Source organism: Synechococcus sp. PCC 6717 (assembly GCF_022698185.1).
GTDB lineage: Bacteria > Cyanobacteriota > Cyanobacteriia > Thermosynechococcales > Thermosynechococcaceae > Thermosynechococcus > Thermosynechococcus lividus.
The window spans coordinates 1-114,961 of record NZ_JAKLTV010000003.1; the positions used below are offsets into that span (position 1 = coordinate 1).

110 protein-coding genes, 3 tRNA genes and 1 pseudogene (1 of these 114 cut by a window edge) are annotated in these 114,961 nt (G+C 53.4%); 41 read left to right on the forward strand and 73 right to left on the reverse strand.

The annotated features are described in order from the left end of the window. Positions 1-260 precede the first annotated feature (260 nt). The 3 genes and pseudogenes from L5470_RS04190 to L5470_RS04200 all read left to right on the forward strand — a co-directional run. Positions 261-407, forward strand: a pseudogene (locus L5470_RS04190) (RNA-guided endonuclease TnpB family protein); the annotation flags it as partial. 151 nt (positions 408-558) lie between these two features. Beyond that, the gene (gene gnd, locus L5470_RS04195; RefSeq protein ID WP_499498349.1) at positions 559-2,001 is read left to right on the forward strand and encodes an NADP-dependent phosphogluconate dehydrogenase; all 1,443 of its coding nucleotides are present in this window, start codon (positions 559-561) and stop codon (positions 1,999-2,001) included. A gap of 30 nt (positions 2,002-2,031) precedes the next feature. Beyond that, the gene (locus tag L5470_RS04200; RefSeq protein WP_499498351.1) at positions 2,032-3,795 is read left to right on the forward strand and encodes an ABC transporter ATP-binding protein; all 1,764 of its coding nucleotides are present in this window, start codon (positions 2,032-2,034) and stop codon (positions 3,793-3,795) included. 8 nt (positions 3,796-3,803) lie between these two features. Here L5470_RS04200 and L5470_RS04205 read toward each other — a convergent pair whose 3' ends face one another. Further along, positions 3,804-3,935: a hypothetical protein gene (locus L5470_RS04205; protein WP_257790497.1), complete on the reverse strand. Its 132-nt coding sequence runs from the start codon at positions 3,933-3,935 to the stop codon at positions 3,804-3,806. A 136-nt stretch (positions 3,936-4,071) separates the two neighbouring features. Here L5470_RS04205 and nrdR point away from each other — a divergent pair, with 136 nt between their 5' ends. Continuing rightward, positions 4,072-4,554, forward strand: a complete 483-nt coding sequence (gene nrdR / locus L5470_RS04210; RefSeq protein ID WP_499498354.1) for a transcriptional regulator NrdR — start codon at positions 4,072-4,074, stop codon at positions 4,552-4,554. A 92-nt stretch (positions 4,555-4,646) separates the two neighbouring features. On the opposite strand, the gene L5470_RS04215 is transcribed toward nrdR, so the two are convergent. From L5470_RS04215 to L5470_RS04230, 4 genes are all read right to left on the reverse strand, one after another. After that, positions 4,647-4,719, reverse strand: a tRNA-Val gene (locus L5470_RS04215). Positions 4,720-4,797: 78 nt separating this feature from the next. Then, entirely contained in the window at positions 4,798-6,063 is a 1,266-nt protein-coding gene (locus L5470_RS04220) for an ATP phosphoribosyltransferase regulatory subunit (protein ID WP_099798656.1), read from the reverse strand. 6 nt (positions 6,064-6,069) lie between these two features. After that, entirely contained in the window at positions 6,070-7,014 is a 945-nt protein-coding gene (locus tag L5470_RS04225; protein ID WP_099798655.1) for a J domain-containing protein, read from the reverse strand. A 110-nt stretch (positions 7,015-7,124) separates the two neighbouring features. Beyond that, positions 7,125-7,436, reverse strand: a complete 312-nt coding sequence (locus tag L5470_RS04230) for a DegT/DnrJ/EryC1/StrS family aminotransferase (RefSeq protein WP_198406230.1) — start codon at positions 7,434-7,436, stop codon at positions 7,125-7,127. Positions 7,437-8,061: 625 nt separating this feature from the next. Here L5470_RS04230 and dxs point away from each other — a divergent pair. Beyond that, positions 8,062-9,972: a 1-deoxy-D-xylulose-5-phosphate synthase gene (gene dxs / locus L5470_RS04235; protein WP_099798257.1), complete on the forward strand. Its 1,911-nt coding sequence runs from the start codon at positions 8,062-8,064 to the stop codon at positions 9,970-9,972. 61 nt (positions 9,973-10,033) lie between these two features. Here dxs and L5470_RS04240 read toward each other — a convergent pair whose 3' ends face one another. From L5470_RS04240 to L5470_RS04340, 21 genes are all read right to left on the reverse strand, one after another. Beyond that, a complete protein-coding gene (locus L5470_RS04240) occupies positions 10,034-11,392 on the reverse strand; it encodes a flavin monoamine oxidase family protein (RefSeq protein WP_499498357.1) in 1,359 nt (452 codons plus the stop codon). Between the two features lie 349 nt (positions 11,393-11,741). Beyond that, the gene (gene ppc, locus L5470_RS04245) at positions 11,742-14,777 is read right to left on the reverse strand and encodes a phosphoenolpyruvate carboxylase (RefSeq protein WP_499498359.1); all 3,036 of its coding nucleotides are present in this window, start codon (positions 14,775-14,777) and stop codon (positions 11,742-11,744) included. Positions 14,778-14,877: 100 nt separating this feature from the next. Next, positions 14,878-16,353, reverse strand: a complete 1,476-nt coding sequence (locus L5470_RS04250; protein WP_499498361.1) for a DUF3352 domain-containing protein — start codon at positions 16,351-16,353, stop codon at positions 14,878-14,880. Positions 16,354-16,399: 46 nt separating this feature from the next. Beyond that, a complete protein-coding gene (locus L5470_RS04255) occupies positions 16,400-17,404 on the reverse strand; it encodes a phosphoribulokinase (protein ID WP_448515353.1) in 1,005 nt (334 codons plus the stop codon). A gap of 155 nt (positions 17,405-17,559) precedes the next feature. Next, positions 17,560-17,805, reverse strand: coding sequence for a type II toxin-antitoxin system HicB family antitoxin (locus tag L5470_RS04260; protein WP_499498364.1), 246 nt, complete (start codon positions 17,803-17,805; stop codon positions 17,560-17,562). Then, positions 17,792-19,222 (reverse strand): protoporphyrinogen oxidase, encoded by a 1,431-nt coding sequence (gene hemG, locus L5470_RS04265; RefSeq protein ID WP_499498366.1) that lies wholly within the window; start codon positions 19,220-19,222, stop codon positions 17,792-17,794. Before hemG ends, L5470_RS04260 begins: the two co-directional genes overlap by 14 nt. A gap of 36 nt (positions 19,223-19,258) precedes the next feature. Then, a complete protein-coding gene (locus L5470_RS04270; protein WP_448524668.1) occupies positions 19,259-19,462 on the reverse strand; it encodes a DUF2811 domain-containing protein in 204 nt (67 codons plus the stop codon). A gap of 531 nt (positions 19,463-19,993) precedes the next feature. Beyond that, the gene (locus L5470_RS04275) at positions 19,994-21,229 is read right to left on the reverse strand and encodes an ABC transporter substrate-binding protein (protein WP_499498368.1); all 1,236 of its coding nucleotides are present in this window, start codon (positions 21,227-21,229) and stop codon (positions 19,994-19,996) included. Further along, complete coding sequence (gene ilvN, locus L5470_RS04280; RefSeq protein WP_099799812.1) at positions 21,230-21,748, reverse strand: acetolactate synthase small subunit; 519 nt, start codon at positions 21,746-21,748, stop codon at positions 21,230-21,232. It abuts the gene before it with no gap. A gap of 96 nt (positions 21,749-21,844) precedes the next feature. Next, positions 21,845-21,967: a hypothetical protein gene (locus L5470_RS04285; protein ID WP_499498370.1), complete on the reverse strand. Its 123-nt coding sequence runs from the start codon at positions 21,965-21,967 to the stop codon at positions 21,845-21,847. A gap of 108 nt (positions 21,968-22,075) precedes the next feature. Next, complete coding sequence (locus L5470_RS04290; protein WP_227517541.1) at positions 22,076-22,852, reverse strand: SDR family NAD(P)-dependent oxidoreductase; 777 nt, start codon at positions 22,850-22,852, stop codon at positions 22,076-22,078. Positions 22,853-22,864: 12 nt separating this feature from the next. Next, a complete protein-coding gene (locus tag L5470_RS04295; RefSeq protein ID WP_499498372.1) occupies positions 22,865-24,406 on the reverse strand; it encodes a right-handed parallel beta-helix repeat-containing protein in 1,542 nt (513 codons plus the stop codon). After that, positions 24,406-24,600 (reverse strand): lipopolysaccharide assembly protein LapA domain-containing protein, encoded by a 195-nt coding sequence (locus L5470_RS04300; RefSeq protein WP_099798267.1) that lies wholly within the window; start codon positions 24,598-24,600, stop codon positions 24,406-24,408. Before L5470_RS04300 ends, L5470_RS04295 begins: the two co-directional genes overlap by 1 nt. 3 nt (positions 24,601-24,603) lie before the next feature. Then, on the reverse strand, positions 24,604-24,858 hold the full coding sequence (locus L5470_RS04305) for a hypothetical protein (protein WP_499498375.1): 255 nt from the start codon (positions 24,856-24,858) through the stop codon (positions 24,604-24,606). Positions 24,859-25,084: 226 nt separating this feature from the next. Continuing rightward, positions 25,085-26,167, reverse strand: a complete 1,083-nt coding sequence (gene psbA, locus L5470_RS04310; RefSeq protein WP_499498376.1) for a photosystem II q(b) protein — start codon at positions 26,165-26,167, stop codon at positions 25,085-25,087. Positions 26,168-26,354: 187 nt separating this feature from the next. Next, a complete protein-coding gene (locus tag L5470_RS04315; protein WP_499498378.1) occupies positions 26,355-27,653 on the reverse strand; it encodes a chloride channel protein in 1,299 nt (432 codons plus the stop codon). Next, positions 27,635-29,176: a GldG family protein gene (locus L5470_RS04320; RefSeq protein ID WP_499498380.1), complete on the reverse strand. Its 1,542-nt coding sequence runs from the start codon at positions 29,174-29,176 to the stop codon at positions 27,635-27,637. Before L5470_RS04320 ends, L5470_RS04315 begins: the two co-directional genes overlap by 19 nt. 12 nt (positions 29,177-29,188) lie before the next feature. After that, positions 29,189-30,016: an ABC transporter permease gene (locus L5470_RS04325; RefSeq protein ID WP_198406138.1), complete on the reverse strand. Its 828-nt coding sequence runs from the start codon at positions 30,014-30,016 to the stop codon at positions 29,189-29,191. Beyond that, positions 30,009-31,001 (reverse strand): ABC transporter ATP-binding protein, encoded by a 993-nt coding sequence (locus tag L5470_RS04330; protein ID WP_499498382.1) that lies wholly within the window; start codon positions 30,999-31,001, stop codon positions 30,009-30,011. The genes L5470_RS04325 and L5470_RS04330 overlap by 8 nt, the downstream gene beginning before the upstream one ends. A 93-nt stretch (positions 31,002-31,094) precedes the next feature. Continuing rightward, on the reverse strand, positions 31,095-32,330 hold the full coding sequence (locus L5470_RS04335; protein WP_499498384.1) for a site-2 protease family protein: 1,236 nt from the start codon (positions 32,328-32,330) through the stop codon (positions 31,095-31,097). Between the two features lie 14 nt (positions 32,331-32,344). Next, positions 32,345-32,836 carry a universal stress protein gene (locus L5470_RS04340; RefSeq protein WP_448513763.1) on the reverse strand — a complete coding sequence of 164 codons (492 nt, stop codon included), beginning with the start codon at positions 32,834-32,836 and terminating at the stop codon, positions 32,345-32,347. A 231-nt stretch (positions 32,837-33,067) separates the two neighbouring features. On the opposite strand from L5470_RS04340, the gene L5470_RS04345 reads away from it, so the two are divergent. Both L5470_RS04345 and L5470_RS04350 read left to right on the forward strand, forming a co-directional pair. Then, a complete protein-coding gene (locus L5470_RS04345) occupies positions 33,068-33,469 on the forward strand; it encodes a DUF3110 domain-containing protein (RefSeq protein WP_099798275.1) in 402 nt (133 codons plus the stop codon). A gap of 6 nt (positions 33,470-33,475) precedes the next feature. Next, complete coding sequence (locus L5470_RS04350) at positions 33,476-34,552, forward strand: glycosyltransferase family 2 protein (protein ID WP_099799813.1); 1,077 nt, start codon at positions 33,476-33,478, stop codon at positions 34,550-34,552. 4 nt (positions 34,553-34,556) lie between these two features. Here L5470_RS04350 and L5470_RS04355 read toward each other — a convergent pair whose 3' ends face one another. From L5470_RS04355 to folD, 3 genes are all read right to left on the reverse strand, one after another. Continuing rightward, positions 34,557-35,003: a divergent PAP2 family protein gene (locus L5470_RS04355; RefSeq protein ID WP_198406217.1), complete on the reverse strand. Its 447-nt coding sequence runs from the start codon at positions 35,001-35,003 to the stop codon at positions 34,557-34,559. A gap of 91 nt (positions 35,004-35,094) precedes the next feature. After that, positions 35,095-36,021: a geranylgeranyl diphosphate synthase CrtE gene (gene crtE / locus L5470_RS04360; RefSeq protein WP_448513765.1), complete on the reverse strand. Its 927-nt coding sequence runs from the start codon at positions 36,019-36,021 to the stop codon at positions 35,095-35,097. 10 nt (positions 36,022-36,031) lie between these two features. Beyond that, the gene (gene folD / locus L5470_RS04365) at positions 36,032-36,955 is read right to left on the reverse strand and encodes a bifunctional methylenetetrahydrofolate dehydrogenase/methenyltetrahydrofolate cyclohydrolase FolD (protein ID WP_499498387.1); all 924 of its coding nucleotides are present in this window, start codon (positions 36,953-36,955) and stop codon (positions 36,032-36,034) included. A 224-nt stretch (positions 36,956-37,179) separates the two neighbouring features. Here folD and L5470_RS04370 point away from each other — a divergent pair, with 224 nt between their 5' ends. From L5470_RS04370 to L5470_RS04385, 4 genes are read left to right on the forward strand one after another with little or no spacing between them, the layout of a single operon-like run. Then, on the forward strand, positions 37,180-37,578 hold the full coding sequence (locus tag L5470_RS04370; RefSeq protein WP_448527238.1) for a DUF3119 family protein: 399 nt from the start codon (positions 37,180-37,182) through the stop codon (positions 37,576-37,578). After that, the gene (locus tag L5470_RS04375; protein WP_099798279.1) at positions 37,571-38,542 is read left to right on the forward strand and encodes a DUF3086 domain-containing protein; all 972 of its coding nucleotides are present in this window, start codon (positions 37,571-37,573) and stop codon (positions 38,540-38,542) included. The genes L5470_RS04370 and L5470_RS04375 overlap by 8 nt, the downstream gene beginning before the upstream one ends. A 9-nt stretch (positions 38,543-38,551) precedes the next feature. Beyond that, a complete protein-coding gene (gene plsY, locus L5470_RS04380; RefSeq protein WP_099798280.1) occupies positions 38,552-39,208 on the forward strand; it encodes a glycerol-3-phosphate 1-O-acyltransferase PlsY in 657 nt (218 codons plus the stop codon). Next, positions 39,180-41,939: an AAA family ATPase gene (locus L5470_RS04385; RefSeq protein WP_499498390.1), complete on the forward strand. Its 2,760-nt coding sequence runs from the start codon at positions 39,180-39,182 to the stop codon at positions 41,937-41,939. Before plsY ends, L5470_RS04385 begins: the two co-directional genes overlap by 29 nt. On the opposite strand, the gene L5470_RS04390 is transcribed toward L5470_RS04385, so the two are convergent. Further along, on the reverse strand, positions 41,936-42,073 hold the full coding sequence (locus L5470_RS04390) for a hypothetical protein (RefSeq protein ID WP_198406142.1): 138 nt from the start codon (positions 42,071-42,073) through the stop codon (positions 41,936-41,938). The genes L5470_RS04385 and L5470_RS04390 overlap by 4 nt on opposite strands. 378 nt (positions 42,074-42,451) lie before the next feature. On the opposite strand from L5470_RS04390, the gene L5470_RS04395 reads away from it, so the two are divergent. Beyond that, a complete protein-coding gene (locus L5470_RS04395) occupies positions 42,452-43,201 on the forward strand; it encodes an FHA domain-containing protein (RefSeq protein ID WP_099798281.1) in 750 nt (249 codons plus the stop codon). A 26-nt stretch (positions 43,202-43,227) separates the two neighbouring features. On the opposite strand, the gene L5470_RS04400 is transcribed toward L5470_RS04395, so the two are convergent. The 7 genes from L5470_RS04400 to L5470_RS04430 form a co-directional block, all read right to left on the reverse strand. Further along, on the reverse strand, positions 43,228-43,920 hold the full coding sequence (locus L5470_RS04400) for an ABC transporter ATP-binding protein (protein WP_499498393.1): 693 nt from the start codon (positions 43,918-43,920) through the stop codon (positions 43,228-43,230). Between the two features lie 36 nt (positions 43,921-43,956). Beyond that, complete coding sequence (locus tag L5470_RS04405) at positions 43,957-45,147, reverse strand: TRC40/GET3/ArsA family transport-energizing ATPase (RefSeq protein WP_099798282.1); 1,191 nt, start codon at positions 45,145-45,147, stop codon at positions 43,957-43,959. A gap of 186 nt (positions 45,148-45,333) precedes the next feature. Continuing rightward, positions 45,334-45,894, reverse strand: a complete 561-nt coding sequence (gene rsmD, locus L5470_RS04410; RefSeq protein WP_499498395.1) for a 16S rRNA (guanine(966)-N(2))-methyltransferase RsmD — start codon at positions 45,892-45,894, stop codon at positions 45,334-45,336. Between the two features lie 172 nt (positions 45,895-46,066). Then, the gene (gene ftnA, locus L5470_RS04415; protein WP_499498397.1) at positions 46,067-46,612 is read right to left on the reverse strand and encodes a non-heme ferritin; all 546 of its coding nucleotides are present in this window, start codon (positions 46,610-46,612) and stop codon (positions 46,067-46,069) included. Next, positions 46,542-46,862 carry a FeoC-like transcriptional regulator gene (locus L5470_RS04420; RefSeq protein WP_499498399.1) on the reverse strand — a complete coding sequence of 107 codons (321 nt, stop codon included), beginning with the start codon at positions 46,860-46,862 and terminating at the stop codon, positions 46,542-46,544. The genes ftnA and L5470_RS04420 overlap by 71 nt, the downstream gene beginning before the upstream one ends. Further along, a complete protein-coding gene (gene feoB, locus L5470_RS04425) occupies positions 46,822-49,128 on the reverse strand; it encodes a Fe(2+) transporter permease subunit FeoB (RefSeq protein ID WP_499498401.1) in 2,307 nt (768 codons plus the stop codon). Before feoB ends, L5470_RS04420 begins: the two co-directional genes overlap by 41 nt. Positions 49,129-49,143: 15 nt before the next feature. After that, entirely contained in the window at positions 49,144-49,614 is a 471-nt protein-coding gene (locus L5470_RS04430) for a FeoA family protein (protein WP_448513774.1), read from the reverse strand. Between the two features lie 221 nt (positions 49,615-49,835). Between L5470_RS04430 and cofG the strand changes: the two genes are divergently transcribed. After that, entirely contained in the window at positions 49,836-50,813 is a 978-nt protein-coding gene (gene cofG, locus L5470_RS04435; protein WP_499498403.1) for a 7,8-didemethyl-8-hydroxy-5-deazariboflavin synthase subunit CofG, read from the forward strand. On the opposite strand, the gene L5470_RS04440 is transcribed toward cofG, so the two are convergent. Then, the gene (locus L5470_RS04440) at positions 50,797-52,473 is read right to left on the reverse strand and encodes a mechanosensitive ion channel family protein (RefSeq protein WP_499498405.1); all 1,677 of its coding nucleotides are present in this window, start codon (positions 52,471-52,473) and stop codon (positions 50,797-50,799) included. The genes cofG and L5470_RS04440 overlap by 17 nt on opposite strands. Positions 52,474-52,572: 99 nt before the next feature. Here L5470_RS04440 and ahcY point away from each other — a divergent pair, with 99 nt between their 5' ends. The 4 genes from ahcY (at position 52,573) to L5470_RS04460 (ending at position 56,326) form a co-directional block, all read left to right on the forward strand. After that, on the forward strand, positions 52,573-53,862 hold the full coding sequence (gene ahcY, locus L5470_RS04445; RefSeq protein WP_499498407.1) for an adenosylhomocysteinase: 1,290 nt from the start codon (positions 52,573-52,575) through the stop codon (positions 53,860-53,862). 117 nt (positions 53,863-53,979) lie between these two features. Then, positions 53,980-54,540, forward strand: coding sequence for a glutathione S-transferase family protein (locus tag L5470_RS04450; RefSeq protein WP_499498409.1), 561 nt, complete (start codon positions 53,980-53,982; stop codon positions 54,538-54,540). Continuing rightward, the gene (locus tag L5470_RS04455) at positions 54,537-54,995 is read left to right on the forward strand and encodes a DUF3531 family protein (RefSeq protein WP_448525949.1); all 459 of its coding nucleotides are present in this window, start codon (positions 54,537-54,539) and stop codon (positions 54,993-54,995) included. The genes L5470_RS04450 and L5470_RS04455 overlap by 4 nt, the downstream gene beginning before the upstream one ends. After that, positions 54,986-56,326 (forward strand): 16S rRNA (cytosine(967)-C(5))-methyltransferase, encoded by a 1,341-nt coding sequence (locus L5470_RS04460; protein WP_499498411.1) that lies wholly within the window; start codon positions 54,986-54,988, stop codon positions 56,324-56,326. The genes L5470_RS04455 and L5470_RS04460 overlap by 10 nt, the downstream gene beginning before the upstream one ends. Here L5470_RS04460 and L5470_RS04465 read toward each other — a convergent pair. From L5470_RS04465 to lysS, 3 genes are all read right to left on the reverse strand, one after another. Further along, positions 56,286-57,122 (reverse strand): CPBP family intramembrane glutamic endopeptidase, encoded by an 837-nt coding sequence (locus L5470_RS04465; protein WP_499498413.1) that lies wholly within the window; start codon positions 57,120-57,122, stop codon positions 56,286-56,288. The genes L5470_RS04460 and L5470_RS04465 overlap by 41 nt on opposite strands. Further along, complete coding sequence (gene clpS, locus L5470_RS04470) at positions 57,106-57,387, reverse strand: ATP-dependent Clp protease adapter ClpS (RefSeq protein ID WP_499498415.1); 282 nt, start codon at positions 57,385-57,387, stop codon at positions 57,106-57,108. The genes L5470_RS04465 and clpS overlap by 17 nt, the downstream gene beginning before the upstream one ends. A 77-nt stretch (positions 57,388-57,464) precedes the next feature. Continuing rightward, positions 57,465-58,967 carry a lysine--tRNA ligase gene (lysS, locus tag L5470_RS04475; RefSeq protein ID WP_499498417.1) on the reverse strand — a complete coding sequence of 501 codons (1,503 nt, stop codon included), beginning with the start codon at positions 58,965-58,967 and terminating at the stop codon, positions 57,465-57,467. A 133-nt stretch (positions 58,968-59,100) separates the two neighbouring features. On the opposite strand from lysS, the gene ppk1 reads away from it, so the two are divergent. Next, entirely contained in the window at positions 59,101-61,311 is a 2,211-nt protein-coding gene (ppk1, locus tag L5470_RS04480) for a polyphosphate kinase 1 (RefSeq protein ID WP_499498418.1), read from the forward strand. Here the strand turns inward: ppk1 and L5470_RS04485 are convergent. Beyond that, positions 61,308-63,134 (reverse strand): ABC transporter ATP-binding protein, encoded by a 1,827-nt coding sequence (locus L5470_RS04485; protein ID WP_499498420.1) that lies wholly within the window; start codon positions 63,132-63,134, stop codon positions 61,308-61,310. The genes ppk1 and L5470_RS04485 overlap by 4 nt on opposite strands. A 130-nt stretch (positions 63,135-63,264) precedes the next feature. On the opposite strand from L5470_RS04485, the gene L5470_RS04490 reads away from it, so the two are divergent. Then, the gene (locus L5470_RS04490; RefSeq protein ID WP_499498422.1) at positions 63,265-64,797 is read left to right on the forward strand and encodes a peptide ligase PGM1-related protein; all 1,533 of its coding nucleotides are present in this window, start codon (positions 63,265-63,267) and stop codon (positions 64,795-64,797) included. After that, positions 64,794-65,186 (forward strand): ssr2422 family thylakoid membrane protein, encoded by a 393-nt coding sequence (locus tag L5470_RS04495; protein ID WP_448514318.1) that lies wholly within the window; start codon positions 64,794-64,796, stop codon positions 65,184-65,186. Before L5470_RS04490 ends, L5470_RS04495 begins: the two co-directional genes overlap by 4 nt. 42 nt (positions 65,187-65,228) lie before the next feature. On the opposite strand, the gene rlmD is transcribed toward L5470_RS04495, so the two are convergent. After that, complete coding sequence (gene rlmD / locus L5470_RS04500; RefSeq protein ID WP_499498424.1) at positions 65,229-66,578, reverse strand: 23S rRNA (uracil(1939)-C(5))-methyltransferase RlmD; 1,350 nt, start codon at positions 66,576-66,578, stop codon at positions 65,229-65,231. A 199-nt stretch (positions 66,579-66,777) separates the two neighbouring features. Between rlmD and L5470_RS04505 the strand changes: the two genes are divergently transcribed. From L5470_RS04505 to L5470_RS04530, 6 genes are all read left to right on the forward strand, one after another. Beyond that, entirely contained in the window at positions 66,778-67,302 is a 525-nt protein-coding gene (locus tag L5470_RS04505) for an alpha/beta hydrolase (RefSeq protein ID WP_499498426.1), read from the forward strand. A gap of 134 nt (positions 67,303-67,436) precedes the next feature. Beyond that, a complete protein-coding gene (locus L5470_RS04510; RefSeq protein ID WP_499498428.1) occupies positions 67,437-67,973 on the forward strand; it encodes an RDD family protein in 537 nt (178 codons plus the stop codon). 35 nt (positions 67,974-68,008) lie between these two features. Beyond that, positions 68,009-68,203: a 50S ribosomal protein L33 gene (gene rpmG / locus L5470_RS04515; RefSeq protein ID WP_099798301.1), complete on the forward strand. Its 195-nt coding sequence runs from the start codon at positions 68,009-68,011 to the stop codon at positions 68,201-68,203. A 36-nt stretch (positions 68,204-68,239) separates the two neighbouring features. Beyond that, the gene (gene rpsR, locus L5470_RS04520) at positions 68,240-68,455 is read left to right on the forward strand and encodes a 30S ribosomal protein S18 (protein WP_099798302.1); all 216 of its coding nucleotides are present in this window, start codon (positions 68,240-68,242) and stop codon (positions 68,453-68,455) included. Between the two features lie 184 nt (positions 68,456-68,639). Then, the gene (locus L5470_RS04525; RefSeq protein ID WP_499498430.1) at positions 68,640-69,683 is read left to right on the forward strand and encodes a metal ABC transporter solute-binding protein, Zn/Mn family; all 1,044 of its coding nucleotides are present in this window, start codon (positions 68,640-68,642) and stop codon (positions 69,681-69,683) included. A gap of 15 nt (positions 69,684-69,698) precedes the next feature. After that, positions 69,699-70,424, forward strand: a complete 726-nt coding sequence (locus L5470_RS04530; protein WP_499498432.1) for a metal ABC transporter ATP-binding protein — start codon at positions 69,699-69,701, stop codon at positions 70,422-70,424. Positions 70,425-70,824: 400 nt separating this feature from the next. Here the strand turns inward: L5470_RS04530 and L5470_RS04535 are convergent, their stop codons facing one another. Both L5470_RS04535 and L5470_RS04540 read right to left on the reverse strand, forming a co-directional pair. After that, a complete protein-coding gene (locus L5470_RS04535) occupies positions 70,825-72,099 on the reverse strand; it encodes a tRNA nucleotidyltransferase/poly(A) polymerase-related protein (protein WP_499498434.1) in 1,275 nt (424 codons plus the stop codon). Then, on the reverse strand, positions 72,099-73,412 hold the full coding sequence (locus L5470_RS04540; protein WP_499498436.1) for a pentapeptide repeat-containing protein: 1,314 nt from the start codon (positions 73,410-73,412) through the stop codon (positions 72,099-72,101). The genes L5470_RS04535 and L5470_RS04540 overlap by 1 nt, the downstream gene beginning before the upstream one ends. A gap of 100 nt (positions 73,413-73,512) precedes the next feature. Here L5470_RS04540 and L5470_RS04545 point away from each other — a divergent pair, with 100 nt between their 5' ends. Next, positions 73,513-73,785 (forward strand): YciI family protein, encoded by a 273-nt coding sequence (locus L5470_RS04545; RefSeq protein ID WP_099798307.1) that lies wholly within the window; start codon positions 73,513-73,515, stop codon positions 73,783-73,785. On the opposite strand, the gene L5470_RS04550 is transcribed toward L5470_RS04545, so the two are convergent. The 3 genes from L5470_RS04550 to uvrA all read right to left on the reverse strand — a co-directional run bounded on the left by L5470_RS04550 (position 73,782) and on the right by uvrA (position 78,499). Beyond that, complete coding sequence (locus tag L5470_RS04550) at positions 73,782-74,987, reverse strand: argininosuccinate synthase (protein ID WP_499498438.1); 1,206 nt, start codon at positions 74,985-74,987, stop codon at positions 73,782-73,784. The two genes, L5470_RS04545 and L5470_RS04550, sit on opposite strands and share 4 nt — an antisense overlap. Before the next feature lie 184 nt (positions 74,988-75,171). After that, positions 75,172-75,381: a CAB/ELIP/HLIP family chlorophyll-binding protein gene (locus tag L5470_RS04555; protein WP_099798309.1), complete on the reverse strand. Its 210-nt coding sequence runs from the start codon at positions 75,379-75,381 to the stop codon at positions 75,172-75,174. A 265-nt stretch (positions 75,382-75,646) separates the two neighbouring features. After that, a complete protein-coding gene (gene uvrA / locus L5470_RS04560; protein WP_499498440.1) occupies positions 75,647-78,499 on the reverse strand; it encodes an excinuclease ABC subunit UvrA in 2,853 nt (950 codons plus the stop codon). Positions 78,500-78,766: 267 nt separating this feature from the next. Here uvrA and L5470_RS04565 point away from each other — a divergent pair, with 267 nt between their 5' ends. From L5470_RS04565 to L5470_RS04575, 3 genes are all read left to right on the forward strand, one after another. Next, positions 78,767-79,633, forward strand: a complete 867-nt coding sequence (locus L5470_RS04565) for a cyanophycinase (protein WP_499498442.1) — start codon at positions 78,767-78,769, stop codon at positions 79,631-79,633. Between the two features lie 93 nt (positions 79,634-79,726). Continuing rightward, on the forward strand, positions 79,727-82,423 hold the full coding sequence (gene cphA, locus L5470_RS04570; protein WP_499498444.1) for a cyanophycin synthetase: 2,697 nt from the start codon (positions 79,727-79,729) through the stop codon (positions 82,421-82,423). A gap of 59 nt (positions 82,424-82,482) precedes the next feature. Then, positions 82,483-82,555 (forward strand) — tRNA-Ile (locus tag L5470_RS04575). 34 nt (positions 82,556-82,589) lie between these two features. Here L5470_RS04575 and L5470_RS04580 read toward each other — a convergent pair. Continuing rightward, positions 82,590-83,372, reverse strand: a complete 783-nt coding sequence (locus L5470_RS04580; RefSeq protein WP_499498446.1) for a YaaW family protein — start codon at positions 83,370-83,372, stop codon at positions 82,590-82,592. Further along, the gene (locus tag L5470_RS04585; protein WP_157768324.1) at positions 83,360-83,536 is read right to left on the reverse strand and encodes a hypothetical protein; all 177 of its coding nucleotides are present in this window, start codon (positions 83,534-83,536) and stop codon (positions 83,360-83,362) included. Before L5470_RS04585 ends, L5470_RS04580 begins: the two co-directional genes overlap by 13 nt. A gap of 38 nt (positions 83,537-83,574) precedes the next feature. Between L5470_RS04585 and L5470_RS04590 the strand changes: the two genes are divergently transcribed. Beyond that, complete coding sequence (locus L5470_RS04590; RefSeq protein WP_499498448.1) at positions 83,575-84,927, forward strand: ABC transporter ATP-binding protein; 1,353 nt, start codon at positions 83,575-83,577, stop codon at positions 84,925-84,927. Positions 84,928-84,946: 19 nt separating this feature from the next. Here the strand turns inward: L5470_RS04590 and L5470_RS04595 are convergent, their stop codons facing one another. The 4 genes from L5470_RS04595 to L5470_RS04610 all read right to left on the reverse strand — a co-directional run bounded on the left by L5470_RS04595 (position 84,947) and on the right by L5470_RS04610 (position 89,051). Further along, positions 84,947-85,279, reverse strand: a complete 333-nt coding sequence (locus L5470_RS04595; RefSeq protein WP_499498450.1) for an STAS domain-containing protein — start codon at positions 85,277-85,279, stop codon at positions 84,947-84,949. A gap of 79 nt (positions 85,280-85,358) precedes the next feature. Continuing rightward, complete coding sequence (polA, locus tag L5470_RS04600) at positions 85,359-88,202, reverse strand: DNA polymerase I (RefSeq protein WP_499498452.1); 2,844 nt, start codon at positions 88,200-88,202, stop codon at positions 85,359-85,361. Between the two features lie 21 nt (positions 88,203-88,223). Continuing rightward, a complete protein-coding gene (locus L5470_RS04605; protein WP_099798317.1) occupies positions 88,224-88,838 on the reverse strand; it encodes an HAS-barrel domain-containing protein in 615 nt (204 codons plus the stop codon). 3 nt (positions 88,839-88,841) lie between these two features. Next, complete coding sequence (locus tag L5470_RS04610) at positions 88,842-89,051, reverse strand: NAD(P)H dehydrogenase subunit NdhS (protein ID WP_099798318.1); 210 nt, start codon at positions 89,049-89,051, stop codon at positions 88,842-88,844. Between the two features lie 203 nt (positions 89,052-89,254). Here L5470_RS04610 and L5470_RS04615 point away from each other — a divergent pair, with 203 nt between their 5' ends. Continuing rightward, complete coding sequence (locus L5470_RS04615; RefSeq protein WP_499498455.1) at positions 89,255-90,097, forward strand: prephenate/arogenate dehydrogenase; 843 nt, start codon at positions 89,255-89,257, stop codon at positions 90,095-90,097. Here L5470_RS04615 and L5470_RS04620 read toward each other — a convergent pair. The 5 genes from L5470_RS04620 to L5470_RS04640 form a co-directional block, all read right to left on the reverse strand. Continuing rightward, positions 90,094-90,585 carry a phosphate-starvation-inducible PsiE family protein gene (locus L5470_RS04620; protein WP_448527589.1) on the reverse strand — a complete coding sequence of 164 codons (492 nt, stop codon included), beginning with the start codon at positions 90,583-90,585 and terminating at the stop codon, positions 90,094-90,096. The two genes, L5470_RS04615 and L5470_RS04620, sit on opposite strands and share 4 nt — an antisense overlap. Before the next feature lie 2 nt (positions 90,586-90,587). Next, entirely contained in the window at positions 90,588-91,352 is a 765-nt protein-coding gene (locus tag L5470_RS04625) for an MBL fold metallo-hydrolase (protein WP_499498457.1), read from the reverse strand. Between the two features lie 9 nt (positions 91,353-91,361). After that, entirely contained in the window at positions 91,362-92,819 is a 1,458-nt protein-coding gene (locus tag L5470_RS04630) for a protein kinase domain-containing protein (RefSeq protein ID WP_499498459.1), read from the reverse strand. Between the two features lie 25 nt (positions 92,820-92,844). Beyond that, a complete protein-coding gene (locus L5470_RS04635) occupies positions 92,845-93,852 on the reverse strand; it encodes a 2-hydroxyacid dehydrogenase (RefSeq protein ID WP_499498583.1) in 1,008 nt (335 codons plus the stop codon). Positions 93,853-93,954: 102 nt separating this feature from the next. Next, positions 93,955-94,041: transfer RNA gene (locus L5470_RS04640), tRNA-Ser, on the reverse strand. Positions 94,042-94,192: 151 nt separating this feature from the next. On the opposite strand from L5470_RS04640, the gene L5470_RS04645 reads away from it, so the two are divergent. From L5470_RS04645 to L5470_RS04675, 7 genes are all read left to right on the forward strand, one after another. Then, positions 94,193-95,005: a carbon-nitrogen hydrolase family protein gene (locus L5470_RS04645; protein ID WP_499498461.1), complete on the forward strand. Its 813-nt coding sequence runs from the start codon at positions 94,193-94,195 to the stop codon at positions 95,003-95,005. 659 nt (positions 95,006-95,664) lie between these two features. Beyond that, positions 95,665-96,579: an ornithine carbamoyltransferase gene (gene argF, locus L5470_RS04650; protein ID WP_499498463.1), complete on the forward strand. Its 915-nt coding sequence runs from the start codon at positions 95,665-95,667 to the stop codon at positions 96,577-96,579. Between the two features lie 4 nt (positions 96,580-96,583). Next, positions 96,584-97,447: an ABC transporter permease gene (locus L5470_RS04655; protein ID WP_198406145.1), complete on the forward strand. Its 864-nt coding sequence runs from the start codon at positions 96,584-96,586 to the stop codon at positions 97,445-97,447. Positions 97,448-97,449: 2 nt separating this feature from the next. Beyond that, positions 97,450-98,001, forward strand: a complete 552-nt coding sequence (gene cobU / locus L5470_RS04660) for a bifunctional adenosylcobinamide kinase/adenosylcobinamide-phosphate guanylyltransferase (RefSeq protein WP_099798327.1) — start codon at positions 97,450-97,452, stop codon at positions 97,999-98,001. Positions 98,002-98,060: 59 nt separating this feature from the next. Then, positions 98,061-99,851, forward strand: coding sequence for a translational GTPase TypA (gene typA, locus L5470_RS04665; protein WP_499498466.1), 1,791 nt, complete (start codon positions 98,061-98,063; stop codon positions 99,849-99,851). After that, positions 99,851-100,135, forward strand: coding sequence for a DUF3593 domain-containing protein (locus tag L5470_RS04670; protein ID WP_099798329.1), 285 nt, complete (start codon positions 99,851-99,853; stop codon positions 100,133-100,135). The genes typA and L5470_RS04670 overlap by 1 nt, the downstream gene beginning before the upstream one ends. Before the next feature lie 211 nt (positions 100,136-100,346). Then, positions 100,347-100,739, forward strand: coding sequence for a Fur family transcriptional regulator (locus L5470_RS04675; RefSeq protein WP_099798330.1), 393 nt, complete (start codon positions 100,347-100,349; stop codon positions 100,737-100,739). Positions 100,740-100,760: 21 nt separating this feature from the next. Here the strand turns inward: L5470_RS04675 and argS are convergent, their stop codons facing one another. The 3 genes from argS to L5470_RS04690 are packed head-to-tail and all read right to left on the reverse strand — an operon-like array spanning position 100,761 to position 102,785. Beyond that, on the reverse strand, positions 100,761-102,515 hold the full coding sequence (argS, locus tag L5470_RS04680) for an arginine--tRNA ligase (RefSeq protein WP_499498469.1): 1,755 nt from the start codon (positions 102,513-102,515) through the stop codon (positions 100,761-100,763). Then, on the reverse strand, positions 102,515-102,676 hold the full coding sequence (locus L5470_RS04685) for a hypothetical protein (RefSeq protein ID WP_099798331.1): 162 nt from the start codon (positions 102,674-102,676) through the stop codon (positions 102,515-102,517). The genes argS and L5470_RS04685 overlap by 1 nt, the downstream gene beginning before the upstream one ends. Before the next feature lie 19 nt (positions 102,677-102,695). Beyond that, entirely contained in the window at positions 102,696-102,785 is a 90-nt protein-coding gene (locus L5470_RS04690; protein WP_099798332.1) for a cytochrome b6-f complex subunit PetN, read from the reverse strand. 771 nt (positions 102,786-103,556) lie between these two features. Between L5470_RS04690 and L5470_RS04695 the strand changes: the two genes are divergently transcribed. Further along, complete coding sequence (locus tag L5470_RS04695; RefSeq protein ID WP_499498470.1) at positions 103,557-103,916, forward strand: hypothetical protein; 360 nt, start codon at positions 103,557-103,559, stop codon at positions 103,914-103,916. A 114-nt stretch (positions 103,917-104,030) separates the two neighbouring features. On the opposite strand, the gene cysK is transcribed toward L5470_RS04695, so the two are convergent. From cysK to L5470_RS04745, 10 genes are all read right to left on the reverse strand, one after another. Then, positions 104,031-104,996, reverse strand: a complete 966-nt coding sequence (gene cysK / locus L5470_RS04700; RefSeq protein ID WP_499498471.1) for a cysteine synthase A — start codon at positions 104,994-104,996, stop codon at positions 104,031-104,033. Between the two features lie 18 nt (positions 104,997-105,014). Beyond that, complete coding sequence (locus L5470_RS04705) at positions 105,015-105,452, reverse strand: RrF2 family transcriptional regulator (RefSeq protein ID WP_499498473.1); 438 nt, start codon at positions 105,450-105,452, stop codon at positions 105,015-105,017. Between the two features lie 95 nt (positions 105,453-105,547). Beyond that, a complete protein-coding gene (gene cruG / locus L5470_RS04710; protein WP_499498474.1) occupies positions 105,548-106,741 on the reverse strand; it encodes a 2'-O-glycosyltransferase CruG in 1,194 nt (397 codons plus the stop codon). Beyond that, the gene (gene minE, locus L5470_RS04715) at positions 106,738-107,061 is read right to left on the reverse strand and encodes a cell division topological specificity factor MinE (RefSeq protein ID WP_099798336.1); all 324 of its coding nucleotides are present in this window, start codon (positions 107,059-107,061) and stop codon (positions 106,738-106,740) included. The genes cruG and minE overlap by 4 nt, the downstream gene beginning before the upstream one ends. Next, positions 107,058-107,861, reverse strand: coding sequence for a septum site-determining protein MinD (minD, locus tag L5470_RS04720; protein WP_099798337.1), 804 nt, complete (start codon positions 107,859-107,861; stop codon positions 107,058-107,060). The genes minE and minD overlap by 4 nt, the downstream gene beginning before the upstream one ends. Positions 107,862-108,061: 200 nt before the next feature. Next, positions 108,062-109,657 carry a polysaccharide deacetylase family protein gene (locus tag L5470_RS04725; RefSeq protein WP_499498475.1) on the reverse strand — a complete coding sequence of 532 codons (1,596 nt, stop codon included), beginning with the start codon at positions 109,655-109,657 and terminating at the stop codon, positions 108,062-108,064. A 131-nt stretch (positions 109,658-109,788) separates the two neighbouring features. Next, positions 109,789-110,592, reverse strand: coding sequence for a phosphate ABC transporter ATP-binding protein PstB (gene pstB, locus L5470_RS04730; protein WP_499498477.1), 804 nt, complete (start codon positions 110,590-110,592; stop codon positions 109,789-109,791). Further along, the gene (pstA, locus tag L5470_RS04735) at positions 110,586-111,515 is read right to left on the reverse strand and encodes a phosphate ABC transporter permease PstA (RefSeq protein ID WP_499498479.1); all 930 of its coding nucleotides are present in this window, start codon (positions 111,513-111,515) and stop codon (positions 110,586-110,588) included. The genes pstB and pstA overlap by 7 nt, the downstream gene beginning before the upstream one ends. Beyond that, on the reverse strand, positions 111,516-112,529 hold the full coding sequence (gene pstC / locus L5470_RS04740) for a phosphate ABC transporter permease subunit PstC (protein WP_499498481.1): 1,014 nt from the start codon (positions 112,527-112,529) through the stop codon (positions 111,516-111,518). It lies immediately after the preceding gene. Between the two features lie 81 nt (positions 112,530-112,610). After that, positions 112,611-113,618: a PstS family phosphate ABC transporter substrate-binding protein gene (locus L5470_RS04745; protein WP_157768325.1), complete on the reverse strand. Its 1,008-nt coding sequence runs from the start codon at positions 113,616-113,618 to the stop codon at positions 112,611-112,613. A gap of 292 nt (positions 113,619-113,910) precedes the next feature. Here L5470_RS04745 and L5470_RS04750 point away from each other — a divergent pair, with 292 nt between their 5' ends. After that, positions 113,911-114,798: an alpha/beta fold hydrolase gene (locus tag L5470_RS04750; protein ID WP_499498483.1), complete on the forward strand. Its 888-nt coding sequence runs from the start codon at positions 113,911-113,913 to the stop codon at positions 114,796-114,798. On the opposite strand, the gene L5470_RS04755 is transcribed toward L5470_RS04750, so the two are convergent. Further along, positions 114,795-114,961, reverse strand: partial view of a YdcF family protein gene (locus L5470_RS04755; protein ID WP_499498485.1) — the 3' portion only. The gene runs 115 nt beyond the window's last position; 167 of the gene's 282 nt are visible here — the last part of the coding sequence; its start codon lies off the right edge, out of view; its stop codon occupies positions 114,795-114,797. The two genes, L5470_RS04750 and L5470_RS04755, sit on opposite strands and share 4 nt — an antisense overlap.

A 114,961-nucleotide genomic window follows, 5' to 3' on the forward strand; every position in this document is an offset into this window, starting at 1 on the left:
ACGATCTTGATGCGTTGGTATGGTCGGGTGCAATCCCTGTAAACTACTCCCAGCTAAAGCAGGGAGCTTTTAGTAGCCCTGCAGTTAGCAAGCCAACCGCGAGCCTCTGGGGTGGTTTACAACACCCCCAATCGACCGTTACCAGTGCCTTGAACAACCGTTTCTGGTGTCCGCAGTATAATTATAACCTAAAACAACTGAAGTTGCTAAAGGAGCTTTCCTCCCCGCACTGAAGTACGGGGCTTCCAGCCCTACCCGATGTGAACCACACTGTTTCCGAGCGCATCGTTGAAAGCGCAACGTCTCTTTCTGCCAGCATTGCACTAGAGGATTTAACAGGGATTCGAGAACGCACACACCAGCAACCTCGCACCAAAACTGAGCGGAGACGCAGTAACAGTTATGCGGACAGTGTCGATGCCTTCACCCTTTAAGGGGCATGGAAGTCCGCATCCTCTCAGTTCTGTGGGTAAAAGTTAACGTCTTCTTCCATTGCGTTCCCAGAGCTTCCCGCTATGGTGGAAATGATATTTGCCACTGCAAGCGCAGGACGAATTTATGTCACAGCAAGATTTTGGACTCATTGGCCTCGCTGTTATGGGGGAAAACCTTGCCCTCAACGTCGAACGCAATGGTTTTTCAGTGGCCGTTTACAATCGTACCCCTGCCCGTACGGAGGCGTTTATGGCCGAACGCGCTGTTGGCCGTAAATTTAAGGCGACCTATACTCTCGAAGAATTTGTAGCCTCTCTATCTCGGCCGCGGCGAATTCTGGCCATGGTGAAAGCAGGACAGCCGGTGGATGATCTCATTGCCCAACTCAAGCCCCTCCTTGAACCCGGAGACATTCTGATTGATGGGGGTAACTCGCTCTACACCGATACTGAGCGGCGAGTTGCTGAACTAGAAGCTGCAGGTCTGTGCTTTGTTGGTATGGGGGTGAGTGGCGGTGAAGAAGGGGCGCTCAATGGCCCTAGCCTCATGCCCGGAGGGAGTATCGATGCCTACAAGGCATTGGAGCCCATTTTGACGAAAATTGCGGCGCAAGTGGATGATGGCCCCTGCGTGACCTACATTGGGCCTGGGGGAGCAGGTCACTATGTGAAGATGGTGCACAATGGCATTGAGTATGGCGATATGCAACTCATTGCCGAAGCCTACGACCTCCTTAAGAATGTGCTGGGGCTGAATCATCAGCAACTCCACGAGGTGTTTAAGGAATGGAACGGCACTCCGGAACTCAATTCGTTTTTAATTGAAATTACTAGCCAGATTTTTACCTATATTGACCCTGAGACTCAACTGCCCTTGGTGGACGTGATTGTGGATGCGGCTGGTCAAAAGGGGACGGGTCGCTGGACGGTGGAAACGGCTCTTGATATGGGGGTGGCTATTCCAACGATCACTGCAGCGGTCAATGCCCGCATTATGTCGTCAATCAAGGCGGAGCGACTGGCCGCAGCACAACAGCTTCCAGGACCAAGCGCTAGCTTTAGTGGCGATGTGAATGCGTTTATTGATAAGATTCGCGATGCTCTCTACTGCTCAAAGATCTGCTCCTATGCTCAAGGGATGGCACTGATTGCCAAAGCCTCGCGGGAGTTGTTTGACAACCGCTTGAATTTGGGTGAAATTGCCCGCATCTGGAAAGGAGGCTGCATTATTCGCGCTGGTTTTCTGAACAAAATTAAGCAGGCCTATGATGAAAACCCTGATCTGCCAAACCTATTGCTGGCACCGGAGTTTAAGCAAACTATTCTGGATAAACAGGCAGCTTGGCGGGAGGTGATGCTGGAGGCTACTCGTTTAGGTATTGCTGCTCCAGCCTTTGGTGCGTCTTTAGAGTATTTTGATAGTTATCGGCGCGATCGCCTGCCGCAAAATTTGACCCAAGCGCAGCGCGACTTTTTTGGTGCCCACACCTACGAGCGCCTTGATAAGCCCGGCACATTTCACACCGAATGGGTGCCGATTCAAGAGTCTGCGCCTGTAACGCGCTAGGCTAAGATCATTGAGGGGAGTTGTTGGCCATTGCATCCGTTTGTTCGGCTACTACATCACACTCAACGCTATCGGCGACAGGTTGGGCTGGCCTCCCTGTATTCTATTCTTAACAAAATTTTTGATTTAGCTCCTCCGGTTCTCATTGGGATTGCGGTGGACTTGGTGGTGCAGCGGCAAGATTCCCTGTTTGCCCGCTGGGGTCTTGTGTCTTTTGAGCACCAACTCCTTGCTCTTGCCCTGATTTCCTTTATTATTTGGAGCCTTGAGTCGCTGTTTGAGTATGCCTATGCGCGGGCATGGCGCAATTTGGCACAGCAGATTCAGCACGATTTGCGCCTAGAAACCTACGCCCGTGTCCAAGAGATGGATATGGCGTTTTTTGAGGCCCACAGTAGTGGGCTACTCTTGGCGATTCTCAATGATGACATTAATCAGTTGGAACGCTTCCTTGATGGCGGGGCAAATGAAATCTTACAAGTGACGACCACTGTTATTGCCATTGGTGGGATTTTCGTTGTGCTGGCACCGACGGTGGCGTTTTGGGGGATGCTGCCGATGCCGTTTATCCTGTGGGGTTCGCTGGTATTTCAGCGGCGTTTAGCGCCGCGCTATGCGGATGTGCGCGAAAAGGCGGGGCGACTCAACGAACGCTTAGCAAATAATATTACCGGCATTCAAACCATTAAAAGTTTCACGGCTGAGCGCTATGAGCTGGAGCGACTGCGTATTGACAGTGATGCCTACCGGCAGAGTAACCGCCGTGCCATTCGCCTTAGTGCTGCCTATATTCCCCTGATTCGATTTGTGATTTTGTTTGGTTTTACGGGAACGCTAGTGCTGGGGGGCTTTGCGGCGTTTAACGGCCATCTTGATGTAGGGGCTTACAGTACGATGGTGTACCTGATTCAGCGCTTGCTGTGGCCTTTGACGCGTCTAGGGGAAACGCTGGATCAGTATCAGCGGGCGATGGCTTCTACGCAGCGGGTGTTGAATTTACTGGAGACCCCTATTGCCATTCGGACGGGCGATCGCCCCCTAGACCCATCTCGGGTGAAGGGAGAGGTGGCCTTTAGGGATGTAAGCTTTGCCTATGCTGGGCGCTCTGCTGTGCTCAAACATATTAACCTGACGATTCCCGCTGGGCAGACTGTGGCCATTGTTGGCTCCACTGGCTCTGGCAAAAGTACACTGGTGAAGTTGCTCCTGCGCTTTTACGAGGTGCAGCAGGGGTGTGTGTGTATTGATGGTATTGACATTCGCGAGTATCGCTTGCAGGATTTGCGAGCCGCTATTGGTTGGGTAAGTCAGGATGTGTTTTTGTTCCATGGCACTGTTTTTGAAAATATTGCCTACGGCACCTTTGATGCCACACTGACGGAGGTCATCCAAGCCGCCAAGATGGCGGAGGCGCACGAGTTTATTGAGCAATTGCCGCAAGGGTATGACACGGTGGTGGGGGAGCGGGGGCAAAAACTCTCTGGGGGGCAACGTCAACGGTTGGCGATCGCCCGTGCCATTCTCAAGGATCCGCCTATTCTGGTGTTGGATGAGGCCACCTCAGCCGTGGATAACGAAACCGAAGCGGCGATTCAACGCTCCCTTGCCCACATTACTGAGCACCGCACGACGATCGCGATCGCCCATCGGCTCTCAACGATTCGCCATGCCAACTGTATTTACGTGATGGAACAGGGGAATATTGTCGAGCAGGGCACCCACGAAGCGCTACTTGCTCAGGAAGGACTGTACTACAGCCTTTGGCAATTGCAAACTGGGCAACTGATTTCGTAACTGATTGATTAGCGTGCAAAAAAGCCAACCACAATCAGGGGAATAAAAATTCCCAAGGCAACAATGAATAGAAGGGTTTCCGGTTCAATGTTAATGATAGCAGGTTGGCCGCTTTTTTTCGGAGGCTCAGAATTGGTCATGGTGTGATACCCGTGGTCTAGCTTCAGCGTAGCAAATCATGGTATTGCCCTATACCTTCTTAGGGCACCGAGAGAATCAGCTATGATACAAACAAGCCTTTGATGCGCTGCTCCTCCTCATTGTGGCTGAGTGCTTATGCAGTGTCCTTTTTGCAACCATACCGATAGTCGTGTGCTAGAGTCCCGTTCCGCAGAAAGTGGGCAAAGTATCCGGCGGCGACGGGAGTGTCTAGAATGTGGGCGACGCTTTACCACCTACGAGCGGATTGAATTTGTCCCTATTATTGTCATTAAGCGGGATGGCAATCGTGAATCGTTTGATCGCTCGAAGCTATTGCGGGGGATCATGACCGCCTGTGGTAAAACCAATGTCCCACAACAGCAAATTGAAGCCCTCGTGGACGATATTGAGGCGGACTTGCAATTGCGATCGCGGCGCGAAGTGAGCAGTAGCGAACTCGGAGAAGCGACTCTCCAGCGTCTGCGACAGATTAGTGAAGTCGCTTACGTACGGTTTGCCTCGGTCTATCGTCAATTTCAAGGCATTAGTGATTTTGTCGAAGAGTTAGCCCACTTGCAGCAAAGTTCTCCCGAGTTGCCAGCCCTTGTGCAGCGCTGAGTGCGCCTACCAAAAATCCGTCGCAGTGCTCTGCCTATACTGCGTTGGGCGAGCAGTACCTGATAGGAGCTTAACTTCAGATTGTTTGTGTATGGGCGGTGAGGGACTCGAACCCCCGACAGCCTCGGTGTAAACGAGATACTCTACCAACTGAGTTAACCGCCCACATTGCTGCGGCTTTTTATTCTAACAGAGGCGTTGACTGCAATGCTATAGCCGCCAATAACTTGTACTGGAGCGAAGCTATGAACGTGGTGGCAAAAGGGTCGCTGTTTCACGGCTTTGCGTCAGCGTGAGCGGGTCGATAAGAGATTCAATTTGCGGGGGGGTATCAACATCAATCCAAGCAATATAGGGAATTTGGCGATCGCGAGCGTAGGAACGGATTTGTTCTGGCGCAAGTTCCAAAAGAGCCAGCTCCACTCGGGTTGAGCCATCGAGTCGCAGGGTTTGGGCATGCTGAAGGGCAGCCCCTAAGGCAGCAGGATTCAGAGGGACGACTAGCCACTGACTGCGAGCCGCCAGTAAAGAGGCCGGAGGACTAGCGATCGCCTGTAGCAATTGTTCAACGTTAAAAACAAAGCCAATGCCAGGTAGAGCCGTCCCATCAGGATGATACACGCTGAGAAGTTGATCGTAGCGCCCTCCCTGACCCACCAAGCGCAGTTCTGTTTCGGTGGCAACTAAGACTTCAAAAACAATCCCCGTATAGTAGTTAAAGGATTGAATTAAACTGAGGTCAAGCGTGACCGTGAGGCGATCGCCCACCAGTTCCAAAAGTTGCCGGAGAGCTTGAAAACGCTGATGGATCTCTGCGGACACGCGCCACCTCTCTAATTCATCTTCAACGTCTCTGAGGGAACCCCGCAGATCAAAGAGTTGACAGGCGCGCTCTGCCCAAGGTGACGGCAACTGTTGCAAACTAACACGGTCTAAACTAGCCAAACATTGCCGCACCACGTTTTGCAACTCAGTCGGAAATTCTGCCAATAATAGCTGTGTTAACTGAGCATCACCGACCATCAGATAAGCATTGTCAACCCCAAGCGCACTCAGGCACTCCTGCACCAACCAAAGAATTTCAGCATCCGCTGCTAGGCCGGTTGCCCCCAACAGTTCAACCCCAGCCTGAAAAAATTCTTGCTGACTGCCTAAGTCCCCTGCGGTGGACCCCCCCATAGCCGAACGCCGAAAGACATTGGTTTTGTAGTACAAGCGTTGGGGCAGCTGCATTCCTGCCATCCGAGTCACTGCCGCCCGGGCGATGGAGGCGGTTAGCTCTGGACGCAAACCAAGGAGTTCATCACTCCCTGAGTGCACCTGAATGACGGTTTCCGGCTTGAGTGCGCCCCCAGCAGTTAAGGTCGCCAAGGTTTCAATAGTTGGGGTAATAATTTCTTGGTAACTCCAGCTTTGAAAAACGCGCTCTAGGCGGTGCTCCAGCCAGCGCTGACGAGCAACATCCAACGGCAAAATATCACGGGCACCACAGGCCGGTTGATACACCATAGCAGGCTACTTCTTCCCAAAAAGACCACCAAAGAAGCCACCCTTTTTATCTCGCCCCTCCTTACCTTGTGGCGGCTGCGTATTTTTYTGCTGTGCCTTGCGCTCCTTTTTGGCAAGGATTTCCATGCCTTGAATGGCAACAATTTCTTGGGGGTTCAGCTTGAGGGCTTGGTTGAAATGTATCTTTGCCATACTATTTTGACCCTGCTGCAAGTACACCTTCCCCAGTAAAGCATTGCAACGGGCACTGCGGGGGTCAATTTTCAGAGCATCCTTAAGCTCCTTAATAGCCTCTAGATAAACGCCTTTATTGAGTAATTCCTCAGCACGGCGATAGTATTGCTCGGTATATTGGTCAGTCTTGGACGGCTCCGGCGTAGCAGCCACTACAGGCTCTGATGCTGGGCGAACCTGAGTATCAGCCATTGTTTGGCGGGTCGCCGGTGGGGCAGCACTAACTGGGGCGGCTGCTTTCCCCCCCGAGGATCGCCACAGATAAATCAGATTGAGTTCACTAATTTGTTCACTGACGGTCAGGGCATTGGCCAGATCGCTGTATTGCTCCTTAGCCAATTTTTCCAGAGCTTGTTGGTAGGCTTCCTCAACATTCGTAGCGTTAAACAGGTCTTCAGCCAAACTGAAAGTTGGCTCGGGCACCATATTGGCAGATACTAGCTGCTTTTCAAGTAACCGCAGAATAACCTGATACTCTTCCCGTTCTTTATCTTGAGAGAGAATTTCGTAAGCTGGGTTGACGAATTTAGAGAGCAAGTCACTGGCTAATTTCTTCCCCGATTCTTCATCACGGCTGTCCGGGTGCAGGGCTTTGGCAATTTTGAGGTACCGCTTACGAATCTCTCCGGGCTGTGCCGATAAAGGAATGCCAAGGGCAGCGTGCAAATCACGTTTGGAGTTGAAGCGACCAAGACCGTGATTAATCTCAAAGGCCATATCCGTTGAAGACCGCGTAGAGGGCAAAATACTCTATGATTATATCCCCTTATATCCCTTGCCGTTGGCTGAGCCAGAAAACCCATTGAGAACGTCGTTTTCCTCTGGGTCTATGGAATCAGGGTGCGCAGTACTTGAATAATATAATCCTGCTGCTCAACCGTTAACCCATAGTACAGCGGTAAACTGATGGCTTCGCGGTAATAGGCTTCAGCGGCGGGGAACTCTCCCCAGCGAAAGCCAAGCTGCTGATAGTAGGGCTGGGTATGGACAGGGATGTAATGCAGGTTCACACCAATTCCGGCAGCGCGAAGTGCCTCAAACACCTCACGGTGAGAGCATCCTATCTGATCCAGCTTGAGGCGAATAATGTACAGGTGCCAGCTAGAGGCAGTATCCCCATGCTGGGCAGGGAGCGTCAGGTCATCGTTACTTTACTTTTACTTTTACTTTTATAGTAGTGATGTGGGCGGGCTAAAACCCCTCCGCTTTAGCGAGGGGATACAGCCAACTCAGGGGGCTTTAGCCCTCTCTATGCGTTAAACTAGAGACGTGGAAAGTAGGCGTATCAACTACGCGAAGAAACATCCTAGTACGGAGAAATCCCGGCAAGTAAGTCACTACCGCTTTGGCGGCAAGCCTAAACCACTGCAAGCAATGGCAGGATGTTGAGCGTATCGAATTGGCTAGTGTTGAAAAGCGCGAAACCACAAACCGAAACATAAACGTAGTCCCAATAGCAGGAATGCTTGAGGTGAGTAGGGGGTCTTTGACTGCTCCCACCCGCATTAAGTTGTGGGTGACAGCTCAAGGGAAAAGCGAAGCAACGCGGCTTCAGCCCGTTGCGTAGCATCCTTTGGGAATCTCCTCTCTTTCAAGGAGGAGAGAAGTCAAGATGAGCTATTTCGCGATTATTGCGGATTTTCACCTCGCTTAGGGACACAATAGGAGAAGGGGGTCGGAGGACTTTGCTAGAATCAGTCAGAAGGTCGTTCCCCCTTCAGCGGCAAACTATCCAAGTCGATACTTCAACGAGGCCGGGTTTCTATGCATTTGAGTGAGCTCACCCATCCTAACCAGTTGCACGGGTTATCCATTGCTCAGTTGAGTCAAATTGCAGCACAGATCCGCGATAAGCATCTGGAAACGGTGGCGGCAACGGGAGGGCATCTGGGGCCGGGCTTAGGTGTGGTGGAGTTGACCCTAGCTCTGTACCAAACCCTTGATCTAGAGCAAGATCGGGTGATTTGGGATGTTGGCCACCAAGCCTATCCCCACAAAATGTTGACGGGTCGCTATAACAACTTTCATACGCTGCGCCAAAAGGGTGGGATTGCGGGCTACTTAAATCTACGGGAGAGTCCCTTTGACCATTTTGGTGCCGGCCATGCCTCGACGAGTATCTCAGCAGCATTGGGGATGGCGATCGCCCGAGACCTTAAGGGAGAGCACTTTAAGGTGGTGGCCATCATTGGCGATGGGGCTTTGACGGGTGGCATGGCGCTAGAAGCCATTAACCATGCCGGGCACCTTCCAGACACCAACCTCATGGTGGTTCTTAACGACAACGAAATGTCGATTTCTCCCAACGTGGGGGCCATTCCCCGCTACTTAAACAAGATTCGCCTGTCCCCCCAAGTCCAATTCATTGCCGATAACCTTGAGGAACAATTTAAGCACATTCCCTTTCTTGGGGAAAACCTCACCCCGGAAATGCACCGCATTAAGGAAGGTATGAAACGGTTAGCCGTACCCAAGGTTGGAGCGGTGTTTGAAGAACTCGGCTTTACCTACGTCGGGCCAGTGGATGGCCATAACCTCGAAGAGTTGATTGCCACCTTCCAGCACGCCCACACCATTAGCGGGCCGGTCTTGGTTCATGTGGCAACGATTAAAGGCAAAGGCTATGCGATCGCCGAAAACGATCAAGTGGGCTACCATGCCCAAAACCCCTTTGATTTGGTGACCGGCAAAGCCAAACCCTCCAGCAAGCCCAAGCCCCCCAGCTACTCGAAGGTTTTTGGTGAAACCCTCACTAAATTGGCCGAAAATGACCCGCGCATTATTGGTATTACTGCTGCCATGGCCACAGGCACCGGTCTAGATATTTTGCAAAAGCGGCTGCCGAAACAATACATTGACGTTGGCATTGCTGAGCAGCACGCGGTCACAATGGCTGCTGGCCTCGCCACCCAAGGAATGCGCCCTGTAGCCACAATTTACTCCACATTTTTACAACGTGCCTACGACCAAATTGTTCACGATGTCTGCATCCAGAGCCTGCCGGTCTTTTTCTGCATGGATCGCGCCGGTATTGTGGGGGCTGATGGGCCGACTCACCAAGGAATGTACGACATTGCCTACCTCCGCTGCCTGCCCAATATGGTGCTAATGGCTCCCAAAGATGAAGCTGAACTCCAACAAATGCTGGTGACCGGCATTAATTACACCGCTGGCCCCATTGCCCTGCGTTATCCGCGGGGAAATGGCCACGGTGTTGCCCTGATGGAGGAAGGCTGGGAGCCGTTGCCCATCGGCAAAGGGGAACTCCTGCGCCAAGGGGAGGATCTGGTGCTGGTTGCCTACGGTTCCATGGTCTATCCAGCCCTGCAGGTCGCGGAAATCCTCAAAGAACATGGTATGCGTGCCGCGGTAATCAATGCACGCTTTGCCAAACCGCTCGACACAGAGTTAATTATTCCTTTAGCCAAACAAACGGGTCGAGTGGTTACCCTCGAAGAAGGTTGCCTGATGGGAGGATTTGGTTCAGCGGTTTTAGAAGCATTGCAGGACGCAGACGTTCTTGTACCTGTGCTGCGTTTAGGCGTTCCAGATATTTTGGTGGAGCACGCCACACCAGATGAGTCTAAAGCGGATCTTGGCCTAACGCCGCCCCAGATGGCAGAGACTATTATGGCTAAATTTGCTGTGCCTCAACCTACGGTAGCCGTTGGCTAAGTTCGCTCAATTGCACCGTCGAACAGCGACGACGCAGGGTAATCTTTGTGTTTGCAGGGCGCTAGGCTGATGACAGCCATTCCCTAGCAGCGCGATCGCCGCTCAAATAGGCGCCATGCACTGTGGCCGGATAGCGATCGTGGGTGGCTTCGCCAGCAAACAATAGCCGCCCCTCAATGGGTTGGGCAAGGGTGCGGTAGTCTTGGGGGCTGGCTAAGGGAGGAATAAACGAGTAGGCACCGTAGCTAAACGGATCTTGCCCCCAGCGGGTAATAGCAAATTTTGTGGGGTCAGGAATCTTCGTACCGTATAACCGCCGTAGCGTAGCCATGGCCGCAGTGATCACCTGAGTATCTGACCACGTTTCAAGACGATGACCAACGGTGGCGGCATTAAAGGCCACCAGTAAGGGTTGCCCTGTGTAGGCGTGCAGGTTGAGCCATTCGCACCACTCCCCTTTGCTGGCAGAAATGTAGTTCAGGATTTCTACGTCTTCCCAAAAAACCGTTGGAAATTCCAACACAACTTTGTTGAGGATTCCCATACCAAGGTTGTCAATAGCCTGCTGAGTTATCCGAGGTAAGGCTGGCTCAAAGACAATCCGACCGCGTTTGAGGACTCCCAACGGAACCGTTACGATGACGGCGCGGGCACAGTACACCTGTTGGTTCGTTTCTAGGGTGATAACCTTAGGGTTGCTATAGTCAATACCCTGCACCAGTTGGTTACGATACACCGTTAATGGGGCAGGAGATTGGCTTAAATACCGAATGATACCATCGTACCCTTGGGGAAACAGCACATCATCACCGTCGAAGGTTTCATCACTGTCGAGGTGCTGATGGGATAGCTCCTGTACATCGGCAGCGCGTTCGTGCTCAATGGTGGTATTCAGGTAAAAATGAAGGCTGGGGGGCAGGGCTTGGGGGTGTACTTGCGTAATAATCGCCTGCAGTGAATCTCTAGAACCACTTGGCTGTGCCATCACCTGCTCAAGGAGGCGATCGCCTTGATCATAAAGATGCTCTGTAGCGGCTGCCGACAGAGAACGACCGTCAGTGTTGTAGAGGATGAGATTGTTGTAGTCCGTTACTTGGGTGGGTAGTCTTGCGGCCACTGCAAGGCGCTGAATGGGGTTTCCCTGGATTCCATGAATCCAGCTTGCCCCTAAATCGACGGGAACTGTGAAGTCAGACACCGTCCAAATGCGGCCACCGAGGCGATCGCGCGCTTCCAGAATGCAGACCTGCTGCCCTGCGGCTTGTAATCGCTGTGCTGCAGCCAAGCCAGCAATCCCAGCGCCAACGATAACGACATCCCAGGTATTTTGTTGGGTTGCGGCAAGGGGCACGGGCCGACACTGGGTCAGAGTGACCCCGGCGATGAGGCCTTGTAGAAACTGGCGCCGCTGCAAAGGCATACAAAAATTGACTAGAATCACTTCGATACCAGTAATTTTGTCATATTTGCTCCAACCCCTCATTCAACCTAGGTCAACAGTGAAACGACGGCAAATCAACCGTTTTCTCCTCTGGGGGGGCACCGGACTGGCAGCTGGCTTGACACTGCGGCAATGAAGTGATGCCCAAGCTGTTATCCCCGACGACAGCGAGTTTGCAAGCCTGACAATGCCTGCTAAACCAGAAACGGAACTCCTGATTCCGGTGTTTCTTGGGAATGATCAATGATGCCCATAACCTACGGGGCGATCGCCCCCGCCTGTTTGCTACCTTGGCGCTGGATGGCTACCTGTATTGCTTGGCAGGGGCTTAGCCGGTATTGCGCATCCCAGCGGCCACACCATTGATGGTCAGCAATGCCCCCCGCAGCAGTTCCCCCCGACCATAGCGGGAGCGCAAAATTGCCCCGGAGGTGGTTTGGCTGTTGTGCTGGCGCAGGCGTTTTAGTAGCGACACCTGTAAGAACCCCAACGGCACAATGGTGCGATTGCGTAACTGCACAGAGCGCTGCAAGGCTGGGTCGCCATCTAGTAATCGCTCGTGCCCAGTAATTGTCAAAATCAGTTCACTAGTGAGTCGGTACTCCTCAGCAATTTGATCGTAAAGGCGGAAGAACGACTGGCGATTTGGGGGGGCACTCAGTTCTTGGACGTAGTAGCGGCCAATTTCTAGATCGACTTTGGCAAGGGTCATCTCCACCTTCGAGATCACCATCCGGAAAAAAGGCCACTTGTAGTAGAAATAGCGCAGCAACGAGAGGTGCTCAGCAGGTTTCTCGTCTAAAAACTCCTTGAGGGCAGTGCCAACCCCATACCAAGCAGGCAGCAAGAAGCGCGTTTGCGTCCAGCTAAATACCCATGGAATAGCCCGCAGACTCTCTAGGGTTTTTTTGCCCCCTCGGCGAGTTGGTCGCGAGCTAATTTGCAGTTGGCTAATTTCTTGGATCGGGGTCACTTCGTTAAAAAACTCAATGAACTCTGGCTGCTCGTAGATGAGATGGCGATAGCACTGGCGCGATCGCATGGCCAACTCCTCCATGATTTCATGCCATGGCTGAATTTCGTCAATGCTACTGCGGAGTAAGCTGGCTTGAATAACCGCTGTTGCGACCGTTTCTAGGTTAAAGAGCGCCAATTCCGGCAGGGAATACTTCGAGGCCAGCACTTCTCCCTGCTCGGTAATTTTAATGCGGCCATTAATCGTTTGTTCGGGTTGCGCCAAAATCGCTGCGTAGGCAGGTCCGCCGCCCCGTCCGACGGAGCCACCCCGTCCGTGGAAAATCCGCAGTTGAAATCCAAAGGCTTCGGCAATTTTTTGCAACCGCTGCTGTGCTTTATAAATTTCCCAATTACTACTTAAAAAGCCCGAATCCTTATTGCTGTCGGAATAGCCCAGCATGACTTCCTGTAGGAAGGGGGTGGTGTGGCTGGCCAGATAATTGTGGCAGAAGGGCAAGGAAAACAACTGCGTCAAGACCGCTGGGGCGCGTCTTAAGTCCTCTACGGTTTCAAAGAGGGGAATCGCTTGTACCGTACTGGCACCCGTCACCGGATCAAACAGCCCTGCTTCCTTGGCAAAGAGCAGCACCTCTAGCAGATCGCTGACATCGTGGCTCATACTAATAATGTAGGTGTGGCACAAATCAGTACCAAATTCCTGTTGCAGTTGCCGCACCATACGAAAGGTTTCAATGATTTCATTGGTGCGATCGCTAAAGGGGAGTTCGCCCGGGATGAGGGGGCGGCGGGTCGATAGCTCACTCAGGAGCCAGCGGGTTCGCTCGGTTTCCGATAGCTCATTGTAGGGACAGGGCAGCACGCCTAAGTAGGCGGTGATTTCGTTGAGGGCATCGGCATGGCACGTGCTTTCCTGGCGAATGTCTAAGGCTGCCAAATTAAACCCAAACACCTCTACTTGGCAGATAAGGTCGTCCAGTTCCCGACAGGTCAGTCCCGTTTCTTTGAGGTTGCGTTGGATCAGGGTTAGCTCTGCTAAAAATTCATGGCCGTGGGCATAGTACTGACCACTGTTGAGGGACTCGGCATCTGGGCGGCGAATGCAGTAGGTTTGGAGGTTACGGTTGCGATCGCGCGTGTTTTGCAGCCGTTTGAGGACATAGGTGAGTTTGAGACGGTAGGGTTCTTGGCGATAGCGCACCGCATACTGATCGTAAACACTGGGGAGTTGCCGTTGATCTTGTTCAAGGGAGTCTAGCAAGTCCGGTAGCACATCACACCAGTGCAGTGACAGGCTAAGCAGGTTAATCAGCCGCTCAACAGATTTTAGGTACTCTTCCAGAACTAAGTTGCGCTGATAGCAAGCGGTTTGCCATGTGACTTCCGGTTTAACGGAGGGGTTACCGTCGCGATCGCCCCCGACCCACGAACCAAAACGGCAGAAGTTGTAGCGGGGGGGAGTGAGATAGGGAAAGCTCTCTTTGAGGGATTGCTGGAGGCGGCGATACAACTGGGGAATCGCTGCAAAAATCACCTCTTTGAAATAGTGAAGCGTATATTCCACTTCATCAAGCACTTCCGGCTTGAACTGGTGCAGCTCATCGGTGCGCCACCACAGGCGGATTTCCTCCATCAGTTGGGCGCGTAGGGTGTGAGCCGTCCAATCGGTGAGGTGGGGCGAGGCTCCCTCAACGGTATCCATTTGCTCCAGCAGCCGTGCCACCCGCCGCTGCTTATCACGGATGGTCTGGCGCACAATTTCCGTTGGATGCGCCGTAAAAACAAGCTTAATGTCAAGCTGATCCAGTAGTTTTTGAATATACTTAGGGGGCACATTCAGGGTGCGCAGGCGAGGAAACAGCCATGAAAAGGAGCCGTGCTGCTGCGTGGCGGGGGKAGCTTCGTACAAACTATGCTCTAGGCGCTCGCTTGGCCCGCTGCGAACATCCGTCGCATTGGCCGCATTATGGGCTAAGGGAAAGCCCTCGCCACTCACGCCGGAGATGGGTTCACTCATGACGCTGCGCCGCCGCAACCCCTCTTGCAGCACTCGCTCACGGTTGTACTGCTGTTCGTAATGCTGCTCAAGAATATTGATGATTTGAAAGTAAAGGTTAAAGGCACGCGCTGCACGGATGGATTGGCTCAGTTCCAATGACTCAATCACTTTGAGTAATTCGCCTTCCGGTGGATGCAGAGCATGGCCTTCTGGCGATGACAAGGCACCCAAGCGCCGCAACAGATCCACAAGCTCTTGCCCCGATTCGGCAGCAAGGACATCCACCAAGACCTCTTCAACGAGCCGCAAGCGATCGCGTAACGTTTGTGCTGCTAAACTTTCACTTTCTACGGAGCGATCGCGATTGGTTACATCGAGGACTGATGCCATAATTACCCCAGTCAGCAAACATAATACTCCCTACTTTAACCAATACTGGGGGCAAGGGGCTACAGCAACTAGCCTCCCCAGACTTAACGTTTCGTTAATATCAATTGGTGGTAACAATTATTTCACTGCGCTGGAGGCGATCGCTAGCACCATAGTTCACCCATGTAATGCTTTGCAGCCGCCCTAGCCAACCAGCCGTTAGACCATTCAGGTAGGCCAACAGGGGCACCCGCTCCGCTAGGTAAGGGTAGAGATCTGACCATTGGGCATAGGCTAGGCCAACAATAGCACGCCGTTGACGGGTCAGTTCGTCGCTCAGCCATGGTGCCCGTTGCTTGGCAGGCATCAGGTAGGGGAGTGCCGAAGCAAGGGTTAGGGTGTCGTTGTCTTGCTGATAGACCGCTGCTACCTCTGCGGCTAAACCTTCGCTGGTGTCGGCGGCAAGGGCAAGCTTGACCCATGCAGTCACTGCTTGCTTATCCAGCACTAGGCGATTCACGTCATAGCCAGCGGAGCGCGCTTGCTCATCCAGTTTTTTCAATAGTGTGGGGGTTTCGGGGGTTTGGCGGGTTTGCCACCACCATTGCCAACCCGCGGGTTGCCGCCACAGCGCAAGGGTGTAGCGATCTGTGGCCAAGGGGAAAATTATCTCTTCTAGATCTACCCCCAGCGTGAAATCCCGCAGCAGTTCAGGGACAATAGGGGTACCCTTAGGGGTCGTGGCCACGCTGAATGTCTCTAGGTTGGCCAGCAGGTCACGGTAGGTGGTGGGCAACTGCCGTCCGGCTAAGACCAATGTGGGGCGATCGCCAAGGGTGCGCAGGTCATCCAAGGGCAATGGTACGGAAGCTACCGCCGGTGCAGCAGTGGCATGGAGAGCAATTTCTAGGTGAATCTCATTATTGTGGCTACGAACCCCCACTAGGAGGCGATCGTAGGCTGGGGCAAACTGGTTCTCTCGGGTGAGGGGGTGCAGGTTGGCATAAAAAAGGAGGCTGTCTTGATCATTAAATTGCGCCAGTGCCTCTTGATAAAAGGCTACCCCCCCAAGGTTGGCATCCTTCGCCCTACGGCTGCCCAAGCTAGCGAGGATCGCGGCGGGATCGGTGGCCACTAACAGGCGATCGCCCAAGGTTGCTGTGGCGACCCGCTCGCCCACCTGCACCGGAACCCCTTGGTAGGTCTGGGTATCAAACGCATGATCTTGCCAATACTGGTTCAAGAAGGCAGTGGCAGCGTCTGGTCGCTTCAAGTGCCAAATCCATAGCAACCGTGGCGCATCACACTGAGTTGCACAGGGCAACTGTACCAGTACTCCCTCGTCCTGTGCCCACGTTGCCATATCAGACCACTGCCAGCCCCACGTAGCTAATTGGGGCGTGAGTGCCGTGTCCCACAGCCTGCGCAGTGGCTCGACGGTCGGACGCTTATGGAACCTGAGGGCGCTCAGGGCGTAGCGCGGCACAAGTACCATATCATCCACAACTGCCGCCTGGGCTGGCTCACAAACCAGCATGAACCAGCACAGACTAACGAGCAAAACAATGAACCAGTTGGATCGATGGCGCGATTGCATGGGTGCTCCTCGTGATGACCCCAAGGGGCGATCGCCAGCAGATGGGCTAACGATTACTTACCGTGGCCACCGTTCGGGAGGTCAGTCGTTCGTAAGTGGCGCGCATTTTTAACCCCGTCAACACTTGGAACAAGCCAGAGCCATTATCAGAGCCTGGGTAGTCACGGTGCTTCAGCAGTAGCTCTGTCATTTCACCATAGTACTTTGTCGATGTATTGCTGAGGTGGCTTTCGATGTAGATCACCTCATCCAGCTTTTCAAAGCGGCCATCCACTTCAAGCACCGAAACCGAGTGACCATAGTATTCGTCAGGACCATAGCTGAGGCGAATGCCGGGGTAGGAACAGGTAAGCTTACGACCGCAGGGCACCCAAGAAATAGTTGAGCCTTCGTCAAAGAGGTAAACCGGATCAAAGCCCGGAACGCCATCCCGCTGCAACATCCGCACCCGTAGAATATTCCCTACTTTCTCTTCTTTCACTAGCTGCGTTGGCAGAATTTGTAGCACCACATCGGCGTATTGCTTTTGGGGGTCAATGTAGGCCATAAAGTCAGGGCGACGGGCATTGATGGAGGCAATCACATCATCGTAAGTGTGCCCCCGCTCCGCCATATCCCGTTTGATTTTCCAAGCGATTTTGACATCATCGCTAATATCGAGATAGACGCTAAAGTCAATCAGGGAGCGCACCCGCTCATCATAAAGGGGGTGTAACCCCTCAATCACAACGACATGGTTAGGATCAATTCTTTCTGGCGGATCAATGGTGCCCGTTTCATGGTTGTAGATGGGCTTCATAATCGACTCGCCACTTTTGAGCGCCTTAATCTGCTCGTACATCAAATCAAAATTATTGGCGCGGGGGTCAAGAGCCGTAATCCCCGTTTCTTTTCGCTGCTTGCGATCCAGACTGTGATAATCATCTAGGCAAATCACAGTCAAAAATTCTTCGCCAAACAGATCGGCCAGTCGGCGCAAGAATGTTGATTTACCACAGCCGGAGTCTCCAGCAACGCCGATGAGAACCACACGGTCTGGCTTACTGCTCATAGCTGACGATTCCCTTTGCTCGTAGAAGTGGACATTCCCTTACGGGGCGGTTCAGTTCAGTATTCTTTTACTGATATTACAGGGGTGAGGTCCCCCTGCGATACCTTTTTGAGGGAAAAAAGCAAGGCTACCCATTCTACCGTTGCCAGTCTTCCCTAAAAGACCTCACGAATCGGGACTTCAATCCCATCAATGATTGGCACAGGGATGCCGCGGGAGACATGGAAATAGATCCAATCTTCCAGTAATTCCGACAGGTGCTCACGGCAGTCAATGAGGTTTTTTCCCTTGGCGCTGACGCCATCAAAGCCGGGAATTTCACCGTAGATCAAGCCATCTTCGGGGTCGATACGATAGACAGCTCGATCCAGTGCTGCATTCATATAGTTAGACAGAGCCATACGTCCCTCCTAAGTAGGCATCCACCGCAGCAGCAGTGTTATACCCATGTTCGACGCGATCGCCTAGGGCAACGCCAGCCGCGTAATTACTACACAGGAATAGGCCGGGCAGGTGCTTCAGGGCGTGGGTGATCTGCTGCCACTGCTGCGGATAGCCAAGGGTGTATTGGGGAATGGCTCGCCGCCACAGTTTCATCCCCAATAAGCGGGCTTTGGCTGGGGGTAAGGCAAGCATGTGCTCTAAATCCTGCTGCACCTGCTGGACAATGGCCTCGGGTTCAAGCGTCGCCAATTCAGGATCCGTTGCCCCACCAATAAAGCTGGTAAACACTTGCCAGCCAGACGGCGTGCGCTCGGGAAACAAGCAAGATGACCAAATTGTGCCAAGGGTGCGTAATCCTTGAGTGCGGGGAATCAGTACCCCAAAGCCCGGGCGAGCGATTACCCCCATCCCCGTGGGATAGGCCAACACCACACAGGCTACCGCTGGGTAGGGAATGCCCTCTAGACCGGCAGCAATTGTAGGTTGCCATGGCCGCAGGAGGTCTGCGGTGACATAGGCGGGGGKGGCCAGCACCACACTACGGGCACGCCATGCTTGCTCGCCATCAGGGGTGGTGGCGCTTAGGGTATAGCCGCCGCTGAGTTCGGGGGTAAGCTGATGCAGTGCCGTTTGTAAGTGAATGGGTGCTGCTAAGTGGTGGGCGATCGCCCGCGGTAGGGCACTTAATCCCTCCTGAAACGACCCCAGTTCCCCTGGACGCATCTCGAGTCCCTTTGGGGGGGKGGGCTTGGGGGGCTGCTGCCGCCGTAGCCGTAGGGCACCCGGTATGAGAGCGCCGCCGAGCTGTTCCAGTTGGACAATGCGCCGAAAGGCCGCCGCTGCACTCAGTTGTTGTGGATCGCCAGCATAAACCCCAGACACAAAGGGCGCTACCAGTCGCTCGGCTACCTCTTTCCCTAAGTGGCGCTGAAAAAACGAGCTAACGGATTCATCGGCATCCCTAAGGTAGGGCGGGACAAAGCCAAAGGCACCTAAGGCGGCTCGCAGTTTTCCCCAAGGGCTAAGTAACCCGCTCGTGGCGAGGGCGAGGGGGCGGGTAGGCTCTAAAGGGTGGAGCTTGCCGCGCCAATAAATGTAACGGGGCAGGCGGCGATCGCCCCGCAGCAGTTGATCCTGAAGCCCCACCTCGGCAATAAGGTGCAGCAGGGCAGGGGTGGGCGCAAAACTATTGGGGCCCAATTCCCACACAAAGCCGTCCCGCGCTTCGGTCGTGATGTTCCCGCCTAGGCGATCGCTGGCCTCCAGCACCACCMCCTTGTACTGCGGTGCCACCTGTTGCAACCGCCATGCAACACTCAGGCCGCTTAACCCCGCCCCAACAACAGCAACATCTACGACAATAGGTTCACTCACCTAGCTTGATTCCTACCAATCACCGGTCTGCAATGCCTAAAACCGCTTAAATAACGAGTCTAAATAAACCCGCGCGGTACGGCGATCGCACTCTCCATTTTGCAGCAAAAAGAGGGACAGCGCGGCAACAAACACCCGATCCTGATCCCAGTCAGGATGCCGCTCGAGATAATGTTTCAACGATTCGTGCAGCTCCTCAGGAATCTCGGCCAGAATACTAATAGTGGCTTGAGCGTTCATACAGTGAGTTACCTCGGTAAAACCAAAACATTATTGCAGGCCAATCCTACTCGCCCTGTGGAAACCTGTGGAAAATATTCCAAGCAGCACTGCTCTAAATCCCCATAACCTAGCTATCAAGGGGATTTAGCACGGGATGGTTAAGGTTTTTGGCAAGCAAATATCTATCTGTGGAACTCCATTGTCTGGGTTGGCTCTGAGTCTGTCAATCCTCTCTTAGGCTTATTCTGACACGGGCAATCCACGGCAGAATGCGGCTTTGCGGCAACAGTGCCATCCTCAGCATTGCTCAAGGGAGTTATCCCCAGAAACTGCCTAAACACTTGCCAGACCGTTCTCCCCTGTGGAAAACCCCTAGGAAATCTGTGAAAAACCTCGCAAAACTTGGGGAATTTCTGGGGAAAGTTAGGGGAAAATTAAGAACCTATTAAGATTGCAAATGAGCTGCTAGAACTTCATCAAAGTTATCAATCCATGGCATACTCCCAACACTGCCCCAAAGGTAAAGTGCGGTGCTTTCCGCCGATGACGCTAACGTACCGATCCTTGGCCTGATAACGGCTGACGCTCTACTTGACGCACAAGACGGAACTGACCCGTTTGGCCATCCTCACTCATCTCAATTTGCCCCACGTAAAAGTACCGTTGCACTACTTCCCCCTCTGGGGTAAAGCGCAGTTCGCCCAAGGGAGTGTCATAGGTATCTTGCAGGAGTTGTTGATTCAAGGCTTGGCGTAGCTCTGGCAAGGATAACTGCCCTAAATTGTGCTGCCGGGAGAGTTTGCTGAGGGATTGGGCAAAGACCTGGACAGCGGTAAAGGCTTGGGCACTAAATTGGGAGGGCAGTTGGCGATACTGCGCCTCAAAAGCGTCACGGAACTTAAGGTTCATAGGGGCTGGATTTTCAGGATTGTAGGCTTGAGCCACCAGTACCCCATTGCAAAGGCGGCGACAGACAGGAAAGACATTCACTGTGTTGACACCATTGCCCCCTAGAATCACCCCTTGATAGCCCAGTTCCCGCAACTGGCGAATGAGGTTCCCCCCATCGGCAGCAAGGCCAGAGATTACGATCAAGTCTGGGTTGAGGCTGAGGGTGGCGTTAATCTGAGCTTGAAAGTTAGTATCGGTCGTCTGGGTTTGTTGAACGGTGATCAATTCAAGGTTGGGCTTGCTGCGGATAGCCTGCTGAAAAATGTCTGTTTCCGAGCGGCTAAAGGCGTCATCCTGAGCGAAAAAGACGGCGACGCGACGGATGTTCGGATTGATGGCCAAGGCGGCGTCAATGGCTGTTGGTGCCACCACTTCAACCCCAGCGGAAACACGGCTAATGAAGGCGCCCAGTTGGGGAATCCCCCGTGCGGTATTCGAAGCGGCCACCACTGGCACCCCCGCCTGTTCAGCAATGGGATCCGCACTAAAGGCTTGCTGAGATAGCGTTGGCCCAATAATGCCAACAACGCGATCGCGGTTGATCAGGGTTTGAAAGGCATTGACTGCCCCTGCTTCATCACTACCGGTATCCTGTAGCACAAGGCGGAGGGTATAATCCTTAAGCTCACCTTGGGCGTTAAAAAACGCCACCGCCACCTGCGCTCCCTGAGCTAACTCCTGACCGTAGAGGGACGCATTCCCCGTCTGGGCAAAGGCAGCCCCTAAAGGAATCGTATTGTCACTTAAGGTGGGGGGTTCCGCAGTTGTACAACTACTTAACCCAAGGGCGATCGCCCCGATGCTCCACCCTAGCCACCGTTGCCTCCAGCGCAATTAAACCCGTGCCTCCAGCGATTTCAGATACTCTGTATTCACCCCTGACTCGCGCACAAGGGCAATCTTACCCGTGCGGGCAATTTCACGAATGCCGAACTTATTGAGCATTTGGACAATGGCCACCATCTTACCGGGGTCACCAGAGACTTCAATGGTCAATGACTCATCGGCCACATCCACCACCTTGGCACGGAAAATTTGCACCAGTTCTAAAATTTCCGAGCGAGTACTGGCCGTTGCATTGACTTTGAGCAGCATTAGTTCGCGCTCAACGCAAGGAGTGGTTGTAATGTCCTGTACTTTAAGGACGTTAATGAGTTTATAAAGCTGCTTAGTCAGCTGCTCAATGATGGCATCATCGCCGGGCACCACCATCGTGATCCGAGAGATCCCCAACTGCTCTGCAGGTCCAACGGCAAGACTCTCGATATTGAAGCCGCGCCGTGCAAATAGGCCAGCAATGCGGGTCAGCACTCCCGCTTCATCTTCTACTAGTACCGACAGTGTATGTTTCATTTTATGTTGCTTGCATTCTGGGGAAGGATTAAGCACAATCACCCTATAGTGCATACTTAGTGCCGCTAGGGTGGGCGCAGCCCTTGTTTTTTAAGTCTAGCGGACAACACGACACTCTGCGAAGAGGCGCTCGGCAATGCGAAAGAGTTCCTGACCAGTGTGCCGATAGCGATCGTCGTAGCTATGGCTAAACTGCTTAAACTCGTCGAGACCATCCATTAACCGATTCAACCAGTCACATGAACTACCCCACCCTTGAGAGGGATGGGGTTTCGCAACCCACCCCCCCAGACCGACGCTTTTGACGCTTCCTTGTCGCCAGTTGCTTCAGGCTTCCGCTTCTGAATTGCGCCGGTAAACCATGGTGGTGCTAGCTTGATCCACGGGCATCAGGACAATCTGGTTCAGGTTGACGTGGGCAGGTCGGGTTGCTGCAAAAAGGATGACTTCCGCAACATCGTGGGCACTTAGGGGTGTCATGCCGCGATAGACGGCGGCAGCACGCTGGCGATCGCCATGGAAGCGAACCTCACTAAATTCGGTGGCCACCATCCCGGGGTCAATTTCAGTGACACGAATGGGGGTGCCGAGGAGATCCAGCCGCAGCCCTTGGCTCAGCGCCTGTACCCCTGCTTTGGTGGCGCAATAGACATGGCCACCGGCATAGACTTGGTGCCCGGCAATGGATCCAACGTTAATAATATGCCCCTGCCGTCGAGCAATCATGTCGGGTAAAATGGCGCGGGTCACGTAGAGCAGCCCCTTCAAGTTGGTGTCAATCATTTCCTCCCAGTCGCTAATCTGCGCTTCGGCAAAGGGTTCAAGGCCGCGGCTGAGGCCAGCATTGTTAATCAGAATTTGAATGTTGGCCATGTCCGGGGGCAGAGACGCTAGGGCTGCCAAGACTTGAGGGCGATCGCGCACATCCACGGCTTGGGTTAAGACGGTGCACTCCTGTGGCAGGCGCTTTGCTAGGGTATCTAGGCGATCCTGCCGCCGCGCCCACAGAATAAGGCGTGCGCCTGCTGCGGCAAACACTTCAGCGCAGGCCGCACCAATGCCACTGCTGGCACCCGTAATCAAAACGACCTGCTCCTGAATCATGGACAGCCCTCCTCACTCACTGCTGCGAAAGCGATCGCTGGCGCTACCGTACTGCTGCTGCCATGCCTGCCAGCTTAAGGGGGTGCCCTCAAGGTGAAATGGTTGGGGGCGATCGCTCCACCACTGATTGTGCCCTAGGGTGAGGGTCTCGAGAAAGGGGTGCCCCCGTAGGGTGGTTAATAGGAGCTGCTGCTGGGCACCGATGTAGTTGTTCTCTAGCCGCCAATCCTTGGACGTAATGGTGACTGACTCGCCTGTGTCCGGCAGGGTGATCCTGCGGGGGTAGGGATCGCGCACGCCAATTTGTGCCCCTTCATTTTCTATAATCCAGTTGTTGCGTAGGGTCACGGCCTGTGCCGCCCAGCCAAAGACGCCCGGCGTTTGCAAATAGTTGGGAGCAACCGCATAGTTGTAGGCAATCACAGAGTTTTCAACCGTCACTGGCCCCGTTCCCGCCTCAATGAACAGACCAACAACGGCATTGCCGATGAGCTGCGAGCGCCGAATTGCTACCGCCTGATTATCGGTATCCAGCCATAGCCCCGCTGCTTGGTTGGCGATCGCCCGGTAGCGATCAAAGGTCGCCCGCCGCAGATGAAAATACTTTTCACCAGCATCCCAGTCGTAAAAGCCAGCCCATCCCCCCCGCCAGTTATTGCCACTGACCAGTACATCGTGCACCGCCAGATCGCGAATGCCGCCTGCGGCCATCCCCCGCCAGCCATTCTCTAAAAAACGGCTCTGCCGAATGTGGATGCGATCGCTATTGTGCATCTCAAGACCGCCCCAGTTATTGCCCCAAAACGTACAGTTGTGCACCTCAATGTCTTGGCTGCCCTCAATTCGCAATGCTTGGCTAAAGGCACCACCATAATGCTCAAAGCGCAGCCCCACCAAAGCAATATGGGCACTGTTGAGTAACCGCAGCGCCTCACGGTGAATCGCCACCTCTAACACCGCAGGGTCAACCCCCTCTGGCAATGCCACGTACACAACGCCCTGTGCTTCATCCACGTAAAAATCATGACCCATTAGCTCTGCCAAGGCCAGTCGCTGCCGTAGTGGTGCCCCTGCTAACCACACCATCTCCCCCCGCTGAGCCAAGGCCGGCAGCTGAATGTTGTAGGCCGTCCACGGATTACCGGCAGCCCCCCACCGCTGCTGCCATGGATGGCGATACACTTGGATGGCTCCATTTGTACTCACCCATTGCCAGTCTGGCCATTGCATACTTCCCTGCAGACGGACGCGATCGGGGGTCTGAGCCACTAGACGCAGGGGGGTACGATGGTTCTCTAGGGTGCCAAGGGCTTCACGGTAGGTGCCGTTGTGAATGTAAATCTCTACGGGGCGATCGCCATGGTTGTGCGCCCATACCAGAGCCGCCGTAATCGTCCCAAAGGGCTGAGCGGCGGTATGCAAGGAACCATCATTGGCCGCAGGATGATCGGGATTCACCTCCAATCGCAGCGGTGTATGAGCGACGCTCACCAAGGGTAACAGTATTGCCAGCAGCCCCAAAAGAATGACCCAGCAGGTAGGGTGCCACCGCATTACCGGCCGGCACTAGCGATGTAGGGAATCCACAGTGCCAAAACCGCCACTAGAACTAATAAAACCCCTAGGGGCAACTGAATGGATTGCCACGCTAAAAATCGTAGGGATACGGCGGTTGCATTTTGCACCGAAAACACGGCGATCGCCCCAGTCGTCACCATAAACAGCAAAAAAAGCAGCAGACGGCGCATCCTTTACTTTCCTTCAGCTCTTTCAGCCTCACGAATCATTTGCTCGGTTTTATGGTAGCGGTTATAGGTAGAAAAGCCCGTAAACAGCCCCTTAAAGAACGTATCAAGTTGCTCGCGACTGGAAGCACTGGCCGTACTCAGCGGTGCTGGCAAAAAGCGATCGCCAAAGCCAACAAACACCAACCCAACAAGAATAACCGGAAGGATGAAATCTTTGATTCGCATCGAACTGCCCTCCACTGAATCGTTGATATACATAGCTTGCCCCCTTGCAGCCGCAATGATGACCTCATGGTTGGTGCTCAGCTTACTGGCGCAAACATTCCCTGCCACTCTGGCTGGAGTATGCCGAAGGGACTTGATAGCTAGTATTCCCTCGATCATAACGATAGTTGTCAGAAATCAGAGATAGGCCAAATTGCCAAAARAAAACCGCCCCTCCAGAGAGAGACGGTTTGCTAGCTAACTAGGCAAATGTTGTGAATTAGCCGTTGATGCTCGGGGCAATCATGGCCACAGGAGCAGACTCAGCACTGGCCAAGTCAAGGGGGAAGTTGTGAGCATTGCGCTCGTGCATCACTTCCATCCCCAAGTTGGCACGGTTGATCACGTCAGCCCAAGTGTTGATCACATTTCCTTGAGCATCCACCACAGAGTGGTTGAAGTTGAACCCGTTCAGGTTGAAGGCCATGGTGCTGATCCCCAGAGCGGTGAACCAGATACCGATAACCGGCCAAGCAGCTAAGAAGAAGTGCAGTGCACGGCTGTTGTTGAAGCTGGCGTATTGGAAGATCAAGCGACCAAAGTAACCGTGGGCAGCCACGATGTTGTAGGTCTCTTCTTCTTGACCAAATTTGTAACCGTAGTTTTGCGACTCGGTTTCGGTGGTTTCACGAATCAGGCTGGAGGTCACCAAGGACCCGTGCATGGCGGAGAACAGAGCGCCACCAAAGACACCGGCCACACCCAACTGGTGGAAGGGGTGCATTAGGATGTTGTGCTCTGCTTGGAACACCAACATGAAGTTGAAGGTACCGGAGATACCGAGGGGCATACCATCGGAGAAGCTGCCTTGACCAATGGGGTAGATCAAGAACACAGCGGTAGCAGCAGCCACAGGCGCAGAGTAGGCAACACAAATCCAAGGACGCATCCCCAGACGGTAGCTGAGTTCCCACTCACGACCCATGTAGCAGAACACGCCAATCAAGAAGTGGAAGATGATTAGCTGGTAAGGGCCACCGTTGTAAAGCCACTCATCGAGAGAGGCGGCTTCCCAGATGGGGKAGAAGTGCAAGCCAATGGCGTTACTGGAGGGCACCACAGCACCGGTGATGATGTTGTTGCCATAGATCAACGATCCAGCAACAGGTTCACGGATGCCATCGATGTCCACCGGCGGAGCAGCGATAAAGGCAATCACAAAGCAAGCAGTAGCAGCGAGCAGAGTGGGGATCATCAACACGCCGAACCAACCCACGTAGAGGCGGTTGTTGGTGCTGGTGACCCAGCTGCAGAATTGCTCCCACAGGTTCAGTTGCTCGCGACGTTGTAAAACAGTCGTCATAATGATAAGTCCTGTTGAACAAAATGAATGAATGTTACAAGTCCGTCTCAGGAATAAAATGCGCACCACGAGAGGGTCTCAGGGCTGCATCTCAGCTTTATGAGCCGGAATGTAACTTTATATTAATCAGATCCTGACCAGATTGTAAAGGGTTGTATCTGAATTTTGTATTTTATTAATGTTTCTCTCAGGGATCGTTTAAGGGAGCATCGCTGCGGGACTGCTGACTGGCGATCCAGGCGATCGGGAGGGTACACAGATAGCTCGTCAGGGTTGCGGTGGTGATCAGGGGCAGCATGGCGGTGTGAGAAATCACCGAGAGAATCACGGCTAAGCTTAGAGGGGKTTTCGTCACCGCGACGGTCACTGCCGCCATGGTGTCAACTAGAGCCACACTGACAGGGATCGCCGGCAATACTTGATGGATAGCCATGCCAACACAGGAGCCAACAAAGAGTAAGGGAAAGACGACACCGCCACGGAACCCACCATGGAGACACAGACTTAGTGCCACAATTTTGAAAAAGGCAGCCCCTAAGAGAGTTTGGGCACTATAGCGCGTCCCCATTTGTAGAATTTGCTCAATTTGCCGCTCGCCATAAAACAGAGTAATGGGGTAGAGCAGAGCAATCAGGCCAATGAGAAAGCCTACCGCTACAATCAAAATGAGAGGATGCGGTTGGTACGGAGCCAGCCATCGCCCTAGGAGCCGATGCACAACGATAAAGACTACGCCCACCGCTGCCCCAATGATGCCAAGGGCGATCGATGTGCCAATATCCTGAGGGCGTAAGGCATCGTAAGGAGGAAAGCGATAAATACTACCGATGGTGGTGCCAGTGATCACCCGAAACAGGGTAAAACCACAAAAGGCGGAAATGAGTGCGGGAATAATCGCCTCATAAAACTCTAAACTACGCCGATGGGGTACCTCCAGAACAAAAAGGGTTGCCCCTAGAGGAGTGTTAAAAAATMCCCCCATYCCAGCCGCCATTCCACAGAGGGTGAGGATGCGCCCCACGGCTGCTGACACCTGTAAGCGAGTTGCTAACCAACTGCCAAGACCCCCATTAATATCAATGATTGGACTTTCAGGCCCAGCACTACTGCCAAACAGTAAGGAGAGCCATGAGGCTAAGGCCATCCCCGGAATGTAGCGATAGCTGAGCTTGCCATCCCGATGTAACTCAGCAACAGCATCGGTGAGACCCCCCGTGGCTCCGAAAAATTTGACAGACAACCCCACCAAGAGGCCGCCCGTGGCAGTAATCAGGGGAATGTAGGGGTAGAGATGCTCCCAGGTTCTAATACTGACTAGGTTTGGTGCGGTGTCCCATAGGAGGGCAAACCCCCCTGTCAGAACCTGATAAAAGGCGGTGGAGACTAGGCCACCAAGGATCCCCACCAGTAGTGCGTAGAGCAGCAGGTGAGTATAGGGGAGGGAGGTTCGTGCCATAAAATTCACGGTTAGCGTCGCCGCCACCACAGGAACACCGCTAGGCCAAACCCCAGCAGCGGTAACAAAAAGACAGCACTAATCTCGATCCAGCGGCTGGTAGCCACGTTGAGTTGCAGGCGACGATTGGTGGTTTGGCGGGGGCGCAAARACAGTGCCTGCTGGTCGCGATCGCCCAACCAAAGCACAGAATTAACGAATAGGTCGCTGTTAATCCCTTGGTAGGCAATCACGCCATCGGTGGCAAATTCGGAATCCCCAAAGACAACCAAACGTGCCTGTTTGGCTGGCTCTTCACTGAGGGTGCGAGTAATGGCCACGGCCAACGGCAGCGGTCCGAGGGTATCCACCCCTTCTGTAAATTCGAGATTTCCAGACTGCCAGTCGGTTTCCGCCCAAGTTTGCGAGCCGGAGAGGGCAAGCTCAACAATATCGTCATCCTTGACTGGCTCAATGCGAATGGCCTGAGCCCGAGGAAAGACGCTAGGGCCTTGGGCAAATCGTTGGGTAATCGGGTGATTGCCATAGGTGGTAACAATAATCGTGTCAGGCCCCAAGCCGACCTGCTGACCAACTCCAGAGCCATCAATAACCCAGCGGTTATCGAGGGTTAGCCCCCAGTCCTTGAGCAGATCTGCTAGTCCCACATTGACATCCACATCCAGCATTAGCAGCAGGCTGCCGCCGCGATTCAAATAGTTCTTGAGCAGGTCTTCCTCAAGGCGCAAAAAGGGCTGCCGTGGGCCTGCTACCACAATTACGTTGGCATCCTCAGGAACCTTGCCTTTTTCCAAAAGATTGAGGGGTAGAAGTTCAACATCCCGCTGCTCAAGGAGCTTAGCGACTTCTGATAGACTGGCGGAGCCACCCGTGAGGGGGAGTTCATTGTGCCCGGTTGTAAAGTAGGCGGTAACAGTGCGATCGCTCGTGACGCGAATCAGTGCTGGGGTGAGGTTACTTTCGGAGAGGTCTTCGTCAATGCGCTGGGTTTTTGTACCGGCTTTAACGATCACCTGCCCCACCTGAGTGACGTTGTACTCGCGCGCAAGGCTGGGTTGAGCTTGGGGGTCAACGAATTCAAAGGAAAACTGGTTGTTGGCGTGGCGACGGTATTGCTCTAGCAAGAGGCGATCGCGACTGGCGGCATTGGTATCAAAAACCAAGACCTGTACGGGCTCTTTGAGGTTTTGCAACACATCGCGGGTTTCAACCGCAAGGGTAAAGGATTGGTTTTCAGTGAGATCAATGTCAACACTATAGCGATTACCGAGAACATTCACGACCCCCAACAGGGCGATGACGGCCACCACGGTGAGGATGGCGTTGGTACTCATCTGGGTAGAGCGCCGTCCCCAAAACCCTCCTGAGACACGGCTTTGCAAAATGAGCCACAACAGTAGTGCGCCCGCCCCTACACTTAATAGGGTGAGGGGCACCCAGTCCCAGCGATCGCTGACGATTCCCGCTGTTGCTCCTGCGATAAGACATAGGGGTGCCACCCACAGAAGGGCAGTGGACACTGCTGCTGAGGAACCAAGGGCAAAGCGCTTCATAAGATTGACCCCCTAATTCCGTTGGTAGCGAAATGCATCAATGGACTGTGCCGTTAGGAAGATCCCTAAAAAGATATAGCTGCCAAAGACTACTAGGCTGCTCGTGCGAAAAACCCCGCGGGTTAGGGTTGAGAAATGTTCGATGGGGGAGAGGTAGGTAAGCACCTCACTGAGGGTGCCGCCGGTATTCTTCGCCAAAATATCTAGAGTCCAGAGGATCAGTAACACAGCAAAGCCAAGAATAGCGGCCAAAATGGTGCTGTCGGTGAGGGAGGATAAAAACATTCCCAAGGCTAAAATGGCCGCTGCCAACAGGAGCAAGCCACCATTCCCGGCAAGAATTAGCCACGGCGAGAGGGGGGGAGTACTACTTTGCAGGGTCACAAACTGATAGACCACAAGGGGAAGCAACAGGGTGGCATAAAAGGTCAATACCGCCAAGAGCTTGCCCGTGGCTACGCTCCAGTTGGTAATAGGGGACGTAGCCAATAGCTCAAGGGTGCCGCGCTTACGCTCTTCGGTGTAGAGTCCCATCGAGAGCATGGGCAAAATCACTTGGGAAATGGAACCAAGTAGTCCTAAAAAACTTTCCAGAATTAATTTTGGTACATCCACTGCTTGGGAGGGTGCGCCAAATTGTTGTTGCAGTAGGTCCTGCTGCGCCACTTGGTTAATGATGGTGGTCATCACCACAATGAAAAAGAGACCGCTCAGCAGCCAGAAGACTCCAGCAATTACATAGTAAAAGGGAGCGGTGAAGTAGCTTTGCAACTCACGGCGATAGATGGCCAAAATGTTGGCGATGATCATACGGCCACGGTGGAGTAAGCGGTTAGGCATCGGCATCCTCCACGATGGGTGGCTCAGCCGGGGTGGGGGCTGCGGCAGCAGGAGCAACATCGTCGGTCGTGAGTTTGAGGAATACGTCTTCAAGGTTGGCGTGGGAGCGGCGCATCTCGTAGAGTTGAATACCATTTTGGATGAGGAGGGTGGCCAAATCGGCTCCAATTTCCTCAGGACTGCTGATGTGGAGTTGCTGCCGCGGCTGGTCTGGAGTGCCAAGCCAGTTGACGTTTTGCAGCTGGGGCATCTGAGTTAGCAGGGTTTGGATGTGCTGGCGATCGCCCACGAGTTCGAGATCGTAGGTGTAGCTGCTGCTGAGCTGCTGCATTAACTCATCCAGTTTGCCGATGCCGGCTACCTCGCCTTTGTTGATAATGACGGCGCGATCGCAGGTCATACTCACTTCTGCCAAAATATGGGTCGAAAGAATGACCGTATGCTGTCCGGCAAGGGTTTGGATGAGATGGCGCACTTCAATAATTTGCCGGGGATCGAGTCCTACGGTGGGTTCATCCAGAATAATGGCCGGCGGGTCGTGAACAATGGCTTGGGCAATCCCCACCCGCTGCCGATACCCTTTTGAGAGCTTGCGAATAATCGTATGTTGGCAATCAAGAAGGCCACAGCTTTTGAGGGCATAGTTGACCCGCTGAGGGCGATCGCCGGCGCTGACCCCCTTAATACGAGCCACAAAATGCAAATATCCGGCAACCGTCATTTCGGTGTAAAGGGGCGGATGTTCCGGCAGATAGCCAATGCGCTGCCGCACGGCCATCGGGTCGGTGTGAACCTCATGTCCAGCAATGGCTGCAGTGCCACTGGTTGCGGGCAAATACCCTGCCAAAATGCGCATCGTCGTGGTTTTACCAGCACCGTTGGGGCCGAGAAGTCCCAAAATTTCCCCCGTGGCTGCCGTAAAGCTGACGTCGCGCAAGGCAGCCGTTGTTCCGTACACTTTGGTCAGGTGCTCAACCTGAATCATGGCGTCGCCTCAACTAAGCGTGTTCGTCGCTACGGGAAGCACTGGAACACGATCATACCGCCTTTTTTGATGAACTACCCCGCTGGTCGGGTTTCAATCGGCAGGGGGCAGCGGATCACTACTCTGCAATTGCAGGGCGGTGCGCGCCACTTCGAGGAGCTGTAGCTCTGGTGGATAGTGGGTTTGCTTCCTCAGGAGTTGTAGTTCCTGTTTGCTGAGCTGCCAGCCCAGCTGACTGGCCAGTGCCGCCATCACATCGGCGCGATCAATCACCCCCGCCACCGCTGCCGCTGGGGAGAGCACCGTTAAAAATTGCTGCTCTTTCTCTTCAAGGGTACAGACTACGGTGGCCAAGGAGTCAGATTCCCGCACGGTGGCGATCGCTGCCAAGGGTACGGCTAATTGTTCGATGGGGGTTTGCTCCCACATACTGCGCTCAATGTGGTTCAGGGCTTGGGGCGCCAACAGCCCACGGTAGCGGCCATCGGTGGCCACAAAATAGGCGGTCGGTTGGCGATCCGCTAAGAGGAGGTAGCGATCGGCAAATTCCCGCAGGGACAGGGTGCCATCCACAACCCGATAGTCCCGAGACATGGCCGCCGCCGCCGTTAGCTTCAGCAAGCCTTCTTGGAGGCGACTGAGACGATGGTAAATCGTAGCATTTTGCAGCGCAAACCACCCCAATAGACCAATCCACAAACCGTTGCCACTGCCTAAGAGCMCCCCCGCCAGCCCCAGACTCATGGCGAGCCAGCCCAGCACCTGACCGGAGCGCGCCGCCCAGCGAATCCCCTGAAAGCGGCTGCCGGTGAGTTTCCAAACCCCCGCCTTGAGAATTTGCCCCCCATCAAGGGGGAGCCCGGGCAAGAGGTTAAACAGCGCCAACACAAAATTAATTCTGGCAAGGTACAGCAGTAGTTCCTGCAGGGGACTCCCCGCAGGCAATGGCACTGCTGCGAGCCGCAGCACCACGAACAGCCCAAAACTCACCAGTGGGCCAGCGATCGCCACCTGAAATGCTTGGGCAGGCGTTGCCGATTCTCGCTCAATCGCAGCCATCCCCCCAAACAAAAAGAGGGTAATTGAGCGAACGGTAATGCCTTGCGAGCGAGCAGCCAAACTGTGCCCCAACTCGTGTAGCAGCACCGAGCCAAACAATAGCAGTGAAATGAGGAACCCCATACCCCACGCCAAGGCTCCCCACTCAGGGTAGGTGGCCTGCCAGTCACTTCCATTGAGAAACGCAAATAAAAGGATGACAATAAACCACGAGCGATCAATGCGCAGTGGAATTCCGAAGACGTTGCCAACTTGCCAGCTTTGTCCCATGCTGAGTAACCTGCTTAGGGATTCGGACGTTGAATCGCGAGCACTGAGCAGTGGGCATTGTGTAAAACGTAGTTACTGACGCTCCCCAAGAAGAACTCACTCAGCCCTTTGAGTCCCCGTCGTCCCACAACAATGAGATCGCTTTGCCAGTCTTTAGCCAAATCACAAATGGCGCGGCCAGCATCCCCCAAGGCTTGCGTGAATTCAGTGGCAACCCCTTTATCTGTGGCCACTTGGGTCAAATGCCGCAGCATATCTAACCCTTTTTGCTCAAAGCTCTCCCACTGTTCGGCGTAGGCACGCATCACTTCCTCATGCAGCCCCACATAAACCCCCGACGCCAGCGGCGTTGTGAAAATTGGATCCGGATAGGACTCGCTGGTGGGGGACAAAACATGAATGAGCATCATTTGGGCTTGATAGTGTAAAGCCAAATCTAAAGCCGTTTGAAAGACTGATTCTCCTAATTCAGTGTCGTCCACCGCAACCAAAATTTTTTTGTACATGATGGATCACGCTCCTTTGGCGTTAGCGATCGCCCCCTACCTCTAGCTTAGTTGATGTTAGGGGGGGATTCTATGGCCAACAGCGATGGGCTTTTGTGGATATTATTTGCAAGACGTTACAACCTATTAAGCTAACATCGGCGATTAACCATTCAGAACTTAGTGGATGAAACTGATGTAAGGGAGCCAAAATCGGTATAATCGCTGTTGAGATTTCAGGGGCGAATCGTTATGCAAGTTTATGTCTTGCTCTACAATCCCGGTACCGCAAATGAGGGTATTCATTCGCTGCAACTGGGCGATCGCAACCTAATTCTCATGTTTGAGTGCGCCGATGATGCTGAGCGCTATGGGTTGCTCTTAGAAGCACAGGATTTTCAACGTCCTAGTGTGGTTGGAATTGATGCCAAGGAAGTGGAAGAGTTTTGTCAAGCCTCAGGTTACGAATGCCATTTAGTGCCTAGGGGGTTTGTGCCAACGAACGATGCTGAGCGGTTATTCTTGACTCCACCGGAGCGCAATGTGGCTGAAACCGACTGGGAGGTTGAAAACCGAGTACCGCCCGCCGCGGAGAGTGAATTTTCGGAAAAAGAGCTAAACCGTCTGCGTCAACAACTTGAAAAGTTACTGTAGGTGGCCATGCCGCAGGTCTCCGCCTGTTTGATCGTCAAAAATGAAGCCACAAATCTTCAGCGGTGCTTGGCGAGTGTGCAGCCTGTTGTGGATGAAATCGTGGTGGTGGATACCGGCTCAACGGATGATACGGTGGCGATCGCCCGTCAGTTTACAGAGAAGCTCTACACCCTACCGTGGCGCGATGATTTTGCAGCGGCGCGTAACTATTCCCTAGACCAAGCCAGCGGTGAGTGGATTCTGGTACTGGATGCCGACGAAGTCCTTGTGTGCCTCAGTGATACCTCCTTGAGGGAGCAGTTAGCCGCAGCGCCCAGCGTACAGGCGTACCAACTGTTGCGCCGTGAAATTGGCACAGGGGAGCAGTTTTCAGATTTTGCCATTGTGCGCCTCTTTCGCAACCTGCCCACCCTCCGCTATCAGGGGCGTTTTCATGAGCAATTGGTCTCTTCAGGATCTGCCCCCATCACTATCGGATCCCTCACAACTTTCAGAATTGATCACTACGGCTATCAGCCGGCCCAGATTCAGGCAAAGATGCGCGATCGCAATATCCCCATTTTGGAGCGCATCCGTGCCAGCGAAGGGCTGAGCCTGAGCTTACTGTTTGCCTTGGCGGACATGTACAACGCCGTCAATAACCCTAGTGCTGCGGAAGATTGCTTTAATGAACTCTTTGAGCGCCTATTTCCCCACCTCCTGAGTGGCCAACTCCCGCCAGAGGTGCCCGGCTCCCTGCCAGAAATTCTCCATCAACTGGGGCGACGCTTACTGGCGGCGGAAGAACACGAGGCGCTGCAATTGCTCTGTCAGCAAAGCCTGATCTGGTTCCCTACCTATCCTCCCCTCAACCACTTAGCAGGGTGCTGGCTAATGGCCTTAGGCTTTCCCCTTGGTGCCACTGCCTATTTTGAGTACTGCCTCGAGATGGGGCGCACCAATCGCTACAGCAAGCAGATGCCTTTTCCCTTGGACTACGTGGGCGAACGTGCTGCCCAGCAGTTGGCGCTGGCTTACCAAGCCTTGCAGGAGACTGAGCGCTCACGATACTACACTGAGCTAGCCCAAAGCCTGAAGAGTTGAGCCTCTAGGTTGCCACCCAGGCGATCGCCACCCCCAGCGCAGAGCCAGCAATCACTTGAATGGGGGTATGGCCAAGAAGTTCCTTGAGTCGGGCTTCTGCTAATTCGTGCCCTTCTTGGAAAAATTCTTCGACAATCTGGTTGAGGATGCGCGCTTGCTTGCCGGCGGCTTGGCGCACACCGGCTGCATCGTACATCACAATAAAGGCAAAGACCAGGGCAATGGCAAATTCAACACTACTCCAGCCTCGCTGCAACCCTACGCTCGTGGCTAAGGCCGTCACTAAGGCAGAGTGAGAACTAGGCATGCCGCCAGTTTCCACCAACACCCGGAAGTTCAGCTTACGATGCTTGGCAATATCCAACAGCAGCTTGAGGGTTTGGGCGATCGCACTAGCCGCCAAGGCCACCCAGAGAACATGGTTAGACAACAGCTCGCGGAGAGTATCCATCATCGTTGCGGACAAAGGTCTGCGCCCATCCTACCGTGTTGTGCCTCTATGAACTACCCTACCCTACGGATTGGGTGTTCTGTGACACCCGTTAATGGCTACGGGCAGTAATATAGTCGGCGATCGCCTGCAAGGGCACCGCAGCCTCACCGTAAAGTGCCAACTCTGCCTTCGCCTCCGCCACCAAGCGCTCAGCTTCTTGGCGGGATTTGTCTAGCCCCCATAGCCGAGGATAGGTCATTTTCTGCGCCGTCACATCCTTGCCAGCGGTTTTACCCAGCACATCCCGGGTCGAGGTAATGTCGAGAATATCGTCAATGATTTGAAAGGCCAGACCAATGTTGGCGGCATAGCGAGACAGCCGCTTGAGCGTTGCTTCATCCGCCCCAGTCAAGAGTGCGCCTGAGAGCACCGCAGCCTCTAGCAGTGCCCCCGTTTTATGGGAGTGGATAAAGTGCAGGGTCTCAACACCAATATTTGTTTTCCCTTCACACTCTAGATCGACAACTTGCCCACCCACTAACCCCGTCGCTGCCACCGCGTGACCCAAGCGGGCAACAATTTTTAGCAAATATTCCGCAGGCACATTTTTGGTCTGCTCAACCACATACTCAAAGGCGTAAGCAAGCAGCCCATCCCCAGCCAAAATCGCAATGTCTTCGCCGTACACCTTATGGTTCGTGAGTTTGCCCCGCCGATAGTCATCATTGTCCATTGCTGGCAGATCATCATGGATGAGGGACATGGTGTGAATCATCTCCAAGGCACAGGCCGTGGGCATGGCCATGGCGATCGTCCCCCCCAGTAACTCACAGGTTGCCAAGCAGAGGATGGGGCGCAAGCGCTTGCCACCCGCCATGAGGGAATAGCGCATGGCATTGTATATTTTTTCGGGGTACGTCACAGGCAGGGAAGACTCCAACGCCGCTTCCACTAGGGCTTGCCGTTCTTTCAGGTAGGCCTTAAGGTCAAAGTTGCTAGCAGCGTTGCGAACGTGGGGGGGGTCGGCGGAAATCATTGGGGTCTCCTCATCGTGCAGGCTGGTCTGTAGGGGACAACTGGAGTAACTGCGCTGGCTGATTGTGCCGGCGACAATAGCTCCATACTGTATTGTGCAACAACATGGCCACGGTCATCGGACCAACCCCGCCGGGAACAGGGGTAATGTAACTAGCCACTTGACAGGCAGCATCATAGTCCACATCGCCCCACAGGCTAAATTTACCATCTGGGCGTTGAATACGATTAATGCCAACATCAATAACAATGGCACCGTGGCGAATCATGTCTGCGGTAATGCAGCGGGGACGACCGATCGCCGTCACTAAAATTTCGGCACTGCGAGTCACCTCAGCTAGGTTACGGGTGCGCGAGTGGGCGATCGCCACCGTTGCATCGGCATTTAAGAGCATCAGGGCAAGAGGCTTGCCCACTAAAATACTGCGCCCCACCACCACCGCTTGCCGACCCGCCACTTCAATCCCGTAGGCCGCTAGCAATTGCATCACCCCAGCAGGGGTACAACTGCGCAACCCCGGCTCATCGCGCACAAGACGACCTAAATTGTCAGGGTGGAGGCCATCGACATCCTTATCGGGGTGAATGGCGTAGAGCAGAGGGCGCGCATCCAAGTGAGGCGGCAGCGGCAATTGTAGCAAAATACCATCTACCCGCTCATCATGGTTGAGATCGGTGATCTTAGCCAAGAGGTCAGCTTCGGATGTCCGGGCGGGCAAGTGAGCACCAAAGGAGCGAATCCCAACCCGTTCACAGGCCTGCTCCTTGGCGCGAACGTAAACAGCACTAGCGGGGTCATCGCCAACCCTGAGAACCGCTAGCCCCGGTGCCCGCCCCAACTGTGGCTTTAGGGTTTGTACGTGTGCCGCCAGCTTCGCCTCAATAGACTGGGCTAAGGTTTTACCGTTGAGGCAGGTGGGGATATGCTCAGCCAAGGTGAATCCCATCCAAAGAATGACATCAAAGTGCAGCGATCAGCAGTGGTACGGCACCGTAACCAGACCACGGACATCACCGTAGTTTACACTACCAACTGTTGCCCTTTCTAGCCTTGGGGCTGTGCCGTTCGTGTCCAATACCGTAGGTGCTGGCAGGCGTTGGTTTGCCAATGCTTGACAATGTAAGTAAGTATGACCCAACAGAAGGGAGGACATCCCCAATGCAAGCAACAACCACGACAGTTCGTTTGGCTCCGACCTTTGCTGTACCGGTGGGCGTACTGCTGCTGAGTGTGCCCCTTTGGTACCTGAAGTGGTGGTTAGGGTTGCCGGTATCGCTGTTCAGTCTGTTTTTGGCCGTGCAAGCAGCTACCCTACGGCTGGACTTTACAGCGACAGCCCTTGAAGTGTATCGCGGCAGCCAGCAAATTCGGCAGTTTCCCTACCAGCAGTGGCAGCACTGGGAGGTTTTTTGGCCACGGCTGCCCATCCTGTTTTATTTCCGTGAGGTCAAGAGTATCCACTTCTTGCCGATTCTGTTTGATGCCAAAACTTTAGTACAATGCCTGCAAGAACGCTGCCCACGTACGGCCTTTATTCCCCCTGCTCGCAATGACTGATGAACCCACCTTGACCCCAGACCTAACTGAGTCCGCTGCTGAGGCACAGGAGGCGGAACTGGCTACGCTTGCGGCACGGCGGGATGCACTCAAAGAGGAAATTCAAGCGCTTGAAGCAGCATTCCATCGTCTTGCTCACCGTTGTTGCCAGGATCTTGAAGAGAAGCAACAAGCCCTGCAACTCACTATCGAACAGTTGGAGCGACGCAAGGAGCGTATTGAGCAGGAACTGCGCCAAAATTTTGTTGGTGCATCTCAGGAAATGGCTATCCGGGTGCAAGGGTTTAAGGAGTTCCTCGTGAACAGTATGCAGGATTTAGCTGCAACGGTGGAGGAACTACAACTGCTGCCAGCCCCTGCCCCAGCAGCAGAGCATGAAACACCGCCCGCTGCAACTTCCCCCCCGAAATTGGTGTTGGATGAGGGGTTTCAGGAGGAAACTAGCCGCATTAAGCACCTCCTAGAGCAGTACCAAACGAACCCCAATTACTATGGCCCGCCTTGGCAGCTACGGCGCACCTTTGAGCCGTTACACGCGCAGCGAGTGGAAAGTTGGTTTTTTGATTTAGGGGGGCGGGGTGCCCTGCGATCGCTCCCAAGTCGGCTGCAAAATATCCTTGTGGCCTCGGCAATTATTTCGATTTTGCGGGATTTTTACGGCGACATGCTGCGGGTGCTGGTCTTGGCAGACTCTCCCGAGCGTTTGGGAGACTGGCGGCGGGGGCTGCAAGACTGTTTAGGCATCAACCGCCAAGACTTTGGCCCTGAGCGGGGGGTGGCGCTGTTTGAGTCTGCGGATGCATTGGCCTTCCGCGCCGATCGCCTTGAACAAGAGGACTATCTCCCCCTGATTTTAATTGACGACTCCCAAGAGAAGGTGAGTTTATCGCTGCTTCAGTATCCACTCCTGTTGGGGTTTGCTCCCGAACCCCAGTTGCGTCGCACGAATGAGTTTTTTGAATAGGAGGCACAGGTGAGCACCGCAGTCATCCTTGGGGTTATGGTGCTGACAAGCTATCTACTCGGCTCAATTCCGACAGGCTATTGGGTGGCCAAGCACCTACGCGGTATTGACATTCGCGATCATGGCTCTGGCTCCACAGGCGCCACCAATGTCCTGCGGGTGGTGGGCAAAGGCGCGGGGCTGTTCACCTTTGTTGTTGATGTGCTCAAGGGAACGGTTGCCGTTGTTGCGGCTCGCTGGAGCCTCGCTCAACCCTGGAGTACGGTGCCGCCAGCGTGGGGAGACTACTGCCTGTTGGCGATCGCCCTAGTGGCGGTGGTGGGGCACAGTAAACCTATTTGGCTGGGATGGCGGGGCGGCAAATCCGTTGCCACCAGCTTGGGGGTGCTCTTGGCGCTGAACTGGCCGACAGGATTGGTCACCTTTGGTGTCTTCCTTGTGGTACTTGCCCTGAGTCGCATTGTCTCTCTTGGCTCGATTCTAGCGGCGCTGTCTCTACCCCTTTGGTTTTGGTGGTTTACAGGATCGCTGCCCTTTGTTGGTTTTAGTATTTTAGCGAGTGCCTTTGTTATTTGGCGGCACCAGAGTAATATCCAGCGCCTCATTGCCGGTACCGAGCCACGCCTAGGAGGCCGGAGTGGAAATTCAGCGGCTGACCTTAACTAATTTCAAAACCCATCGCGATCGCACTGTTAACTTTTGCCGCGGGGTGAATGTTATCTGTGGCGAAAATGGGGCGGGCAAAACAAGCCTTTTAGAAGCCATTGCTTGGGTTCTATTTGATGCCACCTCCGGTTATGGGTCTGGCTTTAACAAAGCAATTATTCGCAAGGGCGCAACCCATGCCGAGGCAACGGTTCAGTTTATTTCGGCGGCGGATGGTCGCTCCTATTTGGTTAAACGCAGTACCCGTAGCGGCTATAGCATTTTTGACCCCCAGTTACAGGCGCTGGTGTTGTCGCGGCGGGACGAGGTACAGCAATGGCTCAAGGAACATTTGGGGATCAACAGTGCCTTGCCCCTTAAAGACCTCTTTGAGCAGGTGATCGGCATTCCCCAAGGGATGATGACCGCCGACTTTTTCGGTACAGCCGCTCAGCGCCGCGCAATTTTTGAGCCTATCTTGCAGGTGGATGACTATCGCCGCGCCTACGATGCCGCCTTGGCGCTAGAAAAACACTCCGAAACCCGCCTGCAGCACCTCCGGGAAACTATTGCCCGCCATGAGCAGGCGCTAGCCAGCCGCGAAGACTATACCACCAAGGCGCAAGCCCTAGCCGCAGAATTGGCGCAGGACTACCAACAGCGCGATCGCCTCGCTCAGGTGTGTCACGCCTTGGCCCAGGAACGGGCGCAGCTTGAGGCAGAAGTGGCAGCTCTTGAGCACTTAGCACAGCAACAGCAGCGGCTGCAACACCAACTTGAACAGCAGGAGCAGCTTTGCCGCGATCGCCACCAACAGCTAGCCGCCGCGCAATTGAGTCAAGCGCGCTGCCAAGACTCTCAGGCAACCTACGATCGCTATCGCGAACTGCAACAGGCACTGCGGAGCCTCGAGCGGCAGTTAAAGGAGCAGGGTACCCTTGAGCAGCAGATTGCTGAGTGCGAGCAGCGACAGCAGCGAGCCGCAACCAAACTGGCACACCTTGAAGCCCAACGCCAAGCGATCGCTACGATTGAGTCCCAACTGGCTGCCCTTGCCCCCCAGATTGCGGCGGCGGATGCCCTTGAGCAGGAATTAGCCGTAGTCCACGCCCAACTACGAGCGGCGGAGCAGGCAGCTCAAGAGGCCACCCATCTTGAGGAGCAAATTCAAAGCGCCCAACTCCGCCTTGTTGAACTGGAGCAGCAATTGGCTGCCCTTGATGCCCAACGTCCTCTTGCTGCCACCCTAAACCAGAAACAGCAGGAGCGCGATCGCCTCGCAGCCCAGATAAGCCACCTCAGCGCCGCCCAAGCCTTTGCCGCCACCCTTGCCCCCATCGTTGCAAGCGCCACAACCCAAGCCGCCGCCATCGCTCCTCTAACTCGCCAAGCCATTCATGAACTGACCGCCGCCCAAGACTTTGCCTTGCTCACCCCAGCTGTGACCTTAGGCCTGCAAGCGCTGCAACACCTGCACGCCAACCATCAGCAGTTGCTCAACGACCTTGAAGCACTCCTCAAGCGCCTTGATCCCTCTGAGCAAGACCTGCTGACCCCTCTCCTCGCGCAACTTGACGCGGACATTGCTGCCGCTGCCGCTGCCGAACGCTCACTTCTGCAATGGCACCCCCTTGCCGCTGAAAAAGCACGACTACACGAACACCTGAGTGCCCTTGGCGATCGCCAACGGCAGTTGATCCCTCGCTACAGCCAACTCGCCCAGTTGCAGCGTCAGTACACTAAGCTGAGCACAAAGCTAGAGGCACTGGGGCAACCCCGCGCCCAACAACAGGTTCTCCTAGAGCAACAGCAGTCAGCACCGGACATTGAAACAGCAGTCCAAGAGCTAGTACAACACCAAGCGCAATTGAACAGCGAGCTTGCGCCCCTATACCGTCAACGCCAGTACTATCAAGCCTTAGAGCAGAAGCGCCAAGCCCTGACAGAGGAATTGGCGACCCTAGAGCACGCCTACCAAACCTATCTACAGCACCAACACCAAGCTAGCCAAGTGGCCGCCTACCAAGCGGCGCTTGCAGAGGCACAAGCCACCTATGCCGCCCTCCAAAACACCTGTGCCACCCTAGCGCAGGACTACCAGACCCAAGCCCAGCGCATAGATGTGGATCGCTTAAGGGAGGTCACAGCTCGCCATGAGCAACTCAGCCGCGAGTATCAAACCCTCCTAGGGGCAATTCCCGAAAAGGAGAGACAATATCAGCATTATGCAGACGCCCTCCAGCATCTTGAGGCGGTGGCGCAACAGCTTGCCCGTAGCCGCCAAACCCTCGCTGAGTACCAACAGCGGCACCATTTTATCGTGACGGCGCGGGAAATTTACCGAACCAGTGGCCCCCGCGTTAGCGAGGCGTATCTGCACAGCATTTCCCACGAAGCCGACCGTCTCTTTCGCGAGTTACTCAACCGTCCTGACGTTGCCCTTCGGTGGCTGTCGGACTACGACATTCAAGTGAACGAGGGCGGGCACTGGCGTAGTTTTAGGAGCCTTTCTGGGGGTGAGCAGATGTGCGCTGCCCTTGCGGTACGCCTTGCCCTGCTGCGAATTTTAGCCGCCACAGACGTGGCCTTCTTTGATGAACCCACGACCAATATGGATCACGAGCGCCGTCAGCAGCTAGCAGAAAACCTAGCTAATCTGAGAAGTTTTAGACAGCTATTTGTCATTAGCCATGATGAAACCTTTGCTGCCCTGACCGAACATATTATCCATCTGGAGCGACAAGCTCCCTAAGCGTAAGCCGTATGCAGCGCCCACCAAATCAACACAGCAATAAAGCCAAGAATCAGTACCGCTGAAGCTGCGATCATCACAGGGCTATCTGCCCCTTCAAACTTCATAATGCCGCGATTAAAATCTGTGGCCATAGGAAGACACTCCAAGCACGGTTTAATCTACATCAATTCTAGGCAGCTTTTTGGGTCTTCAGTGGTAGCAGGGGTGACTTGTTACGATTCGTTATGCGTGGCTGTGTTAACACAGAATCTGTGCCAAATCTGGCCAAGTCTTATCTAGCCAAACCTTAAGATTTGACAATTCTTGACATGTTTGTGATCAGCATCACAGCAGTTCTCCGTCAGATCACGCAAAGGTAAAAGTAGATTGACAGCCTAGGCCACTTTTGCAAGCGTCATCAATATTTGCAGCGTTGCGTGACTGAGCGCCTCAGAACGCTCAGGATGACCTCTTCTCATCATCCTGCCATTGGCCGTGGTTGTTTATGGACTCACGGGGGATAGATTAAAATGAACAGCTTGGCACAAGAGCGTCATGTTTTGATTTTGAATATGGTGGGTGGGCGACGCGCGATCGCCCTTGAGGCGGCTGCTTACTCCTTAGGGCGCGACGAAAGCAATGCAATTGTCTTAGACTTTGAGACCGTATCACGACAGCACGCGATTCTGTTGCGGGTGCCTGTGCCGGGTACCACGAACTATCGTTACCGCTTGGTGGATGGCAATGCCAATGGCAAGCCCAGCACGAACGGTACGTTTGTCAATGGCAAACGGATTTCCAGCCATGAACTTCACCATGGGGACGTGATTCTCTTTGGCCGCAAAGCCAAGGCTTCTTACATGATGGTGTCAATGGCGGAGACGGAGTTTAGCCAATACCTCCAGTCCATCGCCTTTCAAAGTATTAAGTCGGATTTGCGCGGTGCCAAGGAAACGTTGGTGGGAATGGAGCTCAGTGGGGAGTTGCGCCGTCCACCCAGCCGTGAATTGGTGGGGGCGGCCAAAACGGCTCTCAGTATTGAAACGGAACCGGTCAAGCCCGCTGCCAAGGATACCTTGGCCAGTGAGGGTGGTGACACCTCTTCCCAAGCGAATAAAGCCACGGTGCACGAACCCCAGTCCCATCATGGGCTGAGGTGGATGATTGGCTTGGGGGCGATCGCCACCGTGGTCGCAGCTATTTTTGTGGGAGCCTACCTGCGCTCACCCGCACCTCAGCAACCTGCTCCAACCCAATCCCCGTCGGTTGCACAGCCATAATCAAGGGTGATTCAGGCTGAGTGACCCTAATCGGTCTGAATACGACCATCTTCAATTTTGGTAATGCGATCGGCAATGGGGATGATTCGGGGATCGTGGGTGACAATCATTACCGTACATCCCTTTTGCTTTGCTAGCTTGTAGAGAATTTTAATGACTTGCTGGCCACTTTGGGAGTCAAGAGACGCAGTCGGTTCATCGGCAAAAATAATTTTTGGATCGCCGGCCAGTGCCCGGGCGATCGCAACTCGCTGCTTTTGCCCGCCTGAGAGGTTTTGCGGTAAGAAGTTGAGGCGATCGCCTAAGCCCACTTCGTCTAAAAGCTTGGCAGCACGCACCTTCGCATCCTTCGTGGCAACCCCCTTCAGGTTGAAGGCAATCTCTACATTTTCTAAAGCGGTTAAGGCTGGAAAAAGATTAAAACTCTGGAAGACAAACCCAATGTTGTTGAGGCGAAACCTCGCTAATTCGTTCTTTTTCATCTGGGTAATGTCTTGCCCTAGAACAAATACTTTGCCGCTAGTGGGGGTCAAAATTCCGGCTAAAATCGAGAGCAGCGTTGTTTTACCGGAGCCGGAAGGCCCCATCAGCAAATGGATATGGCCTGTCTGAATACTGAGATTAATGCCGTGTAACACTGGGGTCAATTGATGCCCCGACTGGTACACCATCGTTAAATCAGTCGTGGCGATCGCCAACGAAGGCACAGAGGAGGTCACAAGTGTAATCTCAGCACATCTCAAAACAGCAGTAGATTATCCACTGACCGCCGCAGTAGCAAAGCGAATTTTCAAGTAGTCTGCCTCCATTTTGGCGCCAACTGGCTGCATGGCGGCTAATCCCTGCGGTAGCACCATATTACGCCGATGGTTACCAATGCGAATACTTAACTCGTCAGCAGTTTTATTCAGTTCGATTTTTTCCTTAGGGATCCCGGGTAAATAGAGTTCGAGGCTGTACTGGCCATCACTGGGCACCACCCGAATTGTTTGCTCTTGGTAATAGACTTGGGCAGGGTCTTCATCGGCGTAGAGCGTTTCCTTAAGACGCTTCAGGGCAGCCAGACCACAGAGTTCCTCGGCAAACAGGGGCACTTCTTTGACCGGTAGGGGTCGGAAATTGTCGTGAATTTCTTGGCGGTACTGCTGCTGCGTCTCTTTCCAGCGGCTAAAAAAGGGATCGCTGACTGTTTCTGGTAAGATGCGGTTAGCGACCACCAAATCTGTGGCCACATTGTACAAGCTCAAGTAAGCATGAGCGCGTAGGGACTCCTTAAGAACCATTTTTTCAGGATTTGTGACCAGCCGTACCGAGGTTTGGGTGTTGTCGGTGAGGACTTTTTCGAGGGCTTCAATTTGTTCATAGAACTCGTAAGGTGCATCCATCACCGCCTGATCCGGTAGCGAAAAGCCCACCAAGGGCTTGAAAATTGGCTCCACAATGGGGCGCAAGGCCACCGACATCCGCTGCAAGGGTTTATAAAAGCGGCGCATATACCAGCCGCTCACCTCAGGCAAACTCAACAGCCGCAGTGCCGTTCCCGTGGGTGCCGAATCAATAATCAGGACATCGTACTGACCCTCGTCATAGTGCCGCTTCATCCGTACGAGGGCAAAAATTTCATCCATCCCCGGCAAGATGGCAAGTTCCTCGGCCTGTATCCCCTCTAGCCCCCGTGCCTGCAACACTTGGGTAATGTAGCGCTTCACCGCTCCCCAGTTATCCTCCAGCTCCATCAAGGCATCTAACTCTGCCCCCCAGAGGTTCTCGGCCACAGGAGCAGGCACATGCCCCAACTCTAGGTCAAAGCTATCGGCTAGGGAGTGAGCCGGATCCGTACTGAGAACAAGGGTTTTGTACCCCAACTCAGCACAGCGTAACCCCGTCGCTGCTGCGACTGAGGTCTTACCAACGCCACCTTTACCCGTCATTAAAATTACGCGCATGAAAAGGCTCTCACCCTAAAACCGCTATTGTGTCTCTTATTTATTGTGACATCTTCCCGACGCTGATCCTACGGGTACAGCACGGGACGTATCACTCCCCGAACCCCTCATTGGTTAAATCTATTACTACAGTGGGTGAGGAACAGACGCATACGAGAACACGCAGCCACCGGGCGATCGCTAGCACTATTGAGGGTTGCCTGCCTGCAGTAGGATCAGCATCGTGCTGCCGTAGGTTTTCAGTCGGTGCTGCTGCCAGCCAATCTGGGCGATCGCCCCTAAATCTGGTGGGTCTTTGGTGCGGCATTCTACCGCTATTTCGCCCCCCACAGCTAAGCGCTGTTGCTGCCAAAGAAGCTCCAACACTGGTAAATAGAGGTTGCTGTTGTAGGGAGGGTCAAAGTAAATGAAGTCAAACTCGGGGAGAGGGAGGTGCTGAAGTTTTTGGCGAACATCCCCACGCAGAATCAAGGTTTGTTGTTCTGGCTGCGCAACGGCGCTCCAATTCTGGCGGATCACTTGGCACGCTGCGGCTGACTGTTCAATGGCCACTACCCACTGTGCACCGCGAATTAGTGCCTCTGCCCCCATCGCTCCGGTTCCGGCACACAAATCTAGCCACCGACAATGTTGAATGCGCCCCTGCCAAATATTAAAAACCGCTTGGCGTACCTTAGCACTAGTGGGGCGAGTGGTGTGACCGGTAATCGTTTTGAGCGATCGCTGACCGGAGATACGTAGGGGCATAAAACCAACGGCAAGCATTCAACGGCAAAATAAAAAGTCTCGGGAGTCTTGCCGTGTTTCGACCCCGAGACTTTTGTTTGCGAATCACTCCTCACTAAGTAAAGACTAACCCACACTTTTGTAGAGGGATAAGCAGCACATGACACTTTTGCAAGCGGCACGTTGCTTTGCCTCACAGTTGGGCTGAGGACGTGACTTTTGATTGAGAGAGTTGGCCAATTTCTTTATCAATGAAGAATAACCCTTGGCCTTCGGTGCCGATCAGCTCAATTTTGTCGAGAATACTCTTAAAGAGGAACTCTTCCTGATGTTGCTCCGCTACATACCACTGCAAAAATTGCAAAGTGGCATAGTCAGGTTCTGTGTTTGCAAGATGAACTAGCTCATTGATTTTATGGGTCACAAATTGTTCGTGCGCATAAACCTTTGTGAACATTTCCTTAAGCGAATTGAATTCGTGTGGTGGGGCTTCCATGCCGCCCAAAATGGCAAGGGCACCCGTTTCATGCATGTAGTTGAGCAACCGCCGCATATGTGCCATTTCTTCGTCAGCATGGGCACTTAAAAAGGTAGCGCAGCCCTCAAGGCTTTTGTAAGCGCACCAGGAACTCATTTGCAGGTATAGATGTGCCGAAGCAATTTCTAGGTTAATTTGCTCGTTCAGGCGATTGATCATTGCAGTTGATAGCATTGGTACTTCTCCACTGGTATAGGTCAAGGTCTGTAGAGTGGCACTGGTGACAGCCACCACAACGGGGAGCCGCTAGTTTTTCCAGCCGTCCTTTGCGAATTAACTGAACTAGGAGAGGCTCTAGGACAGCGGGAGACTTGTCAAAGTGGGTGGCCAACTGCGCCATGGAAACCACGTGATGCTCTTTGATGTAGGACTGTACTTGCAACAACACAATTAAGCCTCCGCTGAAGTGGTCAAACCTCTGTTGAAGGCTGTCGCCGCCAAGGCTGGGCATCGCCCTTGCGTTTGAGAATCCACAGCACCCCCGTCATCACCAGTACCAGCCCCAACAGCCATGACACAGAAAAATACGGATGCTCAGAAAATGTCACCAGTTGGTAGTAGGCGGTGGCCACCCAGTAGGCTAAGCCGGTTGTCCATCCAGCAACAAAGGCAGTCCAGCCCAAGTTGGTTTCGCGATAAACCGCCGCAGTGGCAGAAACGCAGGGGAAGTAGAGCAATACAAACAAGAGGAAGGCAATGGCAGCGGTGGGGCTGTCAAAGCGCTTTGCCATTTGACCAAAGACGGTGTAGTTTACGCCTTGGACGTCTGCGGCAGCTTCTGGGTTGTCTGCCTCTTCTAAGACATTGAATTGCAAGGGGTCAAAAATTTGCCCCGGTAGCTCTGCTAGGTTTTTGGGGATGCTGGCAACCGCTTCTTTGAGGCCACCTAACAGGGAAAAGGGTGGCTCTGGCTCTAGTTCAGTGGCATTAACTATGGCCTCTTGCCGGGCTAGCTCGGTGTAGAGGGCATCCATGGTGCCTACCATCACTTCTTTGGCAAAAACACCGGTAAAGAGTCCTACCGTTGCTGGCCAGTTCTCTTGTTGGATGCCCATGGGGCTAAAAACTGGCGTAATTTGCCGACTAAAGGCACTCAGAATCGAATTGCTGCTATCTTGCTGACCAAAACTGCCATCGATGCCTACGGAGTTGAGCAGCCCCAAAATTACAACTAGCGCTACAATCATCTTGCCCGCCCGAGTAATAAAGACTTTCAGGCGATCCCACGCCCGCAGTAGTACACCTTTGAGGGTCGGCAAGTGGTAAGGGGGTAGCTCCATCACAAACGGGGCAATGTCTCCTTGGAAAAGGGTGTGCTTCATAACAACGCCAGTAAACATGGCGGCAGCCATACCAAACACGTAAAGTAGAAAGACGAGATTCTGGCCGTTACGGGGAAAGAAAGCAGCCACAAAAAGGGCATAAACTGGCAAGCGCGCCCCACAGGACATAAACGGATTCATCATAATGGTCATGAGGCGATCGCGTCGGTTTTCTAGGGTACGGGTGGCCATAATCCCAGGGATATTGCAGCCAAAGGAGACCATCATGGGTACAAAGGACTTCCCTGGCAACCCCAAAATGCGCATCAGCCGATCCATCACAAAAGCACCCCGCGCGAGATAGCCGGAGTCCTCCAAAAAGGTGAGGAAAATAAACAGCAAGCCAATTTGGGGAATAAAGGTAGAAGTTGTCTGAATGCCGCCACCAATCCCATCGGCAATTAGCCCAATGAGCCACCCAGGGGCACGTAGATCTTGCAGGATTTGGGCTGGCCAGCCGACAACTAAGGTGCCGACGGCAGTATCAAAAAAGTCAATGAATGCACCGCCGACATTGATCGCTACCAGAAAGACGAGATACATCACAACTAAAAAGATGGGAATTCCCAGCCAGCGATTGAGCACAATTTGGTCGATGCGATCGGAAACGCTGGTGTAAGAGCGCTTGCTTTTTGTGTAAACGCTCGTTAGCAGCTGTTCAATCCATCTGTAGCGACTGTCGGCAATGAGTAAATCAATATCTTCCCCAAGGGTTTGGTGGATGTTGCGCCGCCACTCCCGTAAGCGTGGTACTTGATCTTCAGGAACTGCCTCCGTGTATTGGAGCCACGCTAAGGCTTGGCCACGATGGCTAATTCCCTGTGCCAATAAATCGGCGATCGCCTCCTCAATGACCGCAGGGTGAGGTGGATAGGCCTGTGGCCTAGGAGGCTGACAGGCTGCTGAGCGAATGGCTGTGCGCAATGTGGTAAACTGGCGTTTCTCCTTGGCACAAAACGGCAAAACAGGCACCCCCAAGCGCTCTGCAAGAGCAGCAGGATCAATAATTCCCCCCTGCGCCGTCGCCACATCCATCATATTGAGCACCAAAATCAGGGGTACCCCCATATCCAGAAGTTGGCTAGTGAGGTACAAATTCCGCTCTAAGTTGCTTGCATCTAAGATATTCACCACCAAGGTGTAGTGATCCTGAAGCAGGAAATCCCGTGCCACCCGCTCGTCGAGACTACTGCCGCCCTCAGAGGCATCTAGGGTATAGATCCCCGGCAAGTCAACCACCTCAACGATCAAATCCCCATCGCGATATTGCCCATCTTTACGCTCTACCGTCACCCCTGGCCAGTTCCCCACCCGTTGGTTTGCGCCCGTCAGGCCGTTAAAAACCGTTGTCTTGCCGCAGTTAGGGTTACCGATCAGAGCAATGGTGATTTTCATAGCACTGTCTCTATCCTAAATCTCACACACTTGGAGTGCATCGGCTTCCTCTTTACGGAGGCTCAGATGAAATTGCCGCACCCGAATATCGGTTGGATCTCCCAAAGGTGCATGGCGGACAATCTCAAGCTCAGTGCCCGGCGTTAATCCCATTGAGAGTAGTTTGCGTTTGTAAAATGTGGCGGTTGGGGCATAGCCCACCACCCGCAGGCGTGCACCCACAGGGGCAGTGCGTAAACTGATGTGCCCCGATTCACCCCGAAGCGGTGAAACAACGACAGATTGAGCCAGTTCGCAGTTCAAGCAGAACCGCTGCTGATCTAAAGAAATGATCGCTGAGCCTTGGGGTGTTCGCTGTACAACAGAGACGATAGCTCCCGGTGTTAAGCCCATACCAAACAGTTGCTGCGGATTGTCACAGGTCAATTCGACAATGCGGTAGCGATCGCCCACCTGTGCGTCTGCCAGCGTCATCTTGCTAGCCATTGGTTCTCTTTTGCGGGGCGCATCGCCGATGTAGATAAAAGGTTGCCAATTTGATGCTGACATCTTGCATTTGTGAGATGTGTGCGAGGAACTTATTGATTATTTTTCTCAGTATATTGATCACCTTGCTCAACGACAACCCGTTTAACGAAGATTTCATTATCGTGGAGATTACTCTACTCGTTAAGCTACAGTCACGTCCAAACCAGTGAACTGGTGCTATGCCCTACTCTTGGATTACCTATAGTCCTGCGTTTACCCTTGTGCCTACCTATGAATGTTTTAATCGTTGCACCTACTGCAACTTTCGCCGTGATATTGGTACGAGCGGCTGGTTGAGTCTGGCGGCAGCGGCGGATCAGTTGGCGCGCTTGAGTCCGCATCACGTCTGTGAAATCCTCATTCTCAGTGGCGAAGTTGCCCCCAATAGTCCACAGCGCAGCAAGTGGGTGCAGCATCTTTACGATTTAGCTGCGCTGGCGCTGGACTATGGCTTTTTGCCCCATACCAATGCCGGGCCTTTAACTCGTGCGGAAATGGGCTATCTAAAGCAAGTGAATGTCTCCATGGGGTTAATGTTGGAGCAACTCACCCCCAAACTACTGCAAACGGTGCATCGCCACGCTCCTAGTAAGGTTCCTGAATTGCGCTATGCCCAACTAGAGCAGGCGGGGGAGCTTGGCATTCCCTTTACAACAGGCGTACTGCTGGGCATTGGTGAAGATCCTGAGGATTCGCAGGACTCCCTTGCTGCGATTGCTAAGTGTCATCAGCGCTGGGGTCACATTCAAGAGGTGATTTTGCAGCCCCATCGCCCTGGCCAGCAGCAGCAGGAGGCCTTGCCCTCCTTTGATGTCGCTCAACTACCGCAGGTGGTTCAATGGGCGCGATCGCTCCTGCCTGAGGATATTACCCTGCAAATTCCTGCCAACTTAGTCACCCATCCTGAGGTGTTGCGAGCCTGTTTAGCATTTGGTGCACGGGATTTAGGGGGGATTGTCCCCCTTGATCATGTGAATCCAGACTATCCCCACAGGGATTTAGGGGCGCTCAAAGCACAGCTTCGGGGATGGGGCTGGCAGCTAGTTCCGCGCTTACCGATTTACCCCCAATATATTCCTTGGCTTTCACCCGATCTCCAAGCACGGGTGAGAGAGGCACAAGAGCGATTCGACCTCTCACCTACTTTGGTAGGGTGACCCGAAAGCCCGGGGGCTGGTAGTCATCCCCAAGGTAATTGCTGGGCATGGTACTGGTGTTGCCATCCCGTAGGGCTAAATAGCTGGGGGACATAATCTCGATTCCCGCTTCGTTACAGGCATCTTGCAAGTGTTCGTGGAGTTCTGAGAGGATCCACGGCACCCGCGGCCAATCTTGGGTATAGACGTTGAGTTGATAGCTGATGTGAAAGTCGTTGAGGGCGGTTTGCCAGACAAAGGGAGCCGGATCAGCTAAAATACCAGTGGTGCGCCGCCCCGCCTCAATCATCGCCGCATAGACATCGCGCCAGGGAACATCATAGCCAAGGGTAATGGTGGTTTGCAAAATCAAGGGGCGGTCTAGCTCGCGAATGGCTACGGATAGGTTGGTGACGTTGCTATTGAGCAGCGAGGAGTTGGGAATCGTAACAACTTGGTTGTTGGGGCGACAGACACGGGTCACGAGCAAGGTTTTTTGGATAACAATTCCTTGAACATCGCCAATTTGAATCAGGTCTCCCTGCTGGAAGGCGCGAGTGTAAATGAGGATCACGCCCCCGACCACGTTGGCGATCGCCGAGGTGGAACCCAACGAAAATAGAATCCCTAAGAAGACAGAAATGCCCCGAAATGCCGGAGAGTCGAACCCCGGCAAGTAGGGGAACACCACCACCGCCGCCATGGCCACAATTAAAATCAGCAGCAGGTTATAGGTAGGTTTCGCCCAGTCGGTATAAAACCCAGGAATGACCAAGCGGTCTGTTTCAATGGCGTAGAAAATGGCGCGAACGCCCTTGAGGATGTAATAGGTGATGGTAATAATGACGGCGATCGCTACCAAATTTGGCAAATAGTTACCAATCCCGGTGAATACCAGTTCCAGAGAAAACAGAAAATGATTGAGAAAATTTTGGCCAAAGGCACGGGTCCACGGAAATAAGTTAAAAACAAACGTTAAATAAACGTAGAGAATAAACAATAACAAAAAAAGCCGTGTGAATTGGAGAGCGCGCAGCAGCCATGTTTGAATCGCTTCTGTAGAAATAATTTCAAAATTTTGCAGCCGCAGGGTCGGGATGCGCTGCGCCCCCCAGCGAGTGATGGGCTGAAAGATCTTTGCCGATACGCGAATAATCACTGAGCACACAATCAGTGTGAGAAGGGTTGAGAGCACGGCATACACGATGTTTTGCAGCAGGCGTTGCGGCGCTCGATCCTGACGGTACTGCCCAATGACCTCCCGGATGCGCTGGGCCAGCTCTGCCGCCGCCGCCTCTTGGCTAATTAAGCGCTCGCCAGCATCGTCAGCCGTTACCGTTAACAGCGGGCGATCGCCTTGGACAACGGCCACCTCGCGGCGATCGCCAATTTTTTTAATCGTGATGCTCTCTACGGGAATCTCATCCTGCTCTGCCACCTGCAAAATTCGCCTGCGGATTGCTTCTGCCCGCTCTTGGGCACTAAAAGACCCCAGACCATGGCGAACCTCAACAATGACCTCGCCATCAATCGTCACCGGATAGCCTTCCGCCTCAGGAGATGGTGCCGTGGTCGTTGCAGTGGGTTGGGCAATACTTGGTAACTGTGCCTGAGCGACCACTAGGACAAGGGCAAGACACAGACACAGCAAAAAATTCAGGGACAGCAGACGCTTGGCCATAGACATTCTAGGTTGAGGCTCGGTTGAGGGACTATCCACCTATGATGCACAACTGTTGCGTATAATGAGTAGCCGTAACCTTTCTTAAGGCATTGCAGCATGGTCTCTTCCGCGGTCAATCCTGACACTACCGTTCGTCACGACGTTAAAGATTTGAGCTTAGCCCCCTTGGGGCAACAACGGATTGAGTGGGCTGGACGGGAGATGCCAGTGCTGCGGCAAATTCGCAATCGCTTTGCCCAAGAGCAGCCCCTCGCTGGCATTCGCTTGGCCGCTTGTTGCCACGTCACCACCGAAACCGCTAACTTGGCGATCGCCCTCAAAGCCGGTGGTGCCGACGCAGTCCTGATTGCCAGCAACCCCCTGTCCACCCAGGATGATGTTGCTGCTAGTTTAGTGACTCACTACGGCATTCCCGTATTTGCCAAAAAGGGGGAAGACACAGACACCTACCGACGCCACGTCAACATTGCCTTGGATCACAAACCCAACATCATTATTGATGATGGCTGTGATGTGGTCGCAACCCTTGTCAAAGAACGGCAGTCGCAGCTAGCGGATATTATTGGCACCACCGAAGAAACCACCACTGGTATTGTCCGCCTCAAAGCCATGTTTCGCGATGGGGTACTGACCTTTCCCGCCATTAACGTCAACGATGCCGACACCAAGCACTTCTTTGACAACCGCTATGGCACCGGCCAGTCCACCCTCGATGGCATTATTCGGGCAACCAATATTCTGCTGGCTGGCAAAACCATCGTCGTCGCCGGTTACGGCTGGKGTGGCAAGGGAACTGCACTGCGGGCACGGGGGATGGGTGCCAATGTGATCGTGACCGAAATTGATCCGGTTCGTGCCATTGAAGCGGTCATGGATGGATTCCGGGTGATGCCCATGCTGGAAGCCGCTCCCCAAGGCGATATTTTCATCACCGTGACGGGGAATAAACACGTGATCCGCGCTGAGCACTTTGCGGTAATGAAGGATGGGGCGATGGTGGCCAACTCCGGTCACTTCGATATTGAAATTGATCTGGCAACCCTCAAAACCTTGGCTAAAGAGGTGCGGGTTGTCCGCAATTTTACCGAAGAGTACGTGCTCCCCAGTGGCAAATCCATCATTGTTTTGGGGGAAGGGCGGCTTATTAACCTAGCGGCGGCAGAAGGCCACCCCGCCAGTGTCATGGATATGAGCTTTGCCAACCAAGCCCTTGGCTGTGAGTACTTAGTAAAACATCAAGGGCAGCTTGCGGCCGGGATTCACGCCATTCCTACGGAAGTGGATCAAGAAATTGCCCGCCTTAAACTGCAGGCCATGGGAATTACGATGGATACGCTGACCCCTGAGCAGATTGAGTATATGAACTCTTGGACCACTGGTACCTAGAGGTTACCTGCAGACCCAATAGTTCGCTGAGTCCTTCGCGCTCTCATCAATAGGGATGCAGATCGCCGATAATAGCAATCAGCTGCTTCCGTTGCAATGAGTTGACACCAATCGCCTATGCTAAAGCTCTATGGTGGTGCTAAGTCCCGCGCTTCAATTGTGCGCTGGTATCTAGAAGAAATTGGCCTCCCCTATGAATTTGTGCTGCTGGATCTGCAAGCAGGGGAGCATCGCCAGCCTGAGTTCCTGAAACTAAACCCAATGGGTAAAGTGCCCGTCATTGTGGATGGGGATCTGGTGCTGTGGGAATCGGGAGCTATTTTGCTATACCTCGCCCAAACCCACGGTCAACTGCCGTCGGATGCCGCAACGGCGGCTAAGGTCTATCAGTGGGTTCTGTTTGCCAACTCTACCCTCTCTCAGGCCATGTTTCCGCCGGAAAATCGCGATCGCCAACTCCCTAGCCTCTTAGCTGGGTTAGACGCAACACTGCAGGGGAACACGTATATTTTGGGAGCTGACTTTTCCGTTGCCGATGTGGCTCTAGGGTCAATCTTGGCCTACTTACAAATGCTCTTTCAGGTTGATTTGAGTCCTTATCCTGCGGTTGAAGGCTACACAGAGCGCTTACGCAGCCGCCCTGCGTTTCAGAAAGGCCTCTTGGGAGCAAGTGCATGAATGTGATCTTTCAGGAAATTGATCCCTTTGATCTGTGGATTTGGGTCGAGTTTGTTGACCCTCCCACCACCATTGAGCAGCAATACCTTGAAGAAGTCTTTAATTCATGGTTTTTTTTAGGAAAGTTGGGCGGCTTCAATGCCGAGAACCTGCAAGTCCAGGAAACAGGGTTAGACCTCAGCTACCTTGAGTACAATCCCCTGCAAGCGGATAGCTCTCTTATGGCGGTAATGCACAATATGGGAGAGTTTGAGTACAATGGGCGTTGGGCGCGCTGCTGGTTTGATCTGGGCACCAGTGATGCCCTAGCTCTAGATATTCTCATTAATGCCCTGAGTCAGTTTAGTGAGGACTATGTGGCCATTGCCAATTTAGTGATTGGTGGTGATCATCCAGAATGGCCGATCGCCAGTAGTGAACAGCGAGAGGCGATCCAACAGTCGGCGTGGAACTAATTGCCCGTCATCTTGCCTTCAACGCACTCGATGCCATTGCCAAGGGGGCCTATGCCGATGTGACCTTAGACAGGGTATTGCATACCTGCGATCTACAGGCCAGCGATCGCGCCCTTGTCACCGAGTTAGTCTATGGAACGGTACGGCGGCAGCGCACCTTAGATACCCTCATTGCGGGCTTTTGTCGTCAAGCGCCTCCCCTGCGCCTGCAATTAATTCTGCGCCTAGGCCTCTATCAACTGCGGTACCTCGATCACATTCCAGCCCACGCAGCGGTGGATACCAGTGTGCGTCTGGCAAAGGTGGTGGGCTTGGGCGGGTTGGCCGCGCTGGTGAATGGGGTGCTGCGCCGCTATCTGCGTGCTGAGGGTGATCCGCTCACGTCGATGATTGCAGGGTTGCCCCACGTCTCACAACTGGGCTGTTACTATAGTTTCCCCGATGAGCTGATTGAAGGCTGGTTAGACCTAGTGGGACTTGAGGAGTGCCAAGCGCTCTGCGACTGGTTTAACCGCCCGCCCCGCCTCGATTTACGGCTCAATCCCCTACGGGGCGATCGCCAGCATTTAATCCAGTTATTTGCTGAGGCGGGCTATGACCTGAGGGCTATTCCCACGCTACCCCAAGGGCTGACGCTGAACCACTGTGGCGCACCCATGGCGACATTGCCCTACTTTGAGGCGGGGKATTGGTCGGTTCAAGATCGCGCAGCGCAGTGGGTGGCACATTTGTTGGATCCCCAGCCTGGGGAGGTTGTCATTGATGCCTGTGCTGCTCCGGGGGGTAAAACAACCCATATCGCTGAGCTAATGCGCAATCAAGGCCGGGTGATTGCCTGCGATCGCACCCCCAGCCGCCTGCGCAGACTGCGTCAAAATCGCGATCGCCTTGGTTTAAGCTGTATTGAGATTCACACCGTCGATAGTGCCACGGCTCCAGACTTCAGGGGCGTAGGCGATCGCGTGCTGCTGGATGTTCCCTGCTCTGGCACCGGAACGCTGCACCGCCATGCCGATGCCCGCTGGCACCCCTTAGGCAAACGATTAGCCAGCCTTGTTCCCCTGCAAGCCCAACTCCTCAGCAATGTCTGCCAGTGGGTCAAACCGAACGGTGTGCTGGTGTATGCCACCTGTAGCTTAGAGCCGGCGGAAAATGAAGCCCAGATTCAGCACTTCCTGCGCCTGCACCCCCAGTGGCGCATCGATCCTCCCTTTGCCCCCCTAGATCAATGGGCGGATCCCCAAGGGTGGATCACCGTCTGGCCGCAGCGTCAAGACATGGATGGTTTTTTTATGGTGCGGTTGCGGCGCGATAACCAAGGAGAAGCGTGACAATCCCTAATAGGCTCACCCCCATAACACCGGCGATCGGATTACCACCAATACCCGTCAGCCACTCTGGCGCAACCCCAGTATAGGTAACCAACTCCCCCMCCTTGACCCCAAAATAGGCCCAGACCAMCCCGCCGTGGAACCCCATGGGAAAGCCCAAGCGGCGGCCAAAGACCCATTTTCCCAAACCTAAACTTAAACCCAATATCACTAAACCAAAAAAGCGTGGCCAGGTGGCGCGAATCACCTCCGGTGGGTGAAGATAGTGCAGCACCGCAAAGATCAAACCATTGAGGCCGAGGGCAAACCAAGGCTGATACTCTAGCTCTAGCTCCTGTAAGAGCCACCCTCGAAACAGCAACTCTTCGGCAAAACCCACACCAATTCCGGTAGCCAAGCCCTCCACTAGCAATAGCCCAAAGCGATCCGGCGTGCCGTGCCACTGCACCCAGCCCAACTGCCCTTCAACGAAGAACAACAGCACTACCAACCCCACAGCCAACAGCCATCCTACAAGGGCATCGCGGCCAAATAGCCAGCCCCCCTGCAACCCATAGAACCCTAGGGGCGATCGCTGCTGGTGAACTCGCTGCCCCCAAACCCGCAGCAAAGCGATAAAAATGAGGTACAGCAGCCCCATATTGACAAAGCTAGCAGTGCCACCGTCCCCCCACAGAAAAAAAATGCTCAGGCCAATGGGTAGCCAAAGCAAAACCAGTGTTACGGCAAAACTCAACAGACGAACCCAGAGCGGGCGGCGGATCATCTGCCGCCAAGCATTATTCAGTCGGTTCAATGGTGCTCGTCAATCCTGCCATTTTCAGGCCTTCACAATAGAATTCAGCGTGCTCAAGGGCACAGGTAATGACCAAAGCAACCCCAGTCATGTGAGCCTCCATCATAATGTTCACCGCCTGTGGTTGTGTCAAACTGGGCACCGTTTTCAGCAACACCTCGACAACGTACTCCATCGAGTTCACATCATCATTGTGCAGCAGCACACGATAGCGGGGTGCCAACTTACGAACGGTTGCTGGTTTTTCAATGGTTTGCACTGACATTGTTCGCCATGCCTCCATTCTGGGTGGGCATCAATCGGTAAATATGCTTAAGATTTTAGCAAATCTTGCCCAGCCGTCTATTCAGGGCGCAATAACGGAAAGGCAATCACATCGCGGATACTGGGGGAGTCGGTTAGCAGCATCACCAATCGATCAATGCCAATCCCTAACCCACCGGTGGGTGGCATACCGTGCTCTAAAGCCGTTAAAAAGTCGTCATCCACGCTGTGGGCTTCGAGATCCCCTGCCGCTTTCCGTGCCGCTTGCGCCTCCAGCCGTTGCCGTTGATCTAGCGGATCCGTCAGCTCAGAAAAGCTGTTGGCGTGCTCACGTCCCACAATAAACAGTTCAAACCGCTCCACTAGCCCCGGTTTATGGCGATGGGGTTTGGCTAAGGGGGAAATTTCCACGGGATAGTCAAGGACAAAGGTGGGCTGAATTAAGGTGGGTTCAACAGCTTGCTCAAACACTTCGTTCAGCACACGGCCAATGGTATCGCACCTGTCAAGATCGCTGACTCCCACCTGCTGGGCGGCGGCTTTGGCCTGCTCCAGTTCGCCAAACTGCTGAAAATCTACCCCTGTAACCTTTGCCACGATCTCGTGCATCGTCACCCGCTGCCAAGGAGGGGTCAGGTCAATGGTCTCTCCTTGATAGTTTAGGATGAGGGTGCCAAGAACCTGCTGAGCCGCAGTAGTAATAATGGCTTCAGTTAAGGCCATCATGTCGGTGTAGTCGGCGTAGGCTTGATATACCTCAATCGAGGTAAATTCAGGATTATGCTTTGTGGAAATCCCTTCATTGCGAAAGATGCGCCCTAGTTCAAAGACCTTTTCAAACCCTCCCACGATCAACCGCTTAAGATGAAGCTCTGTGGCAATCCGCAGGTACAGCGGCATCTCTAAGGTGTTGTGATAGGTGATGAAAGGGCGGGCTTCGGCCCCTCCTGCCTCTGCTTGGAGGACAGGGGTTTCAATTTCAATAAACCCTTGCTCGTTCAGATACTGGCGGATGGCAGCCGTGATCAGGGCGCGTTTGCGAAAGGTGTCTCGCACATGGGGATTGACAATTAAATCGACATAGCGCTGCCGATAGCGTTTTTCAACATCCGTGAGGCCATGCCATTTGTCAGGCAGGGGCAACAATGCTTTGGTCAGGAGGCTGTAGTCCTCAACCACCACCGATAGCTCCCCTTTTTCTGTGCGTTTGAGGGTGCCCACCGCACCGAGAATGTCGCCAACGTCGGTGAGCTGTTTAAGATCTGAGAAGGCGGTCTCTCCCATAGCAGTACTGATGGTCTGCTTGTCGAGGTAAAGCTGAATGGTGCCACTCTCATCTTGGAGGGTAAAAAACGCCAGCTTACCAAACACCCGCCGTGCCATGATGCGGCCTGCCACACTGACGCGATCGCCCACGGCATCCCCTGCGGTGAGATTGGCGTATTTTTTTTGGAGCATAGCTGCCGTATGGGTGCGCTCCCAGCGATAGGCGTAGGGGTTCATCCCCCGCTGCTGGAGTGTGGCAGCTTTTTCAATTCGCGTTGCCCGAATTTCTGCCCCCGTTGCCCCTACCTCAGCCATACCTTTAACAATTCTCCACGATTAGCAAACCTTAACCTTATCATTGTACGCTCTGAGAAAAATCAGAACCGGTCAGCACAGGGGATCGAGTACAGTGGATGCTAGTGCAACAGAAGAACTGGAACAGACTATTATGACCTCGGCTAAGTCCAGTCGCCGCAAAGCTTCGGAACCCATTGATCTAAATGACCCACAGTACTATTTCAACCGTTCCCTCAGTTGGTTGGAGTTTAACAAGCGAGTGCTGCATGAGGCCTACGATCCGCGAACACCGCTCCTAGAGCGGCTGAAGTTCATGGCGATTTTTAGTACCAACCTCGATGAATTTTTTATGGTGCGGGTGGCCGGTCTGCAACAACAGGTAGAAAGTGGCATCCTCCAAGGCGGTGCCGATGGCATGCCGCCCGCAGAGCAGTTACAGGCTGTGCGGCAATATCTTCTCCCCATTGTGACTGAGCAGCACCGCTATTTCGACCAAGAATTGCGATCGCTCCTTGCCAAGGAAGCAATTTTTCTCAATCGTTTTCAGGAGCTAGAGCCGGAGCAGCAAAGCTACCTCAACCATTACTTTCAGGCGCAAGTGTTTCCAGTGCTCACTCCCCTAGCCGTGGATCCGGCTCATCCGTTCCCCTATATTTCCAGCTTGAGCCTTAACTTGGCCGTCTTGATTCGAGATCCTGATTCTGGCCAAGAGCGATTAGCCCGGGTTAAGGTGCCCAACCGTTTTCCTCGCTTTATTCCCTTGCCGCAACACCTGCACAGCTCCGAAGCCACCCATTGGGTTGGGGTGCCCCTTGAAGACATCATTGCCCACAACCTGAATGCGCTATTTCCCGGCATGGACATTCAGTCTTACTTTGTCTTTCGCATTACCCGCAGTGCTGACCTTGAACTGGAAACAGATAAAGCCGATGATCTGCTGATTGCGATCGAGCAGGAAATTCGCAAACGCCGGTTTGGTTCTGTGGTTCGCCTTGAAGTCCAGCGGGGGATTCCGCCACTGCTAAAGCAAACCCTGATGGAGGAAATGGATCTCGAAGAGATTGATGTTTATGAATTAGATGGGCTGTTGTGCCTCAACGATCTGTTTGCCTTTATGGCACTGCCATTGCCGCAATGTAAGGATGTGGAGTGGCATCCTCAAGTGCCGCCTAGTTTTCAGCGGGTGGATGAGCGGGAGTCTTTATTTGACACCACCAGTGAAATTACGACCTTGGGCACCGATTATTGGGAAGCAACGGCAAATGAGTTATTTGGCTTAATCCGCGAGCGCGATTTGATGGTGCACCACCCCTACCACTCGTTTACGGCAACAGTGCAGCGGTTTATTACCCTAGCCGCTCACGACCCGCAAGTGTTAGCCATTAAGATGACCCTCTACCGCACGTCCGGCGACTCTCCCATTGTCAGTGCCCTGATTAAAGCGGCGGAAAATGGTAAACAGGTGGCGGTACTGGTGGAACTCAAAGCTCGCTTTGACGAGGAGAACAATATTCTCTGGGCGCGAAAGCTAGAAAAAGTGGGTGTGCATGTGGTGTATGGGGTACCCGGCCTAAAGACCCATACCAAGACGGTGTTGGTGGTGCGTCAAGAAGCAGGGCAAATTCGCCGTTACGTTCACATTGGTACGGGCAATTACAACCCCAAGACCGCTGGTCTTTATGAGGATTTAGGGTTATTTTCCTGTCGCCCAGAATTGGGCGCAGACCTCACGGAACTGTTTAACGTCTTGACGGGCTACTCGCGGCAGCGGCACTATCGGAAACTATTGGTGGCACCGGTGACCATGCGGGAACGGATGCTAGCACTCATCCACCGCGAAACGGAGCACTGCCGTAATGGCCGCCCAGGGCGGATTATTGCCAAAATGAATGCGATTACAGATACGCAGCTCATCCGTGCGCTGTACGAAGCTTCGCAAGCGGGGGTAGAGATTGATCTGATTATTCGGGGGATGTGCTGCTTGCGCCCTGGGGTGCCGGAAGTGAGCGATCGCCTGCGGGTGATTAGTATTATTGGTCGCTTTCTCGAGCACTCGCGAATTTTCTATTTTGGCAACAACGGTCAGCCAGAGTACTTTATCGGCAGTGCTGACTGGCGATCGCGCAACTTAGATCGGCGAGTGGAGGCGATCGCACCGATTATAGAGCCACGTATTCAGCAGGAACTGCAAGAGCTACTGGAAATTATGCTTGCTGATAATCGCCAAGCTTGGGAGCTGCAACCCGATGGCAGCTACCGGCAACGCCACCCCAAAGACGGGGAGCCAGAACGAGGCACGCACGCCGTGTTGATGGCGCGTACCTTAAAGGAACTGCAAGCGAATGATTGCCATCGGCCTTAAGCAGACGGGGGCGTTTCATACCCTTTTGCCATAGCGCGGAACTCAGGACTATGCTCTATTAATTCTGTGTAGGTTCCTGTGGCTGCTACTTTGCCATTTGCCATCACGTAGAGGCGATCGCAATTCATTACCGTACTGAGGCGGTGGGCAATCATAATAATCGTTTTTTCACCACTGAGGGCTTGAATCGCATCCATCACCCCTGCTTCGGTTTGGTTATCCAGAGCTGCGGTTGCTTCATCCATAATCAACACGCCTGGATTGTGATACAGTGCCCGCGCAATGCCAATGCGCTGGCGTTGCCCCCCTGAAAGCCGCACCCCGCGCTCCCCAACAATCGTATCCAACCCCTCTGGCAAACCCGCGACAAAGGTCGATAGCTGTGCGGCGTGAACCGCTGCTAGGAGCGCCTCCTCGTCAATCGTAGTATCCGGCAGACCAAAGGCAATATTGCGGCGTAGCGTATCATCCGAAAGGTAAATACTTTGGGGAATATAGCCAATCTGCCGCTGCCACTGACTAAGGTTGGTATAGATACTCACCCCATCAACGCGAATATCCCCGTGGGAGGGGGTTAGGAGTCCTAAAATAACATCAACAATCGTTGTCTTACCGGCACCAGAAGACCCCACAAAGCCAATCATCTCTCCCTGTTTAATCGTTAAGGAGACCCCCTCTAAAGCAGGTCGTTGAGTATTGGGGTAAGAATAGTAAATATCAAGAAGTTCGAGGCGATCGTGAAAAGGCTGAGGAGGACTATGACTAGACGCTAGAGCTGGTGTGCTAAACGTACGCGCCTCCAGAATATCGTCATAGACAACATCCACCGCAGCAGCGTAAAAAATAGCCGTGTTCAAGCTGCTCATCAGGCGAGTTGCCGAAGGCATCAGCCGGAATGCCGCCGCCGCAAAGAGAGAAATCAGCGGCAACACTTGAGCCATTGCTCCGTGCTGCACTAAGGTCAAGACAATAATCAGAATAATAGTAATTACAGCGAGAGTTTCAAAGTAAGAACGAGGCAGTTGGCTAATAAAGTTCAAGAAGAAATTAGCTTTGCGATCTTCAATGAGATTCTCTTCATAAACATCAAGAAATAATTTCTCTCGTCCAAGAATTTTGACTTCCTTAATGCCACCCAAGGCTTGGCTAATGGCTTGAACCACATGTTGTTCGTAGTGAACCCGTTTAGCTCCTATAGTCCTCAAAGTTCTTTGAAAGATCTTGAAAAATAGATAGGTTAATAGGGCTAAAGCAGCGATGACAATGATAGCAATAAATGGATTTGCAAGAATGATGACACTAAAGATGGCTAAAACAATTAGAAATTCTGAAATGATGACTAAAATCGGTAATAGATATTGGTTGAAGACATTGTTGGTTTCTGTTTTTGCGTTTTGGATAAGCTTCGCAGTATTATTTTGCAGATGAAAGGTATAAGGCTTAAACAAATAACTCCGAAGTAGTAATACGGAAAACTTCCGCTGCTTTTCGTTTAAGAACTTAAATTGAATATAGTTGCTGCCAGCAATAAATAGATTTTTGAAAATATACAGAGCACCAAAGGCCAAACTGAGGGTTAACAACCACTTATATTCTTCGCCTTGGGTTAGAGGGGTGTTGTTTTGCCGCCAAAACAGAATCTCATTTAGGCGTTCCGGCTTTTCAATAATGGCAATAAAGGGCAGAACCAAGCTTACGCCTACTGCTTCCCAAATGCTGCCCATGAGCATTAAAACGCCAATGCCCACCAGTTGCCAGCGATCGCCGCGATCGAGTAATCGCCAAATTTTACCTAGGGCGCGTAGTGCCGGATGTCTAAGCATTGAGCCGCGTGGCCTAACAAAACAACGTACTGATTCTAAGATACTGCGTGCCTTAAAGCCATCGACACTCTTAACGTGCTGAGCAGAGGACACTGCTACACTAGGGGACAAACCTTTGGGGGACTGGCAGATGTCCATTGCCCAGCAATTCCACCAGCTACAAACCCGTCTGCAAGAGTGTTGGGAGGGTACGGAAACCTTTGTACCGGAACTGCCAAAGGGGCCAGGGGGAATTGAGCGGGATATTGTGGTTGTGCCTTCTCTGAGCTTTCCCCAACCCGAACTTGCCAAAATTACGGGCTACACCCACTACGAAGAGCGCCAGCTCTATACACTGATTCAACTGCGCAATCCCCGCACGCGCATGATCTATATCACCTCTCAGCCGCTGCACCCCAGTATTATTGACTACTACCTTGACTTACTGCCAGGGGTGCCCAGCTCCCATGCCCGCGATCGCCTCCTGCTGTTGGCCACCTACGATCGCTCCGATAAACCCTTGACCGCTAAAATCTTGGAGCGCCCCCGCTTGGTGGAACGTATCCGTCAAGCCCTACGGCCGAATCAGGCCTATATGGTCTGTTTTAACTCTACCCCCCTCGAACGGGAACTGGCTGTGACGTTGGGGATTCCTCTGTACTCAACGGATCCGGATTTACTCTATTGGGGAACTAAGGCGGGCAGCCGCGAACTCTTTGCAGCAGCAGGCATCCCCCACCCTGTCGGCAGTGGCTTTTTAGCGACAGTCTCTGAGTTAGTGCAGGCGATCGCCCACCTGCAAGCCAAATACCCCCACTTACACCGCTTAGTGGTGAAACTAAACGAAGCATTTTCTGGCGAAGGGAATGCCCTCCTTGACCTAACACAGGTGCGCCCCACCACCTCCCCCACAGATCCCGCCCATCTCCAACGGCTAGAGAATAGCCTTGCCGACATGAGGTTCCAAGCCCCTAATGAAACATGGGACTCCTACCGGCAGCGATTTATAACCCTCGGAGGCATTGTTGAAGCCTTCATCGACGGCTCCCAGAAGCGATCGCCCAGTGTCCAAGGTCGCATCACCCCTGACGGTCGGGTGGAAATCATCTCCACCCACGAACAGCTCTTGAATGAACCGGAAGGGCAAATTTTCATTGGGTGTGAATTTCCTGCCCACGCGGACTATCGGCATCAATTGCAAGACCTCGGACGCACCGCTGGAACCTATCTGGCGCAACAGGGGGTCATTGGCTATTATGGGCTGGATTTTGTTGCCACGTTCGATGCCGATCAGCAAGCGTGGGAGCTAGCTGCCATTGAAATTAACCTCCGTAAGGGAGGAACCACCCATCCCTTTATGACGCTGCAATTCCTGACCGATGGTCATTATGAGTTGGAGTCCGGTCTTTTTTATAGTAAGCACCGCCGTCCCAAATTTTATATTGCCTCCGATAACCTCTGCCAACCGCAGTATCGCGGCCTCCTACCCAACGATCTCTTGGATATGATTGCCCGCTACCATCTCCACTTTGACTCCAGTACCGAAACAGGCACGGTCTTTCACTTGATGGGTGCCCTCTCCGAGTTTGGTAAACTAGGACTAGTGAGTATTGGTAATACTCCTGAAGAAGCTCAGGCCATTTATACCCAAACCATTGGCGTCCTTGATGCAGCCGCCCTATGAGCGAACAAGAATTTCAAACCCTTGTGATTACAGAGTTACGTGGTATTCGCGGCGATGTTGAGCTGCTGCGCCACGATGTCGAAGGGCTTAAGCAGGACGTTGAGGGTCTGAAGCATGATGTTGAAGGGCTTAAGCAGGATGTCGAAGGACTCAAACACGATGTTGAAGGCCTCAAACAGGATGTTGACGATCTGAAACAGGACGTTGAGGGGCTAAAGGGGGAGGTGGATAAGGTCAAAAACGGTATGGGAGCATTTGGCAATGAGCTAGCCATTCTTAACGTACGGGTGGATACGTACCAGAAAGCCTCGGGACAAGTTGTCAATCTTGCCTTTGGCTTGATTGTGACTGCGGTCATCACCATTATTGCCAATGCAATTCTGCGCTAGTCCTCACAATTTTTCCGAGACGACTGAGGGGCAACTCAGGGACTAGGTCGCGGTGAGTAATGCAATGGTTTCGACGTGGGCGGTTTGGGGAAACATGTCTAGGGGCTGTACTTTGGCCAATTGATAGGCACCCGCCTGACACAGATACCCTAAATCCCGCGCTAGGGTGGCTGGATGGCAACTGACATAGACAATTCGGGGTGGGCGCTGCCCTAAAATTGCATCGAGGACGGCACGATCGCACCCTTTACGGGGCGGATCCAGCAGCAGGACATCAACAGTGTTGCACCAATGGGGGAGCCACTCTTCGGCAACCGCACAGATAAATTCCGTATTGGTCAACCCATTGTGACGAGCCGTGGCGATCGCTTGGGTAACCGAGTCTGGATGACACTCAACCCCAGTGACCCGAGCCGCTGAGCGCGCCAACGGTAAACTAAGGGTGCCAATGCCACAATATAGATCTAATAGATGCTCGGTTCCTGAGAGCGCCAACCAAGCCTCAAGGGTTTGGATAAGTTGCTCTGCTTGAGCCGTATTGACTTGGAAAAACGTTGTCGCGCCAACGTGGAACTCAATGCCAGCCAAAACCTCCCGTAGGTACAGCTGACCCGCTAGCACCCGGGTTTGAGAGCCAAAGATGCGATTCCCCCGCTGCGAATTAATGTTCACACAGACCCCCACAACGGCGGCAAACTGGTCGTACCATCGTTGCGCTTGCCCTTCGAGGTAAGGGGGGATATCCCCTGCTAGCACTAGGGTGATCAATTGCTCGCCCGTACGCTGGCCAATGCGCAGCCCTAGGTGGCGAACCCCCGGAGATCCGGTTGACTCGTCATAGATAGGCCAAGGCTGTAGGTCGGCTTTAAGGGTGGCTAGCAGAGGATTGAGGCGCGGATCCTGCACTGGACATTGGTTCAGGTTGACAATGCGGTGCGAGCCTTTTTGATAATAGCCTGCAACCACCTGACCATGGCGACGGGCAAGGGGGTAGGTGACCTTGTTGCGGTAGCCTAAAGGAGATGGAGCAGCCAATATAGGTAAAAAGGCTTGGGGCTGCAACTGCCCAATGCGGGCGATCGCCTCTTTCACCAGTTGTTCCTTAGCCGCTAACTGGGCATGATAATCGATGCACTGCCACTGACAGCCACCACACTTGTCAGCCACAATGCAAGCAGGCCGAACCCGCTGTGGCGATCGCTCAAGAACCTCGAGGAGCACGCCATTGGCATACTGCGGCTTAACGTGCTGAAGGCGCACCCGCAGGCGATCGCCCGGCACCGCATCGGGCACAAATACCMCCCTGCCCTGCCAACGAGCCACACCGTCACCCGTATGGTTGAGGGTATCAATCTTCAGGTCAAGCACTGCACCCGGTTGCCAAACACTCATACACCCATTAGAACGTTACACCTAGTTTAAGAAGCCAAGGCAACCTCTATCTTGCCTGCTATACTGCAAGCGGTGCAATCTACGGCTTGTTTTGCATCTGTCAACCTCTATGGGAAATGAGGATGTGGTGTCTTGATTTCGATGCAACAAAACAGGCTGTCAGTGCCCATTTTGCCTTAATTTTTGGAGTTGATCCGTCATGCTTAAGCGTCTTTCGCCTTGGTTAGTAGCTCTGGCACTGCCTGTTGGGGCACTGTTTGTGACTCCTGCCAAAGCGGCCAACTATGTTTCATTGACCTACGGCCCGTTTCAGCGTTCATTCCCCATGTCGGAGCTAGAAGAGTACGTCTCCACCCAACAGGCAACGGGGGAACTGCGCTCCTTGATGCGATTAGTGCCCAAAGATGACCAAGCAAAACTCTTGGAATTTTTGGGCATGAAACTCCCCTTCAATGTTGTGCAAGTCAATGGCATTCTCAATAGCCCCATTGGCAAGGATGTTCTCAAACAGTTCTCTCAGGTAACCATCCGTCGCGATAAGGCGGGGGAAGTGGCACTGCGCGGAGCCATGCTAACAGCAGCAGCCTCTCCCGAAGGTCTGAGCATGATGTCCTTTCTGAAGAACTACCCCGCCGAAACCATTAGTCTTGACCTCAAGAAGCTGAACCGGGTGCTCAAACAGCAAGATGGCTTAATGGGAATGCTGGGGAACTTGCGCCCATAGGTCACTGTCGTTGACACAGAGCAATGGGTGGACAATAGGGGTGTAGCGGTGTTGCACCCCTGTTTTATCAGTCTCCTGAAGCGCAACCAGTATCATGGTAGGGTTAGCTCGTACGTAAGACGGCAGACTCTCCTATGGCTCTTTCCCGTCAGTATCCTCCGCCGTTGCCCCTTGCCCAACCATGGCGACGGGCGATCGCCACCAGTATTGATTTTCTGGTGATCTGGCTCACGAGCGTGGTTGGTATTACCGCAGGTGCCGCTATTCAGTGGGGGCAAATTACTGTGTTTGCTGTGGTGTGGTGGCTGCTGCGGGTGGCAATGGTCAACCGCAATAAGGGACAAAGCCCAGGACACTGGTTGATGAATGTGCGCCTACTCGATAGGCGCGATCGCACCCCCGATCTGCTCTCTCTTAGTAAGCGGGAGCTAGTGATTGGCTCGTGCGCCCTGCTGGCCTTGGTCGGCGTTGAGTCCTACGGCGTTAACTTTGCCCTGATTATCTTGCTGATGCCCCTCGCAGTGGACTGTAGCTTAGCCTGGATTGATGAGGAGCACCGCACCCTCCACGATCGCGTTGGGGGAACCAGTGTCTATCGCTGTCGCCGGGGGTTTTACCTGGATCGTAAGATCATTGAAATTGTGACTAAACTCCGTAAAAATGTGCGATAATCAGAGATCGGCTCACTGGATAGATAGGCAACATCATGGCTAAAGCAAAAGGTGCCAGAATCATTATCACCCTCGAGTGTACGGAATGCCGCAGCAACTCTGCTCAGCGCTCTCCCGGCGTGTCGCGGTACACCACGACCAAGAATCGGCGCACCACTACAGGACGCTTGGAACTAAAAAAATTCTGTCCCCACTGCAACAAACATACAATTCACAAAGAAATTAAATAGTCCAGATTAGCGCGGTACGGTTAAGGAACAACAGCTATGGCATTTTATCGGCGACGTATTTCTCCTATTGCCCCCGGCGAGCCTATTGACTACAAAGATGTTGATCTGCTGCGGCGATTTATTACCGAGCGGGGTAAAATTTTGCCCCGGCGAGTCACTGGTTTGACGGCCAAGCAGCAACGGCAGCTAGCAGTAGCGATTAAACGGGCACGGGTAATGGCATTACTGCCCTTCCTGAACGTCGAAGGCTAGAGGTCGCTCGGTCTAACTCCATAGCAACGATCCCTTGGCTGGGGGCAAACTAGACCCCATCTTTTGTGGGAAATTAAGGCGGAGACTCCAACCCACGTTACGGCAGCGGCGGTGCCAAGCTGCCCTTGCCGGAGGCGGTTTTATATGATAAATCTGAGAATGGTTATCATTCGTGGGTTGTCCTATGGGTTGCAATGCGTTAGGGGCGGGTTGGTGGCGATCGCTCGGGAGAGTGCTGCTTATCAGTGTGCTGCTGGGCGGTTGTGCGCCAACACAGACAACTGAAACAGAGACCCCAACGGAGCCGGTCGCCACTCCTCAATTGACGGTGGTGACGACGTTTTTGCCGATGACTGCCTTTACAAAAGCAGTTGTGGGCGATCGGGCAACGGTGACGCAGTTAGTGCCTGCCAATGTTGATCCCCATGATTTTCAGGCGCGGCCTCAGGATGTGCAGGAGATTAACCGAGCAGCGGCACTGGTGAAAAATGGCCTTGATCTGGAGGCATTTTTAGAGCCTTTAATTGACAACGCAGACAATCCTAAACTGAAGATTATTGATAGCAGTGTTGGGGTCGCAACGCTTGCGTATGATAAACCCCATGACCATGGCCACACTCACGATCACAGTCACGGTGAGTTTAACCCGCACATTTGGCTAGATCCCAAGCGGGCAGTGCAACAGGTGGAAAACATTCGTGATGGGTTGATAGCGATCGATCCTGAGGGTGCCGAAATTTATAGAGCCAACGCTGCCACTTTTATTGACGAACTCAGAGCCTTGGATGCTGAGGCGGAGGCCAAGCTATCTCCGTTTGCGGGCAAAACGTTTGTGGTTTATCACGATTTTGCCCCTTACTTTGCCGACAGTTACAATCTCCAAGTTGACTTTTTAGTGGGTGTGCCGGAAGAGAGTCCGGCGCCAGCAGATGTTCGGCGGGTGATGGAGGTGGTGCAAACTAGCCAACTGAAAACGCTGCTGACTGAACCGGGGCAGGAGCAGGTGTTTGCTAGCCTTGCTCAGGATATGGGGGTGAAGGTCAGTGTTTTTGACCCGTTGGAAACAGCACCCTCTGTTGCAGACCTCACGCCAGAGTACTTCTTGGCAACGATGCGGCAGAATATTCGTAATTTGGCGACAGCGTTTGGTACTGAGACCCAAACCTACCGATCGCCTCAGTCGGTGGCGGTTGTCTGGCCGGTGGCTGCTTTACGTCCGGCCTTTTAGCAATACCGAGACACCATGGTGGACGAATACCTTCTTGAAGTAGAGAATCTTTCGGTGTGGCGGGGCGATCGCCGCGTGGTCGAAAATATTTCTTTTAGGTTGCCAGCCCATACAAACATGGCAATTGTTGGTCCCAATGGTGCGGGGAAAACGAGTCTAATTCAAGCTCTGTTGGGAATTATTCCTTACCAAGCTGGTCGGGTCACACTATTGGGCTATGGCATGAGCTATCGGCGCTTGCTGCCCTATGTCCGCCAGCAGGTGGCCTACTTACCACAAAGTTTTCAGTGCGATCGCCGCATTCCCATTACGGTAGCGGAATTTGTTGGGCTGGGCTGGGACTGTCAAACATGGCAGTGGCCATGGCACCATCGGCGCGATCGCCAACGCGCCATTGCCCATAGCCTGCGGCGGTTGCACCTCAACCACTTAGCCACACAGCCCATGAGTGCTCTGTCGGGAGGAGAAACCAAACGGGCATTACTCGCCTATTGCCTTGTGCAGCCCCGTCGCCTATTAATTTTGGACGAAGCCCCCGCTGGCCTAGACCACCATGCCGAACAACAGTTTTATGATCTGCTGACAGAACTCAAAGAAGAAGAGGGCTGGACAATTTTGCAAGTGTCCCACAACCTTGAGCGGATCAAAGCAACCTGCGACTATGTCCTTTACTTGAACGGCTCTGTACAGGGACTAGGCTCCCCTGAGCAAGTGCTCCAACACAGAAAGATAGCTTGGTAGCCGCGTACTTTAGTACGGGGAGGAAAAGCTACCTAGCAACTTTAGTTGCTCTGTGCTAAACTATACTTGGTCGCTATACTTGGTGAAAAACCCAATCGGCGACAGTTGTTACAAGTAAGCAGAACCTTGGGGCTTTGCCTCTAGGAACTGTGTAGGGGCGTCTTGACAACGCCTTTATGAGTCCGTTTATGGACTGCGTAAGAATCCCCCACCTTTAGGTGGTGGGAGTGTCAATCTCCCCCTCCTATTCTGCCGAGGGATCGACCCCAGAGCCTCGAACCCCCATTGATGCGTTAGATCCCTCGGAGTCGCTCAGGAAGCGGCTAGCATAGGGGTACTCCTTCCTCTTCATGGGAAAGGTGATCGAATGGAAACTCGAATGGAAAATCGAATGGAAAATCTATTTGGGCTTCGCAGGCTGGCGTAACAACCGATCCACAAAGGCAAGGGCGCTGGCGCGATCGCCAATCTCGCCACGGGCTTGAGCCGCCTCGATCGCCTTCAAAATCCGGCCAATCTCTGGACCTTGGCGCAATTGAAACTGTTGCACTAGGTCAGCACCCCGCACAAGCTGAGGGGGGTGAGCCACCGTATTAGTGGGATCGAGCCATGCCCTCACTAAGGGGATGAGATGAGCTTTGGGGATAGTGCGACTCAGTGCCAGCGCAACAAAGGCTGGAAAAAAATCCTGTGCAGCTCGAAAAAGATAGAACGACTGTTCCCGATTGAGGGGCTGCTGGAGTGGCGTCAACCAGTCTTGCAGCAAGCGACATAGGACTTTAACAACTTTAATTTCATTAGCGGTGTAGGTAAGGGCAAACAGTTGTGTCTCCGCCTGCTGGGGGTCTGGATGGACTAAGCAGGTGAGCTTGGCTAGAGCCGCAAGGGTACGCCGCTGGGGTTCGCCCGGAGCGGCCGTGGTGGCAATGGATGTAGTTAAACTTGGCCACAGAGCTGGAAAGGGGAAGTTTGCTAAGGTGGTTTCCAAGGCATGGTAATGGGTCATACTCTCTTCGGTGACAGAGGGCAACCACACCCCTAAAACCCCATCACGAAAGGCTAAGGTAACGCTGGCCGCACTTTCAACCATACTCAGCAAATAACTGAGTTCAACACGCACCCGTTCTGGGGCAACAGTGCGAAGGCGCGATGCCAAGGTTTGGATGACCCGGCGGGTGTCTGAAGTAATGGTGAACTGCAACTGTGCGGCTTGGCGATAGGCGCGCACAAGGCGCAAGGGATCCGCCGCCAAGTTGTCCGGGCTAACGTAGTGAATCTGGCGTTGTTGTAGGTCTAATAACCCACCCAACGGATCAACAATGTGATGGCGATGAATATCGTAGGCGATGGCATTGAGGCGAAAGTCGCGATCGCGCAAGTCGGTGAGGAGGGTGTCGCCCTGCTGCTGGGCAATATCCACCGTCATATTCTTAAAAACAACCCGGCCAATCTGTCGTTGGCGATCTAAGACCACAAAGCCCGCTTGGTAACGCTGGGCAAGGGTAGCAGCCAGCTCAAGGGACTGGTTTGGCACAATAAAGTCGAGATCGGGGTAAAGGGTAGTGCGCCCCAACAGCGCATCTCGCACTGCTCCCCCCACAAGGTAGGTGTCTAGCGGCAAATCACTGACCGCAATGGGCCAGCGGCTAAAATCAAAGGGCTGGATTTCAAGCATTAGAGTTGTTCTATATCAATGGGCTGCCCTGCAAGGGTCACCGCTAGATTGTCACCACGAACGGCGATCGCCCCTGCTGCCGTTTGAATGATCAGGCAACCATTTTCAACACTGAGAATTCCTTGCCATGGCCTCGTCCCTGGCACCGGATCTTGGGGGGCAGCAACGACCGCTGCTCCCGGTAACTCTAGCCAAAGTAGCATCGTATCGGCACCATAGTGGCGATCGCCAGCGGCGGTTTTAATGATCAACCCCCCGATGGCTAAGGGGGCAAAAGCAATATCGTGAATGGGCTGCCATTGCGTCTCTACTAAAAGTTGTAGATTGGGCTGCGACCCTGGGGGAGCCGCCTTCAGCATCAGCCACCATGTTTTCCACAGTTGGCGGGCAGTGCCCTGTTGAACGTTTGCACCTGCTGGAGTCGCGACATGGCAGTACTCCCACGCTGGCACCGGCTGTTCGCAGTACTGAATGGGCAAAAATGAATGGGCTTTGAGGACGCTGGCCACTAAATCCGCAAAGGGCGCATCAACCAATAGGGTTATCCGTGGTTGTGAAGCGATTGTGGCATCCAGAATGGCGATCGCCTGCTCCGTAACCGTGCGCAGTTGATAGCAATTGTTGCCGAGGTTGATGATCTTGAGGTCAGCGCTTTGATAGGTATGGGGACGCAGCGGCTGGGGCTGAAGCAGCAATTCCACCACCTGTTCATTGGTCCACTCTAGCATCGTGGTATCCGACGGCGCAGCAATGGGATCAGCGGCAGCCGTCAGGGGTGGGTGCGGTAGTTCTTCAGCGTCACTGTCATCAAAGATAACCTCCCCATTGGGCAACGTTGCACCACTGAGCTTGGCTTCCTCTAACTCTTTGCGCAGGGCGATCGCCCCGGTTAAATCCGCTGCCGAGAAATCAGCCCCAACAACATTGGCCCCTTGTAAATTAGTATCGTGGAGCACTGCCCCTTTCAGCACCGCCCCACTGAGCACCGCTTGGCGGAGGTTCGCCCGCGACAGGTAAGCCCCCACCAACACCGCCCCACTGAGGATAGCTTCTTGCAGATCTGCGTCCGTCAAGTTCGCCCCACTGAGGTCTGCACCAATGAGGTTCGCTCCCCGTAAATTCGCATTGGCTAAATTAGCCTTAATTAAATCGGCACCACTCCAGTTAATGCCTTGGAGATTTGCCCCAGCCAAGTCCACATGACTAAGTTGCACCAACGGAAACGAGCTGCCCGCCAAATTGACACCGCGAAAATTGCGAACCCCGCGGGCAAATTCACTTAAGAGCGTTTCGAGGGTGATAGCTTTACTCATGGCAGGTTCTGATTAGGACACAACAGACTAGGCGGGTGACACAGCGGCTCACTATAGCTATTCTAGGTCGTGAGGCTGAATCCACAGGAGTAGGGCGTCAATGCCATGGTTTGTGAAAATTGAGCGCGGCATCGTTGATAAGCAGACCTTTGACCAGCATGTTCCGGCTCATTGTGCCTATGTCCGTAAGTTAATTGCCGCAGGCCATCAAGCACGAACGGGGTACTGGGCGGAGCGAGGCGGGGGGATGATGCTGTTTGAGGCCAGCTCGTTAGCTGCCGCCAAAGCCATCGTCGAAGCAGATCCCTTGGTGCAACATCAGTGCGTTCACTACGAACTCCACGAGTGGTGTATTGTCGAAGAGCCGCGCTAGCCTTGGCGCAGTTTCTCAGCCCACACTCGCGTTGGCAAGCCCCACACATAAATAAATCCTTCCGCTGCTTTGTGATCAAACTGATCCTCAGCCCCATAGGTCGCTAAGTCTGGGGCATAAAGCGAAACAGAGGAGCGCCGACCCACTACCTTTGCAGTTCCCTTAAAGAGTTTAACCCGTACTGTACCGCTAACGCGAGCTTGGGTTTGGGCAATAAAGGCATCCAGAGCTGCCTTGAGGGGGCTATACCACAGGCCGTTATAGACCAAGCGGCTGTAGGTATCTTCAACGCCACGCTTGTACTGGGTGACATCGGCAGTCAGGGTCAGGCTTTCAAGATCCCGGTGCGCATCAATGAGTACCAGCAACGCCGGAGCCTCATAGATTTCGCGGGACTTAATGCCCACAAGACGGTTTTCGATCATGTCGATGCGACCCACGCCATGGCGACCCACCCGCTCATTGAGTTGGCTAACCAGCTCAACTGGCTCTAGGTGCTGACCGTCAAGGCTCACAGGAATCCCTTGCTCAAAGCCAATCTCCACATACTCAGGCGAGTTGGGGGTGTCCTCCACCGCACGGGTCATTAAGTAAATCTCTTCTAGGGGTTCATTCCATGGATCTTCGAGCGGCCCCGCCTCGATACTTCGCCCGAGCAAATTGCGGTCGATGCTGTAGGGGGAAGATTTCTTGACCGGAGCAGGAATGCCAAACCGCTCACCGTAGGCAATAGTTTCTTCGCGGCTCATCCCCCACTCCCGCGCTGGCGCTAGCACCTTTAGGTTGGGGTTCAACGCGGCGATCGCCACATCAAAGCGTACTTGGTCGTTCCCCTTGCCTGTGCAGCCGTGGGCAACCGCATCCGCACCATACTCCGCCGCAGCATCTACCAAGAGCTTGGCAATCAGAGGCCGCGCCAAGGCTGTTGAGAGGGGATAGCGATTTTCGTAGAGGGCATTGGCCTGAATCGCTGGAAAGGCATAGTCGCGGATGAACGCCGCTTTGGCATCGACGACCAGAGATTCACTGGCACCAGAGTCAAGGGCTTTTTGGCGAATGGGTTCTAGCTCATCCCCTTGCCCCAAATCCGCAGCAAGGGTAATCACCTCCTGTACCCCCCACTCCTCCTTGAGGTAGGGGATACACACAGAGGTATCTACCCCACCGGAGTAGGCTAAAACAACTTTTTTTGCACGACCCATAGTCTTTAATCCTGAAATTGATGCGGCAATTCTCCCCCGTCACTATAGCGGATCTGCTGCCGCCAAACGTACTAGTGTTAGGAATGGCCAACACATACAAAAAACTGACAATAAGCCGCAAAAAAGCCCACCCCCTAGGGGGCAGGCATTGCATTCCATGCTAAGAGAGATACGGTGAACGTCCTTACAGGCTGTTCAAAAAGCCGATGAGGCCATGGCCAGTGATGACTTCTAGAGCCAACAGCGAGACAAAGCCAATCATTGCTAAGCGACCGTTGAACAATTCTGCGTAGGGAGTAAAGCCAGACTGTGGCTCACTCATCACATACATTTTGGGTTCGATGGCAAAGTTGTTCATTTTGCCTTGATCGTCAATGATGCTACCGCTTTTCATGTTGGAACTCCGTTTGTTACAAAGTGTTTCTTCTTCTTAATATAAGTTAACACTTTGTTTACAGAATTGCAACTGTACTGATCGCGCTGCGGCGATACCGACGACATCAGGGAGCCGCCATGGCTATCTGGTATGTATATATATTGACCAAAAGGGACACTAACCTGCGCCACTCCAACATCTTTGAGGGTGCAATTGGCTGTAAACCCTAGTAACAGCGACTAGCCCTAGCACGTCACGACGGCAAGGGGCTGACGTTTGCTGCTTAATCTAAGGTTGGTGGGGGTAGCAGGGGAGCTAAATATTGCCCCGTATAGGAGTGAGCCACAGCAGCAACCGCTTCGGGGGTTCCCACAGCAATGMCCTCACCGCCGCGATCGCCTCCCTCAGGCCCTAGATCAATGATCCAGTCCGCACAGCGGATCACGTCAAGATTGTGCTCAATCACCAAAATGGAATTCCCTTTATCTACCAGCCGTTGCAGCACGTCAAGGAGTTTATGAACATCGTAAAAGGACAGCCCAGTCGTTGGCTCGTCAATGAGGTAGAGGGTTTTACCGGTGGCGCGGCGCGAGAGTTCCGCTGCCAGTTTCACCCGCTGTGCCTCACCGCCAGAAAGAGTAGGGGCGGTTTGCCCCAACGTCAGGTAGCCCAAGCCCACATCCACCAAGGTTTGCAATTTACTCACGGCTTTGGGAATATTCTCAAAAAAGGCTAGAGCCGTCTCCGCCGTCATATCCAGCACATCGGCAATGGAGCAGCCTTTGTACTTGACCTGTAGGGTATCGCGATTGTAGCGCGTCCCTTTGCAGACCTCGCACTGTACGTAAACATCCGGTAAAAAGTTCATTTCAATGACGTTGACCCCTTGACCGCCACAGGCTTCGCAGCGCCCCCCCTTGACGTTAAAGGAAAACTGCCCCGGTTTATAGCCCCGTGCCTTGGCCTCAACCGTTTGGCTAAACACCTCGCGGATAATATCAAACACCCCAATGTAGGTGGCAGGATTAGAACGCGGTGTGCGCCCAATGGGGGACTGATCAATCACAATCACTTTATCGATGGCGTTTAAGCCATGGATGCTCTCGACTCCTTGGGGCATGGGTACAGTCTGCCCCAAATGGTGTTGTAAGGCAGGATAGAGCACCTCGTGCATGAGGGTGGATTTCCCGGAACCGGAGACCCCCGTCAGGCATACCAACATTCCTAGGGGGATCTCCACTGTGATGTGCTTGAGGTTATTGCGGCTGACGTTTTTTAGGATCAGGGATTGGCCGCTGCCCTGTCGCCGTTGAGGGGGAGTTTCAATGCGTTTGCGTCCCGCAAGGTAGGCACCCGTTAAGGAGTCAGGATGCTCAAGAATAGTCTCGATACTGCCTTGAGCCACCACTTGGCCACCGTGGATACCGGCGCCTGGGCCAATATCCACAATGTAGTCGGCTGTCCGCATGGTCTCTTCATCGTGCTCCACCACAATGAGGGTATTGCCCAAGTCCCGCAGCCGCAGCAGAGTTTGCAACAAGCGTTCATTATCCCGCTGATGCAGACCAATACTGGGTTCATCGAGGACGTAGAGCACACCCGTTAAGCCGGAGCCAATTTGAGTTGCCAACCGAATGCGTTGGGCTTCGCCGCCGGAGAGGGTGGCAGCACTGCGATCTAGGGTGAGGTAATCTAGCCCCACATCCATCAAGAACTGTAGGCGAGCCGTAATTTCCCGCAGGGCTAGGTCGGCAATTTGCCGTTGGCGAGCCGTTAATTCAAGGGACTGAATCCGCGCTAAACACTCACGAATCGATACACTGGTGAGGGAGGTTAGGCGATACTGGCCAAGGCGCACCGCCAAGGCAGCCGGCTTGAGGCGCTGTCCCCCACAGGCAGCACAGACTTGGTTGACCAGATACTGCTCTAGTTTTTGCTTGTAGGCTTCGGAGGTACTCTCGCGGTAGTGCCGCTCTAGGATAGGGATCACCCCTTGGAACTGGCGGTAGTAGTCGCGAGGGCGGTAGCGGGAGTCGGCAGGTACTAAAATTGGCACATCGGTGCCGTAGAGAATAATCTCACGCTGTAACTCCGTGAGTTTGTGCCATGGGGTGTTGATGTCAAAGCCAAAGGCATCGGCAATGCCGCACAGAATGGCAAAGTAATAGTTGTGGTCTTTGTCTGCCCACGGGGCGATCGCTGCGTAAACGGGTAAATCGGGGTTTGGCACAATGAGTTCAGGGCTGAATTTGCGCAGATAGCCTAAGCCATGACACTCAGGACACGCGCCGTAGGGGGAGTTAAAGGAAAACAGCCGGGGGGATAGCTCATCCATCACTGCCCCATGCTCAGGGCAGGCAAAATTCTCAGAAAAAATCAGGGACGCCGCTTGAGCCTCGCTAGGGGATGGCGGCACCACGCTCACCAGTGCGGTACCATTGGCGTGCTTTAGGGCAATTCGCAACGCATCCGCGAGGCGCTCTTCAATCCCCGGCTTGCACACGAGCCGATCCACCACAATGTCAATGGTGTGGCTGTGGTTTTTATCTAGCTCGATGGCATCACTGAGGTCGCGCACCTCACCGTCAATGCGGACGCGCACAAACCCTTCGCTGGCTAGGCTAGAGAGCAGCTTTTTGTGGGTGCCTTTTTTACCCTTGACAATGGGGGCAAGCACCTGAAAGCGGGTCTGTGGGGCAAGCTGCATCACATGATCCACCATTTCATCCACTGTTTGCGGGCGAATGGGGCGATCGCAATGGGGGCAGTGCGGCTCCCCAGCCCGGCCATAGAGCAGGCGCAAATAGTCGTAAATTTCGGTGACGGTGCCCACCGTTGAGCGGGGATTGTGGGAGGTGGACTTTTGGTCGATGGAAATCGCTGGACTCAACCCCTCAATAGCATCCACGTCCGGTTTGTCCAGTTGCCCTAAAAACTGACGGGCGTAGGCACTCAAAGATTCAACGTAGCGGCGCTGTCCTTCAGCAAAAATTGTGTCAAAGGCTAAGGAGGATTTACCAGAGCCAGAAACGCCAGTAATCACAATCAGGCGATCGCGGGGGAGGTCAAGATCAATGTTTTTCAGGTTGTGCTGCCGCGCGCCACGGATGCGAATGTGGCCGGTAGCGTGCCCCATGGGATGCCTCGAAAGTTAAAAAAACGTTACATCAGGCGTATTATAGCAACCCCATTGCCGGCCAATGGTCGCAACAAGCTTTTACTATTTGTGAATAAAATTGGAAGCATTTACCAAAACTTAAAAATTCTTCCCAATCTGGCATTATGCTGTATAGAACTCCTCTTCCTGTGGGATCAATCCAGTAATGATCTCAGCGTTGAGCGATCGCCCTGCGGCTGATTTGCCCTTGCTCTGCCGATTGAAGCTTGAATGAACCGTAGTCCTATGTTGCAATTAGACCCGATTTCCAAAGTTGCTCCCCCAAGTGCAGGCCGTAAAGGTTTGGTGATGGCGATCGGTGGTGCGGAGGATAAAGTCCGAGGGCGGCAGATTCTAACCACATTTTGTCAACGCTCCGGCGGGCTGGATGCCGTGATTGGCGTTATTCCCTCGGCCTCCCGGGAACCCGATGCCATGGGGCAGCTGTACCACGATATTTTCCGGGAAATCGGCGTGCGCGATGTAGAAGTCCTCCTAGTGGGCGATCGCGCCGATGCTGAAAACGAAGACCTCTTAGCCCGCATGAGCCGCTGTAGTGGCATTTTTATGTCGGGGGGCGATCAGCTCCGGCTGTCGGCTCTCTTGGACGAGACCCCGTTGGTCTATCAACTGCGGCATCAAGTATGGGAGGGCAAATCAGTGCTTGGTGGCACCAGTGCCGGCGCAGCAGTCATGGGGGAATGCATGATTGCCAGTGGCGGCAGCAACGAAGCACCCAATCGATCCCTAGTAGATTTAGCAACCGGCCTTGGCTTTCTCCCCGATGTACTGGTAGATCAGCACTTCCACAACCGCAATCGCCTTGCGCGGCTCATTAGTGCGATTTCCGCCCATCCCGATAAACTGGGCGTTGGCGTGGATGAAGATACCTGTGCCATGTTTGAAGCGGATGGCACACTGCGCGTCCTTGGCCGTGGCTCGGTGACGATTGTTGATCCGCGGGATGTCAGCTACACGAACTATGCCCACGTCGATGTCACAGAGCCGCTGAGTATCTATAACCTGCGTCTGCACATCCTCAGCGATGGTGACTGCTACAACCTACATACCCACCAAGTCCAACACAAGTGTGTGCTGCCACCCCTAAATTAGGATTTTTCAGAAAATTGTTGCCTACAATACAGTTTACTGCGTCATCGACCTCAAGACTAAAAGTGGTACAGTCTCCTTAAAACCACCCTACTTATGAAAATTCTCAAACTACAAACGCTGCGAGGGCCAAACTATTGGAGCATTCGTCGCCATAAGCTCATTGTGATGCGTTTGGATTTAGAAGAGGTGGCCAATACACCCTCCAACCAAATTCCGGGGTTTGTGGATGGGTTGGTGCGGGTGTTACCAAGTCTCTACAATCACTTTTGTTCCCTTGGCCACGAAGGTGGTTTTTTGACACGGTTGCGGGAAGGCACCTACCTTGGCCATGTGGTTGAGCATGTTGCCCTTGAGCTTCAGGAACTGGCGGGGRTGCCCGTTGGCTTTGGCCGTACCCGGGAAACCGCAACTGCAGGAATTTATCAAGTTGTCTTTGAATATCAAAACGAAGAAGCCGGACGCTATGCAGGTCGGGCAGCGGTGCGCCTGTGTCAGAGCATTATTGACACAGGTACCTACCCCCAGCGGGAACTGGATCAAGATTTAGCAGATTTACGGGACTTCAAGGCCAGTGCCTCCCTAGGCCCAAGTACCGAGGCCATTGTCCGTGAAGCCGAGGCACGTAATATTCCATGGTTTGAACTCAGTAGCCGCTCTCTGATTCAATTGGGCTATGGTGCCAAAAGCCACCGGATGCAGGCTACCCTGAGCGATCGCAGCAGTATTCTGGCCGTTGAACTCGCCGGGGATAAAGAAGGGGCAAAGCGTCTCCTGCGGGATGCGGGAATCCCCGTTCCCAAGGGTACCGTTGTCCGTTATGTTGAAGACCTACCCGAGGCGATCGCCGACATTGGTGGCTACCCCATTGTCATGAAACCCCTTGATGGCAATCATGGTCGCGGCATCACCATCGACATCAACTCTGCTGCTCAGGCCGAACAAGCCTTTGAAATTGCCAGTAGTGTTTCTAAATCCGTCATTGTTGAGCGCTACCATCCGGGGCGCGACTTCCGGGTGCTGGTTGTCAACGGCAAAGTCGTAGCCGTGGCGGAGCGCGTGCCTGCCCACGTCATTGGCGATGGTCGCTCCACCATTGAAGAACTCATTGAGCGCACCAATAGCGATCCACAGCGGGGGGATGGTCACGATAATATCCTCACCCGCATTGAAATCAATCACGATACTTGGAGCCTCCTCGAAAAACAGGGGTATAGCTTAAATACAGTGCTGCCATCTGGGGAGGTGTGCTATTTACGCGCGACCGCCAACCTGAGTACCGGCGGAATTGCCGTGGATCGCACCGATGAAATTCACCCCCAAAATGTTTGGATTTGCCAGCGTGCCGCTCGGATTATTGGTTTAGATATTGCTGGGATTGATGTGGTCACGCCCGATATTTCCCGCCCGCTGCCAGAGGTCGGTGGTGTCATTGTTGAAGTGAATGCCGCTCCTGGGTTTCGGATGCACACTAACCCCAGCCAAGGGATTGCCCGCAACGTGGCGGAGCCGGTATTGAATATGCTCTTTCCGCCGGGAACCTCCTGCCGCATTCCCATCTTTGCCATTACGGGCACCAACGGCAAAACCACCACCACCCGTCTAATTGCCCACATTTGCAAGCAAACCGGCCAGACTGTTGGCTACACCACCACCGATGGCATCTACATTGGCGATTACTTAGTGGAAAAGGGAGATACCACCGGTCCCCAAAGCGCACAGCTCATTCTCCAAGATCCAACCGTGGAGGTGGCTGTCCTGGAAACAGCGCGGGGCGGCATTTTACGCTCTGGGCTGGGGTTTGACCACTGCGATGTTGGCGTGGTGCTCAATGTTCAGGCGGATCACCTTGGCATTGGCGACATTGATACGGTGGAGCAGTTGGCAGACTTAAAAGCAGTAGTGGTGGAGTCGGCGTGGCCCAATGGCTATGCGGTTCTCAATGCCGATGATCCCTTGGTGGCCGGCATGGCACGCCAAGTCAAAGCTCAGGTGGCCTATTTTTCCATGGACCCCCATAACCCCGTGATTAAACAGCACATTCAGCAGGGGGGGTTAGCCGCAGTCTATGAAAATGGCTATCTTTCAATTTTGAAAGGGGATTGGACCCTGCGCATTGAGCAGGCGGAAAATGTGCCCATTACCCTCGGTGGTCGGGCAAACTTTATGATTGCCAATGCCCTTGCCGCCAGTTTAGCGGCATTTGCCCAAGGGATTAGTATCGAGCATATTCGCGCGGCCTTGACCACCTTCCGCACCTCTGTGGAGCAAACCCCCGGACGGATGAACCTTTTTGACCTAGGGGCGTTTAGCGTTTTGGTGGACTATGCCCATAACCCTGCGGGGTACGAAGCGGTGGGCGAGTTTGTGCAAAAGTGGCCGGGTCAACGGATTGGCGTGGTGGGTGGCCCCGGCGATCGCCGCGATCAAGACCTCGAGCAACTGGGGGAATTATCCGCCAAAATCTTTGACTGGATCATTATCAAAGAAGACGATGACACCCGCGGTCGGCCGCGCGGAGATGCAGCAAACTGGATTGAGCGCGGTCTGCACCACCACAGTGTTCGCCGCCAGTACGAGATCATTCACGATGAAGTTGCCGCTATTCAATTTGCCCTCGATCGCGCCCCCCAAGGGGCATTAGTGGTCATTTTACCGGCGGATGTGACCCGTACCATTCAGTTAATTCACCAGCACCATCAGCGGCTGAAAGAGACGACCACTAATGGCTTCCATCCTCCAGCAGAGGTGCCCGTTAAGTCCCCTACGGATCTCAATCCTTCCAGCCTTTGAGGAGGGGTTCCCCCCTAGGCTAGACAGCAGCCACCCCCCCAGACTAAGCTGGGAAACAGCCAGGGTTGGCCGAGCGGATGAGGCAGCGAACTCATAATTCGCCATAGGCTGGTTCAACTCCAGCACCCTGGATTCTCAGGGGATGACGGATGCCTCGTTGCCGTTCCTAGGCGATCGCCCATTGAGTTTCGTTATGCCCCCGGAGGAGCCGAATTTGGGCAATGGCAAAAATTGTAGGAATAATGCGGCTATAGTTAGTGGCGATCGCCCGCCAGCCCAGATCCGCCACAAACCAAACCCATAGCGCCGTTCCCACAAAGGCCAACATACTGCGGCCAAGGGCAAACTTCGCTGCTCCGGCAGCTACACTTTGGGTCACAAGGGGGGTCATGGGCAACTTCCGCCCTGCAAGCTGGAGGACACACTGGCGAACCACCTGCTGCACCACAAGAGTACGCATGACTGGCGTAAGCGCAATGGCGGCCCCCCCCTCAAGAATCAGCCGAACTGTTTCTAGAGAAATAGGATGGCCATGGCGTAGCTCGGGAAGCGACGCTTGAATTTGATCGGCGAGGACGTTGCGATCGCGAGTTGGCAGCTTTGCCCACATCCGCTGCAATAAGCCCAAGAAAATCTCAATTTCTAATTCAGAGACCGTCCAACTCGGAGAGAACTTAATCTTGAGGTAGCGACAAACCCGCATCAATGTTTGGCGATAGCTAATTTGCTGCGTCTTGCCCGTAAGCACCGTTAGCCCATCTGCCGCCAAGAAGCGGAAGCGGGCTTCAATGTGATCCAGCCATGCCTGACGATCCTGCGCCTGTACTGCAATGGGGTCGGGAGTATTGAGGTAGTCAAGGGGGTTCAGCCGCCGTCGGAACAAAATTTCCGTTAGGTCTTGTAACTCCTCCTCAGTGGCTAATTCGAGCGCAGCCCTTAGTTCATCCATGGGGTCAGCTCCAGCAGCAGCACAGCATAAATTTCTTCATAATTATAGGTACTTACCCCAAATTGTGGCACACTCCCCACCCTCTCACGAGCACCCGTATCAAGGATCAGAATTGCCACATCTAAAATCCCCACGGCAGAGCCTCCCCAAGATTGAGCCACCATGGTAGGTTAACGGTTGAAGTGCCAAAGGATGCAGGACTATGCAAACCAAAACCAAAGGTGAGTCGCTTGTCCGGTTACTGGATGTCGGTAAAGCCTACCGTCAGCCCAATGGCCAAGTTATTAGCATCATGGAAAACATTAACCTTGAGCTGCGCACCGGTGAAATTGTGGCACTGCTTGGCCCGTCTGGTTCCGGCAAGTCAACGCTGATGCGCATTATTACCGGACTCATTACACCGACCTCCGGTCAGGTCTTCTATCGCGAAGAACCAATGCAGGGTCTAAACCCTGGCGCCGCCATCGTGTTTCAGAGTTCTGCCCTCTATCCTTGGCTGACGGTACTTGAAAACGTGGAACTGGGGCTGAAAGCCTTGGGAGAAGGCCCGCGATCGCGCCGCCGCAAAGCCCTGCGAATGATTGACATTATCGGCTTAGATGGGTTTGAAAACGCCTACCCCAAAGAACTCTCCGGGGGAATGCGACAGCGGGTCGGCTTTGCCCGTGCCTTAGCGGTGGAGCCGGAATTGCTGTGCATGGACGAACCCTTCTCGGCYTTGGATGTACTAACCGCCGAAAACCTGCGCTTTGAACTGCTGGATCTGTGGCTAGAGCACAAAATTCCCACCCAGAGTATTCTCATTGTCACCCACAATATTGAAGAAGCCGTGATTCTAGCGGATCGTATTATTGTTTTAGGCAGCAATCCAGGGCGGGTGCGGGCAGATTTTCCAATGACGTTGCCCCATTACCGCGATCGCAAACATCCCGGATTCCAAGCCATTGTGGATCGCATCTACAAAATTCTCACCAACCCCCACCTAGACGAACTAGAGGCACTTGAACCCAAGCCCGTTGCCGCAACCCCTAGCCAAGAACCGCGCTATCCACTGCTGCCCCACGTTCGTATTGGCTCGATTGCGGGTTTGCTAGAGCTACTAGAGAACCGCAAAGAAGACCTTTACCGCATTGCCCAGGAACTGCAACTAGAACTGGACGACATTCTGCCCATTGTTGAAGCAGCCCAGATGATGGAGTTGGTTGAACTGAAGGAAGGTGACATTGCCGTCACGCCGATTGGCCATGCCTTTATTCAAGGAGACATTGATCAGCGCAAACTCATTATCCGCCAGCAATTGCTCAAGTCCATTCGTTTAGTACAGCAGATTCACAACTTCCTGACCGCTAAGCAAAACCACCGCATTCCCGAAAGTTTGGTGCTAGATATTCTGGAGCGCCACTTCACCCCCCAAGAAGCGGATCGCCAACTCAACACTGCCATTGACTGGGGACGCTATGCGGAACTGTTTAGTTACGATGAACCGGCCAAGGAAATCTTCCTTGAAAGTAACGACCAAGACGAGTCATTCCCCCTACAGACCACTGCTGTTTGATGCTACGGCCATGGGTGCATCAGCCGCCCTCGTACTGAGGGCGAATGCGGGTATTAAACTCCTCCTCATCTTTGAGAATGTGAAATACCTTATCCATGCTGGTCAGTTCAAAGAGCATCATCATCTGCTTAGGAACACCACAGAGGTAAAGCTGCCCCCCTGCTGCTCGCAAGGTTTTCAGGGCAACCACAAGGGCACCCAAGCCAGAGCTATCAATAAACGTAACATTGCTACAGTCAAGCAGGAGGACTTGAACCCCTGCCTGCGCCTGCTCACTCACAGTTTGTCGGAATTCCTGCGCTTGAGAGCCACCCAAAATACCCGAGAGCTTGATAACATCAACAGTACTCATTGTAATTTTCCGTAGGAGACTAGGATTCTTCGCTAGTATAGTGGAGATTCCCGGTGATTTTGCAGTCTAGGAGGATTCCCTATTTGGCCTCCAGCCAGTTTGCTGCGGCGTAGATGTCCACCTGGAGAGGTACACTCAGGGGAACCACGGTTGTCATGATTTGCGGAATTTGCACCTGTAGCTGCTCCCAAGCCCTTGGCGGCATTTCCAGCACCAATTCGTCGTGAACTTGCAGGAGTAACTGTGCCTGTTGGCTCTTGAGCAGGGGCGCCAGTTTAACCATGGCACACTTAATAATGTCGGCACTGGAGCCTTGAATGGGGGCATTGGCAGCAGCTCGCAGCAATCCCCGCTCATAGGTCGTCATGTTTAGTTGACTGATGTCAAGGGTGGCTATTTCCTCTGGCGAGGTGCCGCGCAACTGCTGGAGTTCCTGACTCTCGAACTGAAAATAGCGGCGACGGCCTAGGATGGTTTCTACATAGCCTTGGCTGAGCGCCAGCCGCTCCATCTGCCGCAGATAGCCAAAGACACCGGGATAGCGTTCATAAAAGCGCTGGATGAACGCCTTAGCATCCGCCACACTCACCCCCGCTTCGCGGGCAAAGCGCTGGGCACCCATACCGTAGATGATGCCAAAGTTAATAATTTTGCCGAGGCGGCGATCGTTGTCGGTAATCTCCGTCTTTTCTAGCAAAAACTGAGCGGTTAAGCGGTGCACATCCTCTCCCCGCTGATAGGCACCCACGAGTTCTGGCTCTTGGCTGAGGTGGGCAAGGATCCGCAACTCAATCTGTGAATAGTCCGCCGCCACCATCAGGTTCCCCGGCTCTGGCACAAAGGCTTTGCGAATTTGGCGACTAAACTCGGTGCGGATGGGAATATTTTGTAGGTTAGGATTGGAGGAGGAGAGGCGACCCGTGGCCGTGACGGCTTGGTTAAAGTCTGTGTGCACCCGGCCAGTGTCTGGTCGCACTAGGGTGGGTAAGACATCGACATAGGTGGATTTCAGTTTCGCTAAGGTGCGGTACGCCAACACCAGATCAATGATTGGATGATCGCCTTGCAGCTTGTCTAGGGTGGCCGCATCGGTGGAGTATCCCAGTTTAGTTTTATGGGTCTTTTTGGTGTCTAACCCTAGGGTGCCAAACAGTAGCTCACTTAACTGCTTAGGGGAGGCCAAGTTAAAGGGTGTCCCTGCCAGCTCCCATGCTTGCTGCTGAATGGTATTCAGTTGCGCGTCAATGTCCTGGGAGAGATGCCGTAGGTAGTCGCTGTCAATGCGGATCCCTGTGGCTTCCATCTCCGCTAAGATCGGCTCTAGGGGGAGCTCCACCTCTAGCAGTAGTTGCCGTAGGCGCGGGGTGAGATCCGCCTCTAGTTTATCTTTGAGCAAGTAGGTGGCGTACACATCCAAGCCACAGTACTGAGCCACTGCCGCTGGACTCAGATCCGCAAGGGTCCGATCTTTACCCACTAGCGATCGATAGCGTTGGGATTGAATGGGTAGGTAGCGCTGGCAAATGTCCTTGAGGTTATGGCTGGCTTCAGGATTGAGAACGTAGCTGGCTAGCATGGTATCAAAGACAACGCCTTGGAGCTGAATCCCTTGGAAGCGCAGCACCAGACGATCGAATTTGGCATTTTGCAACACCTTTGGGTAGCGATCGCTCTCCAGAATTGGCCTGAGCGCCTCTAGGGTCTCGGCCAAGGGGAGGTTCGTACCCGCTTTGTGGCCTAAGGGCAAGTAGGCCACCTGATCCGCAGCGGCACCCCAGCAGCAGCCAATCCCCACTAGCGTTGCATCGCGCGGACTCAGGCCGGTGGTTTCCGTATCCCACGCTACCGGATGTGCGGTATCCGTGCAGGCTTCGAGGGTGTTGATCAGGGCGCTTAACTGTTCGGGGGTCTCGATTAACTGTACCTGCAAAGGGGCAGGGGTCTCCTCGGCACTGAAAAACCATGTTTGCTCAGGCTCGTCAGGCGCTAGTTCCATCTCGGTAAGGGTGCCCCCCAAGCGCAGGTGCAAGTCTTGCAATTGCATCCGCAGAGCGCGAAACTCCAAGCGGTTTAAGAGGTAATCCAAGGCAGGCCAGTCAAAGGGGCTGAGGCGGAGGTGGTTGAGGTCTAAGGTGAGTGGCACATCAAGGACAATTTGCGCCAACGTTTGGGAGTGCCGTGCGTCTGCCTCGCCTGTGGTTAACTTGGCCTTTAGGCTGGCGGGTTTAATCTCGCTGAGGTGCGCATAGATAGCCTCTAGGGTTGGATACTGGCTCAGGAGTTGCACGGCAGTTTTGGGGCCAATTCCCTTAATGCCGGGAATGCGGTCGGAGGTATCCCCACAGAGGGCTTTGTAGTCCACAATTTGCTCCGGCCAGACCCCCATTTTCTGCTGCACTTTAACAGCATCAAACAGCTCGGGGCGTGCTTTACTGCCTTGGTGCGTACTGAGGTACATGACCTGCACGAGGCCATCGCGATCTATCAGTTGAAAGAGGTCGCGATCGCCACTGACAATGGTGACTCGCCACCCCTGCTGCCGCAACCGATGCGCCACCGTACCAATGACATCATCCGCTTCATACCCCGTACAGGTGAGGAGGGGAAGACGCAGTGCCCTCAGTAGAGCCTGCAGGTTCTCAACATCAACAATAAACTCTTCGGGGGTTTCGGCACGGCCTGCCTTGTAATTTTCATCCACCCCATGGCGAAAGGTGGGTTCTGCCAAGTCAAAGGCGATCGCCACGTGCTCGGAGGGCTGCTGCTCGAGAATCTCTAGCAGGGTCTTCAAGAAGCCAAAACAGACACTGGTGGGGATGCCTGTGGAGGTGCGCAAGCCACCATCGCGACCTTTACTAAAGGCATAGTAGGCACGAAAGGCAAGGGAGTGACCGTCAATGAGTAAGAGGGTTGGTGCAGACATTGTGTTTGCGCAGTGTATCCCCTAAAGATACACCTGTTCGAGAATCCCCCGCAGGCGATCGTAGTCATCCTTGAGGAGCCGACTCAACAGTTGCGCCGCCTGTACCAGCCATGGGCGATCGCCCCCCCGTAACTGGTAAAGGTGCCGCAGAGTAGCGGCAATGAGGGCATCCCCTGGGCCATAGTTAAGGGTGAGCAGGGTGCGCAAAAACGTTAACTGTTCGCTAAACGCAAGCACTACACTTGGGTCACAGGTATAGACCTGTTGGTGCATTTGCGGTGGCTGTGGCGGCAAGTGAGGATAGCTACGCGCGTGCTCCTGAAAACCCACAATACCGATGGTGACCTCCGTTTTTAGCATGGCAAAAATGTGGGGCTGCTCTTGGCGGAGTTGCTCTAAGGATAGCCCTAGGGCGGTGGCACGATGAATGGTGTCAATGGGAGCCGTCACGGCGTAGGCCACCACGCCGTAAATGTGGCGATCGCCCTCCGGAATCCAGACCCAACTGCCCAGAGCGGGGACTTGTGCAAAATCGAGCGTGGGTGGTTGATAGCACTGGGCAATAACGTGATCCGTTGCTGTTTGCACCACCTCGGCAAAGGGAGCCAGTGTTGGGGTGGGCGATCGCCGTGGCATGGGCTACTTTTTCCCTTTTTGCACCGTCACAGGTGTTAACTCTGCTAAGCGAAAGGTCACTAACTTATCCCAGTTCCCCCCCTCAAAAAGCACGGCAGCTTTGCCATCGGTGACCCGCTGGACAATGCCTTGGAACTGGTAGTAGGTATCGTTAGGATTGGTGACTTGCACCGTCATCCCCGGCAAAATGGTTAGCACTGTATCCACTGGCATAGGAAACCTCGTAACCTTGATGTGCTTTTATTATTACCAAAAAAGCGGTCGGGGTAATGCTCGCTCTCTTTGCTTTATCTGCATAGGGATGGTGATGGTGGCAGCGCGCCGCAACCGTGAATAAACGTGAATAAAGTGCTGCTGTTCCTGAGAACAGCAACAAATGTCACGATAGTAGGGGCAACAACAGTAGCGGGTGATCTATGCTGCGGATTGGCATTGTGGGTCTGGGTTTAATTGGCGGTTCCCTTGGTCTAGATTTACGTGCCAAGGGGCACTACGTTGTTGGGGTCAGTCGGCGGGCTGAGACCTATGAGCGGGCGATCGCCAAAGGTGCTGTTGACTGGGGCAGTACGGACCCTGCCGTCCTCAGCGCCCTTGATCTGGTGTTTTTGTGCCCTCCCATTGGTAGTATCCTCAGCGTTGCCTTAGAGATTGTGCCCCACCTCAGCCACGATACGGTGCTCACGGATGTGGGGTCAGTCAAGGAGAGTATTGTGCCTGCCCTAGAAAAGCTGTGGCCTCGTTACGTGGGGGGGCATCCCATGGCGGGAACAGCAGCAGCAGGGATCGAGGCCGCGCAGTCACAGTTGTTTGCCAATGCTCCCTACGTTCTCACCCCAACCCTGCATACTGATGGTGAGGCGATTGATTGCGTTGCCCAAGTGATTAATGATCTTGGGGCAAAACTCCTCTACACCACCCCCGCAGATCACGATCGCGCCGTAGCTTGGATCTCCCATTTACCCGTGATGGTGAGTGCGGCGCTGCTGTTGGCCAATGCCCAAGAAGTCAACGAACCCATCCGTACCCTCTCACAGCGGCTGGCTAGCTCTGGCTTTCGCGATACTAGCCGGGTTGGGGGGGGCAACCCTGAGTTGGGGCGGATGATGGCCGAGTATAACCGTGCCGCCCTACGCCACTGCATTATCCACTACCGTGCTACCCTTGATCATTTGCTGCAGCAAATTGAGCAGGAAGACTGGGCGGGGTTGGAGGCCAACCTTGCCGTTGCCCAAGCGTACCGGCAACAAATTTATCCCTAAGGGCGCCGCCGATAGTTGAGCCGCCGCACAATCCAGTAACTTGCGGAGAGCGCCAAAATGGCGATCGCCAACCCCAGCAGCTTGGCCACCGTTTCTGGCTGGTCAATGTCCAGAATAATAATTTTCCGGGCGATGGCAATGAGGGAGGTTACAATCACCAGCTCAACAATCTGGGAGGAGACATGGGTTTTCAGGTAGGCCGTAATATTTTCGAGAATTTCTAGGGCAACCAATACATTGAGAAACAATCCGAAAATCTTGACCAACTGCAGGTTAAACTGACCCAAGGGCGGCGTGAGCAAGTCAATGGTTAGAATTCGCCCTAGGTCAACAATGGCAACAACGACGACCAGCAACATGCCAATGGCCAGCACCCGGGTGGCTATCCCCTCAATTTGGCTGAGGAACTGGAGGAACCGTTGATTGTCTTGTAGAAAAATTAGAACTTGCTGCCAAAAAAGAATCAAAGGCTGAAGCCAACGCCGCATAACTATGCCTCAACAACCGGGGACGTGATTTCAAGGGGGCTGTAGGCCACTGGTTCAATGAGTTGAGTGCGTAGGCCAGCGCGCTCAAATTGCTGTTGCAGATCCTGCAGGCTGCCGGCCACCGACAGCAACGACGGCAAGATGCCGCGCAGGGTTAGCGATCCGTTTGCCGCAGTGCTGATCATCTGCTGGGGACGCAGCCATTGGGCTAACTCAAGGGCAGTCTCGCCACCGTTGAGAATAGTCCCCAGTAGGGGGAGGCGTACACTCAGCAAGGGCGTAATAACCACATCAACCGTTCCATAGCTTTTTAACCAAGGGTCGTGACAACCATGAGGCTCATAATACAAGGTGCGATCGCCCCAGTAGAATAGGTAGCCGTTTTCCTGCTGTAGCGGGCCAATCGTGGCACCTTTGGTTGCCTGAATGGTCAAATCTCGCCAGCAGTAGGTATCGTGGGGCGCAAGGGCAATCACCGTTTCAAAGCCTAATCCTTGGGCAATTTTGGCGGCACTGGCTGAGCCAATGACTGGAATCCGGCGATCGCACTGGCGCAGCGTTGGCACATGGCAGTGATCCGGCAACCCCTGAGACAGCACAATCAACTCAACTCCCGCAGGCATTTCACAGGGAAGAGTCCGCTCTGCCGCAAACAGCCATGGCGTAGAGCCAAAGGTAAGCCGCCCCACCAACCAAGGATCCACTAAGACACGAGTGTGCCCCAACTGCCATAGCCATGTATTGCTCTCTAGCCACGTAAGCTGCACGATCATCTCCTAAGCAAACCGCGAAACAATGCTATAAACCAGTAAAAACACATTCCCCAGAACCACGCAGACCAACCCCACCAAAAGGCACACCAGCAGTGCCGGCAATGCCCCTATCCCCCCCTGCAACAGCGGCACAAAGTACACCGCCGCCGCCGTAATCCCACCAATGATTAACTGCTCCCAATGCTCGACAATCCGCCGATACTGCAAAAACACCAACAGGGCAAACAGTGCCCCAATGCATCCTGCACCCACCGATAGGGGGAACCCCCATGCCGTCATCATGCTGTAGAACATTAGCCCGATTGCCGTGATTTCAAACCCAGTAAACCCAGCAGCCATCAGAATCTTCAGCGCTGGTAAGGGAGGGCGGGGCGATCGCCGCTGGACGGGTTTAGGGCGAGGTGTCAGGGTGGGTGGGTTCACAGGGGCAGCTGGCGCGGTTGGCGGAGCCGCAGCAGGCGCAGGGGTTGGGGGAATGGGCGTCCTCAGAGCGGCTTCTACCTCCTTCGCCGATGCATAGCGATCGCTAGGCGCCGCTTGTAGCATCCGATCCAGCACAGCTTTTAACTGGGGACTGACCTGGGCAAAGGGCTGCCAATTCCAGCAATTTTTATAGGCATCAAAGAGTTGATCGGGGGCTTTACCCGTTAGCAAAACAATGCAGGTGACCGCCAAAGCGTACAGATCCGAACTGGGGAAAACCTGTTCGCCCCGCGATTGTTCCGGCGGAGCGTAATGGGGAGTATAAATGCCAGTGCTGCGGGGAGCAGGGGTTGACTGCGACACCTGCTTCACAGCCCCAAAATCCAACAGGTAAAGACGCCCTTGACCGGGGAACTTTGTTTTGCTGGGGTGCTGACGCATAATGTTCGAGAGCTTAATATCCCGGTGAATCGAGCCACGCTCGTGGACGTACTGCAACACCGGTAGTAGCTCCCGCAGCACTTGCCGCACCTGTTCCTCACTAAAGCGTCCCTGCTGCAATAACTCGTCTTCGAGGGTTTCGCCATCAATAAACTCTTGAACAAGGTAAAAATATTGCTCAACCCCTGACCCATCGTGCTTGGGCACCTCTTCTTCAAAAAATGCCAGTAAGTCTGGAATTTGAGCGTGCTGACCCAACTCTTCCAGCACCGTGGCCTCGCGCTCAAAGAGTTCCTGCGCCTTTACCAACTGTTGCGGATCAGACACATTGGGCAGCAGCTGCTTAATAACGCACTGCCGCCAACCTGGCGTATCTAAATCCCGCGCCAGATAAGCCGCCCCAAAGCCACCACGTCCGAGCACCCGCTCCGCAACGTAGCGTCCCCGTAAAATCAAGGGCATCCCACAGGCCGTGCAAAATTTTTGATTAATTCTGCTGCGTCGCTGGCTGGGCTGATCTAATTCAGGCACATTATTTTGTGGACGGGGACAATGGGGACGGGTACAGTGAACCAGCATGATAGGGTACTCAGTCAAGGCATGGGACAGCGTCTTGAGTTCATCATAAGTCTGGGTTGTACGTTACCTCGTGGATCAGGGGCAACCGCTGCTCAAAATGACTCAGATTTTCAAGGGTTGTGGCAGCAATATCCTCAAGAGCATTGCGGGTAAAAAAGGCTTGGTGTGCCGTAATCACCACGTTAGGGAAGGACTGCAATAGTTGAAACGTGTCGTCTTGAATGATGGTGTCCGATAGATCTTGGAAAAAGAGGGAGTCTTCTTCTTCGTAAACATCAATGCCAACGTAGCCAATCTGCCCCGATTTGATGCCTTCAATGACAGCTTTGGTGTCCACCAGTTTGCCCCGACTGGTATTAATTAACATGACACCGCGCTTCATCTGGGCAATGGTGTCGTGGTTGATCAGGTGCTGGTTGGTGTCAGTCAGGGGACAATGTAGGGTAATAATATCCGCTTCGCTGAGTAAGGTATCAAGGGAGGTATAGGTGGCGATCGCGGCCAACGCTTCGTTGGGGTAAGGATCGTAACAGTAGAGGCGACACCCAAAACCAGCCATGATCTGCCCTACAACGCGACCAATTTTACCCGTGCCAATAATGCCCACCGTACAGCCGTGGAGATCAAACCCCATCAGACCATCCAAGGCAAAATTGTCATCTCGAACGCGGTTGTAGGCTCGGTGCAGCTTACGGTTAAGCATTAAGATTAGCCCGACCGTATGCTCTGCCACCGAATAGGGAGAATAGTTACTCACCCGGGTAACAGTAATCCCCAAGTCTGCTGCTGCTCGCAAGTCCACATTATTAAACCCATTGCAGCGCAAGGTCACTAGCCGTACCCCCAAGGCCGCCAGTTGTTGCAGTGTTGCCGCACCAACATCGTCATTGACAAATACACAGACGGCCTCGTTGCCTTGAGCCAGTGAAGCCGTTTGCGGAGTTAAGAGGACATCGTAGTAGCTAAAGCTGTGGGGTTGATGTTGAGCTACATTGGCTGCGTCCAAAAATTGGCGATCGTAGGACTTGGCACTAAACACCGCCACCTTCATTGCCTGTGCCTCCGACACTAGAAACCATCTTTAGCTTAATTGGCCAACTCAGTCTCTGGTTTTTTAGCCATAACAATTGTGTCAGCAGCTACGCTGAGGTAACGGAGAGAGAGGGATTCGAACCCTCGGTGACATCACTGCCACACTCGATTTCAAGTCGAGCGCATTCGACCACTCTGCCATCTCTCCATGGGGCAATGTGACTATCCCAAGCTCTATATTGTAGCTCCAAACAAGGGTGCGTAATCTTAAAAAAGTCTTGATAGAACGGATTGAGGCTTGCTCTGGGCTTGTTTCAGCCTATACAATGAGAGGCTACTATTTTTTTAATAATTAGGGAATGAAGCCGTATCTTGCTGCCGCCATTCAAATGACCAGCCAGCCCAATCTAAGCGCGAACCTCGCTCAGGCAGAAGAGCTGATTGAGCTTGCGGTACGGCGCGGTGCAGAACTTGTGGGCTTACCAGAAAATTTCTCTTTTCTTGGCGATGATGCTGAAAAAGTGGCCCAAGCGGCTACTATTGCCGAGCGCAGCGAAGCGTTTCTCAAGCGTATGGCACAACGCTTTCAAATTATGCTGTTGGGTGGTGGCTTTCCGGTGCCTGCCGACAATGGCAAAGTGTATAACACAGCGGTGTTAGTGGGTCGCAATGGTGAGGAGTTAGCGCGTTACCACAAAGTTCACCTGTTTGATGTTGATTTACCGGATGGCAATATCTACCATGAGTCGGGCACTGTTCTAGCAGGACATCAGTTACCTCCCGTCTATCCCAGCAAAGAACTGGGCAATATCGGCCTATCGGTTTGCTATGACGTGCGGTTTCCAGAGTTGTATCGCGCCTTGTCTCAAGCAGGGGCAACCATTCTCTTTGTCCCAGCAGCATTTACAGCGTTTACGGGGAAGGATCACTGGCAGGTACTGTTACAGGCACGAGCCATTKAGAACACCTGCTATGTCATTGCACCAGCACAAACCGGAATTCACTATGCGCGGCGGCAAACCCATGGCCATGCGCTCATTGTGGATCCATGGGGCACGATTCTAGCGGATGCTGGCGATCGCCCGGGAGTGGCCGTTGCAGCCATTGAACCGAGCCGTTTAGAGCAAGTGCGGCAACAGATGCCCTGTTTACAGCACCGTGTTTTTTTCTAAGGGTTTACCGAAGTTGTTACCAAGGTGCGCCAATGAGAGTAAAGCCTGACCAAAAGCGCGTTGCTGAGTATTAAGTATGACTTTCGGGTGTAAACTACTCCCAGCTAAAGCAGGGAGTTTTTAGTAGCCCTGCAGTTAGCAAGCCAACCGCGAGCCTCTGGGGTGGTTTACAACACCCCCAATCGACCGTTACCAGTGCCTTGAACAACCGTTTCTGGTGTCCGCAGTACAATTATAACCTAAAACAACTGAAGTTGCTAAAGGAGCTTTCCTCCCCGCACTGAAGTACGGGGCTTCCAGCCCTACCCGATGTGAGTCTTTTGCCGCCCTCACCCTAGCCCTCTCCCAACGGAGAGGGAATAGGACTCTTAGCTCCCTTTTCCCCAAGGAGACGGGTTGGGGATGAGGGAATTCATAGCCGCATTCAGCAACACCCCCAAAAGTATGGAGCCTTAAAGTCACGCTGGCGCAACAGATCCATAATTGATGGGGCGTTTGTCAACAAATTGGCGTTGCTCTCATCCCCATACTCCGTTGCACTGCGTATGGGGTCTTCCCGTAAAGTTTGGTAAATTCTGGATCGCAAAGAACTGGACGAAAACGGTGGGGAATCCGCTAAGCTACAAGCTACTTGACTATCTTAACTGGTGGAAACAGCTATGGAATCATTGCGGGGGCGAGACCTACTCAGCATTGCTGACCTGTCCCAAGAGGAAGCGCAGTATGTGCTAGCGTTGGCGGCACAGATGAAGATTGGTGAGGTTGCCCCGCATTGTCCGGCAGTGTTGGGGTTACTGTTTCAAAAGGCCTCAACGCGGACGCGCGTTAGCTTTACGGTGGCGATGTACCAACTGGGAGGGCAAGTGATTGATCTTAACCCCCAATCTACCCAAGTCGGGCGCGGTGAGCCGCTCGCTGACACGGCGCGGGTGTTGGATCGCTACCTCGATGCCTTGGCCATTCGCACCTACGGTCAAGCTGAATTACAATTGTTTGCTGACTATGCCCGCATCCCTGTCATTAATGCCCTTACTGATCGGGAGCATCCGTGCCAAGTGTTGGCGGATTTACTCACCCTACAGGAATCCTTTGGCGGCTTAGGGGGCTTAACCCTTTGCTACATTGGTGATGGCAATAATGTGGCACATTCGCTGTTGCTAGGTTGTGCGTTGATGGGGGTGAATGTACGGGTTGCTTCCCCTGCTGAATTTCAGCCACTCCCAGACATTGTTGAGCAGGCGCGCTCATTGAGTCGCGGTGCAACGGAAGTCACCGTTACCACAGATCCCTACAGTGCAGCTAAGGGTGCCCATGCGCTTTATACCGATGTCTGGGCCAGTATGGGTCAGGAAGCAGAAGCGATCGCTCGCCAACCCATCTTTCAGCCCTACCAGATCAACGATCAGCTACTAGCGGTAGCAGATTCCCAGGCGATCGTCCTTCATTGTCTGCCGGCTCATCGGGAAGAARAAATTACCGCCAGTGTCTTGGAAGGCCCCCAGTCGCGGGTGTGGGAGCAAGCGGAAAACCGCCTCCATGCCCAAAAAGCCCTACTTGCGAGTGTGTTGGGATAGTACCATGACCCTTGTGCCGATACGCCGCCCTTGGTTCCCCACCCAACTATCGGATCAACTACTGTGGATCGGCGGCTTGATTTGTGGCATCTTTGTGTTCGTTGCCTTTACTGCGCCTTTAGGGCAAGCCTTGGGCTGGATCCCCAACCCCCAAGACTTTCTGGACTTTCCGATTCATGCGCCCCCGTCCGCGCAGCACTGGTTTGGCACCAATCGCCAAGGCTATGATGTCTTTTCCCGCACCCTCTTTGGCACTCAAGCCGCCTTACAGGTCGTGGTGGTAGCCACACTCTTTAGTCTGATCCTTGGTGTGCCCCTCGGATTGCTCAGTGGCTATTGCGGCGGTTGGTTGGATCGCGCCTTGCTCTTTTTCATGGATACAGTCTATACCTTACCCGGATTGCTATTGGCGGTTACCGTTGCCTTTGTGGTTGGCAAGGGGGTGGTGAATGCCGCGGTTGCTCTGAGTGTTGCTTATATTCCCCAGTACTATCGGGTGGTGCGTAACCACACCGTCAGCCTCAAAAATGAAGTGTTTATTGAAGCAGCGCGCGCGATGGGAGCCTCTACACCACGAATTTTGCGACGGTACTTGTTGATCAATGTCTTGCCAAGTATTCCGGTGCTTTTTACCCTGAATGCCGCAGATGCGATCTTAACCCTAGCTGGATTAGGGTTTTTAGGCTTAGGGTTGCCGCCGGAGGTGCCAGAGTGGGGACAGGATCTGCGCCAAGCCTTGGATGGCCTGTCGGTGGGAGTTTGGTGGACGACCCTCTTTCCAGGGCTAGCCATGACCACCCTTGTGGTGGGGCTATCGCTGCTTGGGGAAGGCTTGGGGGAGCGCTTAGATCCACGGCGACTGCGGTAACCATGGCCGGCCATATCCTTGTTAGTGGACCAAGCCGCTCCGGTAAAAGTGCATGGGCAGAGTTCCTTGCGGCGGAGTCTGGTGCCCCTGTGATTTATATTGCGACGGCGATCGCCGCCAGTGGCGATCCAGAATGGTGCGCACGGATTGCCCAACACCAAGCCCGTCGCCCTCCCCACTGGCAGCTTTGGGAATGCCCGGTGACCTTGGTCAATAGTGTGCAGCAACTCCCCCCTGATCACTGTGGTCTAGTGGATTCTCTGGGCACATGGGTGGCCAATACACTGGAGCAACAGGAGACCCAATGGCAAGCCACGGTGCAACACTTATTGGCGGCGGTTGCTGCCTGCCAAGCCACCTTAATTCTTGTGGCTGAGGAAACCGGTTGGGGCGTTGTGCCCCCCTATGCCAGCGGTCGCCACTTTCGAGACCGCCTCGGTGAGTTGTGCCAGCAGTTGCGCCCGCTGATGACGGAGGTCTATCTGGTGACCACGGGGTTTGCTTTGCCCCTCCACCAATTAGGTATCCCGCTGCCTATTACCAGATTGAGCTAAGATTGTAACGGTTTGTCACACTCCTCGACGTTGTATTACAAAATCTGCGGGAATAGTCTATGAGTCTGCCCATTCGCAATGTTGCCATTATTGCCCACGTTGACCATGGCAAAACCACCTTGGTCGATGCCCTCCTACGGCAGTCCGGTACGTTTCGTGAGGGCGAGGATATTCCCGATTGCGTCATGGATTCCAACGATCTTGAGCGGGAACGCGGTATCACCATTTTGGCGAAAAATACCGCTGTGCGCTACAAGGAGTTAACCATCAATATCGTCGATACTCCCGGGCACGCCGACTTTGGCGGTGAAGTGGAGCGGGTACTGGGGATGGTGGAAGGCTGTCTGCTGATTGTGGATGCCAATGAAGGGCCGATGCCCCAAACCCGCTTTGTGCTCAAAAAAGCCTTGGAAAAGGGGTTGCGCCCTATTGTGGTGGTCAACAAAATCGATCGCCCCCAAGCCGACCCCTATAAAGCCATCGATAAAGTACTGGATTTATTTATTGAACTGGGTGCCGACGACGATCAGTGCGAGTTTCCCTACCTCTTTGCATCGGGGCTAGCGGGCTACGCCAAAACTGATCTCGACGAGGACGGCAACGATATGCAGCCCCTTTTCGAGGCGATCGTCCGCCATATTCCACCCCCAGTGGGAAATCCCGATGCCCCCCTACAACTTCAGGTCACCACCCTTGACTACTCTGAGTACTTAGGGCGAATTGTCATTGGCAAAATCCATAACGGTACGGTGCAGGTGGGGCAGCAGGCCGCCTTAGTTAAGGATAATGGTCAAATTGTCAAGGCCAAAGTCACCAAGCTCCTCGGGTTTGAAGGCTTAACGCGAGTGGAATTGACCTCCGCCAGTGCGGGTAACATCGTGGCGATCGCCGGCTTTAGTGATGCCAATATTGGCGAAACAATTACCTGCCCCAACGAGCCGCAGGCATTGCCCCTCATCAAAGTCGATGAACCGACCCTACAAATGACCTTTGCGGTTAATGACTCCCCCTTTGCCGGTCAGGAAGGCACCTTTGTTACCTCCCGCCAACTGCGCGATCGCCTCTATCGGGAACTAGAAACCAACGTGGCACTACGGGTCGAAGAGACCGACTCTCCAGACCGCTTTGCCGTCTCTGGTCGCGGCGAATTGCACCTAGGTATTTTAATTGAAACCATGCGCCGTGAAGGCTACGAGTTCCAAGTCTCCCAGCCCCAAGTCATCTACCGGGAAGTAAATGGTCAGCCCTGCGAACCCTACGAATGCCTTGTGCTGGATGTCCCTGACGAAGCCGTCGGCGGTTGTATTGAGCGGCTTGGCCAACGGCGGGGTGAAATGCAGGATATGCAAGTGGGGGGCAATGGCCGCACTCAACTGGAATTTATCATTCCAGCCCGCGGGCTAGTGGGCTTCCGCGGTGAATTCATGCGCCTCACCCGTGGCGAAGGGATCATGAACCATAGCTTTTTAGACTACCGCCCTCTTGCTGGTGAGATTAGCGCCCGCCGCAATGGGGTCTTAATTGCCTTTGAAGAAGGCACCGCTACCTTCTATGCCCTCAAAAATGCAGAAGATCGCGGGGTCTTTTTCATTACCCCAGGTACCAAAGTGTACAAAGGGATGATTGTAGGTGAGCACAACCGCCCCCAAGACCTAGAAATTAACGTCTGTAAAGCCAAACAACTCACCAACTTCCGTTCCTCCACCGGTGATGAACTGGTACAACTGCAATCTCCGGTGGACATGAGCCTTGAGCGTGCCCTTGAGTACATTGGTGCCGACGAACTGGTGGAGGTCACCCCCCAATCGATTCGCCTGCGGAAGATGAGTAAAAAACTGGCACGGCGCTAATGCTGACCAATAGCTTCTTTGCTCTCTCGTTGTTGCCCTATCTGGGGTTTTTGTTTTTCCTCACCCGTAACCCCAGAACCCCCCGCTTGGCCTTAATTGGCTTTTATAGCACCTTGGTGTTTGTGGCAGTCACCATTCCCGCAGGCCTCTATGCCCAGCACGCCTACGGCACCTCCTTGGCCAATGTGGACACCCTACACGGGGGAGCAGAGGCTTTCTTGACCGTTGCAAATATCTTAGTTGCCCTAGGGTTTCGCCGCGCTGTTAAGGAAGCCTCCAAGTAGCCTATTGCTGGTGCGCTCCCGCAGCTCAAGATATGAGACGTAAACTACTCCCAGCTAAAGCAGGGAGCTTTTAGTAGCCCTGCAGTGAGGTAGGTGCTGATACCGTTAGGTCTGGGGTAGGCAAGAGGGTGCCTACGCTACAGGAGTGGCCAATCCCCCTAGTGGGGATGTCACTTTCCCCTACAATCGAAGGTGAGGTTTCATCAATGTTATGCCGCCGCGCCGTACTCGTAGTCAATCTATTGTCCTTGAAGCACTCAAAGCCAGTGGGCGATCGCTCTCGGCTCAGGAACTTTATCTTGAACTCCGCCAACGACAAACTCCCCTTGGGCTAGCAACGGTTTATCGTACTCTAGATGCCTTAAAGGTCAATGGTGTGGTGCAAGCGCGCCCCTTAGCTACGGGAGAGTTAGTTTATAACTTAGTACAGCAGGATCAACACTATCTTACTTGTCTGCACTGTGGCGTATCGGTGACGATTGATAGTTGTCCGGTTCAGCACCTTGAAGCCGAACTGCGCCAATCGCACAACTTTGAGATTTTTTACCATACCCTTGAATTCTTTGGGCTGTGCCAAAGTTGCCAACAAACTCTACTCAAGTAAACCGACCCTTGTAACATCGGGCTAAATTCGATCTAAGACACGAATACCCAACAACGAGAGGCCTAGCTTGAGGGTACTTGCGGTTAGATAGGCGAGGGCAAGGCGGGACTGCTTGAGGGGTTCAGGAGCCGTCAAAATAGGACAGCGATCGTAGAACTGGTTAAAACGCTGGCTCAGTTCAAATAAATATTGACACAATCGATTGGGCAATAATTCTGCCATAACCAGATCTAGGGTTTCCTCGAATTGCACCAAGTGTTTTGCCAGTGCCTGTTCACTATCCTCTTCAATATGGATTGGGACATTCTCAGAGAGCAGACCCCAGTCAATGTTGCCGCGCCGAGTTAGCCCTTGAACCCGGACGTAGGCATAGATTAGATAGGGGGCAGTATTCCCTTGCAGCGACAGCATCTTATCGTAGCTAAACACATAGTTGCTATTGCGGTTTTGGCTCAGGTCTGCGTATTTGACTGCACCAATGCCAATAACCTTAGCGACGGTGTTAATGAACTCTGGGGACTCTTGACGCTCTTCTGTGGCAAGGCGTTGCTCTAGGTCGCTGCGACTGCGGGCGATCGCCTCTGTGAGTAAATCAATCAGGCGAATGGTCTCTCCGGAGCGGGTCTTGAGGCGTTTACCGTCTTCCCCTAGCACAAGCCCAAAGGGAACATGGGTTAGGGTAACGTTAGGGGGAACCCAACCTGCCCGCTCAGCCACCTGAAAGAACTGCGCAAAATGGTTGCTTTGGCCAACATCGGTAACGTAAATAAGCCAGTCTGCTTGATCCTGCTGAATGCGGTAACGTAGGGCAGCAAGGTCGGTGGTGGCATAGTTGTAGCCGCCATCGGATTTTTGAATAATTAGCGGCTGGGGCTGCCCTTCTTTGTTGGTAAAGCCTTCGAGGAAGACGACTTTTGCCCCTTGGTCTTCGACTAAGAGTCCTTGGGCGGCTAAGTCTTCAATAACAGCAGGCAAGTAGGGATTGTAAAAGGACTCCCCTCGCTCTGTAATGTCAATATCGAGGAGGTCATAGATTTTCTGAAATTCCCGTCGCGATTGATTGCACAGGAGTTGCCAAGCGCGGCGACTGTGTTCGTCTCCTTGTTGGAGGGCAACGACCTGCTGCCGGGCGTTTTGCTGAAATTCAGGATCGGTGTCAAAGCGCTGCTTGGCCTGTTTATAGAAGGTGACTAAGTCTCCTAAATCCAAGGCATCGGCCTTGGTCAGGGCATCGGGATACACCTCATCTAGGTAGGCAATGAGCATCCCAAATTGAGTGCCCCAGTCACCAACGTGGTTCAGCCGCAGAACATCGTGCCCCTGAAACTCAAGGATACGCGCAATACAATCCCCAATGATGGTTGAGCGTAAATGCCCAACGTGCATTTCTTTGGCAATGTTGGGGCTGGAAAAATCCACCACGACCCGGCGGGGGTGCTGAGTTCGGGCAAWGCCAAGGCGATCGCTCCCCAAGGCAGCTTGGAGCGCTTGGGCTAAAAATTCAGGCTTGAGGCGAAAGTTAAGAAAACCAGCGCCTGCAATTTCAACGGGTTCACACAGATCATTAATGTCTAGAGCCGCCACAACTGCCGCCGCAAGGTCTCGGGGGGACTGTCCTACCTGTTTGGCTAAGGTGAGGCACACATTTGATTGATAGTCCCCAAACTTGGCTTGAGTGGCGGGTACCACTAGGGGCTGTGGGTAGTGGGGCAGATCCACAACCTTTTGGAGGGCACTTAGAAGGCGATCGCCCAACACCTGTAAGGGAGCGACCATTAACGCTTGCGCCCCCGCCGTTGTTCCTGCTGCTCTGCGCGGTAGCGGCGGCGATCGCGCCATTCAGCATAGGTGAGATAGCCAATACCGCCACTGACGACGATGAGCAAGAGCAACGCAATCAGAACAAAAACATCTGCTAGAGAGACTGAAAGATCCATACTCCCGGACTCTGATGGGCTACATGCCGTGGCGACCCCAAACCACAAAGGCAATGGAGAGGGTAAAAACGCTGAGAATGCCTATCCAACCCAAGCTAATAATATCCATTGGCTGATGTCCTACAAACCAGGTCAGCCCTTATTTTATCGCAGTTGTTCTCTATGGCACTAACGGCTCCCTAGGCATTTCTACCCTTCAGGGAGCAGGCCATAATTGTTCTGCTAGGCGTATCCCTGTGTTGCGCCTCTTCTTCCTAATAGGTTTAGCTTTTAACCTACAACCACTCCGTGAGAAGAATATCTTATATTGGATTTTAAGACTTATTTTTAGTCTATTTATAAGTCTATTTATCTTATGCAAGAATAAGTGCTTGTTCTCTCAGGGGCTTAGAATGGACAAATCGCTTTAGCATATGACCGCAAGATTGCGCGTTGTTGGGCAGATTTTCTGCACAAGCTATCGCGTAGGACAGTTGACGAAAACCAACTCATTTGTGTCGAAAATCTTAACGTTAAAGGCATGGTCAACAACCGTTGCCTAGCCAAGGCGATAATGCAGCTATCAACCTCAGAGATGAGGAACTACGCCTGTTCTATTGATGCGGCCTACGTCTATCAATGCGCCCAAGTGGCTAAGCAGGTATTTGAACGCCCTGTGGCTGAGGAGCCAACCTCAGTCTGAGCACTCATATGGATAAGAAATCCAAAATTTTTCAGCCAATTCCTTCACGTTTCAGGCACACACTCAATCTAAAAATCGACAATAGAAAATAAGGAATTCAAGGATCTCCAGATTCGTCAAGATTCATCAATCGTGGTTGATGGAGGAGTTATGCCTATGCAATACCGATGGAGTGTTTTCGGAGGGTTACTGCTAACCATGGCTGCTGCGTTACCTGCGGCTGCCGAGACCCTAGTTTCAGATAGTGGCCTAACCCGGATCTATGGCTACCAATTTTCCCACGTCCCTGGGGATGTGATTGAGTACACCACACAGGTTAATGGCCGTCGCCATAACGGTGTCATTACTGTAACCAATGTGAGCAACAGTTTGGTGAGGGGATGGTTTAGCGATCGCGATGAGGGGGGTAATTTTGGCTGTATCGGTGAGGTTAGTATCCAGTTTGTCCGCAATAATCGCTATATTTCGGTGTGGCGAATTGGCGGCAGACCTAGCCCCTACGTCACGTGCCCCCAAGCAGGAACCACGTCCCGGCTGAATATGACTGCCTACCCCTAGCGCTGGAGATGAGTCGCGAGAATGTTTGCTGGGCCCGCAATAGAGCAAAATTTTCAAACGCTCATCCCAAGAGGCTTTTTAGGTACTCAGCAAAAACGCTGGACTAAATTTGGCCTAATTCTGCAAATAGCTCGGCGTGAGTGGCAAGGCTTCTTGGAACAGCGGTGTGGTCAGGTAGCGCTCCCCAAAGCTGGGTTGCACCATCACAATCAGCTTGCCCTCGTTTTCTGGGCGTTTGCCCACGTGGATGGCTGCACACAACGCCGCACCGCTAGAAATTCCTGAGAGCAGCCCCTCTTCGCGGGCAAGGCGACGACCAAAATGAATGGCCTGATCATCAGAGACGGTGATGACCTCATCAATAAGCTCAAGTTTGAGGACAGGGGGAATAAAGCCGGCACCAATGCCTTGAATTTTATGGGGGCCAGGTTTACCGCCTGAGAGTACCGGACTATTGCTGGGTTCAACGGCGATCGCCTGAAAACTCGGCTTCTTTGCCTTAATCACCTCCGCAACCCCGGTAATGGTGCCGCCTGTCCCTACCCCACTAATGAGAATATCGACCTGCCCGTCAGTGTCTTCCCAAATTTCTAAGGCAGTCGTTTCGCGGTGAATTTTGGGATTGGCAGGATTTTTGAATTGCTGCAGCATAAAGGCATCCTCAAGGGAGGCAACAATTTCCTCGGCACGGCGAATCGCGCCACTCATCCCTTCTGTACCGGGGGTGAGATCTAGCTCTGCACCGTAGGCTCGTAGCATTGCACGGCGCTCAGCACTCATGGTTTCCGGCATGGTTAAAATTAAGCGATAGCCCTTGGCGGCAGCCACCATGGCCAAGGCAATTCCAGTATTACCAGAGGTTGGCTCCACTAAAACGGTTTTACCGGCAGTAATTAACCCCGCTGCCTCTGCCTCGGCAATCATACTCAAGCCAATGCGATCCTTCACGGAAGCTGCAGGGTTCATGCTTTCCAGTTTGACCACAATCTGTGCCACACAACCTTCCGCCGCAGGAATCCGATTTAAGCGCACTAAAGGAGTGCGGCCAATCAATGCAGTAATATTGGGGGCAATGTTCATCCTTAAGTGCTCCTAAACTTAGATGTAGTACATGACATCAACGTGTTGATAGGCACGGCGGCGATCGCACAGGTCTTGGAGGGTGTGCGTTGCCAGAATGGCATTGGCAGCATTGCAGGCCTCTAGCCACACCGAACGGATGAGGTTACGGGCAAGATCATCCTTGTCTGGACGCTTTTCCGCCAGTTTAGAATCAATCCCCTCAATACAGTTGAGTACCTCTAAAATTGAGATTTGCCATGGCGGTTTAGCCAGTAAATARCCCCCCCTTGCCCCGCGTTGGCTACGAACTAATCCTTTACGCCGTAGGGTGGCCATCAGTTGTTCAAGATAGCGATCGGGAATCATGTGCAGGGCAGCAATTTGGCGGATTTGTAATGGCTCTCCTTGATCGTAAGCCGCCAACATTTCTAGTAAGGCAAGGAGTGCATACTCACTTTTGGCAGACAGTTCCACAGGAAAGTTGGACTCGCACGACACAATCAAGAGCAGTGTTGCCTAGTGGCTAGTATATCCTACTTCTTGATCGGAATTAGGGAGATTACAACCTGTTACACAGCGCTGTACTGGCGGCCTCGCCACTGTTTGGGGCGCTGCCCAGAGGAGAGGCTAATGCGCCAAACCGCAAGGAAATCAGCAAAAGGCGACAGCCAAAAGAACGCGGATCCTTGTCTGTGGTGCCAATCATACACCGGCGCGATCGCCACCATCATCGCCATGCGAATCAGCAGCAGCCCCCCGTTCAAGAGCATGGCCAGTTGCAGAGGCAACAGAGGGGGAGCCGCTGTTAACCCCGCAAGGGTCAGCAAGAATAGGGGCAACGGCAATCCTTGTACCGCCCAGAGAAAATAGACATCCCCCCATACTTGGGCTACGGGAGTTGCATCCTTCAAATCCAGCGATCGCCCCCACTCCCGCCAAGTTTCCGCCATCCCCTCGTACATCCGCACCTTGAGCAGCCGTGAACCATCTCGAAAGCCAACCCGCGCCCCCCGTGCCGCCGCAGTGCGCACCAAGGTCACATCATCGCAAAACGAGGAACGTGCCGCACTGTAGCCTTGCAGTTGCTCGAGAAGAGACCGGCGAATCAGCAAACACTGGCCATTGGCAAGAATGCGCTCCGGCTGGGACTCTACCACCCGCGCTGCCCCAAAGCGGTAGATGAGCGTTATCAGTAGCGCCGGTTGCAGCCACCATTCTCCCGCCGACTTGAGGATAAACTGCGGCGAGAGAGAGACCACATCCAGCTCATCGGCTGCTGCTGTGTACAACAGACTGGCCACTAAACCGGGCTGAGGTTGCGTATCGGCATCAATTCCCAAAATCCACTGGCTCTGAGGATGAGCGCGACAAAAGCCGGTGTGCAATGCCCAAGGCCGCCCCACCCATCCCTTCGGAAGCGGCGGATCAAACTCTAGGCGCAGGCGCGGATCTCGCTGCTGTGCTGCTCGCACCATATCGGCCGTGCCATCGCGGGAGTGACTATCCACAATCAGGATTTCGCGAACCTCATAGCCTTGGCGCATCAACCCCTCCAAGCACGGTTGTAAGCGCTGAGCCTCATTGAGAGTGGGCACGACAATGGTTACTGTCCCCAGATTGGCTAAACAAGACGGCTGAGGTTGTAAGGGTTGAGGTCGTTTTAACCCAGCCCATAACCGCGCCAATAAAATTGCTACCCATGGTGCCTGTAGTGCGATCGCGACGGTGGCGATCGCCCCTAAACCGACTGTTAATGCACTCAATTGGAATCCGCCTCCTGAGAATGCGGTGTCTGATCAATGTCCTGAAGCGGTTCTGGTTCGGCCACCTTAAGGCGCTTAATGGGTAGGTTTGCAATTAGAGCCGTTGTGCGTTGATCCGATTCCAGCGAAACCTCTAACCCATCGGTTTCTAACTCCACATAGCGGGAGACCACCTCCAGAATATCGCGACGCAAATTTTCTAAAATGTCAGGGGTCAAGGCAGTGCGATCATGGGCCAGCACTAGCTTTAACCGCTCCTTGGCCGTGGTGCGACTGGGGGGCGTGCGTGTAAACAGCCGCTCCAGCAGTTCACTAATCATCCCTTTGCCCCAAAGAAACGGCGAATGCGCTTAAAAAGTCCGCCGGTAGCAGCATGGAGATCTAAAAATTCAACGGTCTCCCCTTCCAAACGACGGGCAATATTCAAAAATGCCTGTGCAGCTAAGGATGGTGGGTCAGCCAGCACCAGCGGCTCTCCCTTATTGGTGGAGACAATCACCTTTTCGTCTTCGGGGACAATCCCCAGCAGCGGAATTGAAAGAATCTCTTGCACATCTTCCACTGACATCATATCGTTGGCCGCCACCATCGCAGGTCGCAACCGGTTCAAAATCAAATGACTTTTACGAATACGGTAGGCTTCCAGTAAGCCAATCACGCGATCCGCATCCCGCACCGCTGCAATTTCCGGGGTGGTCACCACTAGGGCTTCCTGGGCTGGGGCAATGGCATTGCGAAAGCCACCTTCAATGCCTGCTGGGCAGTCAATTAGCACATAGTCATAGTGCTTAGCTAGCGCCGTAGCCAACTGCCGCATTTGATCGGGAGTGATGGCATCTTTATTGCGGCTCTGGGCAGCGGGGAGTAATGCCAGTTTATTCAGACGCTTATCCCTTACCAAGGCTTGATCTAGACGGCACTGACCCGTCAACACATCAATGGCCGTATAGACAACTCGGTTTTCCAGCCCCAGGAGCAAATCTAAGTTCCGTAACCCAAAGTCAGCATCGATGAGTACCACCGATCGCCCCAACTTGGCTAAGGCCATACCAATGTTGGCACTGGTCGTGGTTTTACCCACGCCCCCCTTGCCAGAGGTAATGACAATCGTACGCCCCATGGAACTCCCTAAGAATTTGAGCCTTGCCTTAGCACTGCCGCCACACCCCTTACACTCATTGGCTAGGGCGTGAGGCGAACAGGTACAATTATGCTACAAACTTGGCCTTTCCCACAGACAATTGACACTTGCCTATTATTTTAGGTTTTTAACTAATGAGTGGTTCGGGGAGCGATACGTCCCGCGCTGTACCCGTAGGGTCAGCGTCGGGAGGATGTCACATTGGGAGTGCGATCTAAGAGCCGTTTGTACTCGCGTTGCTTCACTTGGGCGAGGGGATAAACGAACGAGCGCTCAGAAATACGCTCTAATTCGGCGATCGCCCCTTGCAATTGGTGAGTTACCACCGCCCACTCTTGTGCCTTCGCCGCAGTCAGTGCCTGCTGCCCCATAGCGAATGCTGCTTGATAACGATTTTCCGCAATGATTTCAAAGGCAAGCCGCTGTTGCACCCACGATAACGCTTGCTGTTGCTCTTTGAGGGCGGCAGCAATCTGATGCCGTTGCGCGGGTTCCAGCGGGCTGCTGGCGATCAACTCTGCCCGCAGCGCCTGACAGCGCGCCTCTAGCTTAGCGACCAAAACCTCTAACTGTGCCGTTTCCTGAATGGTTAACCATTCGGGGTGGTGTAGCTCCCCACTGGGGTCACTGGCCTGTAGCAACTCGGGCAGGGTGAGGAATTCGTAACCCTTGGCGCGTAAGTCTTGAATCATTTTGGGCAAGGCCGCCACCGTTGCCGCACGGTTGCCCCCGCCATCGTGGAGCAAGACAATTCCCCCCGGATGCGCCTGACGAATAACGCTAGTGGCAATCTGTTCACTGGTTTGGCCCGGTAGCCAATCCTGTGGATCCACAGACCACATCACCACCCCATACCCCTGCTGGGTGGCTCGACTCGCTAGCCCATTATTTAAGCGCCCCCCCGGCGGCCGAAATAGTTTGATATTTATGCCAGTCACCTGCTCAATGTACTGCTGGGTGTGGTCAACTTCCCGCATGGCGGCGCTAGGCGTGTAGTTATGATAGCGGTGCGACCACGAATGATTGGCTAAGGTATGTCCCTCCTGCACAATCTGCTGTGCCAATTCCGGATACGCTGCAACCGCACTGGCGATCGCAAAAAAGGAGGCTTTGATATTTTCCTTTGCCAGAATATCTAGCACTTGAGTCGTATAAATCGGATCAGGCCCATCATCAAAGGTTAAGGCAATGAGCTTTTGGCCAGCGGCAAGGGGCACAGAATTAAAGACCCGACCGCGAAACGACTCCGGCGGTACATAGCGAAACAGGGGTGGAGTGGCTGGCGCAAGTGTAGCAGCAGCATTCAAAATCACTGAACGCACTTGAGCCGGACTGGCGGCGGGTGCGGCCTCTAGCCAAACGCTGGGAGACTGCCAGTGTAATCCGGCTCCCACACTGAATAAAATGGCAACCCCCGCAGCCAACAGCAGTGGCTCCGTGCGGTAGGGGCGATCGCTCCTCTGCCCAACCTGCTCGGGCGCTGGCACATCCTTTGGACGTAAGCGTACTCCCCAACCGGGCTGGCTACCCCCCAGTTGCCGCCCATAGACATCAATGGGTTGCAGCAGAGAACTAGTAAGCAAATCCCCGAGAGCATCAAGGCAGCTACGCTGATCAGGAATCTGCTCTGCTTCAAGGAGAATGTTCCAACCATCTTGAGCGTATGCAACACGCACACTGGTGGCTTGGGGAGCAAGACGCAGCGCCAAGGCTTGGGCAATCTCCTGAGCCGATGGCAGGCGATCGCAACCCACAACAACACCAGCAGCCGTCACGGCTAATTCTCCCTAAAATAATAAAATAATCTGATCTAAATAATTAACCGTAGCCTAGCCGTGAATCCGTGATTGCGGCTACATTTTAGGCCAGATCTTCAGGTGGCCTAAGACCAAACAGCCGCTGCTGCCTAGCCAAAGCGACCACTGACATAATCTGCGGTTTTTTGCTCCTGAGGATTATTGAAGATCACTGCCGTCGGATTGTACTCAACGATCTCCCCCAAATACATAAAGGCCGTATATTCCGACACACGACTGGCCTGTTGCATATTATGGGTGACAATCAGTATCGTCACTTGATGTTTAAGTTCCGTAATCAGCTCCTCAATACTGACCGTAGCAATCGGGTCTAAGGCGGATGTTGGCTCATCAAACAAAATGATGGCCGGATCGGTTGCCAGGGCACGGGCAATACATAAACGCTGCTGCTGTCCTCCCGAGAGCGCCGTTCCTGATTCCTTGAGACGATCCTTCACTTCATCCCACAATGCCGCACTCCGCAGCGATCGCTCTACCACCTCATCCAACACAGCCCGATTGTTAATACCGCGCACCCGCAAACCGTAGGCAATATTGTCATAAATAGACTTCGGAAACGGATTTGGCTTTTGAAAAACCATGCCAATCTGCATCCGCACTTCAATGGCATCCATTTTGAGGAGATTGCGGGGCGACTCATGCCCCAAAAGAATATCTCCCTCATAGCGGTTACCGGGATAGAGATCATGCATCCGGTTAAAACAGCGCAGCAGCGTAGTTTTGCCACAGCCCGATGGACCAATCAAGGCCGTTACTTTTTTTTCATAAACCGGCAAATTGATTGATTTTAGTGCCAATTTATTCCCATAGTAAAAGTTTAAATTCCGCACTTCAGCAAGAGTTTGCAATGGCGGATTTGTTGTTGAGGTAACAGAATCGTTAGGGTTTACCATTTGATACTTTTCCGAAAACGATAACGCAGATAAATTGCCAAAGCATTGACACCAAGCGTGAGAACCAACAGCACAATCCCTGCCGCTGCGGCATTGATCTGAAATGCATCTTGAGGTCGGGACACCCAATTGAACATTTGAATGGGTAACACCGTAAAAGGTGCCCATACCCAGTTAAACGAAATAAAGGGAAACTGAGTCGTTAGCGGTGAGTCCGGCAGAAATGTAATAAACGTCAATGCACCAATGGTAATGAGCGGTGCAGTTTCGCCAATTGCCCGGGAAATACCCACAATAATGCCAGTGAGAATACCCCCCATCGAATAGGGCAGCACATGGTCCGCAATCACTTGCCAACGACTGGCACCGACGGCATAGGCCGCTTCACGGATGCCTTGGGGAATGGCTCGCAACGATTCCCGAGTCGTTACAATCACAATCGGTAAAATCAGCAATGCCAACGTAAAGCCTGCGGTAAGAATACTTTCCCCCCAGTTGAGGATATAGACAAAAAAGCCTAGCGCCAGCAAGCCGTAAATAATTGAAGGAACGCCTGCTAAATTAGTGATGTTGATCTCAATAAAGTCCAACAGCCAATTTTTGGGGGCGTACTCCTCAAGGTAAATTCCTGCTGCAATGCCAAGGGGAACCGCCACCAACGCAGTGACAAAAATGACTAGCAGACTGCCCACCCACGCAACTAAAAYCCCCGCCTCTTCAGGATCGCTACTGGGAGGAGACGTAAAAAACCGCCAATTTAACATTGGCCAGCCGCGAATCAGTAGATCAGAGACCAAAAGCACAAGGGTTGCCAGTGCTATAAACAGAGAAAAGACACCGACGACAATAAACACCTTTTCCCAGCGCTTACGGACTTGGATGGAGCGCAAAATTGCTGCCGGATGGCTAAAATGATTGGGCATCTAGTACACCTCCCGATAGCGGCGACTAATAAAGTACCCCGCAACATTCAAAATCAAGGTTGCCACAAAGAGCATGATTCCAGCAGCAAAAATCGACTGGTATTCTAGGGAGCCGTGGGGTAAATCGCCTAAACTCACCGACACAATGTAGGCGGTTGTGGTCGCAGCTCCCTCTAACGGATTAAACGTTAGCTTTGGCTGCAATCCAGCGGCAATGGCAACAATCATCGTTTCGCCCACCGCCCGCGACAAGGCCAAAATATAGGCGGCAACAATCCCGGAGGTAGCAGCAGGCATGAGAACCTTAATGGCAGTTTGCAAGCGGGTTGCCCCCATCGCGTACGAGCCTTCCCGTAGATGTACGGGCACGGCTCGCAGTGCATCCTCCGCCAAGCTAGTAATGTAAGGAACAATCATCAGCCCTACAACAATACCGGCTCCCAGCATATTAAAGCCCGGTAGCTCAAAGTATTCCCAAGACTCCTTCCCCGGAGCAAAGAACTGCTGAACCTCTAGGATGATTTTTTGCAGCATGGGCGTAACAAACAGGAGAGCAAAATAGCCATAGACTACCGTGGGCACGCCCGCCAGTAGTTCCAGAACCGGCTTGAGGAACTCCCTTACTTTAGCAGGGGCAAATTCACTTAAGTAGATGGCGGCAATGGTACCAAAGGGGATAGCGACGCAACTGCCCACCACGCAAGTGGTAAAGGTGCCCGAGAGCAGCGGCAAAATGCCAATGCTAATGGGCTGAATCAGGGGTGACCATTCAGTCCCCGTGAAAAACTCCACTAATGCTGCAAGAAGGGACTCTTGGTGCTCCTCCATCACTTTTTCAAAAAAGATCATTGTTTCTGCAAACAAAATGTAAACGATCACGAGGGTGGTGATCACCGAAGAGATGGCTGCTAAAAACAGCACGGTGGCAATAATCCGTTCTCGCCAAAGCCTAATAGTGCGGGAGGGCAGGGTAAGGGGAACCTTATTTGTAGAGGGGAAGGGTTGTTCTACCATCAGTGCGCGTCCAACCAAAAAAAGTTAAAAGGGTGCAGGCCTAGCATTTACCTCCACCCTGTAGAAAAAAAGAATCAGAATTTACTGAGGGGTCATTTTTAGCAGTTGGTTAATTGTCAGCCCAATCGCCTCTTTCCCACCAAAGACAGTACCAACCCGGTTTTTGTTAAAGTTGGCCAGAATGGTTTTGTAAGCACTAGTAGGCAGGGGAACATACCGCACTTTCTTCACTAGTGCAGGTGCATTATTCAAGTAATAGGTCACAAATTGCTTGACTTCGGGGCGTTGCGCAGATCGCGAGTTAACGTAAATGAAAATAGGGCGAGAGAGGGGCTGATAGGTACCATTGAGCACGGTTTGTTCCGAAGGAAGTACAGGCCCTTTGCCATTGTCGATGGCTACCGCTTTAAGGCGGTTACGGTTTTCGGCGTAGTAAGCATAGCCAAAATACCCAAGGGCACCGCGCTCCCGAGACACCCCTTGCACTAAGACGTTATCGTCTTCACTGGCCGTATAGTCCTTACGGCTCACTTTGGCTTTGCCGTTGATGGCCTCAGTAAAGTAGTCAAAGGTACCTGAATCAGCCCCAGCACCAAACAGCTTCAGAGGAAAGTTGGGGAATCCCTGACGCACTTGGCTCCAGTTATTGATCTTGGAGTCGGGAGACCAGATTTTTTTCAGCTCATCAACCGTTAAGTTTGTTGCCCATGTATTTTGAGGGTTGACAACAACAGTGAGGGCATCGTAGCCAATAGGCAATTCGATAAAGCTAATCCCCGCTGCTTTACAATCAGCAATTTCTTTTGCCAAGATGGGGCGCGATGCATTGGAAATATCTGTTTCACCACGGCAGAACTTCTTGAAACCACCACCTGTACCAGACACACCAACGGTGACTCGTACCTTACCCCCTTGGGCTTTTTGGAACGCTTCGGCAGCAGCTTCTGTAACTGGAAAGACGGTACTCGAGCCATCAATGCGTACGGTAGGCGTGCCTTGGGAGAGGGCATGGGGCATGAGGCTGGCCGAGAGAGCAGTGACAGCTGCCAGAACCCCTAAACGGGCATAGGTTTTTGCAGATGTGAACATGATGATGTTCCCTAGCGGAGTAAACAACGATAGATTCGGACATGCAATATAGCATCTAGGCTGGGTGTGGCCGCAACATGTTTGCGAAGGCATTCGCAATGGCTGAACCTTTCACACCCTTCATTCGCCAGAATAATCACCTTGTCTTAGAAATCAGGTTAAGTACAGGGAAAAGTTTGGTTAAAATTACTACCAACTATCAGGAATTGGCCATATTGTAAGGGTGAGTAACACTGCCACCATTCAAATGGTTGGCTCAGTTACGTTTCTTAAACTCCCCTGCAAGAGGCCAATGATGCAGCCACTACCAACGAAAACCTATGACTGGCAAGGGTTCTCCTGTGCCTATCGGTTTGCCCCCGCCACTGCAACTCAAACACCGCTGCTGTTCATTCATCCGGTGGGGGTGGGGTTATCGGGGCGCTTTTGGGATCGGTGTATTGCCGCCTGGCAAGAGGGCGATCGCCCCTTGTATGTCCCAGATTTACTCGGCTGTGGCGAGAGTGCTATGCCTCATGTGGCCTACTATCCTGAGGACTGGGCAGCGCAGTTAAAATTCTTTATTGAATCAGTGATTGACCAAGTGGTGGTGCTAGTGGTGCAGGGGGCACTGTTTCCAGTGGCCATGGAACTAGTGAGCCAGTGTCCTGAACGCATACGGGGGATGATCTTGAGTGGGCCACCAACCGCGTCACTGATTACCGAATACACCGATCGCTACTGGCAACAGGTGCGTTGGAATCTTTTTGACTCTCCCTTGGGCTGGGGGTTTTATCTCTATGCTCGCCAAGAAAGCTTCTTGCGCCAATTTTCCATTGATCAGCTGTTTGCTCAGCCAGACGCGGTGGATTCTGAGTGGTTGCGGATGCTGGCAGCGGGTTGTGCCAACCTAGACAGCCGCCACGCGGTGTATTCCTTCCTTTCAGGGTTTTGGCGCAAAGATTATCGCAGTGCGATGAAGCATGTACACCAGCCTGTTTTGGTGGTAATGGGGAATCAAGCGTCCAGTATTAGTCGCGATGGCGTTGCAGATTCACCCCTAGATCGCCTGAAGTTCTACACCGAAACGTTTCCGAATGCTGAAGGAGTTGTCATTCCGGGGCGTAATGTTCTGCCCTACGAGTCCACGGCTGCCTTTGTGGAGGCCTCTCAGCAGTTTCTAGCGGCCAAAGAGCTTTAGAGCCAACCCCGCAGACGATAGATCAGTAGTCCCTGATATTCCCGCAGCGCTATGGTAGTGATGTCCATATTATAGGGAGTAGGAATGAGGCTCAAGAAGAGATTCTGCCATGTCAATGAGCGGGCAATGGAGGGGTAGCGATAGTCAGTGGGTGCCGGAATGA

Excerpts from the sequence above, each read along its gene's own strand:
- L5470_RS04620 (WP_448527589.1), bottom strand. The coding sequence starts at position 90,585 with ATGCGGCGTTGGCTTCAGCCTTTGATTCTTTTTTGGCAGCAAGTTCTA.
- L5470_RS04750 (WP_499498483.1), top strand. The coding sequence starts at position 113,911 with ATGATGCAGCCACTACCAACGAAAACCTATGACTGGCAAGGGTTCTCC.
- cofG (WP_499498403.1), top strand. The coding sequence starts at position 49,836 with ATGCCCTACTCTTGGATTACCTATAGTCCTGCGTTTACCCTTGTGCCT.
- L5470_RS04325 (WP_198406138.1), bottom strand. The coding sequence starts at position 30,016 with ATGCCTAACCGCTTACTCCACCGTGGCCGTATGATCATCGCCAACATT.
- rpmG (WP_099798301.1), top strand. The coding sequence starts at position 68,009 with ATGGCTAAAGCAAAAGGTGCCAGAATCATTATCACCCTCGAGTGTACG.
- L5470_RS04615 (WP_499498455.1), top strand. The coding sequence starts at position 89,255 with ATGCTGCGGATTGGCATTGTGGGTCTGGGTTTAATTGGCGGTTCCCTT.
- L5470_RS04485 (WP_499498420.1), bottom strand. The coding sequence starts at position 63,134 with ATGCTTAGACATCCGGCACTACGCGCCCTAGGTAAAATTTGGCGATTA.
- L5470_RS04300 (WP_099798267.1), bottom strand. The coding sequence starts at position 24,600 with ATGCGCCGTCTGCTGCTTTTTTTGCTGTTTATGGTGACGACTGGGGCG.
- dxs (WP_099798257.1), top strand. The coding sequence starts at position 8,062 with ATGCATTTGAGTGAGCTCACCCATCCTAACCAGTTGCACGGGTTATCC.
- lysS (WP_499498417.1), bottom strand. The coding sequence starts at position 58,967 with ATGGCTGAGGTAGGGGCAACGGGGGCAGAAATTCGGGCAACGCGAATT.
- L5470_RS04290 (WP_227517541.1), bottom strand. The coding sequence starts at position 22,852 with ATGATTCAGGAGCAGGTCGTTTTGATTACGGGTGCCAGCAGTGGCATT.
- rsmD (WP_499498395.1), bottom strand. The coding sequence starts at position 45,894 with ATGCCCCTACGTATCTCCGGTCAGCGATCGCTCAAAACGATTACCGGT.
- L5470_RS04670 (WP_099798329.1), top strand. The coding sequence starts at position 99,851 with ATGCTGACCAATAGCTTCTTTGCTCTCTCGTTGTTGCCCTATCTGGGG.
- L5470_RS04655 (WP_198406145.1), top strand. The coding sequence starts at position 96,584 with ATGACCCTTGTGCCGATACGCCGCCCTTGGTTCCCCACCCAACTATCG.
- typA (WP_499498466.1), top strand. The coding sequence starts at position 98,061 with ATGAGTCTGCCCATTCGCAATGTTGCCATTATTGCCCACGTTGACCAT.
- L5470_RS04695 (WP_499498470.1), top strand. The coding sequence starts at position 103,557 with ATGGCTGCTGCGTTACCTGCGGCTGCCGAGACCCTAGTTTCAGATAGT.
- pstB (WP_499498477.1), bottom strand. The coding sequence starts at position 110,592 with ATGGTAAACCCTAACGATTCTGTTACCTCAACAACAAATCCGCCATTG.
- L5470_RS04490 (WP_499498422.1), top strand. The coding sequence starts at position 63,265 with ATGTCCATTGCCCAGCAATTCCACCAGCTACAAACCCGTCTGCAAGAG.
- minE (WP_099798336.1), bottom strand. The coding sequence starts at position 107,061 with ATGATTAGTGAACTGCTGGAGCGGCTGTTTACACGCACGCCCCCCAGT.
- L5470_RS04345 (WP_099798275.1), top strand. The coding sequence starts at position 33,068 with ATGCAAGTTTATGTCTTGCTCTACAATCCCGGTACCGCAAATGAGGGT.
- L5470_RS04455 (WP_448525949.1), top strand. The coding sequence starts at position 54,537 with ATGAATGTGATCTTTCAGGAAATTGATCCCTTTGATCTGTGGATTTGG.
- L5470_RS04205 (WP_257790497.1), bottom strand. The coding sequence starts at position 3,935 with ATGACCAATTCTGAGCCTCCGAAAAAAAGCGGCCAACCTGCTATCATT.
- L5470_RS04375 (WP_099798279.1), top strand. The coding sequence starts at position 37,571 with ATGACTGATGAACCCACCTTGACCCCAGACCTAACTGAGTCCGCTGCT.
- L5470_RS04605 (WP_099798317.1), bottom strand. The coding sequence starts at position 88,838 with ATGCCACGGCGATCGCCCACCCCAACACTGGCTCCCTTTGCCGAGGTG.
- ilvN (WP_099799812.1), bottom strand. The coding sequence starts at position 21,748 with ATGAAACATACACTGTCGGTACTAGTAGAAGATGAAGCGGGAGTGCTG.
- crtE (WP_448513765.1), bottom strand. The coding sequence starts at position 36,021 with ATGATTTCCGCCGACCCCCCCCACGTTCGCAACGCTGCTAGCAACTTT.
- L5470_RS04555 (WP_099798309.1), bottom strand. The coding sequence starts at position 75,381 with ATGAAAAGCGGTAGCATCATTGACGATCAAGGCAAAATGAACAACTTT.
- nrdR (WP_499498354.1), top strand. The coding sequence starts at position 4,072 with ATGCAGTGTCCTTTTTGCAACCATACCGATAGTCGTGTGCTAGAGTCC.
- L5470_RS04535 (WP_499498434.1), bottom strand. The coding sequence starts at position 72,099 with ATGCTTGAAATCCAGCCCTTTGATTTTAGCCGCTGGCCCATTGCGGTC.
- clpS (WP_499498415.1), bottom strand. The coding sequence starts at position 57,387 with ATGTCAGTGCAAACCATTGAAAAACCAGCAACCGTTCGTAAGTTGGCA.
- L5470_RS04285 (WP_499498370.1), bottom strand. The coding sequence starts at position 21,967 with ATGGATGGTCTCGACGAGTTTAAGCAGTTTAGCCATAGCTACGACGAT.
- cysK (WP_499498471.1), bottom strand. The coding sequence starts at position 104,996 with ATGAACATTGCCCCCAATATTACTGCATTGATTGGCCGCACTCCTTTA.
- pstC (WP_499498481.1), bottom strand. The coding sequence starts at position 112,529 with ATGGTAGAACAACCCTTCCCCTCTACAAATAAGGTTCCCCTTACCCTG.
- L5470_RS04255 (WP_448515353.1), bottom strand. The coding sequence starts at position 17,404 with ATGAGCAGTAAGCCAGACCGTGTGGTTCTCATCGGCGTTGCTGGAGAC.
- L5470_RS04530 (WP_499498432.1), top strand. The coding sequence starts at position 69,699 with ATGGTGGACGAATACCTTCTTGAAGTAGAGAATCTTTCGGTGTGGCGG.
- ppk1 (WP_499498418.1), top strand. The coding sequence starts at position 59,101 with ATGACCTCGGCTAAGTCCAGTCGCCGCAAAGCTTCGGAACCCATTGAT.
- L5470_RS04450 (WP_499498409.1), top strand. The coding sequence starts at position 53,980 with ATGCTAAAGCTCTATGGTGGTGCTAAGTCCCGCGCTTCAATTGTGCGC.
- L5470_RS04510 (WP_499498428.1), top strand. The coding sequence starts at position 67,437 with ATGGCTCTTTCCCGTCAGTATCCTCCGCCGTTGCCCCTTGCCCAACCA.
- L5470_RS04350 (WP_099799813.1), top strand. The coding sequence starts at position 33,476 with ATGCCGCAGGTCTCCGCCTGTTTGATCGTCAAAAATGAAGCCACAAAT.
- L5470_RS04540 (WP_499498436.1), bottom strand. The coding sequence starts at position 73,412 with ATGAGTAAAGCTATCACCCTCGAAACGCTCTTAAGTGAATTTGCCCGC.
- L5470_RS04585 (WP_157768324.1), bottom strand. The coding sequence starts at position 83,536 with ATGGTGGCTCAATCTTGGGGAGGCTCTGCCGTGGGGATTTTAGATGTG.
- L5470_RS04240 (WP_499498357.1), bottom strand. The coding sequence starts at position 11,392 with ATGCCTTTGCAGCGGCGCCAGTTTCTACAAGGCCTCATCGCCGGGGTC.
- L5470_RS04420 (WP_499498399.1), bottom strand. The coding sequence starts at position 46,862 with ATGCCCAGCCTTGGCGGCGACAGCCTTCAACAGAGGTTTGACCACTTC.
- L5470_RS04260 (WP_499498364.1), bottom strand. The coding sequence starts at position 17,805 with ATGGCTCTGTCTAACTATATGAATGCAGCACTGGATCGAGCTGTCTAT.
- L5470_RS04745 (WP_157768325.1), bottom strand. The coding sequence starts at position 113,618 with ATGTTCACATCTGCAAAAACCTATGCCCGTTTAGGGGTTCTGGCAGCT.
- L5470_RS04525 (WP_499498430.1), top strand. The coding sequence starts at position 68,640 with ATGGGTTGCAATGCGTTAGGGGCGGGTTGGTGGCGATCGCTCGGGAGA.
- L5470_RS04635 (WP_499498583.1), bottom strand. The coding sequence starts at position 93,852 with ATGAAGGTGGCGGTGTTTAGTGCCAAGTCCTACGATCGCCAATTTTTG.
- rpsR (WP_099798302.1), top strand. The coding sequence starts at position 68,240 with ATGGCATTTTATCGGCGACGTATTTCTCCTATTGCCCCCGGCGAGCCT.
- L5470_RS04270 (WP_448524668.1), bottom strand. The coding sequence starts at position 19,462 with ATGAACGCTCAAGCCACTATTAGTATTCTGGCCGAGATTCCTGAGGAG.
- gnd (WP_499498349.1), top strand. The coding sequence starts at position 559 with ATGTCACAGCAAGATTTTGGACTCATTGGCCTCGCTGTTATGGGGGAA.
- L5470_RS04545 (WP_099798307.1), top strand. The coding sequence starts at position 73,513 with ATGCCATGGTTTGTGAAAATTGAGCGCGGCATCGTTGATAAGCAGACC.
- L5470_RS04250 (WP_499498361.1), bottom strand. The coding sequence starts at position 16,353 with ATGCAATCGCGCCATCGATCCAACTGGTTCATTGTTTTGCTCGTTAGT.
- L5470_RS04580 (WP_499498446.1), bottom strand. The coding sequence starts at position 83,372 with ATGGATGAACTAAGGGCTGCGCTCGAATTAGCCACTGAGGAGGAGTTA.
- L5470_RS04690 (WP_099798332.1), bottom strand. The coding sequence starts at position 102,785 with ATGGATATTATTAGCTTGGGTTGGATAGGCATTCTCAGCGTTTTTACC.
- L5470_RS04430 (WP_448513774.1), bottom strand. The coding sequence starts at position 49,614 with ATGGCTAGCAAGATGACGCTGGCAGACGCACAGGTGGGCGATCGCTAC.
- L5470_RS04340 (WP_448513763.1), bottom strand. The coding sequence starts at position 32,836 with ATGTACAAAAAAATTTTGGTTGCGGTGGACGACACTGAATTAGGAGAA.
- L5470_RS04330 (WP_499498382.1), bottom strand. The coding sequence starts at position 31,001 with ATGATTCAGGTTGAGCACCTGACCAAAGTGTACGGAACAACGGCTGCC.
- L5470_RS04355 (WP_198406217.1), bottom strand. The coding sequence starts at position 35,003 with ATGGATACTCTCCGCGAGCTGTTGTCTAACCATGTTCTCTGGGTGGCC.
- L5470_RS04220 (WP_099798656.1), bottom strand. The coding sequence starts at position 6,063 with ATGGTGTATCAACCGGCCTGTGGTGCCCGTGATATTTTGCCGTTGGAT.
- L5470_RS04440 (WP_499498405.1), bottom strand. The coding sequence starts at position 52,473 with ATGGCCAAGCGTCTGCTGTCCCTGAATTTTTTGCTGTGTCTGTGTCTT.
- L5470_RS04505 (WP_499498426.1), top strand. The coding sequence starts at position 66,778 with ATGCTTAAGCGTCTTTCGCCTTGGTTAGTAGCTCTGGCACTGCCTGTT.
- L5470_RS04565 (WP_499498442.1), top strand. The coding sequence starts at position 78,767 with ATGTTGCAATTAGACCCGATTTCCAAAGTTGCTCCCCCAAGTGCAGGC.
- polA (WP_499498452.1), bottom strand. The coding sequence starts at position 88,202 with ATGTCTGCACCAACCCTCTTACTCATTGACGGTCACTCCCTTGCCTTT.
- L5470_RS04370 (WP_448527238.1), top strand. The coding sequence starts at position 37,180 with ATGCAAGCAACAACCACGACAGTTCGTTTGGCTCCGACCTTTGCTGTA.
- L5470_RS04495 (WP_448514318.1), top strand. The coding sequence starts at position 64,794 with ATGAGCGAACAAGAATTTCAAACCCTTGTGATTACAGAGTTACGTGGT.
- L5470_RS04685 (WP_099798331.1), bottom strand. The coding sequence starts at position 102,676 with ATGGATCTTTCAGTCTCTCTAGCAGATGTTTTTGTTCTGATTGCGTTG.
- L5470_RS04295 (WP_499498372.1), bottom strand. The coding sequence starts at position 24,406 with ATGCGGTGGCACCCTACCTGCTGGGTCATTCTTTTGGGGCTGCTGGCA.
- L5470_RS04610 (WP_099798318.1), bottom strand. The coding sequence starts at position 89,051 with ATGCCAGTGGATACAGTGCTAACCATTTTGCCGGGGATGACGGTGCAA.
- L5470_RS04305 (WP_499498375.1), bottom strand. The coding sequence starts at position 24,858 with ATGTATATCAACGATTCAGTGGAGGGCAGTTCGATGCGAATCAAAGAT.
- cobU (WP_099798327.1), top strand. The coding sequence starts at position 97,450 with ATGGCCGGCCATATCCTTGTTAGTGGACCAAGCCGCTCCGGTAAAAGT.
- L5470_RS04405 (WP_099798282.1), bottom strand. The coding sequence starts at position 45,147 with ATGCGCGTAATTTTAATGACGGGTAAAGGTGGCGTTGGTAAGACCTCA.
- L5470_RS04390 (WP_198406142.1), bottom strand. The coding sequence starts at position 42,073 with ATGGCCACAGATTTTAATCGCGGCATTATGAAGTTTGAAGGGGCAGAT.
- L5470_RS04675 (WP_099798330.1), top strand. The coding sequence starts at position 100,347 with ATGCCGCCGCGCCGTACTCGTAGTCAATCTATTGTCCTTGAAGCACTC.
- minD (WP_099798337.1), bottom strand. The coding sequence starts at position 107,861 with ATGGGGCGTACGATTGTCATTACCTCTGGCAAGGGGGGCGTGGGTAAA.
- feoB (WP_499498401.1), bottom strand. The coding sequence starts at position 49,128 with ATGAAAATCACCATTGCTCTGATCGGTAACCCTAACTGCGGCAAGACA.
- L5470_RS04595 (WP_499498450.1), bottom strand. The coding sequence starts at position 85,279 with ATGAGTACTGTTGATGTTATCAAGCTCTCGGGTATTTTGGGTGGCTCT.
- L5470_RS04550 (WP_499498438.1), bottom strand. The coding sequence starts at position 74,987 with ATGGGTCGTGCAAAAAAAGTTGTTTTAGCCTACTCCGGTGGGGTAGAT.
- L5470_RS04395 (WP_099798281.1), top strand. The coding sequence starts at position 42,452 with ATGAACAGCTTGGCACAAGAGCGTCATGTTTTGATTTTGAATATGGTG.